We start from the raw sequence: 93939 nt of genomic DNA on the forward strand, positions 1-93939 counted from the left end.
CCGGCCGGCGAGGTCCACTCGCAGGTCCGCTCCAGGACGCCCCGCCGCAGGTCGAGCACCCGCTCGTGCGAGACGAGCCGCCCGTAGCGCAGGTCGAACGGCTCGTCGTCGACCAGCAGCCGCAGGATCTTGCCGTTGGTGACGTTGATGACGGTCTGACCGGACTCCGGATAGCCGTAGCCCGCCTCGGCGTAGGGCAGCGGGTGCAGTTCGTGGACGCCGTTGAGGTAGGCGCCGGGCAGGCCGTGCGGTTCGCCCTCGTCGAGGTTGCCGCGCCAGCCGACGTGCCCGTTGGAGAGCGCGAAGACGGACTCGCTCTGCGCCAGCACGTCGAGGTCGAGCTCCGTCTCGCGGACGTACCAGGGCTCGACGGCGTAGGACCGCTCCTTGATCACTACCGCCCTCCCCCTTCGCCGGGGCCCGCGAGGTCCGTCAGGTCCGCGAGGTCCTTGACGACGACGTCCGCGCCGTGCGCGTACAGCGCGTCGTTCTGTCCGACCCGGTCAACGCCGACGACGTACCCGAAGTTCCCGGCGCGGCCCGCGTCCATCCCGGCCAGCGCGTCCTCGAAGACGGCCGCCCCCGAGGGCTCGACGCCGAGATCGCGGGCGGCGGCCAGGAACGTGTCGGGGCGCGGCTTGCCCGGCAGGCCCCGCTCGGCCGCCACGACGCCGTCGATCCTGACCTCGAAGAGGTGCTCGGCGCCGATCGAGCGCAGGACGTCGCGGGTGTTGGCGCTGGAGGAGACGATCGCCGTCCGCAGGCCACGCGTGCGTGCCGCCTCGACGTAGCGCAGGGTTCCGTCGTACGCCTCGACGCCCTGGGTGCGGATCTTCTCCAGGAGGAGCTCGTTCTTGCGGTTGCCGAGCCCGTGGACGGTCTGCGCGTCGGGTGGGTCACCGGGTTCGCCCTCGGGCAGTTCGATGCCCCGGGAGGCGAGGAAGGTGCGGACGCCGTCGGCGCGGGGGCGGCCGTCGACGTACTCGTCGTAGTCGTGGGCCTTGTCGAACGGCCGGAATCCCTCGCCCGCGCGCGCGTGCAGGAACGCGTCGAAGGTCTCCTTCCAGGCGGCCGCGTGCACCACGGCCGTCCGGGTGACCACTCCGTCGAGATCGAAGAGGCAGGCGTGGATCGTTTCGGGGAGACCGAGCGTCGTCGTCATACCGCCCTGGTTCCCCCACATCGGGCCTCTCACCGGTGTGTCGCACGCCACACCCGCCCAGGAGGCCCGCACGGCACGCCCGCACGCCGGGCCCGCGCGTCGCGCGCGGCGCGGTCAGTCGTGCGGGAAGGAGTGGTGCTCGTGGGCGATCAGCCAGCGGCCGCGCTCCTTGCGCAGGCCGAAGGTGAGCCGCAGCCGCAGGCCGGGAACCTCGGCGAGTTCCTCGGGCGTGCCGCAGCGCAGCAGGGCGTGGGCGTAGGCGACGTCCTGACCGGCGGTGACCTCGAGGGTGTCGAGGTCGAAGCGGGCGCCCTGGGCCTGCCAGACGAAGAACGGCGGCCAGGTCGCGCGGTAGGCGGCCAGGCCCCGGATGCCCCGGGACGGCGCCGGCACGTTGTACATCACCAGATCCTCGGTGTGCTGGTCGAGGACGGTGTCGAGGTCGCCCCGGTGGACGGCGTCGGCCCAGCGGGTGATCAGGGCCCGGATCTGCCGCTCGTCGTCGGACACGGTCGTCCTCCTCTCCTTGCTCCTCGCGGCCTTGCGGGTCTGCTTCCGGGAGACCGGCCTTGCGGGTCTCCTTCCAGGAGACTGCGACACTCTGCTGTGTGCTCACTTTCGACGATCTGCTCATACGCGCGCGTGCCCTCGCGGGGGACGGCCGCAGGCGTGCGCTCCTCGGCCTCGCGGGCAGCCCCGGCTCGGGCAAGACGACCCTCGCCGAGCGCCTGGTGCGGGAGCTGAACGGCACCGGGGATCCGTGGGTCGCGCACGTCCCGATGGACGGCTTCCACCTGGCCGACGTCGAACTGGACCGCCTGGGCCGACGGGGCCGCAAGGGGGCGCCCGACACCTTCGACGCGGCCGGTTACGCGGCCCTGCTGCGGCGGCTGCGGGACGAGACGGACGGCGACGACCTCGTGTACGCGCCGGGCTTCGAGCGGGTGCTCGAGCAGCCGATCGCGGGAGCCGTCCCGGTGGCGCCGACGGCCCGGCTGATCGTCACGGAGGGCAATTACCTGCTGCTGGACTCGGGCGCGTGGGTCCGGGTGCGGGCCGCCCTCGACGAGGTCTGGTTCTGCGAACTGGAGGAGCGGGAACGGCTCCGCCGACTGGTCGCCCGCCACGAGGAGTTCGGCAAGGGGCACGAGGAGGCGGTGGCCTGGGTGCGCGGGTCCGACCAGCGCAATGCCGAGCTGGTGGCGACGACACGGAAGCGTGCCGATCTGGTGCTGTCGGCGCCCGTCTGACGGATCCGGGGCCGTTGCAGCGGGCCGCCCTGATGCGTGACGTGCACGGGGATCAACCCTTCATGCCCGGGGTGCCATGGCGTGGTTCATCGGGGTCACACGACGGGTGCGGGCCGGCGGGCGCGCAGTGCGACGGTCAGTGTGTGCGGGCCGGATCCACCGATGTAGACGCGGTTCCCGGTCGTCGCATCGGTGCCGCCCGCCACGGTGTAGTCCTGACCCGGGTCGTACCGCAGTACGTCGCTCCGGTCCGGCCCGGCGAGCGGTTCGCCTGCCTCGACGTCGGCCTCGACCCGGATCTCGTCGTCGCCGACCCGGTAGGTCATCGGCCCGGACGTCAGGCACCAGCGTCCGTCGCCGATCGGTACGGCGCCCTCGGGCACGCCGCCCGGCCGGAAGGTCAGTTCGAGGGCCCAGGGCACCCGCGGTCCGCTGATGTCGATCCGCAGGTCGGCCCCGTCCTCCCGCAGGTCCACCTCGACGCGGGTCGTGTGTGAGACCTCGTCCCGAGGCCGGTCCGGGAAGGCCATCGCGGCCGAGAAGCGTCCGTCGTCCACGAGCCGGTAAACGCCGTCGTCCCGCCTCTGGTCCGTGGGGAGCGGCTGGTAGTAGGCGGCCGTGAGGGTTTCGGTGAGCCGGTACCGGTTGTCGGCGAGCCGGTGTGTGCCGGCGGCGCGGAACGGGCCCAGGTCGAAGAACCCCCGCGCGAGACGGACCGCGTCGAGGACGGCGTCGCCGGCGAACAGGCGCAGGAAGGTGGGGTTGCAGGCGAGGCCCGAGCGGACGCGCCGGTGCTCGGGCACGTCGGAGCCGCCGTACACCACCGTGTGCGCGGTGGCCGAGGCGTGTGCGGCGAGGCGTGCGGTGGTGATGTACCGGTCGCGCGGCAGTGTCTCTGCGGCCGGGGCCGGCAGGGCGCGGCACAGGTCCGGGGTGAGGAGGGTCATGGCGAGCAGGTCGGGGTCGTCGATGCCGCCGGCGGCCGCCAGCCGCGCCGCCCGGCCGAAGTCGCCCCGGCCGGTGCGGATCGCGAGCAGCCGGTAGTGCGGCAGGTAGGGCGCCAGCGGGAACGGGTGGTTCTGGTCCTGCCGTCGCGAGTGGACGGTCTCCACCGTGCCGTCCGGCCTGATGAGGTCCAGGGTCGTGGCGAGATTGCGTTCGACGGCGTCCAGCAGGTCGGCGCGGCCGAGCACGTCGGCCAGCAGCAGCAGCGAAGGGTTGGAGACGTGGGCCGCGTAGTTGGCGCTCCGTTCCGAGTAGAGGCCCTCCGCGTCGATGTCGACACCCTCGGCGAGCCACTCCTCGACACGGTCGAGCAGCCGGCCGTCCGGGAACGACCGGTGCAGCCGGGCCAGCGCCGCGCACAGCTCCCAGCGGTGGTTCGGGGTGTGCACCCCGCCGGTCAGGAGACTGCCCGAGGCGGCGTCGGCGATCTCGGCGAGCGCGGCCGTGACGTCGCGCAGTTCCGGCCCCCCGCCCGCGGCGAGGACGTGCGCGTCGCACACGTCGTTGACGGTGAACGCGGAGTCCGGGGGCGACTGCACGTTGTCGCCGCCGGCGAAGAGGCCGGTGGCGGTCTGCGCGGCCCGCAGGGCGCGGAGGTGGGTCATCGTGGCGGCGATGGCCTGCCTGCTGCCGTGCAGTGCCGAGTCCGTGGACCGGTACGCCGCGACCAGGGTCTTCACCCGGCGGGCCAGAGCGCGGTGCGGCACACCGGCGGGTTCCTCGTCGGGGCCGGCCGCCGGCGGGGCGGCCGACCGGTCGGCGGCGCGGGCCGCCGCGCGGACGAACTCGTGGTCGAAGTCGTGGTCGAGCGGGGTGGGCAAGGTCAGTCCTTCAGTCCGGCATTGATGTCGGCGCTCATGACGTAGCGCTGGAACACCAGGAAGATGGCGATCAGAGGGATCATGGAGATGACCGATGCGCCGAGCAGTACCGACCAGTTGATGTTCTGCGCGCCGACGATGCTCTGGATGCCGATCTGCACGGTGAACTTGTTGGGGTCGTTGAGCATCAGCAGCGGCCAGATGTAGTCGTTCCACCGCCACTGGAAGGACAGGATGGCGAGGGTCAGCATGATGGGCCGGGAGAGCGGCACCATGATCCGCAGGAAGATCGACAGTTCGCGGGCGCCGTCGATGCGCGCGGCTTCCACGAGTTCGTCGGGAACCGTCAGGAAGAACTGGCGGAACATGAAGCATCCGGTCGCGGTGAGCACGGCCGGGAGGATGATGCCGGCGAACGAGTTGTACAGGCCGAGGTTGCGGACCACCAGGAACTCAGGGGCGAGCATGACCTCGGACGGCAGCATCGTGGTGGCCAGGATGCAGATGAAGAAGGCCTTGAGCCACTTGTTGTCGTACTTGGCCAGCGCGTACCCGGTGCAGCAGCTGACTCCCACCGTGAGGATCGTCGTGATCACGCACACGATGGCCGTGTTGATGAAGTACTGGGAGAAGTTGGCACTGCGCCACGCCGTCAGGTACCCCGACAGGGTGGGGTTGTGCGGAACCAGCGTCAGCGGATAGGAGAACAGGTCGCTGGCCGGCTTGAGGGAGCTGAGGATGAACCACAGCACCGGCAACCCGTACAGGCACGCCAGGATCCACAGCAGTGTCGTCGCGGACACCGCCTGCCGGAGCCCACCGCTACCCGCCCCGCGGGGCCGTTTCTTGGAGACGGCCCGTCCGGCATCGGCGTCGACCGGGCGTGGCATGTCTGTGGTTGTCATCGGTTCTCCACCCGCCGGTTGACGATCAGCTGGATGATCGCGACGGCCATCAGGATGAGCATGAGCACGAATGACGCGGCGCTCGCGTAGCCGATCTGGCCCCGTTTGAAGCCGGTCTCATAGATGTACTGGACAAGCAGGTTGTTCGACGTGCCGGGTCCGCCGTTGTTGAGGGCGACGAACACCGGGTATTCCTTCATCGCGTTGATCGTGTTGAGCAGGACGACGATGAACGAGGTGGGCGCGATGCTCGGCAGCGTGATGCTGATGAACTGGCGCCATGGGCCGGCGCCGTCGAGCGAGGCCGCCTCGTAGTACGACACCGGTACGTTCTTGATCGCCGCGATGAACAGCAGCATCGAGAAACCCGTCCAGGCCCAGGATGCGGCCATCACCACCACCATCAACGACAGGTCCGCGTTCGACTGCCACGGAACGGCACTTCCGCCGAGCTTCTCGATGACGTAGTTGACCAGTCCGAAGTTCTCGCCGAACAGCCACCGCCACAGGACGCCCACGACGATGGGCGACAGAAGCCATGGGATGAAGAAGATGACGCGGGCGACCGACGCGCCCTTGGCGTGCTTGCTCACCAGCAGGTTGGCGGTGAGCAGCGAGACCGCGAAGTTCAGCGGTACGAAGAGCACGGCGTACAGCAGCGTCCGGGTCAGCGCGTCGTAGAAGGTGGAGTCCCCGAACAGGTTGTGGTAGTTGTCCAGTCCGATGTACTGGAACGCCCCCACACCCGTGTAGTTCGTGAAGGAGTAGACGAGCCCGATCACCGCCGGCCAGACGAAGAACAGCGAGAAGAGCACGACATTGGCCGCGATGAGGACGAGCGGCGCAAGGGTGTACTTACTGCGTCTCCTGGCCGGGCTCGCGGACACGTCCGAGGCGCGTTTTGTCATCTTCCTGACTCCGTGCTGGTGGAATGGATTCCTGTGGGGCTCACGCCATGAGCCCGGCCTTGCGTGGGCGCCCAGGTCGGGCGGCGGTGTCTCGACCCCGCCGCCCGCCCCTCTGGCCCACGATCAGCCGCCGACCTGCTGGTTGTAGCCGGCCACGATGTTCTCCAGGGCCTTGTCGGCCGACTGCTGGCCGTTGATCGCCTTGCCGAGCTCCGTCTTGGTCGGGTCCTCGGTGAGGCTCTTGCCCTTCAGCACCCAGTTCGTCTGCGCGGTGTTGAAGTAGCCGGAGATCGGGGCGTAGAGCGGGATCGACTCGTTGTACAGCTTGAACGCCGCCTGCGCCGCCTCGGACTCGAAGGGGTACTTCGGGTTCAGACCGCTCTCGACGGGCAGGAACCCGGACGCCTCGCACAGCGCCTGGTAGTGGGCCGGCTCGTACAGCCAGGACAGGAACTTCGTCGCGGCGGTGGCCGCGGCGCCGTTGTTGTTGAAGCCCACCGTCATGCCGCCGCTGTTGACATCGCTGGCCTGCACCGGCTCGGCGGGAGTCGGGACGCTCGCCCAGTCGAACTTCTTGATGCTCTCCGCGAAGGCGGGAACCTGCCAGACGCCGGACCAGAAGGCGACCACGTCACCGCTCTGGAACATGGCCGCCGGGTCGGCGCCGCTGGTCCACACCGACTTCGGAATGGTCTTGTCGTCGTTGAGTCCGACGAAGTAGTTCACGGCCTTCTTGGTCGCCGCGTCCACCGAGAACTTGCCGGAGGAGTCCGCGTGGACGTACTGCCCGCCCATCTCGTACACCATGGCGCGGAGCCTGGACGGCGACTGGTCGAAGGTCAGGGAGTACTTGGCCTTGGTCTTCTCCCTGACCTCGTCCGCCGCCTTGATGAAGTCGGTCCAGGTCCAGGTCTTCTGGGGCGAGGTCGGGAAGGCGACGCCGGCCTTCTTGAACAGCGTCTCGTTGATGAACAGGCCGGACGCGGTGACGTCCGAGGGGATGGACAGCACCTTCCCGGACGAGTCCTTGGCGAGGAAGTTGGCGTTGATGTTGTTGCTCTTGTTGTTGGCGATGGAACTGAGGTCGATCAGCTTGCTCGACCAGATCGGGTCCAGCGCCGGCACGGCCGCCACGTCGGGCAGGGAGTTCGCCTGCGCGGCGTTGTGCAGCTTCGTCGTGTAGCCGTCGTAGGGGAGGTTGACGAGCTTGACGTCGACGCCGGCTTCCTTCTTGTACTGCGCCACCATCTTCTTCCAGCCCGCGTCCTGCCCCGGAACCGTGGAGATCCAGAACGTCAGCGACTTGGCGTTCCCGCCCGAGTCGGATCCCGACCCGCAGGCGGAGAGCAGCAGGGCGCCTGCCGTGGCCACGGCAGCGAGGGGAACCATGCGGCGTATGCCGCTGCGGCCGAGTCGGCGGGAGCGCCGCACACCTACAGTGATCATCTTCGATCCCTTTTCGTCGTACGGGACGGAGCACGGCGCCGACCGAGGCGGCACGGGTGCATTTTGCAGGAAGGTTTGCTTTCCGAGGGCGCGGCCTCGCCCGGCCGCGTCATCCTGACGGGCGAGGGTCCCCGGCCGCTGTGGCCGTCGCCGCACAAGCACGCCCTGGTGCGGTTGCCGTACGTCGAGTACGGGCGGGACGCTCGCTCCAAGCCGGCGTCCCGACCGACTTAGAAAGCGCTTGTCCGGACATTGGCAGACCGAGTCGGAAGCCGTCAATCCTCAGCCCGCGCGGCCTCGGTCACGGTTTGGACTCCCCGGGCGACCGCGAGCCGTGCCGCACCCGCGACCGTGCCGGTGTCCCCGACCGTGCTGCTGACCACCTCGGTGGGCCAGCTCAGCCGCGCCAGCTCGGCCCGCACACCGGGCAGGAGCTGCGGATCCGCGCCCGTACTGCCGCCCAGCACGATCAGCCCCGGGTCGAGGACGGCGGTCACGGCGGCGGCCAGGCGCCCTACGTCCGCGGCGTGACGGCCGACGACCTCCCGGGCCGGGGCACGGCCCTCCCCCGCGAGGGCGAAGAGCCGCTCGGTGGTCCGCGGGCAGGGGCCGTCGGCGCCCTGCCAGGCCGCCGCGGCCCGGCGCAGCAGGGAGCGGGCGCCGATGTACTCCTCCAGGGCCTCCTGGCGCGGCTCACGGCCGTCGTCCCAGGGGTAGGGCAGCCGGGCCAGCTCACCGGCGGCGCCGTTCGAGCCGCGCAGCACCGAGCCGCCGACCACGATGCCGAGACCGACACCCACGCCGATCCGCAGGTAGCCGAAGGTGTGACGGCCGCGCGCGGCGCCCTCGTGCAGCTCCGCGAGCGCGGCGCAGTTGACGTTGTTCTCGAGGTGGACCGGCACCCCCGGCGGCAGCGCGACGGCCATGGCGTCGAAGACCGGGCCGGCCTTGGCGGTCGCGGGGCGCATCCCGCTGCCCTGCCGGTCCCGGGCCGCGACGTCACCGACGGCGACGACGATGGTGCGCAGCGGGATGTCGTCGGGCAGCGCGGCGAGCGCCTCGCGCACGGCGCCGGCGGCGCCCGTCCTGGAGGCGGTGGCCTCGGCGAGCAGGGAGCCGTCCAGGGCGCAGCCGTGGACCCGGGTGAGGGCGGGGCCGAGGTCGACGGCGAGTACGGCGCCGGCGGCCGGCCCGAGGCAGTAGACGGCGGCCGAGCGGCCGGTGCCGCTGGAGGCGGTGCCGGAGTGCGCGGCGAGCCGGGCGCTCTCCAGTTCCGCCACGGCGGAGGACACCGTCGGTTTGGACAGGCCCGCCAGGCTCGCCAGCTGCGGCCGGGTCGCACTGCCCGCCCGGGCCAGCACGGCGAACACCGCGCTCGCGCTGTCGGTCAGGCGGGGGGCTTCCGCCACGTCGAGTTCCACAGTTTCCCCCACACGGGTACAGGGCCGCGCTCCCGGGCCGATCGTCTCGGCGGGGTGCGGCGAAGGGATGCACCGACGTCGCGCGTTTCCGCTCCGCGGCGGCCCGGACGGGCGCCTGGACGGTCGAGTGCGCGATTCCTCTTGACGCACTGTACTTCGTTAGTTAACTTCCTAACGAACTTCACGGTACTCGCCTGCCGTGCTTCGTCAGAGGCCCGTCCCGGGGCTTCCCTAGTTCACCGATCCGCAATCCCTCGGTCACGGTTCGCCCGCCGTCGCAGCTCGTAGCAACGACGAAAGAGGATCCGTGCAGGACTCTCCCCCTTCGTGCCCCCTCGTGGTCGGCGTCGACGTGGGCGGCACGAAGACGCATCTGCGCGCCCTCGCGGGTGACGCCACCGTGGCCGACCACGTCCGCTCCAGCACCGGATGGCGGCCGCACGACCCGGCCGCCGCGCGCTGGCTCACCGACCTCGTCCGCGAGGCGCTGCCCGCGGGCGCGCGCCCGTCCGCGCTCGCCGTGGGCGCGCACGCCTGTGAGACACCCCGCCAGTGCGCGGAGATCGGCGACGCCGTACGGCTCTCCCTCGGTGTGCCCACGCGCGTGGTGGGCGACGCCGAACTGCTCGTTCCCGCCGCCGGACTGGACAAGGGTGTCGGCCTCGTGGCCGGCACCGGTTCGGTGGCGGTCGGCCGGCTGCCGGACGGCGACCCCGTCCAGGTGGGCGGCTGGGGCGCGGTCCTCGGCGACGAGGGGGGCGCCGCCGGGCTGGTCCGCGAGGCGGCCCGGGCCGTGTGGGCGGCCCACGACCGCGGTGAGGAACCCGGAGCCCTGGCCCTGGGACTTCTCACCGCCTTCGGCGTGCCCGAGGTCCCGGCGCTCGGCGCGGCGCTGGAGGGCGCCTCGGACGTCTCCGCCGAGTGGGGACGCCATGCCCCCGTCGTCTTCGCCGCCGCGGCCGACGGCTCCGCGCTCGCCCGGTCCGTGATCGCCGAGGCCGGTGCGGCCCTCGCCACGCTCGTCGCCCGCCTCGCCGCGCGCGGAGTCGCGGTCGACGACGTGGTGGTCGCGGGCGGCACGGTGCTCGGCCAGCCGGCGCTGTACGACGCGTTCGCCTCCGCGCTGGCCGACGCGGTGCCGGGCGCGCGGGCGCGGCCGCTCACCGTGCCGCCGGTCGAGGGCGCGGTGGCGTTGGCGCGCTCCCTTCTGTGAGGCGCCGGCCTCTCGTTCACCCGCAGGACACGCCCCGGTGGCCGGGTCATCGCGGAAGCGACACGACCCGCCCGTAGATCTTCGCTCGTACGCGTCATCCGGCTCGCACGTCGTCCGGAGGCCGGCGAGCCGCACCCGATCGCACGTATCCCGCACGTATCCCCGCACCTCCTCCCCGGCCGAAGGGCCGACGAAGTCCAGAGAGGCACACTCATGCCGTCACCCGCCGGGCAGTCCACCCCCTCGGCCGTGAACAGAAGGCGCTTCCTGAAGGTCTCCTTCGGTGGCTCCGCGGCCCTGGTCGCCGCTCCGACGCTCGCCTCCTGGCTGGGCGCCGCCGACGCCAAGGCCGCCACGGGCCCGCTGCCGTTCGTCGACGACTACAGGACGAACGTCTCGACCAACCTGACGCCCGAGACCAACGCCGTGGTGCGGATCCTCGGCGGCTTCGCCCAGGTGTGGAAGACCGGCGGGGCCTGGAACACCGGTACTCCGCTGCGCCCCGAGATACTGCGCGCCAACGTGCGCTACTGCGTCGCGGTCACCGGGGCCCGCACGGAGGCCCAGGGCAGGGAGGCGTTCGTCTACGACCGCCAGCACCAGAGCTACGCGATGATCGCCGGACTCGGCCCTCTGTCGGATCTCTACAAGACCGGCGCCAAGGCCGTCACGTCGATCACCAGCGCGCCGGACACCACCCCCGCCACCAAGATCGACGACGCCGTACCCGCGGGCGCGCCCGCCGGCTCCGCGCTCGGCGCCGGCTCCTACACCTCCGACCTCGGCCAGGTCGCCAAGCTGGTCGACACCGTGCGCGGCCCGTTCGCCTCCGGCAACCCGGGCAAGTACGCCTTCCAGTACCCGCGTCCGTGGCGCATGAACGACAACAGCGAGGTCGTCGACACCGGGAAGACCGATGCCCTCGGCTTTCCCGTGTACGACTCGAAGGTGGTCGTCGTTCCCCAGCTGCTCCGTCAGCGCAGCTCGTCCCCGACCGACGACGGCGGCTTCCCCAGCGGGCACACCAACGCCTTCCACCTGGCCTCGCTGGCGTACGCCTACGCCGTCCCCGAGCGGTTCCAGGAGCTGGTGACCCGCGCCCTCGCGCTCAGCCACACCCGGATCGTCTCCGGCATGCACTCCACCGTCGACGTCCTGGGCGGCCGCGTCATGGCCACCGCCCTCGCCGCCGCGACGCTCGCCGACCCGGCCAACGCCGAGCTCAAGGCGGCCGCCCGCGCCCAGGCGCTGGCCTACTTCACCGAGAAGACCGGCACCACGGCCGACACCCTGTTCGCCTACGCGCACTCCGACGCCTCGGACGCGTACGCCGACCGCGAGGCCAACGCGCGGGCCAACGAGCCCCGCCTGACCTACGTGCTCGAGCGTCAAGGCCGCGAGACGCCCCTCACCGTGCCCAAGGGCGCCGAGGTGCTGCTGGAGACCCGGCTGCCGTACCTGACCGCCGACCAGCGCCGCGAGGTGCTGCGCACGACCGCGCTGCCCTCCGGATACGTCCTGCTGGACGGCTTCGAGCAGTGGGGCCGGCTCAACCTGTTCGCCGCGGCGGACGGTTACGGCGCCTTCGACTCCGACGTCACGGTCACCCTGGACGCGTCCAAGGGCGGCTTCGACGCGGCCGACGCCTGGCGCAACGACATCGAGGGCGAGGGCGGTCTGGCCAAGCGCGGCTCGGGCACGCTCACCCTCACCGGGCGCAACCGCTACCAGGGCGGCACCGTGCTGGAGGCGGGCGTGCTCGTCGCCGGGCACGAGCGCGCCCTCGGCCGGGGCGACGTGCGGCTGGACGGCGGCACGCTGCGCGCGGGCGAGCCGGTGCGGGTGCGTGGCGCGTGGGCCCAGGGGGCCGGCGCCGTGCTCGACCTGACGCTGCACAGGTATCACGGTCCGGCGCTGCGGGTGTCCGGGCGGGTCCGGCTCGACCGGGGCTCGGTGCTCTCGCTGCGTCTGGACGCCGACCGGCCGCCGGTCGCGGGGACCACCGTGCCGGTGATCGAGGCGTCGGCGCTGCGTGGGCAGTTCGACCGGGTCGAGCTGAACTCCGACCAGCTGCGCGCCGTACCCGTGTATACGGCAGACGGTCTGTCGGTACGACTCCTGAAGCGGTAACACCCTTCGCGGCGGGAGCCGGTGCGAAGCGGCCTCCGGCCCGCCGCGCACCGGCTCCGGCCACCGCCCGGCCGGTGTCTCCGCAGGGCGGACGATGACACGCGAAGCGCACCCGGTACCGGACCCCGCCCCCGACGCGGGCACGGCGCGGCCCCGGCCGCCTGCCCGCCGACGGCTGATCGTCCCGCTCCTGGTGATCGTCCTGCTCTCCCAGATGGCCGTCGCGATGGTCACCGCGGCGGTGCGGCAGACCCCGACCATCGACGAACCGGTGTACGTCGCCACGGCGGCCTCCTACCTCCACGAGCACCGGGTGCGCCTCAACCCGGAGCACCCACCGCTCGGCAAGCTGATCGTCGCCGTCGGCGTGGCCTTCGCCCGCCCGCACGTCGATCCGGCGTTCGCCGGCGCCCAGGAGGAGGTGGGCCGGCACCTCCTGTACGAGTCCGGGAACGATCCCTGGCGGCTGATGCTGTGGGCCCGGCTGCCGGTGATCGCGCTGACGCTGCTGTTCGGCCTGGTGGTGTTCGCCTTCACCCGTGACCTCGCCGGACCCGTTCCCGGGCTGGCGGCGCTCGCCCTGTACGCCCTCTCCCCCGACGTCGTCGCGCACGGCTCGCTGGCGACGCTGGACGTCCCCGCGGCGGGCTTCCTGCTGACCTCGGTGTGGCTGCTGTGGCGGGCCCGCCGCGGCAGGGCACGTCTGTATGTGCCACTCGCCGGGGCCGCTCTCGGCGCGGGGCTCGCCACGAAGATGAGCTCGCTGCCCGCCGTTCCCGTGCTGGTGTCCCTGGCGGCGCTGTCGGTGTGCGCCCGGCGGCCCCGCGACTTCCGCAGGGCGCTGCTGGGTGCGGCGGCGGTGACGGTGACCGCCGTGGCCGTCGTATGGGCCACGTATCTCGTGGTCGATCCGCGGCTGCGCTGGGATGCCGGGGCGACCCATGTACCCGTGGTGCACGGTCTGCGCGGGCTCCTCGTCCGGCTGCTGCCCTTCCCCGAGGCGTACCGGGACGGCATGCGGATCCAGTTCGGTCTGGAGCACCGGTCGTGGGCGGGCTTCCTGTTCGGGCGCGTGTACTCCGGCGCCCGCTGGTACTACCTGCCGGTCGCCCTGGTGGTGAAGACCCCGCTCGGGATGCTCGCCCTGTGGGCGGCCGGGGCGGTCGCGATGGTCACGGTGCGGCGGCTGCGGCCCGCGGCGCCCTACGTCCTGGTCCCGGCCGCCGTGCTGCTGGCCTCCGCCATGACCGGGGCCCGGGACCTGGGGACCCGGTACGCCGTCTTCCTGCCGATGTTCCTCGCGGTGGCCGCGGGGTGCGTCCTGGCGGTGCGCAGGCGGTGGGCCCCGGTGGCGGTCGGGGCGCTGGTGGCGTTCGTCGCCGTCAGCTCGCTGCGGACGTATCCCTACTACCTGCCGTACTCCAACGAGGCGTTCGGCGGGCCGGCGAAGACGCATCTGCGGCTGCACGACTCCAACGTGGACTGGGGCCAGGACCTGGGACGGCTCGCGGACCGGCTGCACGACCGCTACCCCGGCGAGCGGGTGTGGCTCGTCTACAAGGGCAGCGGGGTGCCCTCCTCCTACGGCATCGACGCCCGCGACCCTCAGCGGGCGCCCGTGGGGGAGGTGCACGGGCTGCTGGTCGTGTCGGACTCCGCGGTCGCCGTGGCGAAGGGCCGCCTGGCGGTGCTGCTGCGCTCCAGCCGGCCGGTCGACGAGGTCGGTCACTCGATCACGCTGTACCGGCGGTAATCCGCGATCACCGCGTACGCGGGGGGCGTCTTCGCCCACCCTGTCCGGCACGGTCCCTGAAGTATGTTGAGCCCCGTGGAAGACAAAGGAGGCGCACCGGTGCCATCGCCGCAACAGGCACGCGCACAGGCATCCGCGATCACCTCGGGCAGAACCGGTCCGGAGACGGAGGTGTCCCCGACCTCCCGGCTCAGGGCGCTCTTCGACGGGCCCCATCTGTCCCCGGGTCAACGGCGCATCGCCCAGTACCTGATCGAGCACATCACCGAGGCGGCGTTCCTGTCGATCACCGACCTCGCGGACCGCGTCGGGGTGAGCCAGCCCTCGGTGACCCGGTTCGCGGCGGCGGTCGGCTTCAGCGGCTACCCCGCGCTGCGCGAGAGGCTCCAGTCGATCGCGCTGAGCGCCCTGGCCGGCGGTCCGGCGGCGGCCGAGGTGAACCGGAGCAACGAGCTCCAGGCGGCGGTCGAGGCGGAGATCGAGAACCTGGAGAACCTGCGCCGCGACTTCGCGGACCCGGACCGGGTCATCGACGTGGGCCGCAAGCTGTCGCAGTCGACGCCGCTGACCATCCTGGGGCTGCGGATCTCCGTCTCGCTCGCCGAGTACTTCGCCTACGCCGCCCGCCGGGTCCACCCGGACGTACGGCTGGTGACCCGGGGCGGCAGCGTGGCCTACGACGCGCTCCTGCAGTCCCGGGAGGCGGGCGGGACCTGGGTACTGGCGTTCTCGATGCCCCGGCACGCGCAGGAGACGCTGACCGCCGTACGGGTGGCGCGCAGCGCCGGTCTCAAGGTCGCGCTGATCACGGACCTGGCGCTGGGGCCGGTGGCCGACGAGGCCGACGCCACCTTCGCCACCGGCACCGGCTCCCGCCTGGTCTTCGACTCCTACGCCGCCCCCGGCGTGATGGCGGCGGCGCTGCTCCAGGCCATGACCGACGCGGGCCCCGAGCGCACCCAGGCGAGGCTCGAGGAGTACGAGCAGATCGCCGAGCAGCACCAGTTCTTCCTGCGTGAGTGACCGGCCTCCCCAGGCCACCCCCCTCCCCGGCAAAACGAAGAGGGATCATTGCGGGCATTTCACGCATGAATGTTTTCATACGTCTTGCAAAGCCGTCGGCATATATAAATACTGCTCACGGCCGCATCCGCCCGCAAGGGCTCAGGTACGGGCACCCGAAGCCGCCGTCCCCTACCCGCGTCGGCGCCCAGGGTGTTCGGGGCATCGCTTGCGCGAGCGCCCGTGGCGGCCCCGGTCTTCCCCTGGGCCGGGGCCGCCCCGAACCGTCGGACCACCGTCACGACGCCACACACCGGAAGCGATGATCATGACCCTGACGACGACGCGCATCAGCTCGGACTGGCCGTGCCAGGTCAAGACTCCCGGCAGCTACGACTGGGAGCGCTCGGCCGCCAAGTGGCTGCGCGAGCTGGTGCCCGCGCGTTACGCGAGCTACCCGGCACTGCTGCGCCACCCGGTACTGCTCGCCCGCCATGCGCAGATCCAGGTCCAGAACGAGGTCCGGGTGGCCCGCACCGCCCTCCAGACCGCCCGCGCCGATCTTCCCCGGCTCGGACTGCCCGAGTCGGTCATCGAGCACACGATCAAGATGTACGCGGCCGAGGTCATGCAGTTGCAGCACATCGCGCGCAGCGTCCGCGCGGTCACCCAGGCTCTGGTGGAGCAGAACTCGGGACGCTGAACGGGACAATCCGTTCCCGGTCTCCGGACGGGCATCGTCGCTGGCGGGAGCGTTGCCGCAAGACCCCGAACGAAGTCATTCCGGTGTGCCATGCTCGAGACGTGAGTAGTGAACCCGCCCTGCCCGCGGAGTCAGCCGGCGCGCCCGACCTGGCGGCACTGACCCGGGTCGTGGCACGTCAGCGTGCGGAGATGGACCGGCTGCAGGATCTGGTCGCCACCTCGGCCGTGCTGGAGCGCGCCAAGGGCGCGGTGATGGCGCGGTCCGGCTGTTCCCCGGAAGACGCGCTCGAGGAGTTGCAGCGACGGGCCGAGGCCGGGCAGCGGACGCTGCTCGAGGAGTGCTGGATCAACCTCGGCTCCCTCTCCGCGCAGCCCCACGCCGCTTCGGAGCCGGCTCCGGCCGAGACACCCGCACGTCGGACCGCGCCTGCGTCGGCCCCCGACGAGATCGACGCCGCCGCCCTCGGCCGCCTGAGCCGGGCCCTCGTCCGGGTCGGCACCCCGCACGATCTCGCCCGGTGCCTGTTGGACCGGCTCGCCCCGGACGTGGGCGCCGACGCCGTGATGATCTTCACGCGGCTGCCCGGCGGTGGGCTGGAACTCACCGGGCACGTCGGCATCGGGGAGGCGCTGGCCGATCAGTGGAGCCGGGTGCCGCCGGTCAGCGGGGTCGCCGCACTGGACGCCCTCGCCGCCGGGCGGCCGCGCTGGCTGGAGGACCTCCGCGAGGACGGCAAGCGGTACCAGCTGATCGGCGACCCGCCCGAGCGCTGGCCGTCACGGGCCTGGCTGCCGGTGGCGACCGGCGAGTCGGCCGACGTCGTGATCGGGATCCTGCGCCGGCGCGAGGGCGTCTTCCCGCCCCAGGTGCGGGAACACCTGTTGGCCGCCGCCCAGTTGTGCGCCGGCCCCCTGCGCATGTTGGGCACCCGCCCGGGCCCGGCCGTCGGCGGCGCCGGGGACGCCGTCCAGACGGTGCTCGACCGGCTGCCCGTCGCCGCGGTGCTCCTCGCCCCGCTGCGCTCCGCGTCGGGGCACGTCGAGGACTTCCGCATCGATGCCGCGACCAGCGTGACGTCCGACGCCGTGGGCCGCAGTGGGCGCGAGCTGGTCGGCCTGCGCTTCCTGGAGTGCTGGCCCGAAGTCCACCACGATCCCTTGTGGGACGGGTGCCTGGAGGTGCTGGCCGGCGAGACGTCGTACGAGAGCGAGCCGTTCGCCCGGCAGCAGATGGTCTCCGGGGTGAGCGAGCTGGCCACCTACTCGGCGCGGGTGGCGCCGCTGGACGACGGGCTGGTCGTCAGCTGGGTCCGCCACGACCCTTCCGACCGGCAGGAACAGCGGCTGGCCGACGTGCAGCGGCTCGGCAACCTCGGCTGGGCCACCTGGAACCTGGACACGGGCGAGGGCAACTGGTCCTCCCAGGTCTTCACCATCCTGGACCGCGATCCCGCGTGGGGCGTCGTCCCGCTGCCCGGGCTGCCCCGGCTCGCGCTGCCCGAGGACGTGCCGACGCTGGCCCGGGCCGTCGGGGAACTGGTGCGGCACGGACAGGCGTGCGACGTGCCCTTCCGGATCGTCACCCGGGACGGCATCCGGCATCTGCGGGTGGTCTGCGAGGCGGTGACGGACCCGCACGGCACGCCCGTCGAGGTGCACGGATTCGTGCAGGACCTCACCGCGCAGCGCAGCGCCGAACTCGCCCTCGTCGCGAGCGAGCGGGCCATGCTCACCCAGCACGGAGCACTCGAGGCCGAGCGCCTGGTGGCCGCCCGGTTGCAGGACGCGCTGCTGCCCCTGCCGAAGCAGCCCGCCGAGCTGGCCGGGCTGCGCGTGGACATCGCCTACCTGCCCGCGCAGTCCGGCCTCAGCGTCGGCGGCGACTGGTTCAGCGCCATCGAACTGCCCGACGGCGACGCCCTGTTCGTGGTGGGTGACGTGGCGGGGCACGGCATGGGGGCGGTGGCCTCGATGGCCCTGCTGCGGTTCACCGCCAAGGGCATGGTCATCACGGGCTCGTCGCTGACCGGGGCACTCAGCCGCCTCAACGCACTCCTGCTGCACTCCCGCGACCCGCACGGCTCGGCGACCATGGTGCTGGCCCGCTACAGCCCGCGCGAACGGCGACTGGAGTGGGCGCAGGCCGGCCACCCGCCGCCCCTGCTGGTGCGGGACGGCAAGGCGCACTACCTGGAGCGCCCCTTCGGAATGCTGCTCGGCGCGAGCGACACCCCGAGCTACGAGGCGGCGGAGTGCCGCCTGGAGCCAGGCGACCGGCTCATGCTCTACACCGACGGCCTGGTCGAACGGCCCACGGAGAGCATCGACCGGGGCCTGGAACGGCTTGCCCGGGCCGCCGCCCACCGCGTCACGGCCGAACAGGCCCCGCTGGAAGGGCTGCTCGGCGCCATGCTCCAACCCGAGGGGCGCGACGACGTGTGCGTGCTCGACATCCGGGTGCCGACGGACACCGAGCGGTAGGCGACCGGCTCAGTCGTCGCGGTGCCGCCAGTACCACAGCGCCCCGACGACGACGGCCGGCGGGAAGACCACGGGCAGCACCGGACCCGGGATGCGGGAGACGTTCATGCGGACGGCTTTCGGCTCGGCGCGTCGAGGTGACGGTCCGGCGCCGACACGCCGTCCCTGGCGACCCGCGACAAGCCGCCACCTCGGCCTGTCTCGGGTGCGTCACCCGGTCAACTGTCCGTGGTGGTACGGGACTCCAGATCGCGGCGGGTGTCGTCGCCGTAGACGCCCGACTCGTCGCCGCGGATGCCGTACCAGAGCTGGAACCGCGCCACGGCCTCGGTGAGAACGGTGCCGTAACGGCCGTCGGTGGGGCCGTTGTCGTACACGTTCGGGATGCGCAGCAGGCGCTTCTGCAGTTCGGTCACCTCGGAGCCGCTGTCTCCTTCCCGCAGGGTGCCGGCTCCGTCGGGGTCGGCGGACGCGGTGTCGGTGGCGGTCGGGGCGGGGGCGGCCGACGGTGGGGGTGTCTGTGCGACGGCCTCGCCGCCCCGTCCCGGCAGCAGGAGCGCACAGGCGAAGCCGACGAGGGCTGCGGCGCACACGCCGACCGTGATGGCGCCGCGGCGCAGGGCCGCACCGGAGTCGGAGCGGTCATGTGCCCGCGCGCGGCCCGTCGCCGCTGGGACCCCGGATCCGCTCCGCCCCCGAGCCGCACCTCTGTCCCTGTCCGTGGCCTTGGCCTTGGGCGTGGCCTTGGGCGTGGCCTTGACAGGGTCACTGCCACTGGCCCTGCCGGGCGCGGATCGGGGGCCGCCCGGTTCGCTCGCCCAGTCCCGGCCGCCGCGAGGCGTCGCCGTGGTCGCCGTGGACGGCGCCAGTGGCGGGAGTTCCTCCGTCTCCGCCTCGCCCGCGGCCGGCCCTGGCGGCAGGGAAATCGCCTCGTAGGCGTCGGTGGCGTCGGTGGCGTCGGCGTCCTGGGTCAGTTCGGCCATCTCGCGGAACAGCTCCGCCAGGGCATCGGTGTTGCGCGGTCGCAGGACCCGGATGGGTTCCAGCACCGGGCGTTCGTGCGGCTGTCCGGATTCGTCCGGTGTCGGCACGCTCGTCTCCCTCCCGTGGTTCCCCCAGGAGAGATACGGGCGCGCGGGCGGCCGGGTTCAGTGAGCGTTTTTCGACCTGAGTCCACTGGTCATGGGGCTGGCGAGGAAGCGGTGCAGGGAGCGGGTCGTCGCGGTGACGAAGGCGTCCCGTCCGGCCTCGTCGAGGGCGTCCAGGGACAGATACGGGTTGAGGTCCTCCAGTTCGACCAGCAGCAGTTCGCCGTCGGGAGCCCGGCAGGCGTCGACGCGCTGGATGCCGTGCGCGAGGCCGTTCCAGTCGACGAAGCGCCGGGCGAACTCCAGGTCCCGCACGGTGGGCCGGTAGGGCCGAAGCTCCCAGCGACGGTCGGGATCGGGTGCGTAGAGCGCGTACTGGAAGTCGTGGTCGACGTAGACGAAGGAGACCTCGTAGGCGAAGTCGACGCACGGCTGGACCAGGACCGAGCCGTCGGCCAGAGCGGGGAGCCCGTCGGGCGGGAGAATCCGCAGGCCTATGGAATCGGCGCCGAGCTTGGGCTTGACGACATACCGGTCGGTGTCGGGCAGTCGGTGCAGATCCTCGGGGCGGTCGACGGTGGGGATCACGGGGTGGCCCGCGGCGCTCAGGTCGAGGAGGTACTGCTTGCCGGCCATGTCGGCGCGGCCGGTCAGCGGGTTGTAGACACGAACGCCGTCCAGGAGCGCGCCTTCCCGGAAGGCCTCGTACTCCTTTCGGTATCCCAGGACCGGGCCACTGTTGCGGACGACGACGCCGTCGAAGGAGTGCATCAGCGCGGCCGCGTCCAGCGGATGGCACAGGGCCAGGTCGAAGTCCGCCCGCAGCCGGGAGGTGAGGAAGACGTCCTCGTCGCAGTAGCGCCGCCCGCGCGCCTGATACGCCAGGTCGGTGACATAGAGCAGACGGGGGCGGGCGGCGGACATGCGGTCTCCTGGTGATCGTCGATCGGCGGTGCGGAAAGGCTACGCCAGGCGATGGGCGGCGAGTCCGGAGCGGGAGGACCACGGTCGGCGGGCCACCCGGTGGGCGGCGGGACTCCCGGTGGGCGGCGGAGCCCCCGGTGGCTGTGGGACTCCTGGTGGGTAGCGGGTGGGCGGGTCGTACGATTACAGGACCGCCGTTTTCCTCCCGAAGGGCTCGTCGACTCCTGTGACCACCGCAACTCTGCTCGACGGCAAGGCCGCCGCGGCCGACATCAAGAGCGAACTCGCCCTCCGAGTCCAGGCGTTGAAGGAGCGCGGCATCAGTCCGGGGCTGGGCACGATCCTCGTCGGCGACGACGCGGGCAGCCGTTCCTACGTGGGCGGCAAGCACCGCGACTGCGCCCAGGTCGGCATCGCCTCGATCCGCGTGGAGCTGCCCGCCGACGCCTCCCAGGCCGACGTGGAGGCCGCCGTGCTGCGGCTGAACGCCGATCCGGCCTGCACCGGGTTCATCGTGCAGCTCCCGCTGCCCGCGCACATCGACACGCATGCCGTGCTGGAGCTGATCGACCCGGTCAAGGACGCCGACGGCCTCCACCCGACGAACCTGGGCCGCCTGGTGCTGGGCATCCCGGGCCCGCTGCCCTGCACCCCGCGCGGCATCATCGACCTGCTGCGGCGCAACCACGTGGAGATCACGGGCCAGCAGTTCTGCGTGATCGGCTGCGGTATCACCGTGGGCAGGCCACTGGGCATGATGCTGACCCGCAGCACCGAGCACGCCACGGTGACCCTGTGCCACGAGGCCACCCAGGACACGGCCGCGCACGCCCGGGAGGCGGACGTGGTGGTGGCCGCGGCCGGAGTGGCCCACCTCGTCAGGCCCGACTGGATCAAGCCGGGTGCGACGGTGCTGTCCGTCGGCCTGACGCGCACGGTCGAGGGCATCCTCGGCGACGTCCACCCCGACGTGAGCGACGTCGCCGGGTCCTTCGCGCCGCCGATCGGCGGGGTCGGCCCGATGACGCGGGCGATGCTGCTGACCAACGTGGTCGAGGCGGCCGAGCGGATGTGACACGGCCCCCGTGCCGGGCACTCAGTTCCCTGACAGGAGGGAACTGAGTGCCATCAGTGCCGCTCGGGTGTTACGTTCGCGTCCATGAGCGCCACTCACAAGGCGGAGGTCAAACCGCCCATGCGCGACGCCCTGGTCGCGGCGGCCTTCCGGCTGTTCCTCGAGCGGGGCTACGAGCAGACCACGATCGACGACATCGTGGCCCTCGCGGGCGTCGGCCGGCGGTCCTTCTTCCGCTACTTCCCCTCCAAGGAGGACGTGGTCTTCCCCGACCACGAGCGGTGCGTGGCCGACATGACGGCCTTCCTCGCCGCGAGCGACGAGGCGCACGAGCCGGTGGGACGCGTCTGTGACGCCGCCCGGCTCGTGCTGTCGATGTACGCCGAGAACCCCTCCTTCTCCGTGCAGCGCTACCGGCTGACCAAGCAGGTGCCCGGGCTGCGCGCCTACGAGCTGTCGGTCGTCTGGCGCTACGAGCGTGCCCTCGCCGAGTACCTCCGGGGCCGTTTCACCGGCCGGCCCGACGGCAACCTGCACGCCGACGTGATCGCGGCCGCGGTGGTCGCCGCCCACAACAACGCGCTGCGCTCCTGGCTGCGTTCGGACGGACAGAGCGACGCGAGCGCGACCGTGGACCACGCGCTGGGGTACGTGCGGTCGGCGTTCGGCGCGGCCGGGGCCGACCCCGCGCCCGCGGCCCGCCCCGCGTTCCGGGCGTTCCCCGCGTCTCCCGCCGACGAGCGCGCGGAGGACGTCGTCGTGGTGGTCTCCCGGCGCGGCGCGCCGCTGTGGCGGGTGGTGCAGGAGATCGAGACGACCCTCGGACGGGATGGAACGACCCCCGGAGGGGACTGAACCTCCTCGGGACCTCCTCGAAACCCCCGAAGATTGCGGGTACGCAGTGCCTTTACGAGTGGCACTGAGTGCCATACGCTGTGGCCGTGCACGGTGGCACGGCGACCGGGCACGTGCGTGCACGGGTGAGCCGAGCACGTGGATTCCGGCCGAGTGCAGGGAGTTGACCCGCGTGTACCACTACTCAGGAAACGCCGTTCAGCAGGCCGCCGGCTCCGCGACGGGCGTCCTCGACCGCGCGAAGACCGACGGCGACACGATCCTCTTCCAGCGCTGCACCTGGTGCGGCACGGCCATGTACCACCGGCTCCTGTGCCCGGTGTGTCAGGGCAGCGACCTGCGCACGGAGCGCAGCGAAGGCACCGGCACGGTCCGCCACGCCACGGTGGTGAACCGCAACACCCCCGCCGCGCGCAATGTGTCCCTGGTCGAGATGGCCGAGGGGTTCGTCGTACGCGGCCGGGTCATGGGCCCGCTCATCGGCATCCACAGCGGCGACCGCGTCCGGCTGTCCACGGTCAAGGACCCGGTGCGGGGCGAGCCCGTCTTCCAGCTCCTCGACGAGCCGTACCGGGCCTGGCACTAGCACTGCGCGGATCGGGCCGAAGCCGGGCCGCCGACGGATCCCCGGTGTCCGGATCCTTGCGCTCCGCCGCCCGCGTTCCCGGTCACACGCAACCCACAGAGGTTCTTTCGCTTCCTTCGGGGCGCGAGGGGCTCCCGGTACGGACGGGGCGCCCGCGCTCCGAGTGTTGAGGAGTGGACCTTGATCCGTGCCCGGCGAATAGGTGTCACCGCCGTGGCCGCGCTCGCGGCCCTGGCGGGAACACCAGGACTGGCACAAGCCCGACAACCGTCCGAGACAAGGCCGTTGACCACGACCGCCGACAGCGGGCTGCCGCAGGGGTGGCAGGTCAGCGGCGAGGGCACCGCACGTGAGCTGGTGTGGCGCTCACCCGCACCCGTGCCTCTCGGCGACGCCCGCGTGGAGTTCCACGCGGGCGACCGACTGCTCGGCGTACCGAGGACGGAGAGGGACGGCCGCACGTTCCGGCTCTCCCTCGACGAGGCCGGCGACACGCCCCTGAAGGACCTGCGGGTACTGGCGAGCGGACGCCGACTGGACGCGTCCACCGACTCCGCCGGCAACTCCGGCGCGGGCGAACGGCGTTCACTCACCGCCGAGCAGCCCCCGGCCCAGGCGCCGGCGCCGGCGCCGGCCAACTCCGTCGACCCGGGCAGGCCGGGCGCGTACCGCACGGTCAGCGGCGAGTACGACCTCGCCCCGGTGAAGTTGCCGGGCTTCGCCCAGCCGGTCGAGATGAAGGCCGTCGTGGTGGCGCCGAAGGGGGCGACCGGCAAGCGGCCGCTCGCGCTGTTCCTGCACGGCCGGCACACCACCTGCTACCAGCCGGGCAGCGACGACTTCGACATCTCCTGGCCCTGCCCGGCAGGTATGAAGTCGATCCCCAGCTACCAGGGCTACCTCGAGGACCAGCGGCTGCTCGCCTCGCAGGGCTATGTCACGGTGTCGATCTCGGCGAACGGCATCAACGGCCAGGACGGCCAGGCCGAGGACGGCGGTGCGCAGGCGCGCTCCTCGCTGGTGCGCCGGCACCTCGCCCAGTGGGCCGACTGGGCCACCCACCCGGGCAAGGCCCCGGCGGGGGTGCCCGACGCGACGAAGGCCGACCTCTCCCGCGTACTCCTCGTCGGCCACTCGCGCGGCGGCGAGGGCGTCAACCGAGCCGCCCTGGACAGCCTGTACCCGCCGCCCGCCGTGCAGGACGGCTACCGGGGCCCGGTCCGCTGGAAAATCCGCGGAACCGTCCTCGTCGGACCGACCATCTTCGGCCAGAATCCGGTCGCGGACGTCCCGTCCGCGACCATCCTGCCCGGCTGCGACGGCGATGTCGCCGATCTCGAGGGCGAGACCTACCTCGACGGGACCCGCGGCATCAGCAAGGGCACCGCCCTGCACAGCGCCGTCTACATGGTCGGCGCCAACCACAACTTCTTCAACACCGAGTGGACGCCGGGCAAGGCCGTGGCGCCCTCCTTCGACGACTTCTGGGAGGACCCGGACGCGCAGCAGCCCGACCCGGTCTGCTCCACCGGCGCTCCCACCCGGCTGACCGCCGACCAGCAGCACCGGGCCGGCGCCACCTACATCGCCGCCGCGGCGCGGCTGTTCGTCGCCGGTGACGACCGGGTGCGCCCGCTGCTCGACGGCACCGGCAGGCGCGCGCCCTCCGCGGACCCGGCCCGCGTCCTGACGCACGCGGTCGGCGCCCGCCGCACGGGCGGCTTCGTACCCGACGGCGGGGTCGAGGTGACCGGCGGCCGGGTGTGCTGGGCGGACCCCGACCCGGCCAGGGCCTGTCTGGGCGCGGACGCCACCGGGAGGTCCCCGCACTTCGGCTGGTGGGATCTGGAGAAGGACTCCGGCAAGAGCGCGGTCGCGCTGAAGTGGTCGGCGCCGGGTACACCGACGAAGATCAGCTCCCGCGCCCCTGTCTCCCTCTCCGGCGCCAAGAGCCTGGCGCTGCGCGTCTTCGTGCCGCCGAACACCACCGGCACCCGGCTGGACGTGTCCGTCACCGACTCGGCCGGCCACCGCGCCCGGCTCGGCCGGGTCTCGGTCGACGGGCTGCCGGGCTCCGACCGCACCGCCTCCTACTGGGCCCGCGAGCTGCGTGTCCCGCTCACCGCCGCCACCCGCGCCGGGCTCGACCTGAGGCACGTCAAGTCCGTTGAGCTGACTCCTCGTTCGGGGTCCGGGCAGGCCTGGTTCATGGACGCCTGGGGCTGGGCCCCGGGCACGCCGGCGGTCGGGGCGGCGGCGTTGCCGCGCGTCGACATCGGCCGGATCACGGCCAAGGAGGGCGACTCCGGCACCCGCACCTACCACGTCCCGGTCCAGGTGTCCGGCCGCGGCAGCGGCCAGGTCCGCTTCTACGTCGTCGACCCCGAGACCGGCGACGCCACGGAGAAGGTGGTCTCGGTCAGGCCCGGCAGCACCCCGATCGACGTGCCGCTCGAGGTGGAGGGCGACACCCGCTTCGGCTACGACGTGACGCGGGACCTCCTCGTGAAGGCCGTGCGCGGCGCGGTCGTCGGCTCCTACCGGGGCGGGGTCACGGTGGAGAACGACGACCCGGCGCCGAAGGTGACCCTGACGCCGGTCAACGACCGGGTGTCCGAGGGCGAGTCGCTGAGCTGGCGGATCACCCTCTCCGAGACCGCCGACGTGAACTTCTGGCAGCCGGTCCGGGTGCTCCCGGTCACCGAGGGCGCCGAGTTGTCCACCAAGGACGTGGACCCGCAGTGGCTGCTGGACTACTCCGGTGACAAACCCGACCCGGAGCGTCCGCTGTCGGAGGCGAACCTGTGGGTCTGGATGAACATCCCGGCCGGGAGCACCACCGTCGACTTCACCGTACCCACGGTGAAGGACCAGGTGGCCGAGCCGGCCGAGTCGATGCGTCTGGCGCTGACCGACGAAGAGGCCGAGCCCCTGCCCGACCGTCCGGTGCTGACGGGGACGGTCGTGGACGGGCCGTAGCCCGCACGCGCTGCCCGAAAGGGGGTCCGGACCGTGCGGTCCGGGCCCCTTTCGCCGCTCACAGCGTGACGCGGATCCCGACGGTCCCGTCCACGCCCCGGCGCAGCCTGCTGCCGAGCAGGGTGAGGCGGCCCAGGACGCCGTACTTGCGGGCGAGCAGGGTGCGGTAGCGGGCGGTGGTCTGCGCGTCGCAGATCTCGGCGGTGGCCGGGACCTGCTCGCCGGTCGGCCTGCCACGTACGTCACAGGGCCCCACGAGCACGTCGCCACGGGCCCGGATCCGCTTCACCTTCCAGGCGTCGGCGACCGACCAGACCCCGAGCGCGTCCCCGTCGCGCACCACCCACACGGGGGTGGGGACCCCGGTCCCGTTCTTGCGATAGCTGGTGATCAGCAGGTACTTCCCCGCGCCCAGCCGGTCGATCGCCTTCTCATCCATGTCCGCAGTCTAGGCAGCGGCTCACGTCACGACCCGGGCAGCCTCGGGTCGTGGTCCGGCCGGACCCGCCGCCCGTACCCGGTGTCGTCGCGCCGCCGCGCCGCCGCACCCCCGAGTCGAGGTGGCGGCGGTTCGGCCGACAGGCGACCCGGCGGCTCAGCGAACGGCGGCCGCCATCCGTCGTACGCCTTCGGTGAGGATCTCCGGCGAGGTGGCCAGGTTCAGCCGGACGTGCCCGGCCCCGCCCGTGCCGAAGGCGAGCCCGGAGCTGAGGGCGACCCGCCCGCGCTCCAGGAAGACCGCGGCCGGATCGGCCCCGAGGCCCAGCGCCCGGCAGTCGAGCCAGGCGAGGTAGGTGGCCTGCGCCGGCAGGTGTGCGACTCCGGGCAGGTGCTCCGCCAGGAGCGCGGCGAGCAGGCGCCGGTTGTCGTCGAGGCCGGCCAGCAGGGAGTCCAGCCACCCGGTGCCCTCGCGCAGGGCGGCGGTGTGCGCGAGCACGCCGACGTGGCTCGGTCCGTGACCCACCTCCTCGGGCAGCAGGGCCAGGTCGGCCGCCGCCTCGGGGCCCGCGACGGCCAGGGCCGCCTTGAGCCCGGCCAGGTTCCACCCCTTGGAGGCCGACATCAGCGACAGGCCGTTCTCCGCGCCGGGGACGGCGAGATAGGGCACGAAGTCGACCCCCGCAGCGGTGAGCGGCGCGTGGATCTCGTCGACGACCACCCGGACGCCGTACCGCCGGGCGAGTCCGGCCACGGCGGCCAGTTCCCGGGCCGTGTGCACGGTGCCGGTCGGGTTGTGCGGGCTGCACAGCAGATGCGCGGCGCGCCCACCGCCGGCGACGGCACGCCGGTACGCGTCCTCCAGAACGGCGAGGTCGAGCCGGCCGTCCGTACCGAGGGGCGCTTCGGCGACCCGCCGGTCCATGTGCTCGACGAACGGGAAGAACGGCGGGTACACGGGCGGGTTGACGACGACCGGATCACCGGGCCCCGTCACCAGCTTCAGCATCTCGACGACGCCCAGCATCACATCGGGCACGATCGCCGTCCGCTCGACCGCGAGCCCGTCCCACCCCCACCGCTCGGCGGCGAACACGCCCAGCGCCTCGGCGTAGGCCGGGCCCGCCGGATAGCCGGTGTCGCCGAGCGCCAGAGCCTTCGTCACCGCGCGGACGACCGGCTCGGCGAGGGCCACGTCCATCTCCGCGACCCACAACGGAAGCACGTCGGCCGGGTAGGTACGCCACTTCATGCTCGTACGACATCGGAGCCGGTCGAGGGTGAGGGCCCGTAAAGGGTTTGGTTCACCATGCGTCTCGTGCGGGATGCTGGTCATGGGGCACAAGATAGGGGGTCGTGGTGTGACCTGGGATCGTGTGGACGGGACAGCCGCGGCGGACGCCGGCGCAATCCCGGAGATCGCCTGCGACGAGTCGGGGTCGGACGGTGAGAACCTCACCGGCGGCAACACGGACGTGTTCGCCCACGCGAGTGTGCTGCTGTCGGCCGAGTCCGCCGCCGGCCACGTACAGGAGATACGGAACCGGATCCGTTCGCCCGCCGAGGAGTACAAGGCGAACCACCTGCTCCGGGAGAAACACCGGGCGGTGCTGGAATGGCTGCTCTCGACATCGGGCCCGCTGTACGGGCACGCCCATGTGCACCTCGTCGAGAAGGCCTTCTTCGTCGTGGACCGGGCCGTCGACCTGCTGCTCGGCGACGCCGGGGCGGCCGTCTCGCTCTTTCGGCAGGGGCGGCGCACCTTCACCGAGGTGGAGTGGAGGAGATTCCTGGAAGCGGCCAACCAACTGCTGTGGGTGCGCCACTACGGCGAACCCGATGCGCCCGTCGAGCACTTCTTCCGCACGCTCGAGGAACTGCGGCGGGGATATCCGGAAACAGCGGCGGCCAGGACGCTCTCCCGGCTGGCACGGGAACGGCAGCGCGCGCTCTCCTACCGGGCCGCGATTCAGGACGGTCCGTTCGTCCTGACCCCGGTCCTCAATCCGCTGCTGCCGTCGATCCTGCACACGGCCGCCCACTGGAGCGACGGCGGACGTCCGGTCCGGCTCGCGCACGACCGGCAGAACATGCTCACCCCGGAGCGGATCGCCTGGATCGAGGGCGCGGCCCGGGTGCGGGGCATCCGCCTCGCCGGGTTCCGGCTCGTCGTCTCGCGGCTCGACGCCCGGGTGCAGCTCGCCGACTTCCTGGCGGGCATCGCCCGCCGGATCGCCTCCGACGAACTCAACGGCCGTGGTGACCCGGCTCTCACCGCGCTGCTGCGCCCCTACACCGGCCCGGCGGCCGTCTGGGGCGACGAGCGGAGCTGGGCGCGGCTGGGACCCGCGACGGAAACGGACGGATGCCCCGCGCAGCTCAACTCCCCCGCTTAGATACGCCTGAGGGCCGCACCGACCATCTCGACGAGGACCTGCGCAACGTCGACGCGCTCCGTGCTCACGCCGGCGCCCGGAGGACGCCGGGGACGGGGCCGAACCGGAGGAGGTCGCGATGTTCAGCGGGGTGGCACGCAGAACCTGAGGTGATCACCCCCGGACTGAACGCTGGAGTGCCCGCGCACGTATGGAGGTGAGGGCACTCAACGACCGGAGTGCTCCGCGGTGTTGAGGCCGTGCGTTCGGGGTTTTCGGGAGCCATGACATGAGGCATGTACGACGACGGACCGTCCGGCGAGTGACGCGGCTGGCGGCCGTCGGCGGGCTCCTCATCGGAGGGGCCATGGTCACGCAGGCCGCCATGGCGAGCGAGCCGCCCGGCACGGCCGCGGGGCCGCGCAGCGCGGCGGAGTCCGTCGTCACGAATCCGGGGGCGGCCCTCGTCAAGAAGTTCGGCACCTCGCGGACGGCGGGCACCTGGCTCGGTTCCGACGGGCGCCCGGTCGTCGCCGTCACCGACGAGGAGACGGCCGACGCCGTCCGGCAGGCGGGCGCCCAGGCGAAGGTCGTTCCGCACAGCATGAACGAGCTGAAGTCGGCCACGACCACACTGCGTTCGGCGCCCAGGGTGCCCGGTACCGCGTGGGTGATGGACTACCGGTCGAACCAGATCGTCGTGCAGGCCGACAGCACCGTGTCGGCCGGCGACTGGTCGCAGCTGACGCGGACGGCCACCGGGATCGGCAGCTTCGTGCGCATGGAGCGCACCACCGGCACGTTCACCACGCGGGTCAACGGCGCCCAGCCGATCCTGTCCACCGGCGGACGCTGTTCGGCCGGCTTCAACGTGACCAACGGATCGAACGACTTCATCCTCACCGCCGGGCACTGCGGGCCCACCGGGTCCACCTGGTTCGCCGACAACCAGGCCAAGCAGCAGGTGGGCCAGACGGTCAACTCCAACTTCCCGGGCGGCGACTTCTCCCTGGTGCAGTACGCGAGCGGCAAGGCCGGCGCCGGAGCCGACGTGGTGGCCATCGGCAACGGCAACGGGGTGCGGATCACGGGCACGGGCGACGCGGCCGTCGGCCAGAAGGTGTTCCGCAGCGGCAGCACCAGCGGGCTGCGCGACGGCGAGGTCACCGGTCTCGACGCGACGGTGAACTATCCGGAGGGCACGGTCAGCGGGCTCATCGAGACGACGGTGTGCGCCGAGCCCGGCGACAGCGGCGGCCCGATGTTCTCCGACGGCATCGCCCTCGGCATCACCTCGGGCGGCAGCGGCGACTGCACCACGGGCGGTACGACGTTCTTCCAGCCGGTGACGAAGGCGCTGGCCCAGCTGGGCGTGCAGCTGATCGTGGCCGCGCCCTCCGACAACTCCGGCGCGAACACGTCGTCCGCCGATCCCGCGCCGTCCGCCTCCTCCACCCAGGCGGGGCTCTCCCCGGGCTCGGTCTCGCCGGGCACGACGACTCCCGTGACAGGTACCGGCGTCAGCGAGACCCTCGCGTCCAAGCTCACCGATCCCAGGAACATCGGCCCCGGTCTGCTGGTCATCGCGGGCAGCATGGTCGCCCTCGTGGCGACCCGGTACTTCCGCGCCGAACAGGACCGCAAGGCCTACCAGCGGTACTACTCGGCGACATGGGGGTGACCTCGGCCGAGCGCCGGCAGCACGGTGGCCGTCGCCGCGCCGGCCGGCCCCGGCGCCTGCCGACCGCTGAGCCGCTCGTGCGGCAGGGCCGGGCCGAGGAGCACGGGCAGGGCGGGGTGGAGCGAGGCGACGACGACCGCCACGACCAGGAGCTCACGACGGGCAAGGGTTCACGCCGGGGGCGGCGCGGCCGCCACGGCGAGCACCAGGCCGCCGATCCGGCCGGGCAGGGTGACGGTCACGAAGCCGGTCCGACGGGGGAGGACGCGGTCGCCGAAGTCGACGAGGCGGTAGAGGACGGCCGGGGCCGGTGCGGGAAGATCACCCATGCGCCAGGGGTGCCCCGGCGCGGGGCGCCGATGCGTCAGGGCCCCGCGGTCGGGTGAGGGTCAGGCCGCTTCGACGGAGGAGGGAGCGGCGGCCCACTCCAGGACGAGCCGCTGGTACTCCTCGCGCTGCTCGACACTCAGTGTCCCGCCCGACCGGCGCCACAGGGCCCGGATCTCCTCGTTGACCTCCGCGGCCGATCGCTCGGAGAGGGATTCAACAGTGGTGGACATGGCGTGAAGCTTACGGCGTCGGAAGTGAAGACCGCGTGAGTCATCACGAACGAAAGGGACATAACGGACGTGTTACTGATCACGTCCATCTGTCAAGCCCCACAGCACAGTTCAGCTCTCCGCCGATCCCAGGACCAGCACCTGGATGGCCAGCACCGCGGCGCCGCGCGCCCAGTCGTGGAAGTCCGACACCTTGGTCTCCAGCGCCACCGGCAGGGCGAGCGGATGCCGGTGGGCCCGGATGGTCGCCTCCACCGTCGCCCCGCCGACGTCCATCAGCCCGACCCCCTCACCGGCGAGCAGCACCTTCTGCGGCATGACGGCGTTGGCGATCTGCGCGACCAGCGTGCCCAGCGCGCGGGCCGCCTCGTCGATGACGCGGGCGGGCATGGGTTCCCCGGCGGCGGCCTGGGCGAGGATCTCCTCGTACGTGTGCTCCCGGCCGGTGGCGGCCTGGACCTGGTAGCGGATGTTGGGGATGGTCAGCAGCGAGACGGCGCTGCCGCGTTCCCCCTCGGGAGTGAGCGGACCGCTGGGGTCGATGATCCAGTGCCGGCCGAAGCCGCCGTCCTCCTCCACGCAGGGCACCCGCCGGCCGGAGAGGACCAGGCCGTAGCCGAAGCCGGCACCGATGGTGAGGACGACGAAGCGGTCGAGGCCGCGTCCCGCGCCGAACCACGTCTCGGCCTCCACCAGGGCGGCGACGTCGTTCTCGAGGACCACGGGCAGTCCCGTGCGCTCCTCGACCAGCGCGGCCAGCGGAATGTCGCGCCACCCCAGGAAGGGTGACTCCCCGACCGTCGTACGGTCCTCGACGCGGCCGCCCACCCCGATGCCGATCCCGGCGAGACCCGGATGGGCGCGGGCCAGTTCGTCGGTCATCTCGCCCAGCAGGCCGACGACCTCCTCGGGGTCGTGCGTGGTGAGCGGGCGGTCGTGACGGGCCACGATCTCGCTGCGCAACGTGGTGACGACTCCGTACACCTTGTCAGCGGTGATCTTGAAGCCGATGAAGGAGCGGGACTGCGCCACCACGTCGAGGGGCTGCGAGGGGCGCCCCTGCCGGGTCTCCACCGCGATGCCCCCGTCGGGCACCTCGACCAGCAGTCCCGACTCGATCAGGGGTTTGGTCAGCCGGGTGAGGCTGCCCGCGGAGAGGTTGAGCCGCCGCGCGAGGTCGGAGCGCGAGAGCGGGCCGTGGACGAGCACCTCGATCGCGACCGAGCGCTCCCCCGGGCTCAGCGGTAGCCAGCTGGCGGTACCTGTGGTCATGAGGGTCAGACTCCCACACGGTTTCTTTTGCCTTGAAAGTATCCAGGTCACTATATGAGCCACTCGGCCCGCTGGAAAAGATGTTCGCCAACCCCTTGACGTTGGATTCTTTCGGCTCAAAAGTAAGTGGCCGAGAGCGAGCCACCGCAGACGAGGGAGTCTCCCGATGACCATCGCCTCCAGCAGTCCTCCGTCACCGCTGCCACTGGGCAGCGCCGAGGGGGCTGCGACCAAGCCGAGGACGGACCGGCCGACGGCGGGCGAGAGCCGGGGTGACGGGCGGCTCGCCGCGGTGTTCATCGCGCCGGCCCTGCTGGGATTCGTGGTCTTCCTGCTCTGGCCGACGCTGCGGGGCATCTATCTGAGCTTCACCCGCTTCAACCTGCTCACGCCGGCCGAGTGGGTGGGCCTCGACAACTACGTGCGCATGGTGCACGACCCGATCTTCTGGAACTCCCTCGAGGTCACGGTCGCGTACGTGGTCATCAACATCGGGGTGCAGACGGTCTCGGCGCTGGCGATCGCCGTCCTGCTCCAGCGGCTGACGCAGTCGGCGGTGCTGCGCGGGATCGTGCTCACGCCGTATCTGATGTCGAACGTGGTCGCGGGCATCGTCTGGCTGTGGATCCTGGACACCCAGCTCGGGATCGGCAACGAGATCATCGCGGCGCTGGGCTTCGACCGCATCCCGTTCCTGGCGGACGAGACCTGGGCGATTCCCACGATCGCCCTGATCAACGTGTGGCGGCACGTCGGCTACACCGCGCTGCTGCTGTTCGCAGGCCTCCAGGCCATTCCGAACGACATGTACGAGGCCGCGAAGGTGGACGGCGCGAGCGAGTGGCGGATGTTCTGGCGGATCACGATGCCGCTGCTGCGTCCGGTCCTGGCGGTCGTGCTGATCATGACCGTGATCGGTTCGTTCCAGGTCTTCGACACGGTCGCCGTGACGACCAGGGGCGGCCCGGCGGACGCCACCAACGTGCTCCAGTACTACATCTACGGCGCCGCCTTCGCCCGCTTCCAGTTCGGCTACGCCTCCGCGATGTCGGTGGCCCTGCTCGTCGTGCTCAGCGCGATCACCTTCGTCCAGTACCGGCTCACCCGAGCCGGTCAGACCGACCTCGGCTGAACGGGAGGAGTCGACATGGCTGCTGTGACCACCCCGACGACCGGGGCGACCCGGGCGACACACGTACGACCCCTCAGGCGCCGGCCCACCCCCGGGCGGATCGTGGCCTGGGCGGTGCTGGCCGTGATCATGCTCATCACCCTGCTGCCGTTCTACTGGATCCTGCGCACCGCGCTGTCCACCAACTCCGGACTCGCCGCGAGCCCCGGCGATCCGCTGCCGGTCGGTCTGACCTCGGGCGGCTTCGAGCGGGCGCTCGGCCTCCAGTCGACCAAGGAGGCGATCGCGCAGGGCGGCGCGGGCGGCGGACTGAAGTTCTGGCGGTATCTGCTCAATTCGGTCATCGTCTCCACCCTCGTCACCGTCTGCCAGATCTTCTTCTCCGCCATGGCCGCGTACGCCTTCGCCCGGCTGCGCTGGCGCGGCCGGGACAAGGTGTTCGCCCTGTTCCTCGCCGGTCTGATGGTGCCGACCATCTTCACCCTGCTGCCGAACTTCGTGCTCATCAAGGAACTCGGCCTGGTGGACTCCCTGCTGGGGATCGCCCTGCCGACGATGTTCATGACGCCGTTCGCGGTGTTCTTCCTGCGCCAGTTCTTCATGAACATACCGAGGGAGGTCGAGGAAGCGGCGCTGCTCGACGGCGCCGGGAAGGTGCGGATCTTCTTCCGGGTGCTGCTGCCGATGGCGTCCACGCCGGTCCTGACCCTGGCCGTGCTGACGTACATCACCTCCTGGAACGACTACTTCTGGCCGCTGATGGTCTCCTACGGCGACGGCTCGCGCGTGCTCACCGTGGCCCTGGCCATCTTCCGGGCGCAGACCCCGCAGACCGGCACCGACTGGTCGGGCCTGATGGCGGCCACGCTCATCGCGGCCCTGCCCATGCTCGTGCTCTTCGGGTTCTTCGCGCGCCGCATCGTCAGCTCCATCAGCTTCACCGGCATCAAGTAAGGGGACGGACATGCGGATACGGATGCGTACGGTCACCGCACTGGCCGGGGTGCTCGGGCTGTCCCTGGTGAGCGGTTGCGCCCAGGGCGGCGCCGGCTCGTCGGCGCACACGGTGACGTACTGGCTGTGGGACGCCAACCAGCAGCCCGCCTACGAGGCGTGCGCGAAGGACTTCGAGGAGCAGAACCCCGGGCTGCGGGTGAAGATCACCCAGTTGGGCTGGGACGACTACTGGACCAAGCTGACCGCGAGCTTCATCGCGGGCACCGAGCCGGACGTGTTCACCGACCACATCCAGAAGTTCGGCCAGTTCGCCGACCTGAAGGTGCTGGAACCGCTCGACGACCTGGGCGTCGACGACGCCGCCTACCAGTCGGGGCTCGGCGCCAACTGGATGGGCCAGGACGGCCACCGCTACGGCGCCCCGAAGGACTGGGACACCGTCGCCCTCTTCTACAACCGGAAGATGGCGAAGGACGCGGGCCTCACCCCCGAGCAACTGGGCGGCCTGTCCTGGAACCCGAAGGACGGCGGCACCTTCGAGAAGGCCATCGCCCACCTCACCGTCGACAGCAAGGGCAGGCGGGGCGACGAGCCGGGCTTCGACAAGAACCACGTCAAGGTGTACGGCCTCGCCACCAACGGCGGCGGGGACGGCGACGGCCAGACCCAGTGGAGCACCTTCACCGCCTCCGCGGGCTGGACCTACACGGACCAGAAGCGATGGGGCACGAAGTACCAGTACGACAGCGGGACCTTCCAGTCGGTCGTCAAGTGGTACTTCGGGCTGGCGAAGAAGGGCTACATGGTGCCCTTCACCGATTACAACTCCCAGTCCAACCAGGCCAACACCCAGGTGGCCGCGGGCAAGGCGGCCGCCTCCTTCGACGGCGCGTGGATGATCTCCTCGTACGACGGTTTCAAGGGCATGGACATCGACACCGCCGTCACGCCGGCCGGCCCGACCGGCGAGCGGGCCACGATGATGAACGGACTGGCCGACTCGGTCACCAAGAACGCCCCGAACAAGGCGGGCGCGAAGAAGTGGGTCGCGTACCTGGCGTCGAACGAGTGCCAGAAGACGGTGGGCGGTTACGGGATCGTCTTCCCGGCGACGCCCGACGGCACGAAGGCCGCGGTGGCCGCGTACCGGAAGAAGGGCATCGACGTCAGCGCGTTCACCCGACCGGTCGCCGACAAGAAGAACTTCGCGACCTTCTCCTACCCGATCACCAACTACGCGGCCGACGTGTACGCGCTGATGCACCCGGCCATGCAGGACATCTTCGGCAACGGCAAGCCCGTGAGCAGCCTGGACCGGACCAACAGCCAGATCAACCTGATTCTCGACCAGTGAAGGGCACGCCACCCATGACGTTCTCCCTCGGCATCGTCGGTGCCGGACAGTTCTCGGGCCAGTTCGCCAAGCTGTTCCTCGCCCACCCCGGCGTCGGTGACGTCTACGTCACCGATCTGCTGCCCGAACGTGCCGAGCGGCTCGCCGCCGAGGTGGGCCTGACGGGCACGTTCCCCTCGTACGAGGCGATGCTGGAGTCGGAGGCGGTCGACGCGGTCGCCGTCTTCACCCAGCGCTGGACGCACGGCCCGCTGGTTCTCCAGGGCCTCGAGGCCGGCAAGCACGTGTACTCCGCCGTCCCCATGGCGATCACCACGGAGGAGATCGCGGCGATCATCGACGCCGTCAGGTCGACGGGGCTGACGTACATGATGGGCGAGACCAGCCAGTACAACCCGGCTACCGTGCACGCCCGCAACCAGATCGCGGAGGGCGCCTTCGGGCGGCTCTTCTACGCGGAGGGCGACTACGTCCACGACATGGACCTGGGCTTCTACGAGGCCTACCAGTACAGCGGCGGCGATAACTGGAAGGCGACCGCCAGCTATCCCCCGCTGCTGTACCCGACGCACTCGGTGGGCGGCGTGCTGGGCGCCTGGCGGACGCACGCGGTGAGCGTGTCGGCGATCGGTGTCGTCGACGGGCGGGGGGACGGTGTCTTCGACAAGGAGGTCAGCCAGTTCGGCAACGACTTCTCCAACGCCACCGCACTGTTCGAGGTGGCGGGCGGTGGTTCGTTCCGCACCAACGAGTTCCGGCGGGTGGGATACCCGTCCCACATCCGCGAGTCCCGGTTCCGCTTCTTCGGTACCGAGGCGAGCATGGAACAGCTCGCGACGGTGGCGCTGTGGCAGGACAAGAACGGCGTGAAGGACATCAGCGAGCTGCTCGAACCCAAGCCCACCCTGTCCCCCGACGACCCGTCGCTCCAGCACATCGCGCCCGAGCTGCGGGCCGCCTTCACCTCGGGTTCGGCGCCCGTGCACGACCGTGCGCGGCTGCCTCGGGAGTTCGACGACCTGCACAACGGGCACGAGGGCAGCCACCACTTCCTGGTGGACGACTTCGTGACCGCGGTCGGCACCCGCACGCTGCCGGCCGTGAACGCCTGGGTCGCGGCCCGCTACACGCTGCCGGGCATCGTCGCGCACGAGTCCGCACGGCAGGGCGGGACCAGGCTGGAGATACCGGACTTCGGGGACGCACCCGAGGCATGACGCCCGGGGAAGCCGGGCGCCCGCGCCGCCTCGATGACCCGAGCGGCTCAGGTGCCCGGCTTGCGGCCGTACACGAAGACGTCGTCGCCGTTCTTCAGCAGCGACCAGTACTTCTTGGCCGTCGTCGTGGTCATGTTGACGCAGCCGTGCGAGCCCGGCGGGTTCCACATGCTGAGACCGACCGAGTGGAAGGCCTGGCCGCCGTCGAAGAACTGGCTGTAGGGCATCGGCACGTTGTAGATGCTCGACACGTGGTCGATGTGGCGCCAGTAGATCTTCTTCAGACCGGTGCGGGTCTCGTACCCGTTGCGGCCGGTGCGGACCGGGACGGGCCCGTAGACCAGCCTGCTGCCGTCCTGGATCCAGCTGAGCTGGAGGGTGAGGTTGACGCAGGCGATGCGGCCCTTGTTGGTCGGGCACGTGCCGGCCTTGTTGGGCTTGTTGCCCACCGCCTTCTGCTTGTTCATGAGGTCCATCACGCCCCAGGTGACGGGCCCGGCGTAGCCGATGTTCGGGGTGATGCCGTGCTTGTTCTGGAAGGCCCGGATCGCCTTGCAGTCGGTGGCCGACTGCTTGCCGTCGACCGGCCGGCCGAGGAACTTCTCCACCTGCTTCTGGTACGGCCCGGCCTGCGTCGTACAGCTCGCGGCCTGCGCCGGTGCCGCGCCCAGCGCCAGCGTCAACGGCGCGACGAGGCCGGTGAGCCCCAGCACGACGGCCCCTCGTCTGCGTATGTCCCCCATGGCTGCCCTCTCCCTGGCACAAGTGTGGCGATCTCTTCCTCCTAGACAGCTGTCCCCGCGTCTCGGTTGTAGGCCGAGCCGAGCTGTGACATAACGGTGAACTTCCCGACCGTTACGTCTGTTCTGTCCGTTCTGGAGGGATGGTGCGCGCGGGCGTCCGGTCCAGTTCCACCCGATTGGATCGGGCGCCGAGCCGTACACCCGTCCTAAGTTCCCCCTATGCATCGCATCCTCGCCGACGATCTCTCCCGGCTTCCCGAGCTCCTGCAGTCCGCCCGTGACTTCGCCGCCGGTGAGGTGACCGGACTGGCCGAGCGGCCGGTGGTCCGCCTCGACCGGGCGCCCGACCGGGCGGCCCTGCCCGACGAGGGCTCCGGGGCCGAGGGCGCTCTCGCGCGGTTCGCCGAGCACTGGGCGCCGGGCTTCTCCGGCTCGGCCGGGCCGCGCTACCTCGGCTTCGTCACGGGCGGGGCGACGCCCGCGTCGGTCGCCGGAGACTGGCTGACCGGCGCGTACGACCAGAACGTCTCCGGGGCGGGCGGCTCGTGGGCGGCGGCGCTGGAGCGGGAGACGGTGGCCTGGTCGCGTGACCTGTTCGGGCTGGGCGAGGAGCACAGCGGGGCGTTCGTGACCGGCGCGACCGTTTCCAACACCGTCGGTCTCGCCGTCGCCCGTGAGTGGCTGGGGGAACGGCTGGGGGTGGACGTGTCCCGGGAGGGCGCGGCCGCGCTGGGACCCGTGGAGGTGCTCTCGGGCAGCCCGCACTCCAGTGTCGCCAAGGCGCTGTCGGTGCTGGGCATCGGCCGGGACCGGCTGCGGCAGGTGCCCGTGCTGCCGGGCGGCCGGGAGGCCGTCGACGTCGTCGCGCTCGAGTCGGCGCTGGCCGAGCTGGACGGGCGGCCGGCGGTCGTCGTGGCCAACGCGGGCACGGTCAACACCGTCGACTTCGACGATCTGCGGGCGATCGCGGCCCTGAAGGAGCGGTACGACTTCTGGCTGCACGTGGACGCGGCGTTCGGCGGTTTCGCCGCCCTCTCCCCCGCGTACGCGCACCTCGTCGACGGGCTCGACGCGGCCGACTCGGTCTGTGTGGACCTGCACAAGTGGCTCAACGTGCCCTATGACGCGGCCGTCCAGTTCACCCGCCGCCGTGACCTCCAGGTGCGGGTCTTCCACAACGCCTCGCCGTACCTCGGGCTGCCCGCCGGCGAGCCCGACTTCGTCCATCTCACTCCGGAGAACTCCCGGCGGCTGCGCGCGCTGCCGGCGTGGTTCTCGCTGGTGGCCTACGGGCGGGCCGGGCACCGCGAGATCGTCGAGCGGAACGTGGACCTCGCCGTCCGGCTCGGCGAGGGTGTCGCCGCGCTGGAGGGGCTGCGGTTGCTTGCCCCGGTGCGGCTGAACGTCGTCTGCTTCACCCTCGCCGCCGACCCGACGCAGGCGCGAGTCGGCGCGCTGGCCGACGCCGTGGCCGCGTCCGGGGAGGCGTTCCTGACGCCGACGGTGTACGGCGGGGTGCCGGCGCTGCGGGCCGCGTTCAGCAACTGGCGCACGACACGGGCGGACGGGGAGCGGGTGCTTCGGGCGCTCACTTCGGCACTCTCGGGCTGAGCGGCACCGCCCCCCGCTGCCGCGGGAGTTCACGGCGGGTGCGGACCGGCGAGAGGAAGACGGGCAGGAAGTTCGCCGACAGCAGCACGGCGCCCACCCACAGGGTGACCCGTACTCCGGCGAGTTCGCCGATCAGGCCGGAGACGGCGGCGCCCACGGCCAGCGCCCCGGTCAGGATGAAACGGAAGGTGGCGTTCATACGGCCCAGCAGGGCGTCGGGGGTCATCCGCTGACGCAGGCTCACGCCGAGGACGTTGTCCACGCCGGTCTTGAGCAGGGTCAGCACCCAGGCCGCCCCGGCGATCCACAGCCAGGGCCCCCGGTCGATCAGGGGCACGAGCAGCGCCGCGGGTGCCAGGACCGCTCCGGTGAGGCCGAGCGCACGGCCGTGCCCGAGGCGTCCGGCCAGCCGGCGGGCACACCAGGCGCCGAGCAGCAGACCGAGCCCGCCCGCCGCCCAGAACAGCCCCAACGCGCCCGCCGACAGGCGCAGTTCGCGGACGAACAGGATCGGCAGCATGGTGGTGACGATCTGCGAGCCGAAGTTGCTGAGGGCGGCGGTGAGCGCGAGCGCGCGCAGTTCCCGGTCGCCGAGGACATGCCGTACGCCCTCCGCGATCTGGGCGCCCAGCCGGGCCCCGGGTGCCGGGCGGGGCGCGTCGTCGCCCCGCCCGAGTGCCAGGAGCCGGAGCGCGGAGACGAGGTAGGCGCCCGCCGCGCAGAGCACGGCCACGGGCGCGGTGAGCAGTTGGACGAGTCCGCCGCCCGCCCCGCGTCCCGCGATGCCGCCCACGGCCTGGAGGCTCACGACGGCCGTGTTGGCCCGCACCAGGGCGGCGCGGCCGACCACATGGGGCAGCGCGCTCTGCGAGCCGACGTCGAAGAACACGGTCGCGCACCCGTTGAGCAGGACCACCGCGTACAGGTGGACCAGGGTGAGCGCGTCGGCCTGCCAGGCGACGGGTACGGACGAGAACAGCACGGCCCGCGACAGGTCCGCGAGGATCAGGATGCGGCGGTGCCGCATCCGGTCCACCCAGACCCCGGCCGGCAGGCCGATGAACAGGAACGCGACCGTGCTCAGCGTGGCCAGCGCACCGACCTGTCCGGGGCTCGCGTCGAGCGCGGTCACGGCGACGAGAGGCACGGCGACGTAGCTCACGTTCGTGCCGAGCTGGCTCAGCGCGGTGGCCGAGAACAGGACGCGGAAGTCGCGGACGCGCCAGGGTGAGGCGGTCGGCTGTGAGGGGGTGTGCACGGTTGCACGCTGCCCGACGTCCTCCCGGCAGGACAAGTGAAAAGATCTGCAAGGGCTGTTAAGCGCCTCTACCACGTCAACAGGACGGAGACCGTGCGGGTATGACCGCGTTCCTGCAGCAACTCCCCGCCCTTCTCGGGGTCGTCGTCGGAGCCCTCGGCTCGTATGTCGCGGTCGTACGCAGTGACCGGGCACGGTTCCGGCGCGAGCGGGCGGCCCGCTGGGAGGAGCGTCGGCTGTCGGTGTACGCCGAGTACGCGCGGACGTTGAAGGCGTCCGTGAATCTGGCGTACCGGGTCGCCGCGCACCTCGGCAACGACCCGCATCCGCATCCGATGCCTCCGCGGGAGGCCGAGCCGCTGCTGGCCCGGGCCACCGACAGGCGGGACCCGGCCGGGGAGGCGCTGATCATGCTGGGCAGCCGGGACGCGGTGGAGCGGGCCCGCGTGTGGGTGGGCGTGGTGATGGACATGGAGCGGTTCCTGCGGGCCGGGACGCACGACCCGCAGGCCTGGCAGGCGCTGCTGGAGCGGCAGCGCGCCGGCCGCGAGGGCTACTACACGGCCGTACGCGAGGATCTGGAGCTGCCGCCGGGGCACTCGGCGCGCTGGCCGACGCCCCCCGTGCCCCCGGCGTGAGTGCTCACCGGTAGCCGGTGGTGTCCGCCGCCTTCCCCGGGTCCTGCACCTCGACCATGTAGCGCCAGGCGTCCGGGCGGCTGCCGTCGAGGTCGGTGAAGCCGTACACCGGCGCCAGACCACCGCTGGACAGGGACCGCCCGTTGAAGCGGGCCACGTCGGGGTCGGCGGCCAGGGCGGCCACCGCCCGGCCGACGTAACGGGGCGTCTCCGAGATGGCGAAGTGGGGGACGCGGTCGAGGGCGTCGCGCCAGTTGTCCTCGCGTACGCCGAACTGTTCGAGCATCAGCTCCGACCGCAGCCAGCCGGGGGTGAGCGCGACGGCGGTGGCGCCGCGCGGGCCGATCTCGTGGCCGAGGGCGAAGGCCATGCGCAGGACGGATGTCTTGGCGAGATCGTAGAAGAAGTTCACCCGGTAGGTATCGCGGTTGTACTCGGTGGTGCCGTCGGTCATCTCGACGACCAGTCCGCCGGGCCGGCGCAGCAGCAGCGGCAGGGCGTGGTGGCTGGTGATCGCGTGGGTCTCGACGGCGAGGCGGAGGAGGCGCAGCCCGTTGTCCAGGTCGTGCTCCCAGACGGGGGTGTCCCACTCGAAGAGGTGCTCGGCGCCCCAGATGTCGTTGACCAGGACGTCGAGACGGCCCTGCTCGTCCGCGACGCGGTCGACGAGGGCGCGGACCTGGGCCGGGTCGAGGTGGTCGGTGGGCACGGCGATCCCTTGGCCGCCCGCCTCGGTGACCAGGTCGGCGGTGTCCTCGATCGTCTCGGGGCGGTCGTACTCGGAGCGCCGGGCGCGGGTGGTGCGTCCCGTCACGTAGACGGTGGCGCCGGCCGCCCCCAGTTCCACGGCGATACCGCGTCCCGCGCCCCGTGTCGCCCCGGCGACCAGGGCCACCTTGCCTTCCAGCGGACCGGACATGTCCGACCTCCTGCGTGTGTTCGTCGGTGTCGTCATCGAGGATCGACGGCGTGGACGAGCATCGCGCGGAAGCCGGACACCTTCTGTCGCCTTTTGCCCGCCGGGTCACCCGGTCGGGCGCGGACTGCCGGTTCCCGCTCAGTGGCCCCGGGCGATCCACTCGTCCAGGTGGGGCGCCTCCGCACCGATGGTCGTGGGGTCGCCGTGCCCGGTCAGCACCTTCGTCTCGGGCGGCAGGGCGAGCAGCCGGTCCCGGATGGAGGTGATGATCGTCGGGAAGTGGGAGTAGGAGCGGCCGGTGGCGCCCGGTCCGCCCTGGAAGAGGGTGTCGCCGGTGAAGAGCACACCGAGCCCGGGGTCGTGGAGGCAGACCGCGCCGGGCGCGTGCCCGGGGGTGTGCAGCACGGTCAGGTCGGTGCCGGCCGCCTCGATGACCTGGCCGTCGGCCAGGTGGGCGTCGGGCTCGCGGTCCGGGTGGGTGAGCTTCCACAGCGGCAGGTCGTCGGGGTGCAGCCAGATCGTGGCGCCGGTCGCGTCGGCCAGGGCCGGCGCGGCGGAGACGTGGTCGTTGTGGGCGTGGGTGCACACGATGGCCGTCAGTCGGCGGCCACCCACGGCGGCCAGGATGGCATCCGCGTCGTGCGCGGCGTCGATGACGATCGCCTCGTGGTCGTCGCCGACGATCCACACGTTGTTGTCGACGTCCCAGGTGCCGCCGTCGAGGCTGAACTGGCCCGATGTGACGAGGCGTTCGATGCGCGCGGCCATCACAGCACCACCACCGAGCGCAGCACGTCGCCGCCGTGCATCCGCTCGAACGCCTTCTCCACCTCGTCGAGTCGGATGGTCTCGCTCACGAACGCCCCCAGGTCCAGGCGGCCCTGCAGGTGCAGGTCGATCAGCACCGGGAAGTCACGGGAGGGCAGACAGTCGCCGTACCAGGACGACTTCAGGGCACCGCCGCGCCCGAAGACGTCCAGCAGCGGCAGTTCGAGCTTCATCTCCGGGGTGGGGACGCCTACGAGCACGACCGTGCCGGCGAGGTCGCGGGCGTAGAAGGCCTGCTTGTAGGTCTCCGGGCGGCCGACCGCCTCGATCACGACGTCGGCGCCGAACCCGCCGGTCAGCTCGCGGATCGCCTCGACCGGGTCGGTCTCCTTGGAGTTGACCGTGTGGGTGGCTCCCATGGTGCGGGCCTTCGCCAGCTTCCGGTCGTCGATGTCGACGGCGATGATCTTCGCCGCGCCCGCCAGGTTCGCCCCGGCCACCGCCGCGTCCCCGACGCCGCCGCAGCCGATGACGGCGACCGTGTCACCACGGCCGACGTTGCCCGTGTTGATCGCCGCCCCGATCCCGGCCATCACACCGCAGCCCAGCAGCCCGGCCACCGCGGCCGACACCGACGCGTCGACCTTCGTGCACTGCCCGGCCGCCACCAGCGTCTTCTCCGCGAACGCCCCGATGCCCAGCGCCGGGGACAGCTCGGTGCCGTCGGTCAGGGTCATCCGCTGCTTCGCGTTGTGCGTGTCGAAGCAGTACCACGGCCTGCCGCGCAGACAGGCCCGGCACTGACCGCACACCGCACGCCAGTTCAGGATGACGAAGTCGCCGGGCGCCACGTCCGTGACGCCCTCGCCGACCGCCTCCACGACGCCCGCCGCCTCGTGGCCGAGCAGGAAGGGGAACTCGTCGTTGATCCCGCCCTGCTTGTAGTGCAGGTCGGTGTGGCAGACCCCACAGGCCTGCACCTGCACCACGGCCTCACCGGGACCGGGGTCGGGGATCACGATCGTCTCCACCCGTACCGGCTCGTTCTTCCCCGGCGCGATCACTCCGCGCACTTCCTGTGGCATGGTGCTGCCCCTTTCTTCGGCGGTCGTCCGTCCCGCTGCCGACCCTACGCGTGACTGATCGGTAAGGGCACGGGCGGCGGGGCCGACGGCCGCCCTGATCACGCCCTTCCCGGCCGCACCGCACGGCGGCCGACGTAGCCTTCAGGCCTGCGACCCGACCTCCCGAGGAGCCCCGTGACCCACGCAGAGACCGCCGACGGCCGACCCCCTTGGCGGCTGTTGCTCGACTACGTACGGCCACACCGCTGGGCCCTGCTGGCGGGTGCGGCACTGTCGCTCGTCACCGGCGCCACCGGGCTGCTGCTGCCCCTGGTGGCAAGGAAGTTGATCGACGACCTGGGTCACGACCGTTCGATATCCGGCGCGTTGTTCGCGCTGACCGCTCTGGTGGTCGCCAACTCGGCGGTGGGCGCGCTGGGTTCGTACGTGCTGCGGCGCACCGCCGAGTCGGTGGTGCTCGGTGCGCGGCGGGCGCTGTCCTCGTATCTGCTGCGGCTGCGGATCACCGCCGTCGACCGGAGCGAGCCCGGCGATCTCATGGCCCGGATCACCTCCGACACGACACTGCTGCGCGAGGTCACCACCGACTCGCTGGTGGGCCTCGGCACCGGCGGGCTCACCCTGGCCGCCACGGTCGTGATGATGGGGCTGGTGGACCCGGTGCTGCTGGGGGTCACGCTGGCCGTGATCCTCTGTGCGGGAACGGTCCTGGGCGTGATCGTGCCGCGGATCAACCGGGCGAGCCGTCGGGCGCAGGACGCGGTCGGAGTGATGGGCGCCTCGCTGGAGCGGGTCCTCGGCGCGCTGCGCACGGTGAAGGCGTCGGGCGCCGAGCACCGCGAGGAGGCGACACTGCACGCGGCGGCGGAGGAGTCCTGGCGGCAGAGCGTGCGCGCCGCCAAGTGGCAGGCGGCCGCGGGCAACACGGCCGGCCTGGCGATGCAGACGGCCTTCATCACCGTCCTCGCGGTGGGCGGGGCGCGGGTCGCGACGGGCGCGATCCAGATCGGCACACTGGTGGCGTTCCTGCTGTACGTCTTCTATCTGATGTCGCCGATCCAGCAACTCGTCGGCGCCATCACCCAGTACCAGACGGGTTCGGCGGCCCTGAGCCGCATCCAGGAGGCCCTGCGGCTGCCCGCCGAGCCGGCGTCCCGGCCCGAGCCGCTGCCCTCGCCCGCCGCCGAACCGGCCTCGCTGGGCTTCGCCGACGTCCGGTTCCGGTACGCCGACGACCTTCCGTACGTCCACCACGGGGTGACGTTCACCGTGCCGGCCCGGGGCATGACGGCCTTCGTGGGACCGTCGGGTGCGGGCAAGACCACGGTGTTCTCGCTCATCGAGCGGTTCTACGACCCCGAGTCCGGCGCCGTCACCCTCGACGGCCGCGATGTGGCGGACTGGGAGCTGTCCCGACTCCGTTCCGCCATCGGCTATGTCGAGCAGGACGCCCCCGTGCTGTCGGGCTCGCTGCGCGACAATCTGCTGCTGGGGAACGCGTCGGCGGACGACGACGCCGTGCGGGGCGTGCTGAAGACGACCCGCCTGGAGGACCTCGTCGAACGGCTGCCGCAGGGGCTGGACACGCTGGTCGGACATCGCGGGACGAAGCTGTCCGGCGGCGAGCGGCAGCGGGTGGCCATCGCCCGCGCGCTGCTGCGCCGCCCGAGGCTCCTCCTGCTCGACGAGGCGACCTCCCAACTGGACGCGGTCAACGAGGCGGCGCTGCGCGACACCGTCGCCGACGTCGCCCGGACCACCACGGTCCTCGTCGTCGCGCACCGGTTGTCGACCGTGACGATGGCCGACCGGATCGTCGTCATGGACGCGGGCCGGGTCCGTGCGGTGGGTACGCACCGTGAGCTGGTGGCGGGCGACCCGCTCTACGCGGAGCTGGCGGCCACCCAGTTCCTCGCGACGGTCGAGTGACGAGAGCGACCGCCGGGCGGAACGCGTGTGGGGGCCGCCCGGTCGTCCGGACGGCCCCCGCGGGGAGGGACGGGTCGCTCAGGCCTGGATCCCCGGCAGCAGGCCGGTGACGGGGGCGACGAGGTCGGTGACCTGGTGCAGCTCGCTCAGCCTGTCGAGCTGAGTCACCTTGTTGAGCTCGCCCAGCTGCCCGGAGACCGGCGGCAGTTCGGCCCGGTGGTCGGCGGGGATCTGGGCAGCGACGAGCGAGTCCAGCACCGTCATCGGGTTGAGTCGGCCGGTGGTCGGGGCGTCGGCCGCGTTCGCCATGGGCGCCGCGAGGCCCGTGACCCCTGCGGCGAGAACGGCGAGAGCGGCGATGCGTCGAGTGGAGATCATGCCCTCAGCAACGCCACGGGCGCCCTCGCGGACACGGGTGGGCGCCGACGCTCACCCGACAGGCGGAGGCGACCGCCTGCGCTTGCCGAGCCCGGCCTGCCGGAGGAGCCTCGAAGGTGAGGGTCGGGCGGCCCGACCTCCCCTCGGCCGCGGCCCTCGGAGGAGGTCACCATGGGCACCGCGGCAGGCTCCGCCTTCGACACCGAGACCCTGCGCAGAGGCATAGAAGGACAGACCGCGTCGACATTGTTGTCGCTCTACGCCGATGACGCGGAAATTCATGTCATCGACCACAACACCCAGCCGAGCCGGCCGAAGGTGCTGCACGGCCGGGACGAGATCGGCCGGATGCTCGACGACGTCTACAGCCGGGACATGACCCACAAGCTGGAGGAGTGCATCGTCCAGGGCGACCGCGCCGCCTTCAGCGAGTCCTGCCGGTACACGGACGGCGTGCGCGTCCTCGCCGAGTCGATGATCACGTTGCGGGACGGCAAGATCGTCGAGCAGACGATGATCCAGGCATGGGACGAGTAGGGAGGAAGACCCCAGGGGTCCAGGTCGCCTCCAGGCTGACCTGGACCTTCTCGGTGCACGTGCGGGCGGGCCGGTCTCGTCCGGCCCGGTCTGCGCTGCCGGTGCCGGTTGCCGGGGCGGGGCGGCGAGTGTCCGTCGCTCTGCTGCGGACAGCGCTGCGAACGGTGCGGTCCGGCCCGCGTCCTGCGCCGCCGCGTGCCGTTCGGACGCGGTGCGGCCGGCGTCGGTGACGCCGTACGCGCGCCGTCCGTCGGCGCTCTCACGGGTGCGGACGGGGCGTTTCCCGGCGGAGCGGACGCGACCGGTCCGCCGCGGCCGGGCCGCTCTCAGGCCGGCGCCGCAGCACTTCCCGTGCCGGCCGGGGTGTCCTCGGCGGCGATACGCCCGAGGCGCCGTACCACCGCGGTCAGCCTCGCCAGCGCCACCGCCGTACCGGCGCAGACGGGAACGGCGGGCCAGTACGCGAGGACGTGTCCGAAGGCCGCGTACACGAGGAGGCCGAGCAGCGCCGCCATGCCGACGGCCGATCCGAGCGCGCAGGGCCCGAAGCGGTCGTCGCGGGTCGGCCGGACCCTGGCGGCCCGGGCGGCCAGGAGGGCGACGGCGGACACGGCGAGGGAGATCAGATAGGCCGTGGTCAAGGGGGTCAGCACGATCAGCGTCACGTCCAGCGCCCCGAAGTGCCAGCCGGGCCACACGTCCTGGCCGTCGATCTCCACGACCCGCCCGTGCCACAGGCCGACCATGACCCGCTCGCCCTCCCGGAGGTCCTGCCCGACCTGGTCCTCGACCTTGTCGACCCTTTTCTGTCCCTCGCCCAGGTCGAGGCGGACGGTGTACTCGGTGTGGGAGAAGTACCCGCCGCTGCCGCCGTCCTGACCGCCGCCCGAGCGACCGGACACCGTGTGCGAGGTCAGCTCCGTGACGCTCGCCACCACCGTGTGCAGGGATCCGTCCGACCGGGCGAGCGCCACGGCCGTCTCCTGGTAGGTCCGTCCGGCGAGCAGCAGGATCAGAACGGCCATGACGAGGCGGAACACCGCGCGCCGGACGCGCCCGCCCCTGGTCCTGACCGGCTCGGCCTCGCTGGTGTCCGACATGGTCCCCCCTGGTCCCGCGCGTCGACTGGTCCGGCACGTCGACAGACACGGGGAAAGGGCCGGCCGGTTCCCCGCCACCAGCCCTCGGCCGCGTTTGCTCCGGGTGGCGGGGACCCGACCCGTGGGTCGGACCCCCTCCCGGACGGTCAAGCCCCGCCCGGGAGGGTCGGGCCCGGCCCGGGAGGGTCAGGCCCGGCCCGGGAGGGTCAGGCCCGGCCCGGGAGGGTCAGGTCAGCGTCCACTTCTGGTTGTCGGCGGTGCCGCAGGTCCAGAGCACGATCGGGGTGCGGTTGGCCGTCCCCGCCCCGTTGGCGTCGAGGCAGAGCCCCGCGTTGACGTTGGTGATCGTGCCGTCGCTGTTGACGTTCCACTTCTGGTTGTTCTGGCCGTTGCAGTCCCAGACGACGACCTTCGTGCCGTTGGTGGTGCCGAGGTTGTAGGCGTCCAGGCACTTGTTCCCGTACACCACGAGTTCCTTGCGGGAGGTGTACGTCCAGGCCTGGTTGGAGCCGCCGTTGCAGTCCCACAGCTCGGCCTGGGTGCCGTTGGTGATGGTGCTGTTGTACAGGTCCAGGCAGCGGCCCGACTGCTTGCCGACCACGAGGGCGCCGTTCGCGCCGGCGAGGGGCTTGACCGTGATGTCGGCGAGGGCCGGGGCGCCCGTGAAGGCGAGCGTGTTGGACGAGCCCTTCGACAGGGCCACCTGGACGGTGATCGTGCCCTGCGTGGAACCCGTCGGCGGGAACGAGACCGTCGTCGCGGTCTGGCCGTTGACCTTCAGCGTCGCGGTACGGGCGGTGGCCGCGGTGTTGGTGTAGGCGACGTCGACGACCTTCAGGCCGGTGTTCCCGGCGACCACGCCGGAGAAGCTCGACGTGCCGGTGTAGGTGCTGCCCGACGCCTCGGTGCCGCCGGTGACGGTCAGCATGACCGAACCGCCCGCCGGGACGCTCGCCGTGTAGCTCGTGGAGTACGAGCCGACGTCGGCGCGGGCCCACAGGTCACGGACGGTGGCGGAGGCGTTGGTCAGACCCAGGTCGGACCAGCGCACGGTGATGTTCTGGGCGGAGGAGGTGCGGTTGAGCAGGACGACGGCACGCTTGCCGCTCCCGGCGAGGACCTTGCCGTAGACCTGCGCCCCGGAGGTGTCCTCGGCGACCTTGACGCCCTGGAGGCCGCGCGCGTCCTGGTCGACGGCGATGACCTCGGGGTTCTTGAGGATGTTCGCCGTCTCCGTGGTCATCGTGGTCAGGTCGTTGCCGGCGAGCAGCGGGGCGCCGGAGACCGCCCACAGGTTCATGTGGGTGCGGTTCTGGGCGGCGGTGAAGCCGGTCATGCCGACCATCAGCATGTCCGGGTCGTTGTAGTAGCCGGTGTGCTGGGCGGTGGGGTGCAGGCCCTGGTCGAAGTTGGACAGCAGGTTCGTCATCGACGGGTTGTTGCCGTAGTAGATGATGTCGGTGCTGGTCCGGAACATCGGGGCGAGGCCGGGGGCCCAGTTCCAGGTGTTCTGGTAGCCCCAGTTGCAGATGGAGAGGGTCAGCGGACGGCCGGTGGCGGCCGTCGCCTTCGTGACGGCGCCGCTGATCGCGGTGTACGCCGTCGCCGCGTCGAGGCCCTCGGCGTCACCGCCGCACCAGTCGACCTTCACGAAGTCGAAGCCCCACTGCGAGAACTTGAGCATGTCCTGGTCGTAGTGGCCCTCGCTGCCGCTGCCCGGGGCGGCGGGGCGGCCGGTCGGGAAGTAGTAGCCGCAGCCGTCCTTGCCGGCGTCCGTGTAGATCCCGGCCTTGAGACCCTTGCTGTGGATGTAGTCGGCGATGGCGCTCATGCCGCCGGGCCACTCGGACTCGTCGACGGTGATGTCGCCCGCGCTGTCGCGGGTGCCCTGCCACCAGCCCTCGTCGATGTTGATGTACTTGTACCCGGCCGCCGGCAGGCCCGCCGCGACGAACGCGTCGACCTGCTGCTTGATGACGCTGTAGTCGATCTTCGCGGCGAAGCTGTTCCAGGAGGCCCAGCCCATCGGGGCGGTGGGCACGGCGATCTGGCGCGAGGTCGCGGCCTGGGCCGTGCCGGGCTGGGCGAACAGCAGGGCCGCGGTCACCGTCAGCAGCAGGGCGAGCACCCGTGCGACGGCGGATCTGCGGCGTCCGACGGGATGTGCGGAGTGTGGGGGAAACATACGGCGGCTCCAGCTTCGAAATATCGAACAAGGGTCGGCGAACCGAACGCGTTGCGCGCCGAAAGTAGAGCCGCCGGAGGGTGAAGTCAACGGCTGCGACAGAAGTGATGTGACCGCTCTCAAAAGATGAACTGGCCGCTTTCCCGGGGTCGTTCACCCCGCTCCGGGTTCCGCGCCGCCATACTGTCCGTCGTGCGAGTGGCGATCATGACAGTGGGATCCCGGGGTGACGTGGCCCCCTTCACAGGCCTGGGCCATGGACTCGTGCGCGCGGGACACCAGGTCACCCTGGTCACCCACGCGCGGTTCGCGCCGCTGGTGGCGGGCTCGGGGGTGGACTTCCACGCGCTGCCGGTGGATCCGCGGGCGGAGCTGGAGTCCGAGCGGGGCCGAGGGCTGCACCGCAGCACCACCGGACCGGGCAAGCTGCTGCGGGTGGCCCGGATGGCGCGGTCCCTGGTGGGGCGGATGACCGACGACCTGCTGACCGCCGCCCGTGCGAGCGACGTCCTGCTGCTGTCCGCCTCGGTCGCGCCGCTGGGGCACACCATCGCCGAGGGGCTGTCCCTGCCGAGCCTCGGCCTCTACCTCCAACCCGTCTCCCCCACCAGGGAGTTCGCGCCGCCTCTGCTGGGCGGCGGCTCATGGGGAGCGGTCGGCAACCGGCTGGCCGGGCACGGTGTCGGGATGGCCGTGGAGCAGATCTTCGCGCCGGTCGTGCCGACGCTGCGGGCCCGGCTGGGGCTGCCCGCCGTGCGCCGTCCCGGCACCGGTCTGCGTGGCCGGCACCGGCACGGCTGGCCGGTCCTGCACGGCTTCAGCCCGCTGGTGGTGCCCCGCCCCCGCGACTGGCGGGCGGAGCTGGACGTCACCGGGTACTGGTGGCCGTACGACCGCGAGACCCGACTCCCCTCCGCCCTGCGCGAGTTCCTCGACGCGGGACCGCCGCCGGTCTTCGTCGGCCTGGGCAGCGCGACCGTGCCCGACCCGCGGAGGCTGAGCTCCGAGATCGTCCGCGCCCTGCGGCGGGCGGGGCTGCGCGGGGTGATCCAGCGCGGCTGGGCGGGCCTCGCGGCCGACGGCGAGGACATGCTGACCGTCGACGACGTTCCGCACGCGCTGCTCTTCCCGGAGACGGCCGCGGTGGTCCACCACTGCGGGGCGGGCACGACGGCGGCGGGCGTACGGGCCGGGGTCCCGGCCGTCCCGGTACCGATCCAGTTCGACGAGACGTTCTGGGCCGACCGCCTGGTCGGCCTCGGCGTGGCGCCGAGGTCCGTGCCGCTGCGCCGGCTCACCGCCGACACCCTGGCCGAGGCGCTCCGGCGGGCCACCCGGGACCCCGGGCACCGCGAGCGGGCACGGGCGCTGGGGGCGCGGGTGCGCGAGGAGGACGGCGTGGGCCAGGTGGTGGAGGCCGTGCGCCGACTGTCTCGCGACGGGCCCGGCAGGCACGGCCGGGACATGTCCGCAAAGTAGCGCCGGGCTGCCCGGAGGGCAGGGCTCGCGGTGTCATGGGGGTGCCCCCGCGCGAGCGCGGCCGGGGACGCCCCTCCGGGTGGTGCGTGCCGGGCGTCGCGAACCGGGCGGGACTTCACGGAGACGGCCCATAGCGGCCCGTCCGGCCGGTCGAGCAGCAGAAAGGCGGCGGCGAGCGGGGCGACGGAACCCCCGCTCGGGCGCAACCGTACGGGGTGGGAGTCGGCAGCGGGCGGCCACGCTCGGCCGGGGTGACAGGGTCCCGTTCGAGCGCAGCCGTTCACGGAGGGAGTCGGCAGCCGCCGGCCACGCGGCACACGTGCGGCCGCGCCCCCGCGCCCCCGCGCCCCCGCGCCCCCGCGCCTACGACGTGACCGGGCGGACTGGTCCTTGAGCGCCCTCGGGTACCCATCCGGCCGGCCGCAGGATGCCCAGCAGTTGCCGCACCAGTTCGTCGACCACCTCGTCCAGAGTGGCGTCCACCCACCCCGAGCTCCAGTCGTGGAGGAGGCCGTTGACGCTGCCGATGAAGGCCGTCGCCGCGAGGCGGTAGTCACGGGGTGCCGCCTCGCCGCGGGCGGCGGCCGCCGTCGCCTCGGCGCAGATCAGGTCGACCCAGCGGGCACGGCGGGCCAGCCGCTGCTCCTCCAGCCGGGGGCTGACCCCGACGATCTCCACGAAGGTGACCCGGATGCGGCGTGGGTCGGCGGTCACATTGGCCGCGTAGGCACGGAAGATCGCGGTGACCCGCTCGACGAGCTGCACGTCCCCCGCGGCGGCGAAGGCGGCCAGGACGGCCTCCTCGGCCCAGTCGTTGACCTGGAGGTGCAGCGCCGCCAGGACGTCCTCGAGGGTGCGGAACTCCTCGTAGAACTGGCGGGTCGACAGACCGGCCGCCTCGCTGAGCGACGCGACCGTGGTGCCGCGGTAGCCGGGGACGTCCCCGAACAGTTGCAACGCCGCCGCCAGGAATCTTCCGCGCCGCTCGGCCTGCCGCTGTTCGGCGGTCTTGCCACCGTAGCGGCCGGTCGGCGCCCTGAGCCTGCCCGCCACTGACCCTCCCTCGTCGTTCTGTGCTCCCCCGCCGCCAAGTTTGTCGTGTACGGGGTCTTGTGGCGAAGGGCACCCCTTCCTTACTTTCCAGTAAGTCAATTCTGAATGCACCCGTGTTCAGATTCGGACGGGCCCCTCCGTCCTGCCCCCACACCTTCCGCCCCAGAGGAGAGAGCAGCCATGCCTGCATTCAGAACCAGGCACCTTTGCTCCGTAGCCGCCGCCCTCGTCCTGACCGTCACCGCCCCCGCGACCGCCGCCACCGCTGCCTCCGACGCCTCGAACGCCGCCGCGCTGCGCGAGGTGCTCTTCGTCGGCAACAACTGGGAGGGCACCGCGGACGTCATCAAGTCCAGTGGTGACTTCGCCAAGGTCGGCCGGATCAACGTGATCCCCGACAAGGCCGCCCGGATGGCGGAGATCAACGCCGACCCGATCAAGTGGATCTACTTCCAGGCCATCCGCAACGGCGTCGGCGAGGGCCACGACCAGTTCGTCGACGACATGTACACCACGCCGGACGGCGCCTCCGTGGTCGTCTCCCGGCCCAGTTTCGCCGACGTCGTCTCCATCGACCTGGCCACCGGGAACATCAACTGGCGCTTCCCGGTGTCCGGTTACCGCTCCGACCACATGGCCGTCTCACCCGACGGCACCCGGGTCGCGGTCTCCGCGTCGATCTCGAACACCGTGCACGTCCTGAACATCGAGACCGGCAAGCAGCTGGGCTCGTTCAAGACCGGCGACAAGCCGCACGAGAACATCTTCACCAAGGACGGCAAGTACATCTACAACATGTCGATCGGCGACGTGAACACCTCCCAGGACGCCCCCTGGCAGGACTTCACGAAGGGCGACCGGCGCATCACCGTCGTCGACGCGACCACCTACAAGCAGGTCAAGATCATCGACATGCGGCAGCGGCTGGACGCGATCGGCCTCACGGACTACTCGGACGCCGTGCGCCCGGCGGTCTTCTCACCGGACGAGTCCAAGCTGTACTTCCAGGTCTCCTTCTTCAACGGCTTCTTCGAGTACGACCTCGCCACGGACCGCATCACCCGGACGAAGACCCTGCCGAAGAACCCCGCGACCAGCGACGACCGCACCACGTACGTCAACGACTCGCGCCATCACGGCATCTCGATGAGTCCCGACGGCAGCAAGCTGTGCGTCGCGGGCACGATGGACGACTACGCCACGGTCGTCGACCGCGCCACCCTCCAGGAGGGCCCGCTGGTCACCGCCTCCAAGCCCTACTGGGCCACGGTCAGCGGCGACGGCAAGAGCTGCGTCATCTCCGAGAGCGGCGCCGACCAGGTCACGGCGATCGACTTCGCCACCGGACAGAAGGTGGTGTCGGTACCCGTGGGCGACCATCCGCAGCGGGTCCGGCTCGGCCATGTGGCGGCGAACTGGACCGGAACCGGCAGCTGACGGCTTCACGACACCGGGGTGGGTGGCGGTCACCGCCCCCACCCCTTCGTCGTGCCCGGCGCGGCTAACCCACCTTCTGGGCCACCCACGTCGAGAGCTCCGTACGGGCGGCGGCCAGCAGGGTCGCGGACGGTGCGGTCGCCCCGTTGGCGACCAGGGCGTAGTGCACGGTGCCCGAGTCCGGCGCGCTGAGCAGCAGACGCCGGCTGCCCGTGCCGCCCGGCTCGGCGGCCGCCGCGATCTTCGTGGTCGTCGTGTACGCGGGCGGGGCGTACACCGTGCCGAGGTCGGAGACGACCGTCGTCGTGGCGGTCGGGAAGGAGGCCGGCAGATGCAGTTCGGTGGGCGCCGTGCCGCCGTTCGAGCGCCACACCAGGAGCCCGTACTGGCCGGAGCCGACGAGCTGTTTCGTGTTGGGCAGGGAGCTGGGGACCGGATTCCAGGTGAGCGTGGTGGAGCCGTCGCGGGAGCGGTCCTCGTAGGTGAAGGCGACGGTCGTGCCGGAGGTGGCGCTCGGGTAGATCCGGTCGAGCAGCCGGGCGTCCTGCCTGAGTGTCGCCGTGCCGCTGTCGTCCAGGCGCACGGCGGAGAGATCCTCGTCGTTCCAGGCGTCACCGGTGGTGAGCACCTTGTCGGCGTTGTCGTTCATCAGCTCGTGGTGGCGGCCGTTGTAGATGTCCCACTGCCACTGCGAGCCGGACAGGACGGGACCCGAGACGGCCGGGGTCGTCCACCAGCCGGCGCCCTTCACCCGGGAGTCGAGGGCCTGGTACATCGCCTTCAGGACGGTCGGCGCCTTGTCCGAGACGTTGCCTGCCAGGGGATGGCCGAACTCGCTGACGAGCGCCGTGGTCCCGGCCGCCGAGGCCCGGTCACGGACGGTGCCGAAGTCGGTGACGTACTGGCCGTCCTCCGCCTTGCCCCACATCAGGATCCCGGAGATGGCCTTCTGGTCGTAGAAGTGGGTGTTGAAGACGTAGCGGGAGCCGAGCGTGCCCGCGTCGAGGAGTCCGCCCTCCTCCTTGCTGACGTTGCCGTTCCAGAAGAGGTTCGGCTCGACGAAGGCGGGCTTGTCGGTCCAGCCGGCCGCGTCCATCCGGGCCCGGAACTTCACGTAGAAGGGCCACAGCAGGTCGCGTTCCCAGGTGCGGCTGTTCTGGCCGGAGTCGTAGGTGCCGGCGTAGGGCTCGTTGTAGGGGTCGAAGCCCAGGACGCCGGCGAACTCCTCGGTGGTGACGTTCGTCTTGATGTACGCCATGGTCTTCTGCGCGGTGGCCAGGAAGGAGTCCTGGAGGCCGTGGTTGTTGTGCCAGAAGTCGTACTGGGCGGCCTTCACCGCGCCGTTCTGGGTGATGTTCTGACCCCAGAGGAAGCAGATGCCACACGACTCGCCGGGGTAACCGCCCAGGTCCACCGCCCACTTGGGAGCGCCGTCGCCGGTGTACCAGCTGCCCGTGTTGAACAGGTGGCGGGAGTAGAGGTCCTGGTGGAAGTCGGGGTAGACGCGGATGCCGGCGTCGAGGAAGGCGCGCAGCTGTTCGGTGGCGGCGGCCAGGTAGGTGGTGTCGACCTGGCCACGCACCGGTTCGGCGTAGGCCCAGGAGAGCAGGAAGCGCACGGAGTTGCCGCCGCCGAGGGCGCGCAGCGCCGTCGCCGACTTCCTGGCGTCGGCGACGGAGGCGAAGGGCAGGCCCTTGTTCTCCGCGAGCTTGGTCTCGCCGGAGACGTTGTAGCCGCGCAGCACGACCTCGCGGCCATGGGCGTCGAGGAAGCGGCCGCCCGACACGGTGAGCGCCGTGCCGTCGAAGGGGAGGGAGTCGGGGAGCGTGGCGGCGGTGGCGGCCGGGGAGCCCGCCACCGTCAGGAAGCCACAGAGTCCGCAAAGGACCACCAGGACAGCGAGCAGACGTGCCCGGATATTCCGCATACGCACTACGGTCCGGTGATTTCCGGACACCGTCAATACTTCTGACTCACCAGTAAGTTCTTTCCTCCTCAGCGCAGTTGACCTCGCAGCCGCTCCGGTTCACCAGGTGCACGGCGCGGCTCGGCGGATCACGGCCATCTGGTCCAGGGAGGCGTGCGGAGGGATCGGCGGGACGGCCGGGTCGGTGCGGAAGTCGATGACGAAGGGACGGTCGGCGGTGAGCGCCCGGTTCCAGGCGGCCTCGACATGCCCGGGCTTTCCCACCCGTACCCCGTCCAGGCCGACGCTGGGCGATCTCGGCGTAGGGCAGGTCCGGGATGTGTTGCGACTCCTCGAACTGCGGGGCGCCGGACATGGCCCGCATCTCCCCCTGCGACGTCCTGGGCGCCCGTGCGGACCGGCCGCGGGCGCGTCCCTGACACGACCATTCCTGGGTAACCGTGCGGGGCGGTGAGAAACGTCCGGGGGCGGCGACCGGCGAGCGGAGCGGCCGCGGACTACCGTTCGAGGGAACGGCCGATCAGCCGTCACGGCCGGAAGGGAACCGATCGTGCGTGAGATTCTCCCGGTGCTGAACGGGTGGTACACGGCCGGTGTGCCGTTCGGGCTCGCCACCGTCGTCGCCGTCAGCCGCAGCACGCCGCGCGATCCTGGCGCTGCGATGGCGGTGGGGCCGGCCGACGAGGTCGTGGGCAGTGTGTCCGGGGGCTGTGTCGAGGGCGCGGTGTTCGAGCTGGCCCGGGAGGTCGTGGCCGACGGCGCGGCCCGGCTGGAGACCTTCGGCTACAGCGACGAGGACGCGTTCGCCGTCGGGCTGACCTGCGGCGGCGAGATCACGTTGCTGGTGCGGCCCGTGACGCCCGGCCTGGATCCCTCGTTCGGCGCGGTCGCGGAGTCGGTCGCCGCGGGCGAGCCGGTGACCGTGGCCCTGGTCACCGACGGCCCCGCGCCCCGCGGGGCCGCTCTCGCCGTCTGGCCCGACCGCACGTCGGGCACGCTGGGCGCGGAGGGCCTGGACGCGGCGGTCACGGCCGACGCGCGCGGTGAACTCGCCCTCGGGGTCACCGGCGTACGGCACTACGGGCCGCGCGGCCAGCGGCGGGAGGACGCCGTCTCGGTGTTCGTGCACTCCTTCGCTCCGCCGCCGCGCATGCTGGTGTTCGGCGCGATCGACTACGCGGCCGCCGTGGCCCGGGTCGGCGACTTCCTGGGCTACCGGGTCACGGTGTGCGACGCCCGGCCGGTCTTCGCCACCCCGAAGCGCTTCCCGCCGGGGGTCGAGGTGGTCGTGGAGTGGCCGCACCGGTACCTGCGCGGCACGGACACCGACGGACGCACGGCGATCTGCGTGCTGACCCACGACCCGAAGTTCGACGTGCCGCTGCTGGAGGTGGCCCTGCGTCGGCCCGCCGCGTACATCGGGGCGATGGGCAGCCGCCGTACCCATGACGAACGCCGGGCGCGCCTCGTCGAGGCCGGCCTCACGGACGGTGAGCTGGCCCGGCTGCGCTCACCGGTCGGGCTGGACCTGGGGGCCCGTACGCCCGAGGAGGTCGCCGTGTCGGTGGCCGCCGAGATCGTGGCGCTGCGCTGGGGCGGCACCGGTGCTCCGCTGACCGCGACGGCCGGGGCGATCCACCGTGAGAGGGCTGGGTGAGGTCGGCCCCCGCGTGTCCGGTGATTAGGGAGAAAATGCGCCAAGTGTGTTAAAGGGGTTCGTAGGGGGTACGTGCTCATAACGGACAGGCATGCATGTCCTCTGTCCTTCGTCTCACGAAGGAAGGAGGTCCGTTGAAGCAACGCACACTCGCAAGTTCCGGGCCGCCTCCGACCGTCATGGCCGGGAGCGGCCCGGTTCTCCGTCCGGGCGGCTCCTCGTCCGCCCCGGTCCTCGTCGGCCCGGTCCCGCCCCTTTCGTCTTCGTCCGCTCAGCGCGGTGGCAGCCGGTGCAGGACCACGTCCGTGAGCCGGCCGCCGGCCGCCGTGGCGGTCAGGTAGGTGCAGTGCGGTTGGCGGCGGCGGTCGGTCGGGGAGCCCGGATTGAGCAGCCGCGGGCCGCCGGGCGCCGTGGTGTCCCAGGGGATGTGACTGTGGCCGAAGACCAGGACGTCCAGGTCGGGGAAGCGGGCGGCGCAACGGGCCTCCCGGCCCCGGGCGGGACCCGTCTCGTGGACGACGCCGAACCGCAGTCCGCCCAGTTCGGCGAACGCGATTTCGGGCAGCCTGGCGCGCAGGCCGGCCCCGTCGTTGTTCCCGTACACGCCGACGACCCGGCGGCTGCGGCTCTCCAGCAGGTCGAGGGTGTCCGTGTCGACCCAGTCCCCCGCATGGATCACCACGTCCGCGTGCGGGAGCTCGTCGAGCAGCGGGGCGGGCAGCGCCTTGGCGCGCTTGGGGAGGTGGGTGTCGGACATCATCAGGAGGCGCACGGCGCCAGACTACAAAATCCCCGACTCGGGTGAATCCGGACAGGTGGGACGCCGACGGCGGGGTTAGCATCGGGCCACGCGCACCCGCCGCCCCGCGCACGGCAAGCGATCCAGCAAGGGGGCCAGGAGCCCGATGCCGGTCAAGGTCAGCGTCATCGTCCCCGTCTACAACCCCGGTCCCTACATCGAGGACTGCCTCGCCTCGCTGCTGAGGCAGTCGCTCCCGCCGGACGAGTACGAGGTGATCTTCGTCGACGACGGCTCCACCGACGACACTCCGGCCCTCCTCGACGCGGCTGCCGCCGAGGACCCCCGGATCCGCGTCGTCCACCAGGAGAACTCCGGCTGGGCGGGCAGGCCCCGCAACGTCGGCATCGACGCCTCCCGCGGCGAGTACGTCATGTTCGTCGACAACGACGACCACCTCGGCGACGAGGCCCTGGAGCGGATGTACGCCTACGGGGTCGCGAACGACGCCGATGTCGTCGTGGGCAAGATGGCCGGCAAGGGGCGCTCGGTGCCGGTGGAACTGTTCCGCACCAACCGTCCGCGCGCCACCGTCGGGAACGCGCCGCTGATCGACAGTCTCACTCCGCACAAGATGGTCCGCCGGGCGTTCCTGGACCGCACCGGTCTGCGTTTCCCCGAGGGGCGGCGGCGCCTGGAGGACCACGTCTTCGTCACCGAGGCCTATCTGCGCGCGGACAACGTTTCGGTGCTCAGCGACTACGTCTGCTATTACCACGTCAGACGCGACGACGCCGCGAACGCGGGCTTCCAGCGGTTCGACCCGGTGGGGTACTTCAAGAACCTGCGGGAGGCCCTGGACGTCGTCGAGCGGTACACCGAGCCGGGTCCGCTGCGCGACAGGCTGTTCCGGCGGTGGCTGCGCGTCGAGATGGTCGAGCGGCTGCGCGGCAAACGCTTCCTCGGCCTGCCCGAGGACTACCGAAGGGAACTGTTCGAGGAGATCCACGCGGTCGTCGGCGAGCGATTCGGCCCGGGGGTGGCGGCACCGCTCCAGCCCACTCAGCGCGTCGTCGCCGCGCTGGCCGCCGAAGGACGCTACGAGGACGTCGTCGCGTTCGCGGAGTGGGAGGCGGGTGTCGCGCTCGCCGTCGACCCGGAGGACGTCACGTGGCAGGGCGGCGCGCTGCGGATCGCCTTCGCCGCCGAACTGACGCACGACGGCGGGCCGATGACGTTCCCGTCCGCCGGGGGCTCCCCGCAGTGGCCGCCGCGGGACGTCGCCGAGGCGGTGCGATGGCTGGGCACGGACACCGTCGGCCGGTTCGACCGGACCGTGCCCGACCTGCTGCTGCGCGAGCGGGCCAGCTCGGCGCAGTACTTCCAGCCGGTGGACGTGGTCCGGGAGACGGTCCCGGCGGGCGACGGCAGCCAGGTGCGGCTCGTCCTGCGGGCGACCGCCACCGTCGATCCCGCCACCGCGCTGAGCGGCGGGCCCACGGGCGAGGGTCTGTGGGACGTGTTCGTGCGCGTCGGCCTGGGCGGCTGGACGAAGGAGCTGCGGCTCGGCCCGGCGCCCCGTCACGGCCGTCCCGTCCCGCCCGCCGGGGTGGTCGCGGGCCGCGTGGTGCTGCCGTACTGGACCGACCGGTACGCGAGCCTCGCGCTGGACGTCGGCCACGCGGGCAAGCGGCTGGGTCTCGGCCGGGTGGCGGCGGGGGACGTCACCGTCGCCGAGGACCGGCTCCAGGTGGTTCTGCCGCTGCACGTGCCCGAGGCCGCCGATGTGCTGCTGCGGCTGACGGAGGCGAAGTCCGGCAGTTCCCGTGAGGTCTTCGGGGCGCTCTCGCCGGGCGGCCGGCTGGCGGCCGTGCTGCCGGTGGGCGATCTGGCCGGCCGGACCTGGCTGACGACCGTGTGCCTCACCCCGGACGTGGACGGGGCGCGCTTCCATCCGCTGCCCTTCGCCCTGCACGTCGGGGCGGACGGCGTCCTCGTGGTGCCGGCGCCCCAGCCCGGCAGTGCGCGACGGCTGGCCCGCAGGGTGCGGCGGGCGCTGTACCGGGCCCTCGGCAGGATCACGGCACGGGGGAAGTGACGGAATGCGGCCGATGGACATCGAGGGGGCCTGGGTGCTGGAGCCCAAGGTCTTCCCGGACGGACGGGGCAGTTTCCACGAGTGGTACCGGTCGCCCGAGTTCCGCGCGGCCACCGGCTACGACCTGGGGCTCGCCCAGGCCAACTGCTCCGTCTCCCGCCGGGGCGTACTGCGCGGGGTCCACTTCTCGGACGTCCCGCCGGGGCAGGCCAAGTACGTCACCTGCGTGCGCGGGGCGGTGCTCGACGTGATCGTCGACCTGCGCGTCGGCTCGCCCGGGTTCGGGCGGTGGGAGGCGGTCCGGCTGGACGACGACACCCGGCACGCGGTGTTCCTCGCCGAGGGCCTCGGCCACGCCTTCCTGGCCCTCACCGACGAGGCCACCGTGGTGTACCTCTGCTCCACCGGATACGCGCCCGAGCGTGAGCACGGGGTGCACGCGCTCGACCCCGGGCTGGGCATCGACTGGCCGCTCGGGGTGGAGCCGGTGCTGTCGCCGAAGGACGCGCGGGCGCCGTCGCTGGCCGAGGCGCAGGCGTCGGGGCTGCTGCCCTCGTACACCTCCTGCCGGGACCACTACCGGGAGCTCCGGCTCAGCGGCTGACGACCGACCGCTCCAGCGCCCCGCGCAGCGGCTCCCAGCCCCGGGAACGGTCGACACCCCGGTTGCGGGCACGCACGAGGGGCCTCCAGAAGCCGGCCCGCAGCAGGATTTGGGGCGGCACCGCGCGCACCCGCTCCAGGACCGCCTCGGGGACCTTCTGCGGATCGGGAACGTCGTACTCGGCGATGATCTCGTGGTACTTCTCGCGCAGCACGCGGTTGCGGGGATCCGCGCCGAAGACGACGAGCTGGCCGGTCGGCTGGGTGTCGACCGGGACGATCACCAGATCGGGGCGGTGCCGGGACAGGATCTCGATGAGCTTGTAGACGTCTCCGGTCCAGGCGGTGGTGTGCCGGTCGCGGGCGGCCTCGTCGACGCCGCGGGGCAGCATGTCGTCGAGGACGATCACGCTCGACCAGTCGGAGTGCCGCTCGATGTTCATGAAGTCGCGCAGCGCGTACTCGAACAGGTGCATGCCGTCGATGAAGGACAGGTCGAGGGTGGCTCGGCGCCAGTGGCCGAGGGGATGCCGGGCCCGGGCGAGGTTGCGCAGCGGGTGGCGGCCGCCCTTGAGATGGGCGAGGGGGTTGCGGCGGGCGAAGAAGTCGTCGCTGGTGGCCTTCACCAGGTGGACGTCGCAGCGCAGCTCCGAGGTCACCTTGAACGCGGGGTCCACCGCGATGCTCGGCACGCGGGACAGCCGCAGGCTGCGGCCGTCGTTCACGCCGATCTCCAGGTAGTTGCGGTTGGCGGTGACCTTGTGCAGTTCCCGCAGGAACTCATGGCGTTTCACGAAGGGACTCCTTGAGGGACACCGGGTCGGGGGACGCCTTGCGGATGAGGGGAAGTGCCTGCCCCAGGGCGGCACGCCAGTCCCGGGACGGTGGCAGGCCCACCTCCCGCCAGCGGCCGTGCGCGAGGACGCTGTAGGCCGGCCGGGGCGCCGGGCGGGGGAAGGCGTCGCCGGTGGTGGGGCGCACCCGGTCCGGGTCGGCGCCGTTGAGGCGGAACACCTCGCGGGCCAGGTCGTACCAGGTGGCCTCGCCGGCCGCGGTGGCGTGGAAGACGCCCGTCGCGCCGCGGCCGACCTTCGGTCCCAGGTCGGCGATGCGGACGGCGACGTCGGCGCTCCAGGTGGGCTGGCCGCGCTGGTCGTCGACGACGTCGAGGGTGTCGCGGCGGGTCTCCTGGTCGAGCATCGTACGGACGAAGCTGCGGCCGTGGACGCCGTAGAGCCAGGCGGTGCGCACGATCACCGCGGCGCCGGGGAGCGCAGCTCGGACGGCCCGCTCGCCGGCCAGTTTGGTGCGGCCGTAGGCGGTGCGCGGGGACGGCGGCCGGTTCTCCGGGTAGGGGGTGCGGGCCGCGCCGTCGAAGACGTAGTCGGTGGAGACGTGGACCAGGCGGGCGCCGTGCGCGGCGCAGGCGGCGGCCAGCAGGCGGGGCCCCTCGCCGTTGACCAGCAGCGCGCGGGCCTCGTCGGTCTCGGCGTCGTCGACGGCCGTGTAGGCGGCACAGTTGACCACCAGGTCGGGCCGGTGCGCGGCGAACGCCCGGGTCACGGACTCGGGCCGGGTGATGTCCAGGCCGGTGCGGCCGAGGCCGGTCACGTCCTCGCCCCGCCGGTCCAGTTCCTCGACGGTGTCGCGGCCGAGCATCCCGCCCGCGCCCGCGACCAGCCATCTCATGGCGTCCGCGCTTTTCGCTTCAGGGGTTCCCACCAGTCGCGGTGGTCGCGGTACCAGGCGACCGTCCCGGCGAGACCGGCCGTGAAGTCGTGGCAGGGCCGGTAGCCCAGCTCGGTGCGGGCCTTCGTCCAGTCGACGCAGTAGCGCAGGTCGTGGCCTTTGCGGTCCTCGACGTGACGGACCCGGTCCCAGCCGGCCCCGCAGGCGTCGAGGAGCAGACCGGTCAGCTCGCGGTTGCTCAGCTGGGTGCCGCCGCCGAGGTTGTACACCTCGCCGGGACGGCCCTTCGTGCGGACGAGGTCGACGCCCCGGCAGTGGTCCTCGACGTGCAGCCAGTCGCGGATGTTGCGTCCGTCGCCGTAGAGCGGGACCTGCTCGCCGTCCAGGAGGTTGGTGACGAAGAGCGGGATCACCTTCTCGGGGAACTGGTGCGGGCCGTAGTTGTTCGAGCAGCGGGTGACGCGGACGTCCAGACCGTGGGTGCGGTGGTAGGACAGGGCGATCAGGTCGGAGGACGCCTTCGAGGCGGCGTACGGGGAGTTGGGGCGCAGCGGGTGGTCCTCGGTCCAGGCGCCGGTCTCGATGGAGCCGTACACCTCGTCGGTGGAGACGTGCACGAACGGGCCGACGCCGTGCCGCAGGGCCGCGTCCAGCAGCGTCTCGGTGCCCAGGACGTTGGTGCGGACGAAGGTGGCCGCGCCCTCGATGGAGCGGTCGACGTGGGACTCGGCGGCGAAGTGGACGACCTGGTCGGCGGCGGCCGTCAGCCTGTCCACGAGGACCGCGTCGCAGATGTCGCCGCGCGCGAATTCCAGGCGGGGGTGGGCGGTCGGCAGGTTGGCGAGGCTGCCCGCGTAGGTGAGCTTGTCCAGGACGGTGATGCGCACGTCCGGATCGCGGACCAGCAGGCCGCGCACGTACGCCGAGCCGATGAATCCGGCCGCCCCGGTGACCAGGAGGTTCATGTGTGGATCTGCACCTTGCTGTGATCGCCGAGAACCAGCCGGTGGGCACTGGACACGCCGGCCGCCGGGGTGACCTCGACATGCCGGCCGATCAGGGAGTTCTCGATGCGGCCCACTCCGTCGATGGAGGAGTCGCGCAGCACGATGGAGAACTCCAGCTCGCTGTCGGTGATCCGGCAGTTCTCGCCGACGGAGGTGAAGGGGCCGACGTAGGAGTCGCGGACCTCGCTGCCGGCGCCGAGGAGGACGGGCCCGACGAGGCGTGAGTTCACCACGCGGGCGCCCGCCTCCACGACGACCCGGCCGACCGTCTCGGAGGCCTCGTCGACGTCGCCGTCGATGCGCCGCTCGACGCCCTCCAGCACGGTCCGGTTGACCTCCAGCATGTCGACGACGTTCCCGGTGTCCTTCCAGTAGCCCTTGATGATCGTGGAGCGCACGTGGGCACCGTTGTCGATCAGTCGCTGCACGGCGTCGGTGATCTCCAGCTCGCCGCGCCGGGACGGGCCGACGGCGCGTACGGCGTCGTGGATGGCGGGGGTGAAGAGGTAGACGCCGACCAGCGCGAGGTCGCTCTTGGGGTTCGGGGGCTTCTCCTCGAGGCCGACGACCTGTCCGGCGGAGTCGAGTTCGGCGACGCCGAAGGCGCGGGGGTCGGCGACCCGGGTGAGCAGGATCTGGGCGTCGGGCCGGGTTCTGCGGAACTCCTCGACGAGGTCGGTGATGCCGCCGACGATGAAGTTGTCGCCGAGGTACATCACGAAGTCGTCGTCGCCGAGGAAGTCACGGGCGACGATCACCGCGTGGGCGAGGCCGAGGGGTCTGTCCTGCGCGATGTAGGTGACGTCGAGGCCGAACCGGGAACCGTCGCCGACGGCCTCGCGGATCTCCTGCGCCGTGTCACCGACGATCACACCGACCTCGGTGACGCCGGCCGCGGCGATGGACTCCAGGCCGTAGAAGAGCACGGCCTTGTTGGCCACCGGCACGAGTTGCTTGGCCGAGGTGTGGGTGATCGGCCGCAGGCGGGTCCCGGCGCCGCCGGACAGCACGAGAGCCTTCATCAGCCTCACTCCAGCCCCGGTCGCCCGGCCGCAACCGATTCATTGGCTCATGCGCACTGTGTGCCGGTCAGTCCTCACCCCTGACAATGTTCCATTCCGGGCCGGACTGCATCCCGACGACCGCGCCGGGAGCGGCGACGGCCGCCAGGCAGGTGCGCGGCGCGGCCCTCTGGCGGCGCAGTCGGCGGGCCCTGGCCCAGCCGGTCTCGGCCCGGCGGATCGCCGGTTTCTCCTCGATGTGCGCGGTCACGACGGTTCATCACCCTTCTCGGTCACAAGGCTCTCGCCTCGGGTCAGCCGGCACCCGGTCCGCCGCTGCCGAACGAGCCGCCGGAGCCCTCGTCCCAGCGGGGGCGGCGCTGGTCGGCGCTGTCCCGGCTGCCGGTGGGCCGCAGCTCGTGCGGCGTGAGGCGTTCGCCGTCCGTCGACTGCGGCATCTCGTTCGGTTCGCGTGTCCGGCGGCTCTCGTGGGGCGGTGCGGATCCGGGCCTGCGGGGCTGTTCGTGCGGCGCCGGGGGCGCGGGCTCGCGGCTGCGGACCTTGATGCCGAGCCGGAAGGCCCAGATGATGCCACCGACGAGAACGAGTCCGACGACGATGAAGGCGACGGTGGCCAGCGCGGACCTTCCGGATGCCGCGACGAAGACGGAGGCGAAGGTGTTCATGGGCGCCGGGTACCCCGTCAGTGCCCCGGGACACGTGGCGGCCGGACGGCTCAGCCGGCCGGCACCAGCTCGCTCCAGACCTGCTTGCCGCCGCTGACCGGCACCGTCCCCCAGGCGTCTGACACGGCCTCCACGAGGAGGATCCCGCGACCGCCGGTGGCCTCCCAGCCCAGGCTGGTCGGCTTGACGGGGCTGCGCGGCGAGGCGTCGGTCACGGCGACGCGCAGCCGGTGGTTGACCAGGGTGAGGTCGAGGCGGACCCGGCCGTCGGTGTGCACCAGGGCGTTGGTGACCAGTTCGGAGACGACGAGCAGGGCGGAGTCCATGGCCTGCGCGGGGACGCCCCAGGTGCGCAGGGTGCGCCGGGTGAAGCGGCGGGCCTGCCGGGCCGCCTCGGGCACCCGCCACACCGTCCAGCCCTCGCGCAGGGGTTTGACGGCCATGCCGTCGTAGCGCATCAGGAGCAGGGCGACATCGTCGCCCCGGTGGGCGTTGCCGAGCAGGGCGTCGGCGACCAGGCCGAGTCGGGCGGGATCGGAGGCCGTCAGTTCATGGGCGAGGCGGTCCAGGCCGGTGTCGATGTCCATCTCGGCGGACTCCACGAGTCCGTCCGTGGTCAGTGCGATGACGGTGCCGGGCGGCAGCCGCAGCGGGGTCATCGGGAACTCGGCCCGGGTCACGACGCCGAGGGGCGGGCCGCCGTCCGTCTCGGCGATGTCGGTGGATCCGTCCGGGTACCGCAGGACGGGCGGCGGGTGCCCGGCCCGTACGCACCAGGCGGTGCCCTCCTCCATGTCGACGTCGACATAGCAGCAGGTGGCGAAGAGGTCGGTCTCCAGTTCCATCAGGAGCCGGTTGGCGTGGGAGACCACGACGTCCGGGGGGTGGCCCTCGGTCGCGTAGGCGCGCAGAGCCGTGCGCATCTGGCCCATCAGGGTGGCGGCGGCCGCGCTGTGCCCCTGGACGTCGCCGATGACGAGGGCGACGTGGTGGTCGGACAGCGGGATCACGTCGTACCAGTCGCCGCCCACCTCCAGGCCGGCGGTGGCCGGGAGGTAGCGGGCGACGGCGACGGCGCCGGGGAGTTCCGGCAGGCGGCGCGGGAGCAGCTGACGCTGGAGCATGCCGACGAGTTCGTGCTCGGCGTCGAAGGCGCGGGCGCGGGTCAGGGCCTGCCCGGCGAGACCGGCGGAGGCGGTGAGCAGAGCGCGTTCGTCGGGGCCGAAGTCGTGCGGCTCGTCCCAGCCGACGAGGCAGGCGCCGACCGTCCGGCCGCCGGCGGCCAACGGCAGGACGGCGAGGCCGCCGGGCCCGACCTCGGCGAGGGCCGGTTCCAGGGCGGTGCCGGCGGGCCAGATCCGGGCCCGGCCCTCGCGCAGGGCGGCGGCGAGGGTGGGCATGGCGCGCACGGGCGCGTCGGGCCACTCGGCGCGCCACTCCAGCTGCCACAGCTCGGGCCAGGCCTCGGGCTCGGGCGGGTCGAGGACGGTGACCACGAGCCGGTCGTTCTCCAGTTCGGCGAGCGCGATCCGGTCGGCCCGCAGCGGCTTGCGCAAGGCGGTGACGACGGCCTGGCCGACGTCGCTGACGGTGCCGGCGGTGGCGAGCGCGGCGGCCAGCCGCTGGACGCGGGAGACGTCGGTGACCTCGTCGCGCAGGGTGGAGGCGTCGGTGACGGTGCCGACGAGCCGCGCCGGGTGGCCCTCGCCGGGCAGCAGCCGGCCGCGCAGCCTGAGCCAGCGCGGCGGCCCGGCGGGCTGGAGCACCCGGAACTCCAGCTCGCGCTCCCCGATCGACATGTGGTCGGCCTCGACGACGGACATCAGCGAGGGCAGGTCCTCGGGGACGGTGAGCCCGAGCAGCGTCTCCACCCGGCCGTCGAACTCGGCGCGGCTCATCCCGAACAGTTCCAGGAGCTCGTCGCCGACCTCGACGCGGCCGGTGTCCATGGCCAGGCTGAAGGCGTTGGGGCGCAGTTCCTCTTCCTCGGCGGGGACGGCCGGGGCCGGGAACACGACGGACTCGGCGACGAGTTCCAGGCACGCGCGGTCGTCGGCGCCGAAGCCGCCGGTGCGCTCGCTCACGGCGAGCAGGCAGCCGCCCGTGCCCTCGCGCACGGGCAGCGCGGCCAGGTGGACGTCCCGGGCGGGCATCCGCCGCGACTCCGCGCAGTCGGTGAGCTCCGCCGGGCCCAGCCACACCGGTCGCCCGTCGCGGTGGGCGGCGGCGGCCGGCGAGTGGCCGTCGAGCGGGTAGCTCTCGCGCAGCCCGTACAGGGTCCTCGGGACTCCGGCCGACTCGACCAGGCGGAGCAGGTCGCCGTCCCCGCCGGGGGTGTAGAGCGCGGCGAGGACCGCGCCCGCGAAGACGAGGGCCTGTTCCAGGGTGCGTCGCACCCGGTCGGGTGAGGCGGGATCGGCTGTGATCGTTTTGAGCGCGATTTCGGCGCGCAGGGGTCCCGTTCTGCGCTCCGCGGCACCCTCACTGACCACGTCCGCCATTACAGCGCCAAAGGCCCTTCGGCGCAGCCCCTGTGGCCGTTCGGTGGAGCCCGGAGGGGGAACCGGCGGCGGGCCGTGCTCGAAACGGAGCCCCGTCGGCGCCGGCCTTCCGGCTGGAGCCCGGTGACTGGCCGCACCCGTGACTTGGGCTCCCGGGCCGTTTCTCAGCGCGAAGATCCAGCCATCGGGTTGCCCCGGGGAGCACGCGGGGCGTCCGTAAGCCGGCGTGCGCTTCGGCCGAGGAGGCATGGGGACGGCCCGACGGGGTACGGGGTGGCCCTCGGCGGGCACGCCGCTCGCCGTGCGCGTCAAGCCGCCAGGGGGCAGATTTGGACCCTGGAGCTCGCGCGGCGCCGGGCTAGGAGGTGGTCGGCGTGTCGGACGGGCAGACGTCGTCCGGTCAGGCGCCCGCTGCCGTATGGTCGCCGGTCGACCGGCCGCTGCTCTCCCTGGCGCTGACGTCGATGATGGACGCCGTCGGGGCGCACTCGGGTGCCGTGTACCTGCGTCCCGGCGACGAGCCGGTGCTCGAGATGGCGGTGATGGCGGGGCTGCCCCGGTCGTTCGCGGCGCCCTGGGAGCGGGTGGGTCTGAGCGCGCCGATCCCGGTCGCCGAGGCGGTGCGCGAACGGCGGCTGGTGTGGGTGGGCGGGGCGGAGGACATGGCCCGCCGCTATCCGCGTATCGCCGTCGTCCTGCCGTATCCCTTCGCGCTGGCCGCGCTGCCGGTGCTGACGGCGACCCGGGTGTACGGCGCGGTCTATGTGACCTGGCCAGGCTCGCATCCGCCGGAGCTGTCCGACCGGGAGCAGCGGGAACTGACGTCGGCCTGCGAGCGACTCGCGCTCCGGCTGGAACGCGCCGCGTCGGAGAACCGTTCGGTGCGGGCCGAGTCCGATCTGCTGGATCTGGGCCCGCTGGGCGGCATCTCCGAGACGCTTGCCCCGCTCGAGGCGGCGCGGATGGTGGCTCGGCTGCCGTACGGGATGTGTTCGCTCGACCTGACCGGACGGGTGGCCTTCGCGAACACCGCGGCCGCCGAACTGCTCGGTGTGCCGGTGAGCGGGCTGCTGGGTTCGCAACTGTGGGCCGCTGTGCCGTGGCTCAACGATCCCCTGTACGAGGAGCGCTACCGGGCCGCGCTGCTGAGCCAGGACGCCACCTCGTTCGTGGCGTTGCGCCCGCCCTCGGAGTGGCTGTCGCTGCGGCTGTATCCGAGTACCACCGGGATCAGCGTGCGGATCAGCCGGGCCCGGGCGGTGGCGGCGATGAGGCCCTCCGACTCCCGCTCGGAGGACGCGCCGACCCGGCTGGTGTCGATGTCACAGGCGCTCAGCATGGCCGGGGCTCTCACCGAGACGGTGAGCGTGCAGGACGTGGTGGGTCTGGTGGCGGACGAGATCGCGCCGGCGGTGGGCAGCCAGGCCCTGGCGCTGCTCGGCGCGCGGGCCGGCCGGCTGCACGTGCTCGGGCACCACGGGTACCCCGAACCGCATCTCGTGGAGCGGTTCGACCGGACACCGCTGAGCTCCCCGACGCCCGGCGCGCACGCCGTCTCCCATGGCGTGCCCGGGTTCTTCGAGTCCCCGCAGCACCTGGAGCGCCTGTACCCGGCCCGGCGGTCCTCGCCCGACGGCTTCGCCGCCTGGGCCTTCCTGCCGTTGATCGCCTCCGGCCGCCCGGTGGGGGCCTGTGTGCTGGCCTACGCCGAACCGCACGTCTTCTCCACCCACGAGCGTGCGGTGCTGACCAGCCTCGCCGGGCTGATCGCGCAGGCCCTGGACCGCGCCCTGCTCTACGACGTCAAGCACCAGCTGGCGCACGGGCTGCAGGCGGCGCTGCTGCCGCCGTCGCTGCCGTCGCTGGCCGGCATCGAGGCGACCGCCCGCTATCTGCCCGCGACCCGGGGCATGGAGATCGGCGGGGACTTCTACGACCTGGTGCCCTCGCCCCCGCTCGCGGCGGCCGTGATCGGGGACGTGCAGGGGCACAACGTGACCGCGGCCGGGCTGATGGGGCAGATCCGCACCGCCGTCCGCGCGTACACGACGGTGGGCCAGGGACCGGCGGAGGTCATGCGCAGCACCAACCGGCTGCTGATCGACCTCGGCTCCGAGCTGTTCGCGAGCTGCCTGTACCTACGGCTGGACCCGGCCCGGGGGCGGGCGGTCATGGCCCGGGCGGGTCATCCCCCGCCGCTGCTGCGCCGGGCGGACGGCCGGGTGCGCGTCCTCGACCTCGCGGGCGGTCCGCTGCTGGGCATCGACGGCTCGGCGACCTATCCGACGACGGAGGTCGAGCTGACGCAGGGCTGTGTTCTCGCCCTCTACACGGACGGGCTCATCGAGACGCCGGGGGTCGACATCGAGGACGCGGTCGCCGGCCTGGGGCGGCGGCTCGGCGAGGCCGGGGACCGTCCGCTGGAGGAGCTGGCCGACGAGCTGGTGGGGGATTACGCGGCGGCCGAGGAACGAATGGACGACGTGGCGCTGCTGTTGCTGCGGGCCTGCGGGGACGGCTGAGGGCCGCCGCCGGGCGCGGACATGAACGGTCCGGCCCCCCACCGGAGGGCCGGACCGTTCGGGATGACGCCGTGTCAGTGCGACTCGTTCACACCCGAGCCGTCCTCCTGGCCGTTGCCGTTCTGGTCCTGGCCGTTCTTGTCCTGGCCGTTGCCGGTCTCGTCCACGCCACCGTCGGCGTTCTCGTCGACACCACCGTTGGCCGCGGCATCGCCGCCGCCCTGGATGGCCTCACCCGTGTTGTCGTCGATGCCGTCACCGTTCTCGTCCACGGCACCGGCCTGGTCGCCGCCGCCCTGGATGGCCTCACCCGTGTTGTCGTCGATGCCATCGCCGTTCTCGTCCACGGCACCGGCCTGGTCGCCGCCGCCCTGGATGGCCTCACCCGTGTTGTCGTCGATGCCGTCGCCGTTCTCGTCCACGGCACCGGCGCCCGCTTCCTCACCACCGACCGCGTCACCGGCGCCGGCGCCGCCGTCGCCGAGCGTCGCGCCGACCGCCGCCAGAGCGGTGGTCACCGGCTGGAAGAACGTCTCGCCACCGGCGGTGCAGTCACCGCTGCCGCCCGACGTCAGGCCGATCGCCTGGCCGTCCTGGGTGAAGAGCGAGCCGCCGCTGTCGCCGGGCTCGGCGCAGACATCCGTCTGGATGAGGCCCGTGACGGTGCCCTCGGGGTAGTTCACGGTGGCGTCGAGGCCGAGGACCTGACCGTCGTTGAGGCCGGTGGTGCTGCCCATCCGGAAGACCTGCGTGCCGACCGTCGCCTCGGCGGCCTGGCTGATCGCGACGGTCTGCTGACCCGTGTTGACCTCGCTGGGCGCCTGCGTGTTGGGGTCGTCGTACTTCACGAGCGCGAAGTCGCCGTCACCGGGGAAGGTCGCCTGGTCGACGGTGGCGATCGGCTGGCCGTCCTCGGAGTCGGACCACTGCTCGGCCGCGACACCGCAGTGACCGGCCGTCAGGAAGGCCGGGGAGCCGTCGCCCGCCGTCACGTTGAAGCCGAGGGAACAGCGCGCCCCGCCGCCGAATATCGCGTCGCCGCCGGAGACGAGGGGCTTGAGGGTGCCGGCCGACTTCTTGATCGTCGCCATGCCCGAGCCGAGGGTCTTCACGGTCGAGTCGATCGTGTCCCACTTGCTGCCGGTGACCGTCGAGTCGGCGGTGACGAGAATCTTGTTCGTCTTGGGGTCGACGGCCCAGGAGGTGCCCGGGATGGTCGCCTTGGTCTTCAGCGTCTTCGCGGCCGCCTCGAGCTCGGCCGTGCTGTTCTCGACCTCGCGGACCTTGGCGCCCGCTTTCTCCGCCTGCACGACGACGTTGTTGTCGTCGCCGGAGACGTTCACGACGTTGACGACCAGCTGCTTGCCTGCGTCGTCGTAGTACGAACCGGCGAAGGCGTCACCGAGCAGCTTCTCGAGCTGGGACGCGAGGTCCGACGCGTCGCCCGCCTTCAGGGTCTTCACCGTGGCGGCGTCGTTGGAGCCGCCGTCCTGGGAGGCGTTGGCCTGGGGAAGCAGGATGGCCGCCGCTCCGAGCGCCGCCACACCGCCTGCCGCGATGATGGCCTTGCGCTTCGTAACTCGCTTGTGACTCAAAAAACTCGACCTCCTGGGGGACGGGGTCTGGCTGCCGGGTTCGGCAGCTCCGTACAGCGGCGCCTGGTTGGCCATCAGTACGCAGGGGTCGTGGGGTGCGTTCAATCGCGATTGCCAACTTCCTTTGCCAAACCGTGAATCGGCCATGACGCGGGTCCGGCCTCACAGCTGCGGGAACAATCGCCCATATGACGATGACGACCACCGAAGCCGACAAGATCCTTGCGGTCGGTTTCGCGCCCCGGGCGCTCACCCGGGGCGAGCCCTTCGAGGTCGCCGACGAGGACCGTCCTGCTTTGCGTCCTCCCTGGTCACGGCCACCGGCAGGGAGGGCGATGGCCTTTCGGGGCGGATGCCGACGGCGGCCGCGGGCAGCGCCGCCGCAGTCGCCGCGATGGCCGCGCGCGGGGTCCCGAACCCATGAAGACGGAGCGGGAGTGGACTTCGTTCCGGCGCACGGTGACCGATTCGGATGGCCTGATCCGATCGGTCCCGGCCCATCCGGGTCTCCACATCGCGATCGCAGACATGTGCGCCGGCTGTGAGCCGCCGGTCCGGACACCGCCGGACCGACACGGTGAGCATCGGCACCGCTACGCTCCGTGGAGATCGTCGAGCGGAATCCCCACTTCAGAGAATCTGCACATCGAATGCCCAAGCGGGTCACCGGAAGCGGGGGTTCTGCACAACTCGGCGGCGCCCGCCACGCCTTTGGGGCGGGAGTGTCGGATTCGCCGCGACGGCGCCGGACGCTCATCCGAGCAGATCCCGCCCGTCGTGTGAAGAAGTCGCCGACAAGCGGTGGGCGCGCCTGCACCGTTTGACTCTCCCGTGACACAAGTCCCCAGGTGAAGGCCCTGATTGATTCGCTGCGCCGACCGCGGACCTGCTTTGATCCATCGCACCGCAGGGTCACCGCGGTCTCCCCGAAACGGGTGTCCGGTGCCCGTGGTCGCGGCCGTCATCTGTCCCCAGAGGGGGCCGCTCCCCCTGATGAGATATCCATGTGAAGGGAAGTTCCACCATGAACTCCACCCCCCAGGTTCAGACCGCCGAGATCTCCGACGCCGAGCTGGACAACGTCTCCGGCGGTCTGTCCCTGAACGCGGTCGGCACCGTCACCGGCCTGGTGGACGGCATCGCCCCGGTTTCCGGCCTGGTGAACACGGCCGTCGGCACCGTCGAGGGTGTCACCGGCCTGAGCACGGCCCCGGTCACCAACCTGGTCGCCGGTCTCTGATCGCGCCCTTTGTGACTCCTTCGAGTCCCGGAGCCGTCACCCGGCTCCGGGACTCTTCGGTGCCCTGAACATCCCGAGGTAAGCCCCGTGCAGTTCCGCCAACAGGCCCTCGCCAAGCTCCAGTCGCCGGAGGAACTCGACCTGCCGGTGCGTTTCGCGCGCCCCCAGGGCTGGCTGGCGCTGGTCGTGACCGTGGTCGTCATGGCGGCCGCGTCCGTGTGGGCGGTGACCGGTTCGGTCGCCTCGACGGTGAGCGCGCCCGCCGTCCTCACCCACGGCGAGGGCAGCTACATCCTGCAGAGCCCCGCCGCGGGCCAGGTCACCGCCGTCCTGGCGAAGGAGGGCGAACGGCTCCGCGTCGGCTCGCCCGTGCTGAAGGTGCGTACGGCCGAGGGCGACGCCGTGGTGCGGACGGTCGCCGCAGGGCGGATCACCGCGCTGGCGGCCACCATCGGGCAGATCATCTCCACCGGCGCGAACGTCGCCGCCGTGGAGAAGGTCGCCGGCGCCGACGACCCGCTGTACGCCACGGTGTACGTCCCCGCGGAGAACGCCGCGGCCATTCCGTCGGACGCGGCTGTCGACCTGACCGTGCAGACCGTGCCGTCGCAGGAGTACGGCGTGCTGCGAGGCCATGTGAAGTCGGTGGACCGCGCGGCCCAGTCGGCGCAGGCGATCGCCGCGTTCCTCGGGGACAGCCAGTTGGGCGAGCAGTTCACGAAGGACGGCCGCCCGGTGGCGGTCCTGGTCCGCCTGGACAGGTCCTCGGCGACGAAGAGCGGCTACCGGTGGTCGTCCGCGGACGGGCCGCCGTTCGCCCTGACCTCCATGACCATGGCCACGGGCTCGATCCGGCTGGCCGACCGGCGTCCCGTCGATTGGCTGCTTCCGTGACCACCACCGAGCAGCCGCGGACCCGGCGGCGTGCCGCACCGCCCCGACGCACGGTTCCCAAGAGCCGGACGAAGACCGTCCGCACGCCCACCGTGCTCCAGATGGAGGCCGTGGAGTGCGGGGCGGCCTCGCTCGCCATGGTTCTCGGGCACTACGGCCGGCACATCCCGCTGGAGGAGCTGCGCATCGCGTGCGGTGTCTCCCGCGACGGCTCGCGGGCGAGCAACCTGCTGAAGGCCGCGCGCGGTTACGGCCTCACGGCCAAGGGCATGCAGATGGACCTGGCGGCCCTCGCCGGGGTGAAGTCGCCCGCGATCCTCTTCTGGGAGTTCAACCACTACGTCGTCTACGAGGGTCTGGGCCGTCGCTTCGGCCGCCGGGGCGTGTTCGTCAACGACCCCGGCAAGGGCCGGCGGTTCGTGCCGATGGAGGACTTCGACGGCAGCTTCACCGGTGTCGTGCTGGTGCTGGAGCCGGGTGAGGACTTCGAGCGGGGCGGGCGCAGACCGGGTGTGCTCGGCGCGATGCCGGCCCGGCTGCGAGGCACGGCGGGCACCCTGCCGGCGGCCGTGCTCGCGAGTCTGCTGCTGGTCCTGGTGGGCTCGGCCGTGCCGGCGCTCAGCCGGACCTACATCGACATGTTCCTGATAGGCCGACAGACCTCCCTGTTGGGCGTGCTGTTCGCCTCCATGGCCACGTGTGTCGCCCTCACGGTGGCCCTGACCTGGCTCCAGCAGGCCAACCTGCATCACGGCCGGATCATCTCCTCGACCCTCTCCAGCGCCCGCTTCCTCCGCCATCTGCTGCGGCTGCCCGTCACCTTCTTCTCCCAGCGCAGCCCGGCCGACCTGGTCCAGCGGCTCCAGTCGAACGACGCGGTCGCCGAGACGCTGGCCCGCGATCTGGCGTCGGCGGGCGTGGACGCGGTCGTCGTCCTCCTCTACGCCGTCCTGCTCTACACCTACGACCCCCAGTTGACCTATGTCGGCATCGGGGTGGCCCTGCTCAACATCGTCGCCATGCGGATCGTCATCCGGCTGCGGGCGACCCGGACGGCGAAACTGCGGGCGGACAACGCCCGGCTCACCAACACGGCCTACACCGGGCTGCAGTTGATCGAGACGATGAAGGCGACCGGCGGCGAGGAGGGCTATTTCCGCAAGTGGGCCGGGCAGCACGCCACCACGCTGGAGGAGCAGCAGCGGCTCGGCGTACCGAGCGCCTGGCTCGGCGTGGTCGCGCCGACGCTCGCCTCGCTGAACAGCGCGCTGATCCTGTGGATCGGCGGCATGCGGGCGATCGAGGGCCATATCTCGGTGGGTCTGCTCGTCGCCTTCCAGGCCCTGGTCACCCGCTTCACGGCCCCGCTGACCCGACTCAACGGGGTCGCGGGCCGGATCCAGGATTTCGCGGCGGACGTGGCCCGCCTGAAGGACGTGGAGAACTTCCGCGCCGACCCGCTCTACGACCGCCGCTCCGGAACCGACTCCACGCGCCGGCTGCACGGTCACGTCGAGCTGGAGAACATCACCTTCGGCTACAGCCCCCTGGACAAGCCGCTGCTCACCGGCTTCGACCTGACCGTCGGACCGGGGCAGCAGGTGGCGCTGGTCGGCGGCTCGGGCAGCGGCAAGTCGACGGTGTCCCGGCTGATCTCGGGCCTGTACACACCCTGGGAGGGCGTGATCCGCGTCGACGGGCAGCGGCTGGAGGACATCGCGCGCGGGGCGCTCGCCTCCTCCGTGTCCTTCGTCGACCAGGAGGTGTTCCTCTTCGAGGGCTCGGTGCGGGACAACGTGGCGCTGTGGGACCCGTCGATCCCGGACGACGCCGTCGTCGACGCGCTGCGGGACGCGGCGCTCTGGGACACGGTCCAGCGGCGGCCCGGGGGCATCCACAGCAGGGTTGAGCAGGACGGCCGCAACTTCTCGGGTGGTCAGCGCCAACGCCTGGAGATCGCACGGGCGTTGGTACGCCGGCCGAGCATCCTCGTGCTGGACGAGGTGACCAGCGCGCTGGACGCGGAGACCGAGCAGGTGGTGATGGACAACCTGCGCCGGCGCGGCTGTGCGTGCGTGGTGATCGCGCACCGGCTCAGCACGGTCCGCGACAGCGACGAGATCGTCGTACTCCAGCACGGCACCGTCGTGGAGCGCGGTCGGCACGAGGAACTGGTGGCGCGCGGCGGCTCGTACGCGGCGCTGGTCAGGGAGCGTTGAGATGACTGCGGTACCCGAAGGCGATGTCGTCCTCACCGCGCTGGGGCAGCTGGGCACGCGGATCGACTGCGCCGGCCTCGGCCGCCTCGACCTCGAGGGCCCGCAGGTGCTGTGGCTGGTCGCTTCGGGCGCGCTGGACCTGTTCGCGGTGGACGCCGAACAGCAGGGCCACTGGCACCACTTGGGTCGGCTGGAGGCGGGCGCCCTGCTGCTCGGTCCGGTCACCGGCCCCCACCACACGCTCGTCGCCCGCCCGTTGCGCGACTGCGTCGTGCACCGCGTCGGCCTGCGCGAGCTGTACCAGCCCGCGAACACCCAGACCTGGTCCTACGACGAGTACGGCAACCCCCAGTACGTGCCGCCGACTTCGAGCCCTCTGGAGTACGCGCTCGCCCTCGGCGTCGGCCGCGGTCTGTCGATCCTCTTCCAGGCCCCGATGGCCACCGAGCGGGCGGCGGAGATCCAGGACGACGACGTGTTCTGGATGCAGGTGCCGCCGGGCAGCGTGCAGTACGGCTCGCTGTACGGCGCGGAGGCGGCCGCCGACCTGCTGATGGATCCGGCGGTGTGGCAGAGCATGGTCGACCAGCAGTACCGGCTGCTGACCACGCTGGACCGCTGGATCGAGCAGTTGGAGCACACCCACGAGACCCGCACGGCCGCCGGGATCAAGGCCGGTGAGGCGGTTCGCGCCCAGGCGGACCGGACCCTGCTCGCGTCGATCGGCAAGAGCGGCAGAAGCGACCGGAACGGCGGCCGGAGCACGGACCGGCGCGCCACGGCCGCGGACGCCGACGCCACCTACGCGGCGTGCGCGCTCGTCGCCCGGGCCGCGGGGATCACCCTCGCCGAGCCCTCGCAGATGGGCGCCGACAGCGACCGGCTGGACCCGGTCGAGCGGGTCGCCCTCGCGTCACGGGTGCGCGCCCGGGCCGTACGTCTGGACGGCCGCTGGTGGCGGGACGACGTGGGGCCGCTGGTCGGGCACCGGGCCCTGTCCGGGGCGCCGGTCGCGCTGCTGTGGCGGCGTGGCGGCTACGTCGCCGTGCATCCCGCGACCGGGCGGGAGACCCCGGTCGAGAAGGCCAACGCGGAGGAGTTCGAGCCGCGGGCGGTCATGTTCTACCGCCCGCTGCCGGAGCGGAGCCTCGGCCCCCTCGGACTGCTGCGGTTCAGCATGCGGGGCGCGGCAGGGGACCTGACGAACCTGCTGCTCAGCGGGCTGGTGACGGTGGCGATCGGGGCGCTGGTGCCGATCGCCACCGGCAAGGTGCTCGGCGAGTACGTGCCGAAGGCCCAGCAGGGACTGATCGTGCAGGTGTGCCTGGCGGTGATGATCAGCAGCGTGGTGGCGGCGGCGTTCATGCTGCTCCAGAACCTGACCATGCTGCGCATGGAGGGCCGGATCGAGGCGACGCTCCAGCCGGCGGTGTGGGACCGGCTGCTCAGGCTGCCGACCAAGTTCTTCGCCGAGCGTTCCACGGGCGAGCTGGCGAGTGCCGCGATGGGCATCAGCGCGATCCGCCGGCTGCTGGCGGGCCTCGGTCCGTCGGTCGCGCAGTCCGTCACCGTCGGTGCGATGAACCTGGGGCTGCTGCTCTGGTACAGCGTGCCGATGGCCCTCGCCGCGATCGGCATGCTGGTCGTCATCGCGTCGGTGTTCCTGGCGCTCGGGCTGTGGCAGGTGCGCTGGCAGCGGCGGCTCGTGGTGCTCTCCAACAGGCTCAACAACCAGGCGTTCCAGACCCTGCGGGGACTGCCGAAGCTGCGCGTGGCGGCCGCCGAGAACTACGCGTACGCGGCCTGGGCGGCGCAGTTCGCGCGCAGCCGTGAGCTGCAGCAGCGCCTCGGCCGGATCAAGAACCTCAACACGGTGCTGGGTTCGGTGTATCTGCCGCTGTGTTCGCTGCTGATGTTCATGCTGCTGGCCGGTCCGGCGCGGGGTGCGCTGTCGGCGGCGGACTTCCTCACCTTCAACACGTCGATGACGATGCTGCTCACCTCGGTGACCTCGCTGACCGGCGCCTTCGTCTCGGCGGTGGCCGCGCTGCCGCTGTTCGAGGAGATCCGGCCGGTGCTGGAGGCGACGCCCGAGGTCCGTACCGCGAACACCCGTCCCGGCCGACTGACCGGAGCGCTCGAGGCCCGCCGTCTCTCCTTCCGCTACTCCGACGACGGCCCCCTCGTCCTCGACGACGTCTCCTTCGAGGTGCGGCCGGGCGAGTTCGTGGCGGTCGTCGGCCCGAGCGGCTGCGGGAAGTCGACGCTCCTGCGGCTGCTGATCGGCTTCGACAAGCCGGTCTCGGGCAGTGTGCTGTACGACGGCCAGGATCTGGCGGCCCTCGACCAGTCGGCCGTGCGGCGCCAGTGCGGGGTGGTGCTCCAGCACGCCCAGCCGTTCACCGGTTCGCTGCTGGACGTCATCTGCGGCACCGAGGCCTACACGCCGGAGGAGGCGATGGCGGCCGCCGAGATGGCGGGTCTCGCCGAGGACATCAGGCGCATGCCGATGGGGCTGCACACGATCGTCTCGGGCAGCGGGTCGGTCTCCGGCGGCCAGCGCCAGCGCCTGATGATCGCCCAGGCGTTGATCCGGCGGCCGCGCATCCTGTTCTTCGACGAGGCGACCAGCGCCCTCGACAACGAGACCCAGCGCACGGTCATCGAGAGCACCCGCAAACTCAACGCCACGCGGGTCGTCATCGCGCACCGTCTCTCGACGGTGCTGGACGCCGACCGGGTCGTCGTGATGGAGAACGGCAGGATCGCCCAGCAGGGCACGCCCGCCCAGCTCCTCGCGGACACGGGTGGGCGGCTGCACGAGCTGGTGCGGCGACAGCTGGCCTGAGACCCGCAGCCGCCCCCACTAACGAAACTTTGCCGTTTCGCTGAAACTGGTCTAGCCTCCAGGTGTACGAAACCGTTTCGTTTACGTGTTCTTTGCCCTCACGTCCCTGGAGTGGTTCCCCATGTCCCCGAAGACCTTGACGGACGGCGCCCGCACCGGCGCCGAACAGGGGCCGGACGCAGCATCCGCCAAGAAGTGGTGGATCCTCGCGGTCGTCGCCCTGGCCCAGCTGATGGTGGTGCTCGACGCCACCATCGTGAACATCGCCCTGCCCTCGGCCCAGGCCGACCTCGGCTTCTCCGACGGCAACCGGCAGTGGATCGTCACCGCGTACGCGCTGGCGTTCGCCTCCCTGCTGCTGCTCGGCGGCCGAATAGCCGACCTCTTCGGCCGCAAGACGGCGTTCCTGATCGGTGTCGTCGGCTTCGCCGCCGTCTCCGCCCTCGGCGGCGCCGCGACCAACTTCGAGATGCTGGTCACCGCCCGCGCGCTCCAGGGCGCCTTCGGCGCGCTCCTCGCACCGGCCGCGCTCTCGCTGCTGAACACCACGTTCACCGACGCCAAGGAACGCGCCAAGGCATTCAGCGTCTACGGCGCCATCGCCGGCGCGGGCGGCGCGGTGGGTCTGCTGCTCGGCGGCGTCCTGACCGACGCGCTCGACTGGCGCTGGACGCTCTATGTCAACGTGGCCATCGCCGTCGTCGCCTTCGTGGGCGGCTGGGTGCTGCTGTCCAACCACCGCGACGCCGAGAACTCCAAGCTCGACGTGCCCGGCACGGTCCTGGTCGCCGCCGGTCTGTTCTCCCTGGTGTACGGCTTCTCCAACGCCGAGACCCACGACTGGGACTCACCGCGTACCTGGGGCTTCCTGATCGCGGGCGGGGCACTGCTCACGGCCTTCGCCTGGTGGCAGACGCGCGCCGCGCACCCGCTGCTGCCACTGCGCATCCTCCTCGACCGCAACCGCGCGGCCTCCTTCTTCGCCGTGCTGATCTCCGGCGCCGGCATGTTCGGCGTGTTCCTCTTCCTCACCTACTACCTCCAGCTCAACCTGGGCTTCAGCCCGACGAAGACGGGTGTGGCGTTCCTGCCGATGGTCGGGGCGCTCATGGTGGCGGCGCAGATCGGCACGACGGCCCTGGTGCCGCGCCTGGGCCCGAAGGCCGTCATCCCGCTGGGCTTCGCCGTCGCCGCGGTGGGCATGGCCTGGCTGACCGGGATCGGCGTGGACTCCGACTACCTGAGCGCGGTGCTGCCGCAGCTGGTCATCATCGGTCTCGGCCTCGGCCTGGTCATGCCTCCCGCCATGCAGATGGCCACCGGCGGGGTCGCCGCCGAGGACGCGGGCGTGGCCTCCGCCACGGTCAACGCCATGCAGCAGGTGGGCGGTTCGATCGGCACCGCCCTGCTGAACACCCTGGCCGCGAGCGCCGCCGCCGACTACCTCGCGGGCAAGAACCCGGCGAACAAGCTGGTCCAGGCGCAGGCGACCATCGAGAGCTACACCACCGCCTTCTGGTGGTCGGCCGGCTTCTTCGCGGCGGGCGCGGTCATCGCGTTCGCGCTCTACCGCCGCGGGGTGCCGGAGCAGGACGCGGACGCGGCGCCGGTGGTCCACATGTGAGGCGTCCCGGCAAGAGCCGCACCGGGGAGAGGGGCCGCCGTCCACGAGGGACGGCGGCCCCTCTGTGCCGCGTCGGCGAAAAGCGCTGCGCATGGAGGTTTAGGCCTGGGTACTCGCGGTCCATGAGAATCAGCGTGCTGGATGTGGGTTCGAACACCGTGCGGCTGGTGGTGGCGGACGCGGCGGGCGGGGTCCCGCTGCCGGTGCACACGGCCAAATGGCGCTTGAGGCTGTCCGAGCAGGTCGCTCCGGGCGACCCCATCCCGGACGAGGCCGTGGAACGGCTCGTCCGAGCGGTCGCCGCGGCGGCCCGGACCGCGGACCGTTGGGGTGCGGCGGGCCCGCTCGCCTTCGCGACCGCCGTGGTGCGCTCGGCCCCCAACCGGCGCGAGGTGCTGCACGAGGTCCGAACCCGTACCGGCGTCGCGCTGTGCACCCTGCCGGGCGAGGTGGAGGCCGAGCTGACATTCCTCGGGGCCCGCCGCTGGATGGGCTGGCGCTGTGGGCCGCTCGCCCTGCTGGACATCGGGGGCGGTTCCTTCGAGGTGGCCTTCGGCCGGGGGCGGCTGCCGGACTTCGTGGCCTCACTGCCTCTGGGGGCGGGCCGGCTCACCCACGACTTCTTCGCCGACCACGACCCGCCGACCCCGGAACTCCTGCGCGCGGCCCGGCGCAGGATCCGCCACCAGCTCAGGGACGTGGCCGCCCGGGTCCGCTGGGAGGGACCGCGTACGGCGGTGGCCACCTCCCGCACCTTCCAGCAGCTCGGCCGGCTGTGCGGGGCCGCCCCCGGACGGCACGGCCCCTTCATGGACCGCACCCTGAACCGCCGCGACCTGCGCGAGGCCATCGACACCCTGGCCGCTGTGCCCACCGCCGAACGCGCCAGGCTGCCCGGCATCTCCGCGCCGCGCGCCGCGCAGAGCCTCGCCGGCGCGGTGATCGGGCACACGGCGATGAAGCTGACCGGGCTGACCACGGTCACCGTCTGTCCCTGGGCGATCCGCGAGGGCGTCATGCTGCGGCACATGGAGGACGGCCCGGCCTGGTGGGCGGAGGTCACCCGGCTCGCCGACGACGAGGAGGCGGCTGCCCCCGAGCCGGTGCCCCTGCGCCTCACGCAACACGGGTCCTGACCGCTGCCGCACCCCAGCCTGCCCCGCAACCGGAGCGACCGGCACGGCTCCACGCGGGCCACCTGGGTGCCCCCTCCACACACCGGGCGGCATGCGCCCCAGCCTCCTGCGACCACCGACCACCGACCACCGACCACCGACCACCGACCGAGCGGACCCCAGCGGAAGGAAACGCACCGTGCCCGACGACGACAAGCACTCCGAGACCGGTCAGGACCGTCCCCGTACCGCACTGGAGGAGGTCCTTCGGGAGATCGAGGACGCCGAGACCCGCGTCGACGACCCGGAGGGCGAGCGGCACCAGCGCAGGGGGGAGGCGGCCGACGCCCTCACCACCAACCGGCGCGCCCAGGAGGAGTCCCGGGGCGACTGAGCCGGCCGTCAGCGGCCGGTCGTCCGGCGCCCGGCGACCCCGAACAGGCCGGCGCCATGGTCCCGCCCCTCAGGTGCGCCCGGTCGTGACCGCGCTCGTCATCGAGGTGGTCGGGGGCCGGGTGGGCACGGCTCAAGGTGCCGTGGTGGTGGACCGGGCGCCGGTCGTCGACGTCGTGGACGGCCTCGTCGGCCACCTCGCGGACGAGGTCCGGGCCGACCCGGAGTACCCCGCGCGCGGGTACCCCGCGGGTGACCCGATGCCCGCGGGGTACCCGTCACGCATGGCACACGACTTCCAAGGGCCACGGCTGCCGGTCACCCGGGGCCCGGTCTCCGCGGCCGTCCACGGGTACCTCGCGGGCACGGGTCCGCTCCCGGCGGCCCGGACGGTCGCGTCGGCGTCCCCGTACGGCGACGACCTCCAGCTGGCTCTGTACCTCTGCTACGAACTGCACTACCGCGGTTTCGCCGGCGTGGCCCCGGACCATGAGTGGGACCCCGCTCTGCTGCGGGTCCGGGCCGCGCTGGAGCACCGCTTCCTGACCGCCCTGCGGGAGGACACACCGGTCCACGACTCCGTCGAGGACGCGCTCGCGGAGCTCCTCGTCGAACCCGTCGAGGGCACGGGCGTCAGCCACTTCCTCGCGGCCGAGGGCGAGTTGTGGCAGGTGCGCGAGTACGCGGCCCAACGCTCCCTGTACCACCTCAAGGAGGCGGACCCGCACGCGTGGGTGCTGCCGAGGCTGTGGGGCCGGGCCAAGGCGGCGATGGCGGCGGTGGAGTTCGACGAGTGGGGCGGCGGCCGCCCCGACCGCGTCCACGCGCGTCTGTTCGCGGACCTGATGACCGACCTGGGTCTGGACACCGCCTACGGCCGCTATCTGGACGCCGCGTGCGCCGAGACGCTGGCCACGGTCAACATGATGTCCCTCTTCGGCCTGCACCGGTCCCTCAGGGGCGCCCTGGTGGGCCATTTCGCGGCGGTCGAGATCACCTCCTCGCCCGGTTCCCGGCGGCTGGCCCAGGCGATGCGCCGCGTGGACGCCGGGCCCGCCGCCGCGCACTTCTACGACGAGCACGTCGAGGCGGACGCGGTCCACGAACAGGTCGTCCGCCATGACGTCATCGGCGGTCTGCTCGTCGAGGAACCGCACCTGGCTGCCGACATCGCGTTCGGCATCGACGCCACCGGATACCTGGAGGACCGCCTCGGCGCCCGCCTGCTGGCGGCCTGGCGTTCGGGCGAGTCCTCCCTGCGCACGCCGGTCACCGAACGGGAAGAAGCCAATATTTCGTGACAGGCGGGGTACTTGGTGCCCGTGAATCCCCTGGTACTCCCGGGCGTCTACGCCCCTCAGGAAGACACCGCCCTGCTGGCCGGGGCGCTGTCCGAAGAACCGTTGCCGCCGGGCGCCGACGTCCTCGACGTGGGGACCGGTACCGGCGCGCTGGCGCTCGCCGCGGCGCGGCGCGGCACACGGGTCACCGCGATCGACGTGTCCTGGCGGGCGGTGTACTCGGCCCGCCTCAACGCCTGGCGGGAACGGCTGCCGGTGCGGGTCCATCGCGGCAACCTCTTCACTCCGGTGCACGGGCGGTCGTTCGACCTGATCCTGACCAACCCGCCGTACGTGCCGGCGCCGACCGGCGACCGTACCGGGCGCGGACCGGCCCGGGCCTGGGACGGGGGCGGCGACGGACGGCTGTTGCTCGACCGGATCTGCATCGAGGCACCCCGGCTGCTGCGCCCCGGCGGAGTGCTGCTGATGGTGCACTCCGCGCTCAACGATCCCGCGAGCACCCTCTCGGTGCTGCGCGCCTCCGGCCTGAAGGCGTCCGTGACGCGACGTCATCGCATTCCCTTCGGCCCGGTCCTGCGCGAGCGGAAGGACTGGCTGCGGGAGCGGGGACTGCTGTCCGCCGACGACGAGAACGAGGAACTGGTGGTCGTCCGTGCCGAACTCCCCTGCTGACAGGCCCTGCCGGATCCGCGTCCAGCGCCGGGGACCCCTGCTGGTCGAGGGGCCGGTCGAGGTGGAACTGGAGGACGGCACGACGGTCTCCTCCGACCGCTTCCGGGTCGCCCTGTGCACCTGTCGGCGCAGCCGCCGCTATCCCTGGTGCGACACCAGTCACCGCGAGCGCTCCTGAAAGCCTTCCGCCCCGCCCTCCGGGGCGGTCTCCGGCATGTCGTTCAAGGCGTCCTCCTCGAAAGCCGTGTATCCGGAGGCCGGACGGGCAGCCCCACACCACCCGCCCGGCCTCCGTACGAGATCGCGCTGCTCCCGCGTCAGGGGCTCGCACTCCCCACTTCACGAGCCTCTCTCAGCGTGCACGGGACCACGCGATCCCGGTCTCAGAACGTGAAGAGGCTGCTCCCGGCAGCGTTCTTCACGCACTCGTTGGCGAAGGCGCGCTCGAAGGAGACGCGCTTGCCCTGCCATACGCCGTCGACGGTGACGACCACCGGGTCGTACTGCTTCGTGCACATGGCGTCGCCCTCTCCCGCCAGGACGTCGAGGTTCCCGCCGGCGGCGCGCAGTTCGGCGCAGGCGAGGGCGGCGGCCGGGTGGGTACCGGAGGGCTTCGGGGCGCAGTTCAGGGTCACGGCCCGGGCCGCGTCCACGGTGGCGGCGCTGTCTCCGTGGCCCACGGTCAGCACGAGCGCCGACGGGGCGTAGAGGGAGGTCGGCGCTGCGGCCGGGGCGGCGAGCGCGGACCCGGTGAGGGATCCGCAGACGGTGGCGGCCGTGAGGCCGAGGGTCGCTGCCCAGCGCGCGGTGTTCCGCATTGTGTGCATCCTTCCGCTCGATTCGGGGGTGTGCCGGCCGGCTCGATCGGTGCCGAACGCGACGAGCGCGAGTCTGCCGAGTCCGCCGCCGAATCTCACATCGACCCCATGTGTTTCAGTAACCTTGCGTATTGAATCAGTGGCGAGAAGTTACGGACTTCGAACGTTCCAACGCCGGAAGCAAGCGCTTCTTGATCCCTTCGGTCGGCTCGATGACCGGTTTCCATAGCTTCGTTAATCGGCCTGAAACATTCCGCTCGCTTCCCGATCTCACCCTCGAGCCCTCGAGCACCTGCCTCCGCGACCCCCCGCACAGGCCCCTCCGTTCCGCTCTCGGCGGACTTCTCCGCGACCCCTTGTGTTCATGTACCAGCGGAGTAATCGTCATTACATGATTACGACAGAGCAGAAAGAGAAGCTGAGGGGCTGGTTCGCGGGCCGCCTGCCCGACGACCTCTTCGAGGAGCTCGCCGAGGTGACAGCCGACCGCGAGGAGATCACCGTGGTCGGCCGCATCGCCGCTCCCCGCCTGGCCGAGGACGCCCCGGCCGCCGAGCGGGAGGCGGCCGTCACCGCCCGGATCCAGGAGTTCCGGGAGCGCACCCGGGAGACCCGGATGGCCGTGGCCCGCGACGCCGAGCACCGCTTCCGGCGGAAGGTGGCCTGGGGTGTGGTGTGCGACGGGGAGCGCGCGCTCTTCACCCACGTGGCCGCGCCCGTCATGACCCGGCTGCGACAGCCCGAACGCCAGGTCCTCGACACCCTGATCGCCGCGGGCGTGGCCCGCAGCCGCAGCGACGCGCTCGCCTGGTGCGTCCGCCTGGTCCAGCGCCACACCGACGACTGGCTCGGCGAGCTGCGTGACTCCCTCGAACACGTGCAGCGGGTGAGGGCCCAGGGGCCGGACGCGGACGCCGCCCCGAAGGACGCGGCGGACTCGTCCGCTTCCGACACGGAAGAAGGGTGAGCCGTCGTCCGCCGACCGGGGTGCTGCCGGGGCGGACCGCATCCCCCACACGGAGCACACCGCGCCCGGCTCCGTTCCGGCCCGCCTTCGGCGGCGCGAAGACCTTCTCCGTCGGAGGCCGAGCGCTGAACTCCGATCCGCTGAACCACCCCCACCGACCCGCCGGTATGGTCGCCCTGCGACGGCGACGCACGCTCGACTGCGGGACGGCGAAAGGCGGGACGTACGGATGGCGAAGCACTGGGCGGACTTCCAGTACGAGATCTATCTCAACGGGATGACGGGCGCGGTCCCCCGCCTGCCCACCGACCTGACCCGGCTCGAGGAACTCACCGAGCAGCGCCTCGGGCCGGGTCCGGTCGGCTATGTGGCGGGCAGTGCGGGGGACGGCAGCACGGCGCGGGCGAACCGCGCGGCCCTGGAGCGCCGCCGGATCGTGCCGCGCATGCTGCGGGACGTGCACGAGCGGGACCTCTCGGTCGAGGTGCTGGGGCGCGCCCTGCCCGCACCGCTCGCCCTCGCACCCGTCGGCGTGCTGTCGATCATGCATCCGGAGGCCGAGTCCGCGGCGGCCCGGGCGGCGGCGGCCCAGGGCGTGCCCTACATCCTGTCGTCGGCGTCGAGCACACCGATCGAGCAGGTGGCCGAGGCGATGGGGGACGCCGAGCGCTGGTTCCAGCTGTACTGGTCCAAGGACCGCGAGGTGACCCGCAGCTTTCTGCGGCGGGCGCGGACGAGCGGGTTCACGGTGCTCGTCGTCACCCTGGACACGCCGCTCCTCGCCTGGCGGCCCCGCGATCTCGACCAGGCCTATCTGCCGTTCCTGCACGGCGTCGGCACCGCCAACTACTTCACCGACCCGGCCTTCCTGGCGGGCCTGGCCAAGCCGGTGGACCAGGACCCGAACGCGGCCGTGCTGCACTTCGTCAGCCTGTTCGCGGACCCCGGCAAGACCTGGCCGGACCTGGCGTTCCTGCGGGAGAACTGGGACGGGCCCATCGTCCTCAAGGGCGTTCTGCACCCCGACGACGCCCGGCTCGCCGCCGACGCGGGGATGGACGGCGTGGTGGTCTCCAACCACGGGGGCCGGCAGGTCGCCGGTTCGGTCGCGGCCGCCGACGCGCTGCCCCTGGTGGCGCGAGCGGTCGGTGACCGGCTGACGGTGCTGTTCGACAGCGGGGTGCGCACCGGCGACGACGTCTTCAAGGCGCTCGCCCTCGGCGCGCGGGCGGTGCTGCTGGGCCGTCCCTATGTCTACGGTCTCGGCCTGGACGGTCAGTCGGGCGTCGAGCACGTGATCCGCTGCCTGCTCGCCGAGTTCGACCTCACCCTGGCCCTGTCCGGACACTCCGGCCCGGCCACCCCGGGCCCGGCGGACCTCGTCGAGACCGCGGGCTGACGGCCGACGGCCGCCGTGCGTTCCGGCACCCGCGCGAAGACCGGCGGGACCGCACCGCACGCGGCCACCCACCGCCACCGCACCCGGCTGGCGACCCCGGGCCCGGACCCACGGCCCGCAACTCGCCCCGCTACCGCTCTGCCGCGCCCGTACGCGCCCGACTGCCGACCCGGTGCCGAAGGACCTTCGGCACCGTACGCGGCGGCCACCCTTTGCCACGACACCCGCGCCCGAACGCCGACCGGGTCCTCCGCGCCGTACGCGGCAACCACCGCCCCCACGCCCGAATACCGGACCGGGGGCCGGGAGCATCTGCATCGCACGCGCCCGGACGACGCCGACGCGAGGCCGGAAACCTTTGGCACCGTATGCGGCCACCCGTCGCCGCCGCGCCGGCGACCGGCGGGCCTCGCGGGACCTTGGTGCGTCAGGCGGTGCCGTCCGCCAGGTCGATCGGTTGCGCCGACGGAGGTGCGTCCGTGCCGGTGACCGCGAGGGAGCCCGGGGTGGCGGAGGCGACGTCGGTGAGCCAGCGCTGGCCGGTGGTGTGGTCGCGGACCTTGACGACCACGTCGTCGCCCGGTTCCTCACCGGCCGACGCGAGGGCGAGCGCGTCGTCCCAGCGGGGCAGCAACTCGCCCTGGACGGTGAGGTCGTAGCGGACGTCGTCCGCGCGGGCGTCCGTGGTGTCCACGCACGCGCCGAGGATGACCACCCCGGCGTCCGCGTGGGAGTCGACGCACAGACCCGACTGGGCCACGCTGCGCAACTGGCCGTCGTCGTCGTACGACCACTGCTGGGTCGCGTCGGAGGAGCAGTCCGCCAGTTCGACGGCGGCGCCCGCCCTCGCCTCGCCCCGGATGTCCAGGCAGAGGTCGGCGGCGGCGTTGCGCAGCCTGGTCCGCCGGGGCGTGGTGGGCAGTTGGGCGGTGTCCGGGGCCGTCGGCGAGGCGGTGGCGGCCTGCGAGTCGATGCCGGGGACGCTGCCGCTGGTGGAGGCCGCCGGATCGGCGCCGCCGTCGTCCGACCACATGCCGGCGGCGAGCAGGGTGGTCAGCAGACCCGCCGAGGCCAGGCCTACGCCGGCGAACAGCGCGCGCGGTGAGCGGTTCTCCCCCGACGCCCGCCGGCGGGGCGAGGGGATGCGTGAGAGCAGGTTGCCGCCCCTGCCGTGCGAACCGCCACCGCGGTGCCGTGCGGAGCCCTTGAGACGTACGGTCGGCTGCTTTGCGCGGCCGGGGCGGGTGTCGTGGTAGCGGCGGGCGCCCCAGCCGAGCACCGCCTCGGCGAGCAGCACGCCGAGGCCGCTCTCGAAGTGGCCGAGTTGTTCGGCGGCGGCACGGCAGTAACGGCACTCGTCCAGGTGGCGCCGCACGTCGGGCAGGAGGTCGCCGCCGCGCCGGATGGGGACGTCGAGGAGCCGGTTGTAGAAGCGGCAGTCCTTGCTCGGCGCCAGTTCCCGGTGGGCGCGGACGACGCCCTCGCGGAGCTTGTCCCGGGCCTGTTCCAGGGCGCCGGTCACGGTCTCGGCGTCCATACCGAGCAGACCGGCGGCGACGATGACGTCCTCGGCCTCGACCTCCACGTGCCACAGGACGCAGCGGGCGACCGGCGGAAGGCCCTGGAACGAGCGTTCCGCCAGCACCCGGTTCTCCGGTATCAGGGACTTCGCGGCCCGCATCCCGCGGGCTCCGGCCGGCTTGCGCAGCACCGGAAGGACGCCGGACAGCCCCTCGTCGGCGGACCACAGCCGGGCCGTGTCGCGCACGTTCACCAGCAGCCGGGGTCGCAGCGCGGTGCCCGGCTCGCCCAGCTTGAGCCGGTCGAGGACCTGGTGGAAGGCGGCCGCGGTGACCATGGACGCGACGCTCCCGGAGGAGGCGAGGCAGATGACCGCGTACTCGTGCACCGGCCGCCAGTGCCGGGCGATCAGCAGTGCGGTGGACTGGGCGACCTCACTGTCCGCGCCACCGCGTATCCCCGCGGCGAGTGACTCGTCGGATTCTCCGGGACCTCCGCCCGGCGGAGGATAGGGCGGACGGGGAGGCTGGGGGGTGGGCACTGAGCGAGTTCCTTTGGTACGTACCTGTTCGGTGCGGCAGGGAGCGCTAATTCGCCTCCGCCGACGAACGCCGGGGGCCCGGCCATGACCCCCCGCACGGGTGGTTCACCTTTGCACAACTAAGTCGCGCACAACAAGGCGACAGCTGAAGCGGCGCTTTGTTGAAAGAATGTCGATAAGCGGGGCCGAACTCGCACCGGGCTCCGCGCATTTCGACAGCGCCTTTCGAAACCCTCCGGCGATCCGGGCCGAATCCGCCCATGCGCCCCGTGTGAACCACGCGCGCGCGGCGGGGCTCCGCACACCCTCCCGGCACACCGGCCCGCGCAGTTGGCTGGAAGCGGCCACTTCCTCGGAGGCCCCGCGCAGGACGGCGGCTCTCCTGCGCGAAACGGCCGCCGGCCTTGTTCCTCCCGCCCTCGGCCGGCGGCCCTGACCGCTTCGTCCGCACGTCTATATCTGCCAGGACCGCAGCCGGTCCGCGGCGCCGTACACGTCCGTCTTGCCGTCGAGCAGGTCCCGGGCGAGGTCGACGAGCGCGCCGTACGGCGGATCGATGCCGACCCCACTGGTGAACATGTACGCCACCGCCGTCGCACAGGCGAAGCGGGCGTTGGCCGCGGGCAGGGGCCTGAGCAGGGTCAGGGTGTGCAGCAGCGCGGCGGCCCGCCAGGCGGGGTCGGAGTCCACGCCGAGCTTGGGCGGATCGACCCGGTGCCGGGCGACGGCGGCGACCAGCGCCGAGAAGTCGTTGACGGTGGGCTGCTCCGGCAGGACCTCTTCGTGGCGCTGGAGCAGCCAGGGCACGTCGATATGGATGACGGATGCCATCGGTCAGGCGACCCGCCCCTCGCCCTGCACGGTGAGTTCGTCGTCGGGGAAGGCGGCGGCGAACTCGTCCGCGTGGGACGCGAAGAACCTGCGGAAGGCCTCCGCGCCCTCCTGGAGCGCCCGGTGCCGCGCGATGTCGGCCGCGGCCGCCTCCCGCACGAGTGCCTTCATCGACGTACCGCGTTCCTTGGCGATCTGCCGCAGGTCCTCCAGCTCGCGATCGCTGAATTCCACATTGAGGGCTGGCATGCCCTTCACGGTACCGCGTGGGTACTTACTCGTAAATATCCCCAGGTCAAACGGATGACCACGCGGTACCGGAGAGTGTCCGACCCTGCACGTTCCCGATCGAAAAGGCAGCTGTCGCTGATCCGCCGCACCCGATCCGCCGTCCCGGGTCCTGTATTCCGGGTCCGCTATCCCTGATCCGCCACGAAGGAGGCCAGCCGGGCCAGCGCCGCGTTCCAGTTGATCGCGGTCTCGTTGGTCGACCAGGACTGGATGTCGTCGATATAGCAGAACTGACCCACGCAGCCCTGGAGCTTGCCCTGCGCGTAGGGGTCCTGGATGCTCGAGTTCGCCCCGCCCGCGAGGGTCCCGCGCGGCGGGTCGGGCAGGTTCGGGTCCAGTTCGTGCGCGTACCAGCGGCTGTGCTGGCGGTGGGAGTTCACCTCTCCGTAGCCGGTGACGTAGGAGATGTTGAGCGCGTTGCGCCCGAGGACGTAGTCCATGCCCTGGACCGCCCCGGCACGGTACTTCGAGGCGCCGGTGAGGTCGTAGGCCGTGGCGATGACCACGGCGTTGTTGAGGACCTGGTGGCTGGAGCCCCAGTCGTAGCGGTTGCCGTCGGGGGCGTAGGGCATGCCGTACGGCTGTGCGGCCAGCGTGGCGAGGTAGGTGTCGGCGCCCCGCACGACCGAAGCGCGGACCTTGTCGCGGCCGGGCAGCCGGTTCGGGACGGTCGCGAGGTCGAGGCGGCCTGCGGCGGCGGTACGGGACCAGTCGAACCCGTTGGCGACGAAGACGTCCGCGGTGTGCGCCGGGGAGTTCAGCACCTGGTCGGCGAACCGCTTCTCCCCCGTGGTGAGATACAGCTCGGCGGCCGCCCAGTAGAACTCGTCGGTCGCGTCGTCGTCGTTGTAGGCGCCGCCGCCGATGCCGTCGTTCGGGTCCGCGTACACCTCGGGATGCGCGAGGGCCGCCGCGAAGGCCTTGCGCGCGGCGGTCAGCGCCTTCGCCGCGAAGGCCTTGTCGTAGGGACGGTACAGGCGGGCCGCCTGGGCGGCCGTCGCGGCCAGGTTGAGGGTCGCGGTGGTGGTCGGCGCGTGCAGTTCGCGCTTCTGCGGGTCGTCGCTCGGCAGCAGCGGCAGGCCGGTCCACTGCTCGTCGTGGATCTTGTGGTGGGCCATGCCGGCGAGCGGCTGCCCGTCCGGCACCTGCATCTTCAGCAGGAAGTCGAGTTCCCAGCGGGCCTCGTCGAGGATGTCCGGCACCTTGTTGCCGCTCTCGGGAAGCGCGAGCGTGCCGTCACCGAGGCCGGCCGGGTCGCCGGTGCGGGCGAGGAGGGAGCGCTCGTAGGTGCTCAGCAGCTCCCAGGTGGCGATGCCGCCGTTGACGACGTACTTGCCATGGTCTCCGGCGTCGTACCAGCCGCCCGTGACGTCGAGCGTGTAGTCGCACTCCCCGGCCCGGCACGGCACGGCCGAGTCGCCCTGGTTGGGGGCCACGTCCACATGGCCGGCCGCCCTGCCGTAGCCGGGCCGCAGGTCGTCCCGTATCGCGATGCCGCTGCGCTGCGTGTAGTAGTACTTCACCGAGTCCCGGCGCAACTGCTCGTAGGCGGCGGTGCCGATGTCGAAGGGGCGGCTGGTCTCGCCGTCGGCGACCAGCGTGAAGCCGCTGCCGCGCGTGCGGTAGCCGCCGAAGTCGATGGAGTGGACGTTCTGTCCGGAGGAGACGTCGAGGCCGCGCGGCACGCTCCAGCCGTGGGCGACCGTCGCCCCGGCGCCGTTCTTCAGCTGCCAGGGCAGCTTCGCGGTGGCATCGGTGACCAGGGTGGCGTTCTTCGGTCCGGCGGGCAGATAGGCGACCTGGTTGACGCGCACGCGTGGCCCGGTGTCGGGCTGGTACACCTCCGGCGGCACTCCGCCGAGCAACGACACGTCGTCCAGGCAGAACCGCCAGGGATCGGCGCTCCCGCCGACCTGGAAGGCGACCTGCCCCTGGGTGCTGTCGACCGGCGAGGTGAACGTGTACGTGTACGCGTCCCCCGACCCGTCCAGCACCGGGGTCGCCTCGTACCAGGTGTCGTACGGGGAGGCACCGAGCCCCACGATCGCCCGCACCACATGCCCCTCGGGCACTCCGGAGGCGCTGAAGGAGAACCGGTACGACGATCCCTTCACCAGGGTGATCGCGTCCTGACCGACGGCGGAGTCCCAGCGGTTGACGGTTCCGCCCGGCACGTCCGCGCACAGCCGTCCGTCGCTGAGCCCGGCGGTGACGTTGCTGGTCCACCACGGGTCGGCGGTCGTGCCGAAACCGCCGTTCCTGACCTGCTCGACCTCGTCGGCTCCGGCCTGCTGCGCGGGCAGCGCGGTGAGCGCCGCGCCCAGCAGCGCCGCGAGGGACAGCAGGGTGGTTCTGCGTCGTTTCACGTCCAGGCTCCTCGGGGAGTGCGGGACGCTCCATACGGGATCCGGGTGGCCATCCTGTGGGAGCGCTCCCAGAGCGGGGTCGCAGGACATGGTTGTTGGAGTCATGACACCCCGTCAACGGTCCGGACGAGATGGCTTCGGAGTCGTTGTCAGTGGTGCGTCCTAATGTGGAGCGTCGGAGTACCCATCACGTGGACGACAAGGAACCGGAGGTCTCCATGACCACCCTGCCCGACCGGCCGAACACCGCCCTGCTCGTGATCGACGTCCAGAAGGGCGTGGTGGCGGGCGCGCCCCGGCGCGACGAGGTGATCGCGAACATCGACACCCTGATCGACGCGGCCCGCGCGCAGGACGTGCCGGTCATCTGGGTGCAGCACTCCGACGACGGTCTCGAACGGGGCAGTGCGGAGTGGGAGTACGTCGAGGAACTGGTCCGCCTCGACGCCGAGCCCGTCGTCCACAAGAACTACCAGGACTCCTTCGAGGCCACCGAGTTGGAGTCGGTGCTGGCGGAGCGCGGGGTGGGCCGCGTCGTCGTCACGGGCGCGCAGACGGACGCGTGCATCCGCTCGACCCTGCACGGCGCCTTCGTGCGGGGATACGACGTGACACTGGTCGGCGACGCGCACACGACGGAGGATCTGAGCAAGTACGGCGCCCCGGCCCCGGAGCAGGTGGTGGCCCACACGAACCTGTACTGGTCGTACATCAGCGCGCCCGGGCGCCGCGCGGGCACGGTGGACACGGCGAAGGTGACGTTCGAGGCGGCCGACGCCGGCTGAGGCGGCGCCGGCGCAGCACCTCCCGGGCGGCGGCGGTGTCCCCGAAGCCGGGCACTTCGGGCCCGGCCCGGGCGGTCAGGGGCGGGCGATCCGGCCCGGGCGGGTCAGGGGCGGGCGGCCCGGCCCGGACGGTCAGGCGCAGGCCCGGGCGGACCGGGCCGGGGGACCCGGACACGGGGACCCGGACACGGGGACCCGGACACGGGGACCCGGACACGGGGACCCGGACACGGGGACCCGGACACGGGGACCCGGACACGGGGACCCGGAC

Annotated in this window: 80 protein-coding genes and 1 pseudogene (1 of these 81 running past the window's edge); 40 read left to right on the forward strand and 41 right to left on the reverse strand. The window is 72.1% G+C overall.

The window, feature by feature from the left end; translation table 11 throughout:
* The 3 genes from ACIPFH_RS13755 to ACIPFH_RS13765 form a co-directional block, all read right to left on the reverse strand.
* A protein-coding gene (locus ACIPFH_RS13755) for a glycoside hydrolase family 65 protein (protein WP_401826024.1) crosses the window boundary here: on the reverse strand, positions 1-395 show its 5' end (the start). It extends 1948 nt beyond the left edge of the window; 395 of the gene's 2343 nt are visible here — the first part of the coding sequence; its start codon is at positions 393-395; the stop codon falls past the left edge of the window.
* On the reverse strand, positions 395-1162 hold the full coding sequence (locus tag ACIPFH_RS13760) for a beta-phosphoglucomutase family hydrolase (RefSeq protein WP_401826025.1): 768 nt from the start codon (positions 1160-1162) through the stop codon (positions 395-397). The genes ACIPFH_RS13755 and ACIPFH_RS13760 overlap by 1 nt, the downstream gene beginning before the upstream one ends.
* A gap of 114 nt (positions 1163-1276) precedes the next feature.
* The gene (locus tag ACIPFH_RS13765; protein ID WP_401826027.1) at positions 1277-1672 is read right to left on the reverse strand and encodes a nuclear transport factor 2 family protein; all 396 of its coding nucleotides are present in this window, start codon (positions 1670-1672) and stop codon (positions 1277-1279) included.
* A 98-nt stretch (positions 1673-1770) separates the two neighbouring features.
* Here ACIPFH_RS13765 and ACIPFH_RS13770 point away from each other — a divergent pair, with 98 nt between their 5' ends.
* The gene (locus tag ACIPFH_RS13770) at positions 1771-2412 is read left to right on the forward strand and encodes a nucleoside/nucleotide kinase family protein (protein WP_401826029.1); all 642 of its coding nucleotides are present in this window, start codon (positions 1771-1773) and stop codon (positions 2410-2412) included.
* 95 nt (positions 2413-2507) lie between these two features.
* On the opposite strand, the gene ACIPFH_RS13775 is transcribed toward ACIPFH_RS13770, so the two are convergent.
* From ACIPFH_RS13775 to ACIPFH_RS13795, 5 genes are all read right to left on the reverse strand, one after another.
* Complete coding sequence (locus ACIPFH_RS13775; protein ID WP_401826032.1) at positions 2508-4238, reverse strand: hypothetical protein; 1731 nt, start codon at positions 4236-4238, stop codon at positions 2508-2510.
* 2 nt (positions 4239-4240) lie between these two features.
* Positions 4241-5143, reverse strand: a complete 903-nt coding sequence (locus ACIPFH_RS13780; RefSeq protein WP_401826033.1) for a carbohydrate ABC transporter permease — start codon at positions 5141-5143, stop codon at positions 4241-4243.
* Positions 5140-6051, reverse strand: a complete 912-nt coding sequence (locus ACIPFH_RS13785) for a carbohydrate ABC transporter permease (RefSeq protein ID WP_401826035.1) — start codon at positions 6049-6051, stop codon at positions 5140-5142. Before ACIPFH_RS13785 ends, ACIPFH_RS13780 begins: the two co-directional genes overlap by 4 nt.
* 123 nt (positions 6052-6174) lie before the next feature.
* Complete coding sequence (locus ACIPFH_RS13790) at positions 6175-7497, reverse strand: extracellular solute-binding protein (RefSeq protein ID WP_356251635.1); 1323 nt, start codon at positions 7495-7497, stop codon at positions 6175-6177.
* 275 nt (positions 7498-7772) lie between these two features.
* Positions 7773-8906, reverse strand: coding sequence for an ROK family transcriptional regulator (locus tag ACIPFH_RS13795; RefSeq protein WP_401826037.1), 1134 nt, complete (start codon positions 8904-8906; stop codon positions 7773-7775).
* 319 nt (positions 8907-9225) lie between these two features.
* On the opposite strand from ACIPFH_RS13795, the gene ACIPFH_RS13800 reads away from it, so the two are divergent.
* From ACIPFH_RS13800 to ACIPFH_RS13825, 6 genes are all read left to right on the forward strand, one after another.
* Positions 9226-10131: an N-acetylglucosamine kinase gene (locus tag ACIPFH_RS13800; RefSeq protein ID WP_401826039.1), complete on the forward strand. Its 906-nt coding sequence runs from the start codon at positions 9226-9228 to the stop codon at positions 10129-10131.
* Positions 10132-10344: 213 nt separating this feature from the next.
* Positions 10345-12261, forward strand: a complete 1917-nt coding sequence (locus ACIPFH_RS13805) for a phosphatase PAP2 family protein (protein ID WP_401826041.1) — start codon at positions 10345-10347, stop codon at positions 12259-12261.
* Positions 12262-12355: 94 nt separating this feature from the next.
* Complete coding sequence (locus tag ACIPFH_RS13810; RefSeq protein ID WP_401826044.1) at positions 12356-14014, forward strand: ArnT family glycosyltransferase; 1659 nt, start codon at positions 12356-12358, stop codon at positions 14012-14014.
* Between the two features lie 99 nt (positions 14015-14113).
* The gene (locus tag ACIPFH_RS13815) at positions 14114-15037 is read left to right on the forward strand and encodes a MurR/RpiR family transcriptional regulator (RefSeq protein WP_359119520.1); all 924 of its coding nucleotides are present in this window, start codon (positions 14114-14116) and stop codon (positions 15035-15037) included.
* 301 nt (positions 15038-15338) lie between these two features.
* Complete coding sequence (locus ACIPFH_RS13820; protein WP_327319963.1) at positions 15339-15719, forward strand: hypothetical protein; 381 nt, start codon at positions 15339-15341, stop codon at positions 15717-15719.
* 101 nt (positions 15720-15820) lie between these two features.
* Positions 15821-18202, forward strand: coding sequence for a SpoIIE family protein phosphatase (locus tag ACIPFH_RS13825; RefSeq protein WP_401826046.1), 2382 nt, complete (start codon positions 15821-15823; stop codon positions 18200-18202).
* Positions 18203-18420: 218 nt separating this feature from the next.
* Here ACIPFH_RS13825 and ACIPFH_RS13830 read toward each other — a convergent pair whose 3' ends face one another.
* Both ACIPFH_RS13830 and ACIPFH_RS13835 read right to left on the reverse strand, forming a co-directional pair.
* Positions 18421-19293, reverse strand: a complete 873-nt coding sequence (locus tag ACIPFH_RS13830; protein WP_401826048.1) for a peptidoglycan-binding protein — start codon at positions 19291-19293, stop codon at positions 18421-18423.
* A gap of 57 nt (positions 19294-19350) precedes the next feature.
* Complete coding sequence (locus tag ACIPFH_RS13835) at positions 19351-20214, reverse strand: hypothetical protein (RefSeq protein WP_401826049.1); 864 nt, start codon at positions 20212-20214, stop codon at positions 19351-19353.
* Between the two features lie 226 nt (positions 20215-20440).
* Here ACIPFH_RS13835 and ACIPFH_RS13840 point away from each other — a divergent pair, with 226 nt between their 5' ends.
* From ACIPFH_RS13840 to ACIPFH_RS13855, 4 genes are all read left to right on the forward strand, one after another.
* Positions 20441-21289, forward strand: coding sequence for a bifunctional methylenetetrahydrofolate dehydrogenase/methenyltetrahydrofolate cyclohydrolase (locus ACIPFH_RS13840; RefSeq protein ID WP_356264141.1), 849 nt, complete (start codon positions 20441-20443; stop codon positions 21287-21289).
* A gap of 120 nt (positions 21290-21409) precedes the next feature.
* Positions 21410-22144: a TetR family transcriptional regulator gene (locus tag ACIPFH_RS13845; RefSeq protein WP_401826863.1), complete on the forward strand. Its 735-nt coding sequence runs from the start codon at positions 21410-21412 to the stop codon at positions 22142-22144.
* Positions 22145-22316: 172 nt separating this feature from the next.
* Positions 22317-22730, forward strand: coding sequence for a zinc ribbon domain-containing protein (locus tag ACIPFH_RS13850; RefSeq protein WP_359119507.1), 414 nt, complete (start codon positions 22317-22319; stop codon positions 22728-22730).
* A 180-nt stretch (positions 22731-22910) separates the two neighbouring features.
* Positions 22911-25709, forward strand: a complete 2799-nt coding sequence (locus ACIPFH_RS13855; RefSeq protein ID WP_401826052.1) for a hypothetical protein — start codon at positions 22911-22913, stop codon at positions 25707-25709.
* 58 nt (positions 25710-25767) lie between these two features.
* Here ACIPFH_RS13855 and ACIPFH_RS13860 read toward each other — a convergent pair whose 3' ends face one another.
* A complete protein-coding gene (locus ACIPFH_RS13860) occupies positions 25768-26148 on the reverse strand; it encodes a PPOX class F420-dependent oxidoreductase (protein ID WP_401826054.1) in 381 nt (126 codons plus the stop codon).
* 156 nt (positions 26149-26304) lie between these two features.
* Positions 26305-27483, reverse strand: a complete 1179-nt coding sequence (locus tag ACIPFH_RS13865; protein ID WP_401826056.1) for a MalY/PatB family protein — start codon at positions 27481-27483, stop codon at positions 26305-26307.
* A 25-nt stretch (positions 27484-27508) separates the two neighbouring features.
* Here ACIPFH_RS13865 and ACIPFH_RS13870 point away from each other — a divergent pair, with 25 nt between their 5' ends.
* Together ACIPFH_RS13870 and ACIPFH_RS13875 are read left to right on the forward strand one after the other, a co-directional pair.
* Positions 27509-28543 (forward strand): hypothetical protein, encoded by a 1035-nt coding sequence (locus tag ACIPFH_RS13870; protein WP_401826057.1) that lies wholly within the window; start codon positions 27509-27511, stop codon positions 28541-28543.
* A 268-nt stretch (positions 28544-28811) separates the two neighbouring features.
* The gene (locus ACIPFH_RS13875) at positions 28812-30203 is read left to right on the forward strand and encodes a S1 family peptidase (protein ID WP_401826060.1); all 1392 of its coding nucleotides are present in this window, start codon (positions 28812-28814) and stop codon (positions 30201-30203) included.
* Here the strand turns inward: ACIPFH_RS13875 and ACIPFH_RS13880 are convergent.
* From ACIPFH_RS13880 to ACIPFH_RS13895, 4 genes are all read right to left on the reverse strand, one after another.
* Entirely contained in the window at positions 30182-30346 is a 165-nt protein-coding gene (locus tag ACIPFH_RS13880) for a hypothetical protein (protein ID WP_401826062.1), read from the reverse strand. The two genes, ACIPFH_RS13875 and ACIPFH_RS13880, sit on opposite strands and share 22 nt — an antisense overlap.
* 27 nt (positions 30347-30373) lie before the next feature.
* Positions 30374-30532: a hypothetical protein gene (locus ACIPFH_RS13885; protein ID WP_401826064.1), complete on the reverse strand. Its 159-nt coding sequence runs from the start codon at positions 30530-30532 to the stop codon at positions 30374-30376.
* 60 nt (positions 30533-30592) lie between these two features.
* Positions 30593-30763, reverse strand: a complete 171-nt coding sequence (locus ACIPFH_RS13890; protein ID WP_356261201.1) for a hypothetical protein — start codon at positions 30761-30763, stop codon at positions 30593-30595.
* A 111-nt stretch (positions 30764-30874) separates the two neighbouring features.
* The gene (locus tag ACIPFH_RS13895; RefSeq protein WP_401826066.1) at positions 30875-32035 is read right to left on the reverse strand and encodes an ROK family protein; all 1161 of its coding nucleotides are present in this window, start codon (positions 32033-32035) and stop codon (positions 30875-30877) included.
* Positions 32036-32201: 166 nt separating this feature from the next.
* Between ACIPFH_RS13895 and ACIPFH_RS13900 the strand changes: the two genes are divergently transcribed.
* The 4 genes from ACIPFH_RS13900 to ACIPFH_RS13915 are packed head-to-tail and all read left to right on the forward strand — an operon-like array spanning position 32202 to position 36695.
* On the forward strand, positions 32202-33167 hold the full coding sequence (locus ACIPFH_RS13900) for a sugar ABC transporter permease (RefSeq protein ID WP_356261207.1): 966 nt from the start codon (positions 32202-32204) through the stop codon (positions 33165-33167).
* A gap of 15 nt (positions 33168-33182) precedes the next feature.
* Positions 33183-34121 (forward strand): carbohydrate ABC transporter permease, encoded by a 939-nt coding sequence (locus tag ACIPFH_RS13905; RefSeq protein WP_401826069.1) that lies wholly within the window; start codon positions 33183-33185, stop codon positions 34119-34121.
* A 10-nt stretch (positions 34122-34131) separates the two neighbouring features.
* The gene (locus tag ACIPFH_RS13910) at positions 34132-35478 is read left to right on the forward strand and encodes an ABC transporter substrate-binding protein (RefSeq protein ID WP_401826071.1); all 1347 of its coding nucleotides are present in this window, start codon (positions 34132-34134) and stop codon (positions 35476-35478) included.
* Between the two features lie 14 nt (positions 35479-35492).
* Positions 35493-36695 (forward strand): Gfo/Idh/MocA family protein, encoded by a 1203-nt coding sequence (locus tag ACIPFH_RS13915; RefSeq protein ID WP_401826074.1) that lies wholly within the window; start codon positions 35493-35495, stop codon positions 36693-36695.
* A gap of 47 nt (positions 36696-36742) precedes the next feature.
* Here ACIPFH_RS13915 and ACIPFH_RS13920 read toward each other — a convergent pair whose 3' ends face one another.
* Positions 36743-37438, reverse strand: coding sequence for a L,D-transpeptidase family protein (locus ACIPFH_RS13920; RefSeq protein WP_401826077.1), 696 nt, complete (start codon positions 37436-37438; stop codon positions 36743-36745).
* A 219-nt stretch (positions 37439-37657) separates the two neighbouring features.
* Between ACIPFH_RS13920 and ACIPFH_RS13925 the strand changes: the two genes are divergently transcribed.
* On the forward strand, positions 37658-39049 hold the full coding sequence (locus ACIPFH_RS13925) for a pyridoxal phosphate-dependent decarboxylase family protein (RefSeq protein WP_401826078.1): 1392 nt from the start codon (positions 37658-37660) through the stop codon (positions 39047-39049).
* Here the strand turns inward: ACIPFH_RS13925 and ACIPFH_RS13930 are convergent.
* Positions 39027-40307, reverse strand: coding sequence for an MFS transporter (locus tag ACIPFH_RS13930; protein WP_401826080.1), 1281 nt, complete (start codon positions 40305-40307; stop codon positions 39027-39029). The two genes, ACIPFH_RS13925 and ACIPFH_RS13930, sit on opposite strands and share 23 nt — an antisense overlap.
* A 101-nt stretch (positions 40308-40408) precedes the next feature.
* On the opposite strand from ACIPFH_RS13930, the gene ACIPFH_RS13935 reads away from it, so the two are divergent.
* Positions 40409-40945, forward strand: coding sequence for a hypothetical protein (locus ACIPFH_RS13935; protein WP_401826082.1), 537 nt, complete (start codon positions 40409-40411; stop codon positions 40943-40945).
* Positions 40946-40949: 4 nt separating this feature from the next.
* On the opposite strand, the gene ACIPFH_RS13940 is transcribed toward ACIPFH_RS13935, so the two are convergent.
* The 3 genes from ACIPFH_RS13940 to ACIPFH_RS13950 all read right to left on the reverse strand — a co-directional run bounded on the left by ACIPFH_RS13940 (position 40950) and on the right by ACIPFH_RS13950 (position 43717).
* On the reverse strand, positions 40950-41864 hold the full coding sequence (locus tag ACIPFH_RS13940; RefSeq protein WP_401826084.1) for an SDR family oxidoreductase: 915 nt from the start codon (positions 41862-41864) through the stop codon (positions 40950-40952).
* Between the two features lie 138 nt (positions 41865-42002).
* The gene (locus tag ACIPFH_RS13945; RefSeq protein ID WP_401826086.1) at positions 42003-42632 is read right to left on the reverse strand and encodes an MBL fold metallo-hydrolase; all 630 of its coding nucleotides are present in this window, start codon (positions 42630-42632) and stop codon (positions 42003-42005) included.
* Positions 42632-43717 carry an S-(hydroxymethyl)mycothiol dehydrogenase gene (locus ACIPFH_RS13950; protein ID WP_401826088.1) on the reverse strand — a complete coding sequence of 362 codons (1086 nt, stop codon included), beginning with the start codon at positions 43715-43717 and terminating at the stop codon, positions 42632-42634. The genes ACIPFH_RS13945 and ACIPFH_RS13950 overlap by 1 nt, the downstream gene beginning before the upstream one ends.
* 174 nt (positions 43718-43891) lie before the next feature.
* On the opposite strand from ACIPFH_RS13950, the gene ACIPFH_RS13955 reads away from it, so the two are divergent.
* On the forward strand, positions 43892-45646 hold the full coding sequence (locus tag ACIPFH_RS13955) for an ABC transporter ATP-binding protein (RefSeq protein WP_401826091.1): 1755 nt from the start codon (positions 43892-43894) through the stop codon (positions 45644-45646).
* Positions 45647-45724: 78 nt separating this feature from the next.
* Here the strand turns inward: ACIPFH_RS13955 and ACIPFH_RS13960 are convergent, their stop codons facing one another.
* Positions 45725-46024, reverse strand: a complete 300-nt coding sequence (locus ACIPFH_RS13960; RefSeq protein ID WP_401826094.1) for a hypothetical protein — start codon at positions 46022-46024, stop codon at positions 45725-45727.
* 171 nt (positions 46025-46195) lie between these two features.
* On the opposite strand from ACIPFH_RS13960, the gene ACIPFH_RS13965 reads away from it, so the two are divergent.
* Positions 46196-46561 (forward strand): nuclear transport factor 2 family protein, encoded by a 366-nt coding sequence (locus ACIPFH_RS13965; protein ID WP_356260300.1) that lies wholly within the window; start codon positions 46196-46198, stop codon positions 46559-46561.
* Positions 46562-46887: 326 nt separating this feature from the next.
* On the opposite strand, the gene ACIPFH_RS13970 is transcribed toward ACIPFH_RS13965, so the two are convergent.
* Positions 46888-47661, reverse strand: coding sequence for a hypothetical protein (locus ACIPFH_RS13970; RefSeq protein WP_401826096.1), 774 nt, complete (start codon positions 47659-47661; stop codon positions 46888-46890).
* A gap of 226 nt (positions 47662-47887) precedes the next feature.
* Positions 47888-49846 carry a ricin-type beta-trefoil lectin domain protein gene (locus ACIPFH_RS13975; RefSeq protein ID WP_401826099.1) on the reverse strand — a complete coding sequence of 653 codons (1959 nt, stop codon included), beginning with the start codon at positions 49844-49846 and terminating at the stop codon, positions 47888-47890.
* Between the two features lie 207 nt (positions 49847-50053).
* Here ACIPFH_RS13975 and ACIPFH_RS13980 point away from each other — a divergent pair, with 207 nt between their 5' ends.
* Positions 50054-51325 carry a glycosyltransferase gene (locus ACIPFH_RS13980; RefSeq protein ID WP_401826102.1) on the forward strand — a complete coding sequence of 424 codons (1272 nt, stop codon included), beginning with the start codon at positions 50054-50056 and terminating at the stop codon, positions 51323-51325.
* A 363-nt stretch (positions 51326-51688) separates the two neighbouring features.
* Here ACIPFH_RS13980 and ACIPFH_RS13985 read toward each other — a convergent pair whose 3' ends face one another.
* Complete coding sequence (locus ACIPFH_RS13985; protein WP_401826103.1) at positions 51689-52378, reverse strand: TetR/AcrR family transcriptional regulator; 690 nt, start codon at positions 52376-52378, stop codon at positions 51689-51691.
* Between the two features lie 180 nt (positions 52379-52558).
* Between ACIPFH_RS13985 and ACIPFH_RS13990 the strand changes: the two genes are divergently transcribed.
* Entirely contained in the window at positions 52559-53815 is a 1257-nt protein-coding gene (locus tag ACIPFH_RS13990; RefSeq protein ID WP_401826106.1) for a YncE family protein, read from the forward strand.
* A 64-nt stretch (positions 53816-53879) separates the two neighbouring features.
* On the opposite strand, the gene ACIPFH_RS13995 is transcribed toward ACIPFH_RS13990, so the two are convergent.
* Complete coding sequence (locus ACIPFH_RS13995; RefSeq protein ID WP_401826107.1) at positions 53880-55742, reverse strand: cellulase family glycosylhydrolase; 1863 nt, start codon at positions 55740-55742, stop codon at positions 53880-53882.
* A gap of 135 nt (positions 55743-55877) precedes the next feature.
* Positions 55878-56109 (reverse strand): annotated as a pseudogene (locus tag ACIPFH_RS14000) (thiamine pyrophosphate-requiring protein); the annotation flags it as partial.
* A 183-nt stretch (positions 56110-56292) separates the two neighbouring features.
* Here ACIPFH_RS14000 and ACIPFH_RS14005 point away from each other — a divergent pair.
* On the forward strand, positions 56293-57399 hold the full coding sequence (locus ACIPFH_RS14005; RefSeq protein WP_401826108.1) for an XdhC family protein: 1107 nt from the start codon (positions 56293-56295) through the stop codon (positions 57397-57399).
* Positions 57400-57670: 271 nt separating this feature from the next.
* On the opposite strand, the gene ACIPFH_RS14010 is transcribed toward ACIPFH_RS14005, so the two are convergent.
* Complete coding sequence (locus ACIPFH_RS14010; protein ID WP_401826110.1) at positions 57671-58171, reverse strand: metallophosphoesterase family protein; 501 nt, start codon at positions 58169-58171, stop codon at positions 57671-57673.
* Positions 58172-58304: 133 nt separating this feature from the next.
* On the opposite strand from ACIPFH_RS14010, the gene ACIPFH_RS14015 reads away from it, so the two are divergent.
* Positions 58305-60236 (forward strand): glycosyltransferase family 2 protein, encoded by a 1932-nt coding sequence (locus ACIPFH_RS14015; RefSeq protein WP_401826112.1) that lies wholly within the window; start codon positions 58305-58307, stop codon positions 60234-60236.
* Positions 60237-60240: 4 nt separating this feature from the next.
* Positions 60241-60840: a dTDP-4-dehydrorhamnose 3,5-epimerase gene (rfbC, locus tag ACIPFH_RS14020; protein ID WP_401826113.1), complete on the forward strand. Its 600-nt coding sequence runs from the start codon at positions 60241-60243 to the stop codon at positions 60838-60840.
* On the opposite strand, the gene ACIPFH_RS14025 is transcribed toward rfbC, so the two are convergent.
* The 7 genes from ACIPFH_RS14025 to ACIPFH_RS14055 form a co-directional block, all read right to left on the reverse strand.
* On the reverse strand, positions 60830-61633 hold the full coding sequence (locus tag ACIPFH_RS14025; RefSeq protein WP_401826116.1) for a class I SAM-dependent methyltransferase: 804 nt from the start codon (positions 61631-61633) through the stop codon (positions 60830-60832). The genes rfbC and ACIPFH_RS14025 overlap by 11 nt on opposite strands.
* The gene (gene rfbD / locus ACIPFH_RS14030; RefSeq protein WP_401826118.1) at positions 61620-62528 is read right to left on the reverse strand and encodes a dTDP-4-dehydrorhamnose reductase; all 909 of its coding nucleotides are present in this window, start codon (positions 62526-62528) and stop codon (positions 61620-61622) included. The genes ACIPFH_RS14025 and rfbD overlap by 14 nt, the downstream gene beginning before the upstream one ends.
* Complete coding sequence (gene rfbB / locus ACIPFH_RS14035; protein WP_401826120.1) at positions 62525-63493, reverse strand: dTDP-glucose 4,6-dehydratase; 969 nt, start codon at positions 63491-63493, stop codon at positions 62525-62527. Before rfbB ends, rfbD begins: the two co-directional genes overlap by 4 nt.
* Entirely contained in the window at positions 63490-64557 is a 1068-nt protein-coding gene (locus tag ACIPFH_RS14040) for a glucose-1-phosphate thymidylyltransferase (protein ID WP_401826122.1), read from the reverse strand. Before ACIPFH_RS14040 ends, rfbB begins: the two co-directional genes overlap by 4 nt.
* Before the next feature lie 67 nt (positions 64558-64624).
* On the reverse strand, positions 64625-64807 hold the full coding sequence (locus ACIPFH_RS14045) for a hypothetical protein (RefSeq protein WP_356259785.1): 183 nt from the start codon (positions 64805-64807) through the stop codon (positions 64625-64627).
* 43 nt (positions 64808-64850) lie between these two features.
* Complete coding sequence (locus ACIPFH_RS14050; protein ID WP_401826124.1) at positions 64851-65222, reverse strand: DUF6479 family protein; 372 nt, start codon at positions 65220-65222, stop codon at positions 64851-64853.
* 50 nt (positions 65223-65272) lie between these two features.
* On the reverse strand, positions 65273-67723 hold the full coding sequence (locus ACIPFH_RS14055) for a SpoIIE family protein phosphatase (RefSeq protein ID WP_401826125.1): 2451 nt from the start codon (positions 67721-67723) through the stop codon (positions 65273-65275).
* 365 nt (positions 67724-68088) lie between these two features.
* On the opposite strand from ACIPFH_RS14055, the gene ACIPFH_RS14060 reads away from it, so the two are divergent.
* Positions 68089-70245, forward strand: a complete 2157-nt coding sequence (locus tag ACIPFH_RS14060) for a SpoIIE family protein phosphatase (protein ID WP_401826127.1) — start codon at positions 68089-68091, stop codon at positions 70243-70245.
* A 74-nt stretch (positions 70246-70319) separates the two neighbouring features.
* On the opposite strand, the gene ACIPFH_RS14065 is transcribed toward ACIPFH_RS14060, so the two are convergent.
* The gene (locus ACIPFH_RS14065) at positions 70320-71840 is read right to left on the reverse strand and encodes a S1 family peptidase (RefSeq protein WP_401826130.1); all 1521 of its coding nucleotides are present in this window, start codon (positions 71838-71840) and stop codon (positions 70320-70322) included.
* 1024 nt (positions 71841-72864) lie between these two features.
* Between ACIPFH_RS14065 and ACIPFH_RS14070 the strand changes: the two genes are divergently transcribed.
* The 10 genes from ACIPFH_RS14070 (at position 72865) to ACIPFH_RS14115 (ending at position 84327) form a co-directional block, all read left to right on the forward strand.
* Positions 72865-73080 carry a type A2 lantipeptide gene (locus ACIPFH_RS14070; protein ID WP_356265697.1) on the forward strand — a complete coding sequence of 72 codons (216 nt, stop codon included), beginning with the start codon at positions 72865-72867 and terminating at the stop codon, positions 73078-73080.
* An 87-nt stretch (positions 73081-73167) separates the two neighbouring features.
* Positions 73168-73974, forward strand: coding sequence for an HlyD family efflux transporter periplasmic adaptor subunit (locus ACIPFH_RS14075; protein WP_401826132.1), 807 nt, complete (start codon positions 73168-73170; stop codon positions 73972-73974).
* A 101-nt stretch (positions 73975-74075) separates the two neighbouring features.
* Complete coding sequence (locus tag ACIPFH_RS14080; RefSeq protein ID WP_401826866.1) at positions 74076-76193, forward strand: NHLP family bacteriocin export ABC transporter peptidase/permease/ATPase subunit; 2118 nt, start codon at positions 74076-74078, stop codon at positions 76191-76193.
* 1 nt (position 76194) lies between these two features.
* Positions 76195-79041 (forward strand): NHLP bacteriocin export ABC transporter permease/ATPase subunit, encoded by a 2847-nt coding sequence (locus ACIPFH_RS14085; RefSeq protein WP_401826134.1) that lies wholly within the window; start codon positions 76195-76197, stop codon positions 79039-79041.
* A 121-nt stretch (positions 79042-79162) separates the two neighbouring features.
* On the forward strand, positions 79163-80665 hold the full coding sequence (locus ACIPFH_RS14090; protein ID WP_401826136.1) for an MFS transporter: 1503 nt from the start codon (positions 79163-79165) through the stop codon (positions 80663-80665).
* A gap of 122 nt (positions 80666-80787) precedes the next feature.
* Positions 80788-81801 carry a Ppx/GppA family phosphatase gene (locus ACIPFH_RS14095; protein WP_401826138.1) on the forward strand — a complete coding sequence of 338 codons (1014 nt, stop codon included), beginning with the start codon at positions 80788-80790 and terminating at the stop codon, positions 81799-81801.
* Between the two features lie 178 nt (positions 81802-81979).
* A complete protein-coding gene (locus ACIPFH_RS14100) occupies positions 81980-82174 on the forward strand; it encodes a hypothetical protein (RefSeq protein WP_356262302.1) in 195 nt (64 codons plus the stop codon).
* Between the two features lie 283 nt (positions 82175-82457).
* Positions 82458-83474: an iron-containing redox enzyme family protein gene (locus ACIPFH_RS14105; RefSeq protein WP_401826869.1), complete on the forward strand. Its 1017-nt coding sequence runs from the start codon at positions 82458-82460 to the stop codon at positions 83472-83474.
* 12 nt (positions 83475-83486) lie between these two features.
* Positions 83487-84149 (forward strand): HemK2/MTQ2 family protein methyltransferase, encoded by a 663-nt coding sequence (locus ACIPFH_RS14110; RefSeq protein ID WP_401826140.1) that lies wholly within the window; start codon positions 83487-83489, stop codon positions 84147-84149.
* Positions 84130-84327, forward strand: coding sequence for a CDGSH iron-sulfur domain-containing protein (locus ACIPFH_RS14115; protein WP_401826142.1), 198 nt, complete (start codon positions 84130-84132; stop codon positions 84325-84327). Before ACIPFH_RS14110 ends, ACIPFH_RS14115 begins: the two co-directional genes overlap by 20 nt.
* 205 nt (positions 84328-84532) lie before the next feature.
* Here the strand turns inward: ACIPFH_RS14115 and ACIPFH_RS14120 are convergent, their stop codons facing one another.
* Positions 84533-84967, reverse strand: a complete 435-nt coding sequence (locus tag ACIPFH_RS14120; protein WP_401826145.1) for a protease inhibitor — start codon at positions 84965-84967, stop codon at positions 84533-84535.
* A gap of 391 nt (positions 84968-85358) precedes the next feature.
* Between ACIPFH_RS14120 and ACIPFH_RS14125 the strand changes: the two genes are divergently transcribed.
* Both ACIPFH_RS14125 and ACIPFH_RS14130 read left to right on the forward strand, forming a co-directional pair.
* Complete coding sequence (locus ACIPFH_RS14125; protein WP_401826146.1) at positions 85359-85934, forward strand: hypothetical protein; 576 nt, start codon at positions 85359-85361, stop codon at positions 85932-85934.
* 229 nt (positions 85935-86163) lie between these two features.
* Complete coding sequence (locus tag ACIPFH_RS14130; RefSeq protein WP_401826149.1) at positions 86164-87333, forward strand: lactate 2-monooxygenase; 1170 nt, start codon at positions 86164-86166, stop codon at positions 87331-87333.
* Positions 87334-87760: 427 nt separating this feature from the next.
* Here the strand turns inward: ACIPFH_RS14130 and ACIPFH_RS14135 are convergent, their stop codons facing one another.
* The 4 genes from ACIPFH_RS14135 to ACIPFH_RS14150 form a co-directional block, all read right to left on the reverse strand.
* A complete protein-coding gene (locus ACIPFH_RS14135; protein WP_401826152.1) occupies positions 87761-89395 on the reverse strand; it encodes an RICIN domain-containing protein in 1635 nt (544 codons plus the stop codon).
* A 453-nt stretch (positions 89396-89848) separates the two neighbouring features.
* Positions 89849-90226, reverse strand: a complete 378-nt coding sequence (locus ACIPFH_RS14140; protein WP_328477117.1) for a toxin Doc — start codon at positions 90224-90226, stop codon at positions 89849-89851.
* Positions 90227-90229: 3 nt separating this feature from the next.
* A complete protein-coding gene (locus tag ACIPFH_RS14145; protein WP_356262275.1) occupies positions 90230-90475 on the reverse strand; it encodes a hypothetical protein in 246 nt (81 codons plus the stop codon).
* A gap of 167 nt (positions 90476-90642) precedes the next feature.
* Positions 90643-92883 (reverse strand): glycoside hydrolase family 9 protein, encoded by a 2241-nt coding sequence (locus tag ACIPFH_RS14150; protein ID WP_401826154.1) that lies wholly within the window; start codon positions 92881-92883, stop codon positions 90643-90645.
* Between the two features lie 218 nt (positions 92884-93101).
* Here ACIPFH_RS14150 and ACIPFH_RS14155 point away from each other — a divergent pair, with 218 nt between their 5' ends.
* A complete protein-coding gene (locus tag ACIPFH_RS14155; protein WP_401826872.1) occupies positions 93102-93668 on the forward strand; it encodes a cysteine hydrolase family protein in 567 nt (188 codons plus the stop codon).
* Positions 93669-93939 lie beyond the last annotated feature (271 nt).

Origin of the sequence: Streptomyces sp. NPDC088157 (assembly GCF_044741545.1) — a bacterium.
Classification (GTDB): domain Bacteria; phylum Actinomycetota; class Actinomycetes; order Streptomycetales; family Streptomycetaceae; genus Streptomyces.

Excerpts from the sequence above, each read along its gene's own strand:
- ACIPFH_RS13760 (WP_401826025.1), bottom strand. The coding sequence starts at position 1,162 with ATGACGACGACGCTCGGTCTCCCCGAAACGATCCACGCCTGCCTCTTC.
- ACIPFH_RS13780 (WP_401826033.1), bottom strand. The coding sequence starts at position 5,143 with ATGACAACCACAGACATGCCACGCCCGGTCGACGCCGATGCCGGACGG.
- ACIPFH_RS13785 (WP_401826035.1), bottom strand. The coding sequence starts at position 6,051 with ATGACAAAACGCGCCTCGGACGTGTCCGCGAGCCCGGCCAGGAGACGC.
- ACIPFH_RS13790 (WP_356251635.1), bottom strand. The coding sequence starts at position 7,497 with ATGATCACTGTAGGTGTGCGGCGCTCCCGCCGACTCGGCCGCAGCGGC.
- ACIPFH_RS13805 (WP_401826041.1), top strand. The coding sequence starts at position 10,345 with ATGCCGTCACCCGCCGGGCAGTCCACCCCCTCGGCCGTGAACAGAAGG.
- ACIPFH_RS13810 (WP_401826044.1), top strand. The coding sequence starts at position 12,356 with ATGACACGCGAAGCGCACCCGGTACCGGACCCCGCCCCCGACGCGGGC.
- ACIPFH_RS13820 (WP_327319963.1), top strand. The coding sequence starts at position 15,339 with ATGATCATGACCCTGACGACGACGCGCATCAGCTCGGACTGGCCGTGC.
- ACIPFH_RS13835 (WP_401826049.1), bottom strand. The coding sequence starts at position 20,214 with ATGTCCGCCGCCCGCCCCCGTCTGCTCTATGTCACCGACCTGGCGTAT.
- ACIPFH_RS13845 (WP_401826863.1), top strand. The coding sequence starts at position 21,410 with ATGCGCGACGCCCTGGTCGCGGCGGCCTTCCGGCTGTTCCTCGAGCGG.
- ACIPFH_RS13860 (WP_401826054.1), bottom strand. The coding sequence starts at position 26,148 with ATGGATGAGAAGGCGATCGACCGGCTGGGCGCGGGGAAGTACCTGCTG.
- ACIPFH_RS13865 (WP_401826056.1), bottom strand. The coding sequence starts at position 27,483 with ATGACCAGCATCCCGCACGAGACGCATGGTGAACCAAACCCTTTACGG.
- ACIPFH_RS13875 (WP_401826060.1), top strand. The coding sequence starts at position 28,812 with ATGAGGCATGTACGACGACGGACCGTCCGGCGAGTGACGCGGCTGGCG.
- ACIPFH_RS13885 (WP_401826064.1), bottom strand. The coding sequence starts at position 30,532 with ATGGGTGATCTTCCCGCACCGGCCCCGGCCGTCCTCTACCGCCTCGTC.
- ACIPFH_RS13890 (WP_356261201.1), bottom strand. The coding sequence starts at position 30,763 with ATGTCCACCACTGTTGAATCCCTCTCCGAGCGATCGGCCGCGGAGGTC.
- ACIPFH_RS13895 (WP_401826066.1), bottom strand. The coding sequence starts at position 32,035 with ATGACCACAGGTACCGCCAGCTGGCTACCGCTGAGCCCGGGGGAGCGC.
- ACIPFH_RS13900 (WP_356261207.1), top strand. The coding sequence starts at position 32,202 with ATGACCATCGCCTCCAGCAGTCCTCCGTCACCGCTGCCACTGGGCAGC.
- ACIPFH_RS13905 (WP_401826069.1), top strand. The coding sequence starts at position 33,183 with ATGGCTGCTGTGACCACCCCGACGACCGGGGCGACCCGGGCGACACAC.
- ACIPFH_RS13910 (WP_401826071.1), top strand. The coding sequence starts at position 34,132 with ATGCGGATACGGATGCGTACGGTCACCGCACTGGCCGGGGTGCTCGGG.
- ACIPFH_RS13915 (WP_401826074.1), top strand. The coding sequence starts at position 35,493 with ATGACGTTCTCCCTCGGCATCGTCGGTGCCGGACAGTTCTCGGGCCAG.
- ACIPFH_RS13920 (WP_401826077.1), bottom strand. The coding sequence starts at position 37,438 with ATGGGGGACATACGCAGACGAGGGGCCGTCGTGCTGGGGCTCACCGGC.
- ACIPFH_RS13925 (WP_401826078.1), top strand. The coding sequence starts at position 37,658 with ATGCATCGCATCCTCGCCGACGATCTCTCCCGGCTTCCCGAGCTCCTG.
- ACIPFH_RS13935 (WP_401826082.1), top strand. The coding sequence starts at position 40,409 with ATGACCGCGTTCCTGCAGCAACTCCCCGCCCTTCTCGGGGTCGTCGTC.
- ACIPFH_RS13940 (WP_401826084.1), bottom strand. The coding sequence starts at position 41,864 with ATGTCCGGTCCGCTGGAAGGCAAGGTGGCCCTGGTCGCCGGGGCGACA.
- ACIPFH_RS13945 (WP_401826086.1), bottom strand. The coding sequence starts at position 42,632 with ATGGCCGCGCGCATCGAACGCCTCGTCACATCGGGCCAGTTCAGCCTC.
- ACIPFH_RS13950 (WP_401826088.1), bottom strand. The coding sequence starts at position 43,717 with ATGCCACAGGAAGTGCGCGGAGTGATCGCGCCGGGGAAGAACGAGCCG.
- ACIPFH_RS13960 (WP_401826094.1), bottom strand. The coding sequence starts at position 46,024 with ATGATCTCCACTCGACGCATCGCCGCTCTCGCCGTTCTCGCCGCAGGG.
- ACIPFH_RS13965 (WP_356260300.1), top strand. The coding sequence starts at position 46,196 with ATGGGCACCGCGGCAGGCTCCGCCTTCGACACCGAGACCCTGCGCAGA.
- ACIPFH_RS13970 (WP_401826096.1), bottom strand. The coding sequence starts at position 47,661 with ATGTCGGACACCAGCGAGGCCGAGCCGGTCAGGACCAGGGGCGGGCGC.
- ACIPFH_RS13975 (WP_401826099.1), bottom strand. The coding sequence starts at position 49,846 with ATGTTTCCCCCACACTCCGCACATCCCGTCGGACGCCGCAGATCCGCC.
- ACIPFH_RS13980 (WP_401826102.1), top strand. The coding sequence starts at position 50,054 with ATGACAGTGGGATCCCGGGGTGACGTGGCCCCCTTCACAGGCCTGGGC.
- ACIPFH_RS13990 (WP_401826106.1), top strand. The coding sequence starts at position 52,559 with ATGCCTGCATTCAGAACCAGGCACCTTTGCTCCGTAGCCGCCGCCCTC.
- ACIPFH_RS13995 (WP_401826107.1), bottom strand. The coding sequence starts at position 55,742 with ATGCGGAATATCCGGGCACGTCTGCTCGCTGTCCTGGTGGTCCTTTGC.
- ACIPFH_RS14015 (WP_401826112.1), top strand. The coding sequence starts at position 58,305 with ATGCCGGTCAAGGTCAGCGTCATCGTCCCCGTCTACAACCCCGGTCCC.
- rfbC (WP_401826113.1), top strand. The coding sequence starts at position 60,241 with ATGCGGCCGATGGACATCGAGGGGGCCTGGGTGCTGGAGCCCAAGGTC.
- rfbD (WP_401826118.1), bottom strand. The coding sequence starts at position 62,528 with ATGAGATGGCTGGTCGCGGGCGCGGGCGGGATGCTCGGCCGCGACACC.
- rfbB (WP_401826120.1), bottom strand. The coding sequence starts at position 63,493 with ATGAACCTCCTGGTCACCGGGGCGGCCGGATTCATCGGCTCGGCGTAC.
- ACIPFH_RS14040 (WP_401826122.1), bottom strand. The coding sequence starts at position 64,557 with ATGAAGGCTCTCGTGCTGTCCGGCGGCGCCGGGACCCGCCTGCGGCCG.
- ACIPFH_RS14050 (WP_401826124.1), bottom strand. The coding sequence starts at position 65,222 with ATGAACACCTTCGCCTCCGTCTTCGTCGCGGCATCCGGAAGGTCCGCG.
- ACIPFH_RS14055 (WP_401826125.1), bottom strand. The coding sequence starts at position 67,723 with ATGGCGGACGTGGTCAGTGAGGGTGCCGCGGAGCGCAGAACGGGACCC.
- ACIPFH_RS14070 (WP_356265697.1), top strand. The coding sequence starts at position 72,865 with ATGAACTCCACCCCCCAGGTTCAGACCGCCGAGATCTCCGACGCCGAG.
- ACIPFH_RS14080 (WP_401826866.1), top strand. The coding sequence starts at position 74,076 with ATGGAGGCCGTGGAGTGCGGGGCGGCCTCGCTCGCCATGGTTCTCGGG.
- ACIPFH_RS14085 (WP_401826134.1), top strand. The coding sequence starts at position 76,195 with ATGACTGCGGTACCCGAAGGCGATGTCGTCCTCACCGCGCTGGGGCAG.
- ACIPFH_RS14090 (WP_401826136.1), top strand. The coding sequence starts at position 79,163 with ATGTCCCCGAAGACCTTGACGGACGGCGCCCGCACCGGCGCCGAACAG.
- ACIPFH_RS14095 (WP_401826138.1), top strand. The coding sequence starts at position 80,788 with ATGAGAATCAGCGTGCTGGATGTGGGTTCGAACACCGTGCGGCTGGTG.
- ACIPFH_RS14105 (WP_401826869.1), top strand. The coding sequence starts at position 82,458 with ATGGCACACGACTTCCAAGGGCCACGGCTGCCGGTCACCCGGGGCCCG.
- ACIPFH_RS14120 (WP_401826145.1), bottom strand. The coding sequence starts at position 84,967 with ATGCGGAACACCGCGCGCTGGGCAGCGACCCTCGGCCTCACGGCCGCC.
- ACIPFH_RS14125 (WP_401826146.1), top strand. The coding sequence starts at position 85,359 with ATGATTACGACAGAGCAGAAAGAGAAGCTGAGGGGCTGGTTCGCGGGC.
- ACIPFH_RS14130 (WP_401826149.1), top strand. The coding sequence starts at position 86,164 with ATGGCGAAGCACTGGGCGGACTTCCAGTACGAGATCTATCTCAACGGG.
- ACIPFH_RS14140 (WP_328477117.1), bottom strand. The coding sequence starts at position 90,226 with ATGGCATCCGTCATCCATATCGACGTGCCCTGGCTGCTCCAGCGCCAC.
- ACIPFH_RS14145 (WP_356262275.1), bottom strand. The coding sequence starts at position 90,475 with ATGCCAGCCCTCAATGTGGAATTCAGCGATCGCGAGCTGGAGGACCTG.
- ACIPFH_RS14155 (WP_401826872.1), top strand. The coding sequence starts at position 93,102 with ATGACCACCCTGCCCGACCGGCCGAACACCGCCCTGCTCGTGATCGAC.